This window comes from Guptibacillus hwajinpoensis, from assembly GCF_005144865.1.
In the GTDB taxonomy this organism is placed as follows: domain Bacteria; phylum Bacillota; class Bacilli; order Bacillales; family Guptibacillaceae; genus Guptibacillus; species Guptibacillus hwajinpoensis_A.
Genome location: NZ_SWFM01000001.1, coordinates 1 through 115,343, shown reverse-complemented (window position 1 = coordinate 115,343; position 115,343 = coordinate 1). Strand labels below are relative to the sequence as shown.

110 protein-coding genes, 1 other RNA gene, 1 pseudogene and 1 riboswitch (1 of these 113 running past the window's edge) are annotated in these 115,343 nt (G+C 38.0%); of the genes and pseudogenes, 26 read left to right on the top strand and 86 right to left on the bottom strand.

Going from position 1 to position 115,343, the window contains the following annotated elements; genetic code table 11:
• Positions 1-46 carry the beginning of an S-Ena type endospore appendage gene (locus FBF83_RS00550; RefSeq protein WP_136945213.1) on the bottom strand. 404 nt of this gene lie to the left of the window's left edge, so only the first 46 of its 450 coding nucleotides appear in the window; its start codon is at positions 44-46; its stop codon lies off the left edge, out of view.
• A gap of 234 nt (positions 47-280) precedes the next feature.
• On the opposite strand from FBF83_RS00550, the gene FBF83_RS00545 reads away from it, so the two are divergent.
• The 3 genes from FBF83_RS00545 (at position 281) to FBF83_RS00535 (ending at position 4,750) form a co-directional block, all read left to right on the top strand.
• On the top strand, positions 281-2,317 hold the full coding sequence (locus FBF83_RS00545) for a bifunctional 2',3'-cyclic-nucleotide 2'-phosphodiesterase/3'-nucleotidase (RefSeq protein WP_136945212.1): 2,037 nt from the start codon (positions 281-283) through the stop codon (positions 2,315-2,317).
• Between the two features lie 119 nt (positions 2,318-2,436).
• Positions 2,437-3,417 carry a DUF3895 domain-containing protein gene (locus tag FBF83_RS00540; RefSeq protein ID WP_136945211.1) on the top strand — a complete coding sequence of 327 codons (981 nt, stop codon included), beginning with the start codon at positions 2,437-2,439 and terminating at the stop codon, positions 3,415-3,417.
• 91 nt (positions 3,418-3,508) lie between these two features.
• Positions 3,509-3,620, top strand: a riboswitch (SAM riboswitch).
• 80 nt (positions 3,621-3,700) lie between these two features.
• Positions 3,701-4,750, top strand: a complete 1,050-nt coding sequence (locus FBF83_RS00535; RefSeq protein ID WP_169525227.1) for a homocysteine S-methyltransferase family protein — start codon at positions 3,701-3,703, stop codon at positions 4,748-4,750.
• Between the two features lie 60 nt (positions 4,751-4,810).
• On the opposite strand, the gene FBF83_RS00530 is transcribed toward FBF83_RS00535, so the two are convergent.
• The gene (locus FBF83_RS00530; protein ID WP_136945209.1) at positions 4,811-5,317 is read right to left on the bottom strand and encodes a DUF3189 family protein; all 507 of its coding nucleotides are present in this window, start codon (positions 5,315-5,317) and stop codon (positions 4,811-4,813) included.
• 340 nt (positions 5,318-5,657) lie between these two features.
• On the opposite strand from FBF83_RS00530, the gene murB reads away from it, so the two are divergent.
• From murB to FBF83_RS00495, 8 genes are all read left to right on the top strand, one after another.
• Entirely contained in the window at positions 5,658-6,578 is a 921-nt protein-coding gene (murB, locus tag FBF83_RS00525) for a UDP-N-acetylmuramate dehydrogenase (protein ID WP_136945208.1), read from the top strand.
• A gap of 179 nt (positions 6,579-6,757) precedes the next feature.
• Positions 6,758-7,348: a YdhK family protein gene (locus FBF83_RS00520; RefSeq protein WP_136945207.1), complete on the top strand. Its 591-nt coding sequence runs from the start codon at positions 6,758-6,760 to the stop codon at positions 7,346-7,348.
• Positions 7,349-7,504: 156 nt separating this feature from the next.
• Complete coding sequence (locus FBF83_RS00515) at positions 7,505-8,488, top strand: F510_1955 family glycosylhydrolase (protein ID WP_136945206.1); 984 nt, start codon at positions 7,505-7,507, stop codon at positions 8,486-8,488.
• A 169-nt stretch (positions 8,489-8,657) separates the two neighbouring features.
• Positions 8,658-8,987, top strand: coding sequence for a four-helix bundle copper-binding protein (locus FBF83_RS00510; protein ID WP_136945205.1), 330 nt, complete (start codon positions 8,658-8,660; stop codon positions 8,985-8,987).
• Between the two features lie 151 nt (positions 8,988-9,138).
• Entirely contained in the window at positions 9,139-10,524 is a 1,386-nt protein-coding gene (locus FBF83_RS00505; RefSeq protein WP_136945204.1) for a sensor histidine kinase, read from the top strand.
• Positions 10,525-11,199, top strand: coding sequence for a response regulator transcription factor (locus tag FBF83_RS00500; RefSeq protein ID WP_136945203.1), 675 nt, complete (start codon positions 10,525-10,527; stop codon positions 11,197-11,199).
• A gap of 91 nt (positions 11,200-11,290) precedes the next feature.
• A complete protein-coding gene (locus tag FBF83_RS20615; RefSeq protein WP_205665293.1) occupies positions 11,291-11,434 on the top strand; it encodes a hypothetical protein in 144 nt (47 codons plus the stop codon).
• A 181-nt stretch (positions 11,435-11,615) separates the two neighbouring features.
• Positions 11,616-11,924, top strand: a complete 309-nt coding sequence (locus FBF83_RS00495) for a hypothetical protein (protein WP_136945202.1) — start codon at positions 11,616-11,618, stop codon at positions 11,922-11,924.
• Between the two features lie 296 nt (positions 11,925-12,220).
• Here FBF83_RS00495 and FBF83_RS00490 read toward each other — a convergent pair whose 3' ends face one another.
• Positions 12,221-12,709: a hypothetical protein gene (locus FBF83_RS00490; protein ID WP_136945201.1), complete on the bottom strand. Its 489-nt coding sequence runs from the start codon at positions 12,707-12,709 to the stop codon at positions 12,221-12,223.
• 292 nt (positions 12,710-13,001) lie between these two features.
• Between FBF83_RS00490 and FBF83_RS00485 the strand changes: the two genes are divergently transcribed.
• Positions 13,002-13,547, top strand: coding sequence for a 2'-5' RNA ligase family protein (locus FBF83_RS00485; protein WP_136945200.1), 546 nt, complete (start codon positions 13,002-13,004; stop codon positions 13,545-13,547).
• Between the two features lie 56 nt (positions 13,548-13,603).
• Here the strand turns inward: FBF83_RS00485 and FBF83_RS00480 are convergent, their stop codons facing one another.
• On the bottom strand, positions 13,604-14,779 hold the full coding sequence (locus tag FBF83_RS00480) for a MalY/PatB family protein (protein ID WP_136945199.1): 1,176 nt from the start codon (positions 14,777-14,779) through the stop codon (positions 13,604-13,606).
• 210 nt (positions 14,780-14,989) lie between these two features.
• Here FBF83_RS00480 and FBF83_RS00475 point away from each other — a divergent pair, with 210 nt between their 5' ends.
• Positions 14,990-15,568 carry a DUF4184 family protein gene (locus FBF83_RS00475; RefSeq protein WP_136945198.1) on the top strand — a complete coding sequence of 193 codons (579 nt, stop codon included), beginning with the start codon at positions 14,990-14,992 and terminating at the stop codon, positions 15,566-15,568.
• Between the two features lie 37 nt (positions 15,569-15,605).
• On the opposite strand, the gene FBF83_RS00470 is transcribed toward FBF83_RS00475, so the two are convergent.
• The 5 genes from FBF83_RS00470 to FBF83_RS00450 form a co-directional block, all read right to left on the bottom strand.
• Positions 15,606-16,274 (bottom strand): TVP38/TMEM64 family protein, encoded by a 669-nt coding sequence (locus tag FBF83_RS00470; protein ID WP_136945197.1) that lies wholly within the window; start codon positions 16,272-16,274, stop codon positions 15,606-15,608.
• A gap of 101 nt (positions 16,275-16,375) precedes the next feature.
• Positions 16,376-16,873, bottom strand: coding sequence for a metal-dependent hydrolase (locus FBF83_RS00465; protein ID WP_169525116.1), 498 nt, complete (start codon positions 16,871-16,873; stop codon positions 16,376-16,378).
• Positions 16,874-17,030: 157 nt separating this feature from the next.
• Positions 17,031-19,457: a DNA topoisomerase IV subunit A gene (gene parC, locus FBF83_RS00460; RefSeq protein ID WP_136945195.1), complete on the bottom strand. Its 2,427-nt coding sequence runs from the start codon at positions 19,455-19,457 to the stop codon at positions 17,031-17,033.
• A gap of 2 nt (positions 19,458-19,459) precedes the next feature.
• Positions 19,460-21,430 carry a DNA topoisomerase IV subunit B gene (parE, locus tag FBF83_RS00455; RefSeq protein ID WP_136945194.1) on the bottom strand — a complete coding sequence of 657 codons (1,971 nt, stop codon included), beginning with the start codon at positions 21,428-21,430 and terminating at the stop codon, positions 19,460-19,462.
• Between the two features lie 270 nt (positions 21,431-21,700).
• The gene (locus FBF83_RS00450; RefSeq protein ID WP_136945193.1) at positions 21,701-22,093 is read right to left on the bottom strand and encodes a hypothetical protein; all 393 of its coding nucleotides are present in this window, start codon (positions 22,091-22,093) and stop codon (positions 21,701-21,703) included.
• A 369-nt stretch (positions 22,094-22,462) separates the two neighbouring features.
• On the opposite strand from FBF83_RS00450, the gene FBF83_RS00445 reads away from it, so the two are divergent.
• Complete coding sequence (locus FBF83_RS00445) at positions 22,463-23,050, top strand: biotin transporter BioY (protein ID WP_136945192.1); 588 nt, start codon at positions 22,463-22,465, stop codon at positions 23,048-23,050.
• A gap of 73 nt (positions 23,051-23,123) precedes the next feature.
• On the opposite strand, the gene FBF83_RS00440 is transcribed toward FBF83_RS00445, so the two are convergent.
• The 5 genes from FBF83_RS00440 to FBF83_RS00420 all read right to left on the bottom strand — a co-directional run bounded on the left by FBF83_RS00440 (position 23,124) and on the right by FBF83_RS00420 (position 30,425).
• Entirely contained in the window at positions 23,124-24,299 is a 1,176-nt protein-coding gene (locus FBF83_RS00440; RefSeq protein WP_136945191.1) for an MFS transporter, read from the bottom strand.
• Positions 24,300-24,454: 155 nt separating this feature from the next.
• Entirely contained in the window at positions 24,455-25,444 is a 990-nt protein-coding gene (locus FBF83_RS00435) for a sodium:calcium antiporter (RefSeq protein ID WP_136945190.1), read from the bottom strand.
• Between the two features lie 169 nt (positions 25,445-25,613).
• On the bottom strand, positions 25,614-26,732 hold the full coding sequence (locus FBF83_RS00430; protein ID WP_136945189.1) for an amidohydrolase: 1,119 nt from the start codon (positions 26,730-26,732) through the stop codon (positions 25,614-25,616).
• A gap of 27 nt (positions 26,733-26,759) precedes the next feature.
• Positions 26,760-29,057: an ATP-dependent DNA helicase gene (locus FBF83_RS00425; protein WP_136945188.1), complete on the bottom strand. Its 2,298-nt coding sequence runs from the start codon at positions 29,055-29,057 to the stop codon at positions 26,760-26,762.
• A gap of 129 nt (positions 29,058-29,186) precedes the next feature.
• Positions 29,187-30,425 carry an aminopeptidase gene (locus FBF83_RS00420; RefSeq protein ID WP_420875102.1) on the bottom strand — a complete coding sequence of 413 codons (1,239 nt, stop codon included), beginning with the start codon at positions 30,423-30,425 and terminating at the stop codon, positions 29,187-29,189.
• A 114-nt stretch (positions 30,426-30,539) separates the two neighbouring features.
• Here FBF83_RS00420 and FBF83_RS00415 point away from each other — a divergent pair, with 114 nt between their 5' ends.
• Positions 30,540-31,190: an SIMPL domain-containing protein gene (locus tag FBF83_RS00415; protein WP_136945187.1), complete on the top strand. Its 651-nt coding sequence runs from the start codon at positions 30,540-30,542 to the stop codon at positions 31,188-31,190.
• Positions 31,191-31,220: 30 nt separating this feature from the next.
• Here the strand turns inward: FBF83_RS00415 and FBF83_RS00410 are convergent, their stop codons facing one another.
• Positions 31,221-31,634 (bottom strand): CoA-binding protein, encoded by a 414-nt coding sequence (locus FBF83_RS00410; protein WP_136945186.1) that lies wholly within the window; start codon positions 31,632-31,634, stop codon positions 31,221-31,223.
• Between the two features lie 412 nt (positions 31,635-32,046).
• Here FBF83_RS00410 and FBF83_RS00405 point away from each other — a divergent pair, with 412 nt between their 5' ends.
• Both FBF83_RS00405 and cspD read left to right on the top strand, forming a co-directional pair.
• Positions 32,047-33,261, top strand: coding sequence for an MFS transporter (locus FBF83_RS00405; RefSeq protein WP_169525115.1), 1,215 nt, complete (start codon positions 32,047-32,049; stop codon positions 33,259-33,261).
• A 224-nt stretch (positions 33,262-33,485) separates the two neighbouring features.
• Complete coding sequence (gene cspD, locus FBF83_RS00400; RefSeq protein ID WP_048309367.1) at positions 33,486-33,686, top strand: cold-shock protein CspD; 201 nt, start codon at positions 33,486-33,488, stop codon at positions 33,684-33,686.
• 38 nt (positions 33,687-33,724) lie between these two features.
• On the opposite strand, the gene FBF83_RS00395 is transcribed toward cspD, so the two are convergent.
• Positions 33,725-34,603 carry a hypothetical protein gene (locus FBF83_RS00395; RefSeq protein ID WP_136945184.1) on the bottom strand — a complete coding sequence of 293 codons (879 nt, stop codon included), beginning with the start codon at positions 34,601-34,603 and terminating at the stop codon, positions 33,725-33,727.
• Positions 34,600-35,622, bottom strand: coding sequence for a GNAT family N-acetyltransferase (locus FBF83_RS21085; protein ID WP_240687944.1), 1,023 nt, complete (start codon positions 35,620-35,622; stop codon positions 34,600-34,602). The genes FBF83_RS00395 and FBF83_RS21085 overlap by 4 nt, the downstream gene beginning before the upstream one ends.
• A gap of 752 nt (positions 35,623-36,374) precedes the next feature.
• On the opposite strand from FBF83_RS21085, the gene FBF83_RS00385 reads away from it, so the two are divergent.
• Complete coding sequence (locus tag FBF83_RS00385; RefSeq protein ID WP_136945183.1) at positions 36,375-37,730, top strand: YjiH family protein; 1,356 nt, start codon at positions 36,375-36,377, stop codon at positions 37,728-37,730.
• 166 nt (positions 37,731-37,896) lie between these two features.
• On the opposite strand, the gene FBF83_RS00380 is transcribed toward FBF83_RS00385, so the two are convergent.
• Together FBF83_RS00380 and FBF83_RS00375 are read right to left on the bottom strand one after the other, a co-directional pair.
• Positions 37,897-38,835, bottom strand: a complete 939-nt coding sequence (locus FBF83_RS00380) for an NADP-dependent oxidoreductase (RefSeq protein WP_136945182.1) — start codon at positions 38,833-38,835, stop codon at positions 37,897-37,899.
• A 65-nt stretch (positions 38,836-38,900) separates the two neighbouring features.
• On the bottom strand, positions 38,901-39,797 hold the full coding sequence (locus tag FBF83_RS00375; protein WP_136945181.1) for a hypothetical protein: 897 nt from the start codon (positions 39,795-39,797) through the stop codon (positions 38,901-38,903).
• A 141-nt stretch (positions 39,798-39,938) separates the two neighbouring features.
• On the opposite strand from FBF83_RS00375, the gene FBF83_RS00370 reads away from it, so the two are divergent.
• Positions 39,939-40,856, top strand: a complete 918-nt coding sequence (locus tag FBF83_RS00370; protein WP_136945180.1) for a ketopantoate reductase family protein — start codon at positions 39,939-39,941, stop codon at positions 40,854-40,856.
• Positions 40,857-40,911: 55 nt separating this feature from the next.
• On the opposite strand, the gene FBF83_RS00365 is transcribed toward FBF83_RS00370, so the two are convergent.
• From FBF83_RS00365 to FBF83_RS00260, 22 genes are all read right to left on the bottom strand, one after another.
• The gene (locus tag FBF83_RS00365; protein ID WP_136945179.1) at positions 40,912-41,910 is read right to left on the bottom strand and encodes a phosphotriesterase family protein; all 999 of its coding nucleotides are present in this window, start codon (positions 41,908-41,910) and stop codon (positions 40,912-40,914) included.
• A gap of 1 nt (position 41,911) precedes the next feature.
• On the bottom strand, positions 41,912-43,582 hold the full coding sequence (locus tag FBF83_RS00360; protein ID WP_136945178.1) for a long-chain fatty acid--CoA ligase: 1,671 nt from the start codon (positions 43,580-43,582) through the stop codon (positions 41,912-41,914).
• A gap of 23 nt (positions 43,583-43,605) precedes the next feature.
• Entirely contained in the window at positions 43,606-44,841 is a 1,236-nt protein-coding gene (locus tag FBF83_RS00355; RefSeq protein WP_136945177.1) for an ABC transporter substrate-binding protein, read from the bottom strand.
• Between the two features lie 30 nt (positions 44,842-44,871).
• A complete protein-coding gene (locus FBF83_RS00350) occupies positions 44,872-45,579 on the bottom strand; it encodes an ABC transporter ATP-binding protein (RefSeq protein ID WP_136945176.1) in 708 nt (235 codons plus the stop codon).
• Positions 45,557-46,336: an ABC transporter ATP-binding protein gene (locus FBF83_RS00345; RefSeq protein WP_136945175.1), complete on the bottom strand. Its 780-nt coding sequence runs from the start codon at positions 46,334-46,336 to the stop codon at positions 45,557-45,559. Before FBF83_RS00345 ends, FBF83_RS00350 begins: the two co-directional genes overlap by 23 nt.
• Complete coding sequence (locus FBF83_RS00340) at positions 46,336-47,343, bottom strand: branched-chain amino acid ABC transporter permease (RefSeq protein WP_136945174.1); 1,008 nt, start codon at positions 47,341-47,343, stop codon at positions 46,336-46,338. The genes FBF83_RS00345 and FBF83_RS00340 overlap by 1 nt, the downstream gene beginning before the upstream one ends.
• Positions 47,343-48,206: a branched-chain amino acid ABC transporter permease gene (locus FBF83_RS00335; protein ID WP_136945173.1), complete on the bottom strand. Its 864-nt coding sequence runs from the start codon at positions 48,204-48,206 to the stop codon at positions 47,343-47,345. Before FBF83_RS00335 ends, FBF83_RS00340 begins: the two co-directional genes overlap by 1 nt.
• Positions 48,207-48,327: 121 nt before the next feature.
• Entirely contained in the window at positions 48,328-49,119 is a 792-nt protein-coding gene (locus tag FBF83_RS00330) for an enoyl-CoA hydratase/isomerase family protein (protein ID WP_240687943.1), read from the bottom strand.
• A gap of 19 nt (positions 49,120-49,138) precedes the next feature.
• Positions 49,139-49,909, bottom strand: coding sequence for an SDR family NAD(P)-dependent oxidoreductase (locus tag FBF83_RS00325; RefSeq protein ID WP_136945171.1), 771 nt, complete (start codon positions 49,907-49,909; stop codon positions 49,139-49,141).
• Positions 49,910-49,923: 14 nt separating this feature from the next.
• Positions 49,924-51,663 (bottom strand): acyl-CoA dehydrogenase family protein, encoded by a 1,740-nt coding sequence (locus tag FBF83_RS00320; protein WP_136945170.1) that lies wholly within the window; start codon positions 51,661-51,663, stop codon positions 49,924-49,926.
• Positions 51,644-52,399 carry a 2-phosphosulfolactate phosphatase gene (locus FBF83_RS00315; RefSeq protein WP_136945169.1) on the bottom strand — a complete coding sequence of 252 codons (756 nt, stop codon included), beginning with the start codon at positions 52,397-52,399 and terminating at the stop codon, positions 51,644-51,646. Before FBF83_RS00315 ends, FBF83_RS00320 begins: the two co-directional genes overlap by 20 nt.
• 8 nt (positions 52,400-52,407) lie before the next feature.
• Positions 52,408-53,472, bottom strand: coding sequence for a phosphotransferase family protein (locus tag FBF83_RS00310; RefSeq protein ID WP_136945168.1), 1,065 nt, complete (start codon positions 53,470-53,472; stop codon positions 52,408-52,410).
• A gap of 78 nt (positions 53,473-53,550) precedes the next feature.
• Complete coding sequence (locus tag FBF83_RS00305; protein ID WP_136945167.1) at positions 53,551-53,955, bottom strand: acyl-CoA thioesterase; 405 nt, start codon at positions 53,953-53,955, stop codon at positions 53,551-53,553.
• A gap of 18 nt (positions 53,956-53,973) precedes the next feature.
• On the bottom strand, positions 53,974-54,750 hold the full coding sequence (locus tag FBF83_RS00300) for an enoyl-CoA hydratase (RefSeq protein ID WP_136945166.1): 777 nt from the start codon (positions 54,748-54,750) through the stop codon (positions 53,974-53,976).
• Entirely contained in the window at positions 54,750-55,634 is an 885-nt protein-coding gene (locus FBF83_RS00295) for a 3-hydroxyacyl-CoA dehydrogenase family protein (RefSeq protein WP_136945165.1), read from the bottom strand. Before FBF83_RS00295 ends, FBF83_RS00300 begins: the two co-directional genes overlap by 1 nt.
• A gap of 77 nt (positions 55,635-55,711) precedes the next feature.
• Positions 55,712-56,281 (bottom strand): TetR/AcrR family transcriptional regulator, encoded by a 570-nt coding sequence (locus FBF83_RS00290; protein WP_136945164.1) that lies wholly within the window; start codon positions 56,279-56,281, stop codon positions 55,712-55,714.
• A 72-nt stretch (positions 56,282-56,353) separates the two neighbouring features.
• Positions 56,354-57,970, bottom strand: coding sequence for a long-chain-fatty-acid--CoA ligase (locus FBF83_RS00285; RefSeq protein ID WP_136945163.1), 1,617 nt, complete (start codon positions 57,968-57,970; stop codon positions 56,354-56,356).
• A gap of 18 nt (positions 57,971-57,988) precedes the next feature.
• On the bottom strand, positions 57,989-58,741 hold the full coding sequence (locus FBF83_RS00280; RefSeq protein WP_136945162.1) for an SDR family NAD(P)-dependent oxidoreductase: 753 nt from the start codon (positions 58,739-58,741) through the stop codon (positions 57,989-57,991).
• Positions 58,742-58,751: 10 nt separating this feature from the next.
• Entirely contained in the window at positions 58,752-59,921 is a 1,170-nt protein-coding gene (locus FBF83_RS00275) for a thiolase family protein (RefSeq protein ID WP_136945161.1), read from the bottom strand.
• Between the two features lie 21 nt (positions 59,922-59,942).
• The gene (locus tag FBF83_RS00270; protein WP_136945160.1) at positions 59,943-60,716 is read right to left on the bottom strand and encodes an SDR family oxidoreductase; all 774 of its coding nucleotides are present in this window, start codon (positions 60,714-60,716) and stop codon (positions 59,943-59,945) included.
• Between the two features lie 17 nt (positions 60,717-60,733).
• Complete coding sequence (locus tag FBF83_RS00265; RefSeq protein ID WP_136945159.1) at positions 60,734-61,942, bottom strand: acyl-CoA dehydrogenase; 1,209 nt, start codon at positions 61,940-61,942, stop codon at positions 60,734-60,736.
• Positions 61,943-62,044: 102 nt separating this feature from the next.
• Positions 62,045-63,583: an acyl-CoA carboxylase subunit beta gene (locus FBF83_RS00260; RefSeq protein WP_136945158.1), complete on the bottom strand. Its 1,539-nt coding sequence runs from the start codon at positions 63,581-63,583 to the stop codon at positions 62,045-62,047.
• 315 nt (positions 63,584-63,898) lie between these two features.
• On the opposite strand from FBF83_RS00260, the gene FBF83_RS00255 reads away from it, so the two are divergent.
• Positions 63,899-64,345 carry a hypothetical protein gene (locus tag FBF83_RS00255; RefSeq protein WP_136945157.1) on the top strand — a complete coding sequence of 149 codons (447 nt, stop codon included), beginning with the start codon at positions 63,899-63,901 and terminating at the stop codon, positions 64,343-64,345.
• A gap of 36 nt (positions 64,346-64,381) precedes the next feature.
• Here FBF83_RS00255 and FBF83_RS00250 read toward each other — a convergent pair whose 3' ends face one another.
• Positions 64,382-65,905, bottom strand: a complete 1,524-nt coding sequence (locus tag FBF83_RS00250; protein ID WP_136945156.1) for a carboxypeptidase M32 — start codon at positions 65,903-65,905, stop codon at positions 64,382-64,384.
• Between the two features lie 165 nt (positions 65,906-66,070).
• Here FBF83_RS00250 and yppF point away from each other — a divergent pair, with 165 nt between their 5' ends.
• Positions 66,071-66,277 (top strand): YppF family protein, encoded by a 207-nt coding sequence (gene yppF, locus FBF83_RS00245; RefSeq protein WP_136945155.1) that lies wholly within the window; start codon positions 66,071-66,073, stop codon positions 66,275-66,277.
• 92 nt (positions 66,278-66,369) lie between these two features.
• Here the strand turns inward: yppF and FBF83_RS00240 are convergent, their stop codons facing one another.
• Positions 66,370-66,627 (bottom strand): hypothetical protein, encoded by a 258-nt coding sequence (locus FBF83_RS00240; RefSeq protein WP_240687942.1) that lies wholly within the window; start codon positions 66,625-66,627, stop codon positions 66,370-66,372.
• Between the two features lie 54 nt (positions 66,628-66,681).
• Positions 66,682-66,987, bottom strand: coding sequence for a DUF4359 domain-containing protein (locus FBF83_RS00235; protein WP_136945153.1), 306 nt, complete (start codon positions 66,985-66,987; stop codon positions 66,682-66,684).
• 114 nt (positions 66,988-67,101) lie between these two features.
• Here FBF83_RS00235 and FBF83_RS00230 point away from each other — a divergent pair, with 114 nt between their 5' ends.
• On the top strand, positions 67,102-67,341 hold the full coding sequence (locus FBF83_RS00230) for a hypothetical protein (RefSeq protein WP_136945152.1): 240 nt from the start codon (positions 67,102-67,104) through the stop codon (positions 67,339-67,341).
• A 194-nt stretch (positions 67,342-67,535) separates the two neighbouring features.
• Here the strand turns inward: FBF83_RS00230 and FBF83_RS00225 are convergent, their stop codons facing one another.
• The 14 genes from FBF83_RS00225 to FBF83_RS00160 form a co-directional block, all read right to left on the bottom strand.
• Positions 67,536-68,678, bottom strand: coding sequence for a THUMP domain-containing class I SAM-dependent RNA methyltransferase (locus FBF83_RS00225; RefSeq protein WP_136945151.1), 1,143 nt, complete (start codon positions 68,676-68,678; stop codon positions 67,536-67,538).
• A gap of 180 nt (positions 68,679-68,858) precedes the next feature.
• An RNA gene (rnpB, locus tag FBF83_RS00220) (RNase P RNA component class B) lies at positions 68,859-69,256 on the bottom strand.
• A gap of 151 nt (positions 69,257-69,407) precedes the next feature.
• The gene (gene gpsB / locus FBF83_RS00215; RefSeq protein WP_048309322.1) at positions 69,408-69,728 is read right to left on the bottom strand and encodes a cell division regulator GpsB; all 321 of its coding nucleotides are present in this window, start codon (positions 69,726-69,728) and stop codon (positions 69,408-69,410) included.
• 91 nt (positions 69,729-69,819) lie between these two features.
• Complete coding sequence (locus FBF83_RS00210; RefSeq protein ID WP_136945150.1) at positions 69,820-70,395, bottom strand: SLOG family protein; 576 nt, start codon at positions 70,393-70,395, stop codon at positions 69,820-69,822.
• Between the two features lie 58 nt (positions 70,396-70,453).
• Positions 70,454-70,954, bottom strand: a complete 501-nt coding sequence (locus FBF83_RS00205; RefSeq protein ID WP_136945149.1) for a CotD family spore coat protein — start codon at positions 70,952-70,954, stop codon at positions 70,454-70,456.
• Positions 70,955-71,376: 422 nt separating this feature from the next.
• A complete protein-coding gene (locus FBF83_RS00200) occupies positions 71,377-72,099 on the bottom strand; it encodes a PolC-type DNA polymerase III (RefSeq protein ID WP_136945148.1) in 723 nt (240 codons plus the stop codon).
• 2 nt (positions 72,100-72,101) lie between these two features.
• Positions 72,102-74,006: a DUF294 nucleotidyltransferase-like domain-containing protein gene (locus FBF83_RS00195; protein WP_136945147.1), complete on the bottom strand. Its 1,905-nt coding sequence runs from the start codon at positions 74,004-74,006 to the stop codon at positions 72,102-72,104.
• A 15-nt stretch (positions 74,007-74,021) separates the two neighbouring features.
• Positions 74,022-75,263, bottom strand: coding sequence for a ribonuclease H-like domain-containing protein (locus FBF83_RS00190; RefSeq protein ID WP_136945146.1), 1,242 nt, complete (start codon positions 75,261-75,263; stop codon positions 74,022-74,024).
• The gene (locus tag FBF83_RS00185) at positions 75,247-77,544 is read right to left on the bottom strand and encodes a DEAD/DEAH box helicase (RefSeq protein ID WP_136945145.1); all 2,298 of its coding nucleotides are present in this window, start codon (positions 77,542-77,544) and stop codon (positions 75,247-75,249) included. The genes FBF83_RS00190 and FBF83_RS00185 overlap by 17 nt, the downstream gene beginning before the upstream one ends.
• A gap of 84 nt (positions 77,545-77,628) precedes the next feature.
• Entirely contained in the window at positions 77,629-78,354 is a 726-nt protein-coding gene (locus FBF83_RS00180; RefSeq protein WP_136945144.1) for a DNA polymerase beta superfamily protein, read from the bottom strand.
• A gap of 61 nt (positions 78,355-78,415) precedes the next feature.
• The gene (locus tag FBF83_RS00175) at positions 78,416-80,476 is read right to left on the bottom strand and encodes a thioredoxin domain-containing protein (RefSeq protein ID WP_136945143.1); all 2,061 of its coding nucleotides are present in this window, start codon (positions 80,474-80,476) and stop codon (positions 78,416-78,418) included.
• Positions 80,477-80,597: 121 nt separating this feature from the next.
• Positions 80,598-81,125: a DUF6241 domain-containing protein gene (locus FBF83_RS00170; RefSeq protein ID WP_136945142.1), complete on the bottom strand. Its 528-nt coding sequence runs from the start codon at positions 81,123-81,125 to the stop codon at positions 80,598-80,600.
• 565 nt (positions 81,126-81,690) lie between these two features.
• Positions 81,691-82,194 carry a hypothetical protein gene (locus FBF83_RS00165; RefSeq protein WP_136945141.1) on the bottom strand — a complete coding sequence of 168 codons (504 nt, stop codon included), beginning with the start codon at positions 82,192-82,194 and terminating at the stop codon, positions 81,691-81,693.
• Between the two features lie 32 nt (positions 82,195-82,226).
• Positions 82,227-82,928, bottom strand: a complete 702-nt coding sequence (locus tag FBF83_RS00160) for a MerR family transcriptional regulator (RefSeq protein ID WP_169525114.1) — start codon at positions 82,926-82,928, stop codon at positions 82,227-82,229.
• Between the two features lie 1,111 nt (positions 82,929-84,039).
• Between FBF83_RS00160 and FBF83_RS00155 the strand changes: the two genes are divergently transcribed.
• On the top strand, positions 84,040-84,783 hold the full coding sequence (locus tag FBF83_RS00155; protein ID WP_136945139.1) for an Ltp family lipoprotein: 744 nt from the start codon (positions 84,040-84,042) through the stop codon (positions 84,781-84,783).
• A gap of 90 nt (positions 84,784-84,873) precedes the next feature.
• Here FBF83_RS00155 and FBF83_RS00150 read toward each other — a convergent pair whose 3' ends face one another.
• Complete coding sequence (locus tag FBF83_RS00150) at positions 84,874-85,941, bottom strand: branched-chain amino acid aminotransferase (protein WP_136945138.1); 1,068 nt, start codon at positions 85,939-85,941, stop codon at positions 84,874-84,876.
• Between the two features lie 378 nt (positions 85,942-86,319).
• Between FBF83_RS00150 and FBF83_RS00145 the strand changes: the two genes are divergently transcribed.
• Positions 86,320-86,937 (top strand): acetate uptake transporter, encoded by a 618-nt coding sequence (locus FBF83_RS00145; protein WP_420875100.1) that lies wholly within the window; start codon positions 86,320-86,322, stop codon positions 86,935-86,937.
• Between the two features lie 149 nt (positions 86,938-87,086).
• Here FBF83_RS00145 and FBF83_RS00140 read toward each other — a convergent pair whose 3' ends face one another.
• The 13 genes and pseudogenes from FBF83_RS00140 to FBF83_RS00080 form a co-directional block, all read right to left on the bottom strand.
• The gene (locus FBF83_RS00140; protein WP_136945136.1) at positions 87,087-88,667 is read right to left on the bottom strand and encodes a long-chain-fatty-acid--CoA ligase; all 1,581 of its coding nucleotides are present in this window, start codon (positions 88,665-88,667) and stop codon (positions 87,087-87,089) included.
• A gap of 417 nt (positions 88,668-89,084) precedes the next feature.
• On the bottom strand, positions 89,085-89,852 hold the full coding sequence (locus tag FBF83_RS00135; protein WP_205665292.1) for a DUF2268 domain-containing putative Zn-dependent protease: 768 nt from the start codon (positions 89,850-89,852) through the stop codon (positions 89,085-89,087).
• A 137-nt stretch (positions 89,853-89,989) separates the two neighbouring features.
• Positions 89,990-90,580: a kinase gene (locus FBF83_RS00130; protein ID WP_136945134.1), complete on the bottom strand. Its 591-nt coding sequence runs from the start codon at positions 90,578-90,580 to the stop codon at positions 89,990-89,992.
• Positions 90,581-90,911: 331 nt separating this feature from the next.
• The gene (locus tag FBF83_RS00125) at positions 90,912-92,348 is read right to left on the bottom strand and encodes a DUF11 domain-containing protein (protein WP_136945133.1); all 1,437 of its coding nucleotides are present in this window, start codon (positions 92,346-92,348) and stop codon (positions 90,912-90,914) included.
• Positions 92,349-92,563: 215 nt separating this feature from the next.
• The gene (locus FBF83_RS00120) at positions 92,564-94,006 is read right to left on the bottom strand and encodes a DUF11 domain-containing protein (RefSeq protein WP_136945132.1); all 1,443 of its coding nucleotides are present in this window, start codon (positions 94,004-94,006) and stop codon (positions 92,564-92,566) included.
• A 544-nt stretch (positions 94,007-94,550) separates the two neighbouring features.
• Positions 94,551-95,081 (bottom strand): GNAT family N-acetyltransferase, encoded by a 531-nt coding sequence (locus FBF83_RS00115; protein WP_136945131.1) that lies wholly within the window; start codon positions 95,079-95,081, stop codon positions 94,551-94,553.
• Positions 95,082-95,121: 40 nt separating this feature from the next.
• Complete coding sequence (locus FBF83_RS00110; RefSeq protein ID WP_169525113.1) at positions 95,122-96,054, bottom strand: aminoglycoside phosphotransferase family protein; 933 nt, start codon at positions 96,052-96,054, stop codon at positions 95,122-95,124.
• Positions 96,055-96,114: 60 nt separating this feature from the next.
• On the bottom strand, positions 96,115-96,675 hold the full coding sequence (locus FBF83_RS00105; RefSeq protein WP_136945129.1) for a class I SAM-dependent methyltransferase: 561 nt from the start codon (positions 96,673-96,675) through the stop codon (positions 96,115-96,117).
• A gap of 51 nt (positions 96,676-96,726) precedes the next feature.
• A complete protein-coding gene (locus tag FBF83_RS00100; protein WP_136945128.1) occupies positions 96,727-97,362 on the bottom strand; it encodes a pyridoxamine 5'-phosphate oxidase family protein in 636 nt (211 codons plus the stop codon).
• Between the two features lie 78 nt (positions 97,363-97,440).
• Positions 97,441-97,980 (bottom strand): GNAT family N-acetyltransferase, encoded by a 540-nt coding sequence (locus FBF83_RS00095; RefSeq protein WP_136946435.1) that lies wholly within the window; start codon positions 97,978-97,980, stop codon positions 97,441-97,443.
• 52 nt (positions 97,981-98,032) lie between these two features.
• Positions 98,033-99,106, bottom strand: coding sequence for a PQQ-dependent sugar dehydrogenase (locus tag FBF83_RS00090; protein WP_136945127.1), 1,074 nt, complete (start codon positions 99,104-99,106; stop codon positions 98,033-98,035).
• 91 nt (positions 99,107-99,197) lie between these two features.
• Positions 99,198-99,545, bottom strand: a complete 348-nt coding sequence (locus tag FBF83_RS00085) for a VOC family protein (protein WP_136945126.1) — start codon at positions 99,543-99,545, stop codon at positions 99,198-99,200.
• 235 nt (positions 99,546-99,780) lie between these two features.
• Positions 99,781-100,368: pseudogene (locus FBF83_RS00080) on the bottom strand (YdeI/OmpD-associated family protein).
• A 597-nt stretch (positions 100,369-100,965) separates the two neighbouring features.
• Here FBF83_RS00080 and FBF83_RS00075 point away from each other — a divergent pair.
• Positions 100,966-101,727: a sporulation protein gene (locus FBF83_RS00075; protein WP_136945125.1), complete on the top strand. Its 762-nt coding sequence runs from the start codon at positions 100,966-100,968 to the stop codon at positions 101,725-101,727.
• Positions 101,728-102,045: 318 nt separating this feature from the next.
• Here FBF83_RS00075 and FBF83_RS00070 read toward each other — a convergent pair whose 3' ends face one another.
• Positions 102,046-103,044, bottom strand: coding sequence for a tRNA dihydrouridine synthase (locus FBF83_RS00070; protein ID WP_136945124.1), 999 nt, complete (start codon positions 103,042-103,044; stop codon positions 102,046-102,048).
• A gap of 351 nt (positions 103,045-103,395) precedes the next feature.
• Here FBF83_RS00070 and FBF83_RS00065 point away from each other — a divergent pair, with 351 nt between their 5' ends.
• Positions 103,396-104,265 (top strand): STAS domain-containing protein, encoded by an 870-nt coding sequence (locus tag FBF83_RS00065; protein ID WP_240687941.1) that lies wholly within the window; start codon positions 103,396-103,398, stop codon positions 104,263-104,265.
• Positions 104,266-104,510: 245 nt separating this feature from the next.
• On the opposite strand, the gene FBF83_RS00060 is transcribed toward FBF83_RS00065, so the two are convergent.
• The 13 genes from FBF83_RS00060 to FBF83_RS21080 form a co-directional block, all read right to left on the bottom strand.
• A complete protein-coding gene (locus tag FBF83_RS00060) occupies positions 104,511-104,987 on the bottom strand; it encodes a GNAT family N-acetyltransferase (RefSeq protein WP_136945122.1) in 477 nt (158 codons plus the stop codon).
• Positions 104,988-105,132: 145 nt separating this feature from the next.
• Positions 105,133-105,966 carry a GNAT family N-acetyltransferase gene (locus tag FBF83_RS00055; RefSeq protein WP_136945121.1) on the bottom strand — a complete coding sequence of 278 codons (834 nt, stop codon included), beginning with the start codon at positions 105,964-105,966 and terminating at the stop codon, positions 105,133-105,135.
• Between the two features lie 194 nt (positions 105,967-106,160).
• Positions 106,161-106,625 carry a GNAT family N-acetyltransferase gene (locus FBF83_RS00050; protein WP_136945120.1) on the bottom strand — a complete coding sequence of 155 codons (465 nt, stop codon included), beginning with the start codon at positions 106,623-106,625 and terminating at the stop codon, positions 106,161-106,163.
• Between the two features lie 329 nt (positions 106,626-106,954).
• Entirely contained in the window at positions 106,955-107,797 is an 843-nt protein-coding gene (locus FBF83_RS00045; RefSeq protein ID WP_205665291.1) for a nucleotidyltransferase domain-containing protein, read from the bottom strand.
• 216 nt (positions 107,798-108,013) lie between these two features.
• Positions 108,014-108,670 (bottom strand): Type 1 glutamine amidotransferase-like domain-containing protein, encoded by a 657-nt coding sequence (locus tag FBF83_RS00040; RefSeq protein ID WP_136945119.1) that lies wholly within the window; start codon positions 108,668-108,670, stop codon positions 108,014-108,016.
• A gap of 125 nt (positions 108,671-108,795) precedes the next feature.
• Complete coding sequence (locus tag FBF83_RS00035; RefSeq protein WP_136945118.1) at positions 108,796-109,206, bottom strand: GNAT family N-acetyltransferase; 411 nt, start codon at positions 109,204-109,206, stop codon at positions 108,796-108,798.
• Between the two features lie 71 nt (positions 109,207-109,277).
• A complete protein-coding gene (locus FBF83_RS00030; protein ID WP_136945117.1) occupies positions 109,278-110,000 on the bottom strand; it encodes an alpha/beta fold hydrolase in 723 nt (240 codons plus the stop codon).
• Positions 110,001-110,258: 258 nt separating this feature from the next.
• Positions 110,259-110,807 (bottom strand): GNAT family N-acetyltransferase, encoded by a 549-nt coding sequence (locus FBF83_RS00025; protein ID WP_136946434.1) that lies wholly within the window; start codon positions 110,805-110,807, stop codon positions 110,259-110,261.
• Positions 110,808-111,092: 285 nt separating this feature from the next.
• On the bottom strand, positions 111,093-111,335 hold the full coding sequence (locus tag FBF83_RS00020; protein ID WP_136945116.1) for a hypothetical protein: 243 nt from the start codon (positions 111,333-111,335) through the stop codon (positions 111,093-111,095).
• Between the two features lie 289 nt (positions 111,336-111,624).
• Positions 111,625-113,421 carry a M3 family oligoendopeptidase gene (locus tag FBF83_RS00015; RefSeq protein ID WP_136945115.1) on the bottom strand — a complete coding sequence of 599 codons (1,797 nt, stop codon included), beginning with the start codon at positions 113,419-113,421 and terminating at the stop codon, positions 111,625-111,627.
• Between the two features lie 416 nt (positions 113,422-113,837).
• The gene (locus FBF83_RS00010; protein ID WP_136945114.1) at positions 113,838-114,098 is read right to left on the bottom strand and encodes a hypothetical protein; all 261 of its coding nucleotides are present in this window, start codon (positions 114,096-114,098) and stop codon (positions 113,838-113,840) included.
• 578 nt (positions 114,099-114,676) lie between these two features.
• Complete coding sequence (locus tag FBF83_RS00005; RefSeq protein ID WP_136945113.1) at positions 114,677-115,009, bottom strand: hypothetical protein; 333 nt, start codon at positions 115,007-115,009, stop codon at positions 114,677-114,679.
• A gap of 218 nt (positions 115,010-115,227) precedes the next feature.
• Positions 115,228-115,343, bottom strand: a 116-nt coding sequence (locus tag FBF83_RS21080) for a DUF6366 family protein (RefSeq protein WP_240688005.1), incomplete at its 5' end; no start/stop codon positions are given.

The window sequence follows — 115,343 nt, the reverse complement described above, 5'->3', positions numbered from 1 at the left end:
AACAAGGAACGGGACAGCAAAAAGCATTGGTACTACAGTTAGCCATTATATTTCCTCCTAGTAAAGTAGTTACAATCCTAGCTTATGCCCGTGCGAGTATCTTGTATAAACACTAGTCCAGTTTGACTAATTTTGTTCAAAAAAAATTCATTTTTATTCATATACACCTATTTTCCGGATTTTTTATCATTATTTTACATTAAAACAACTTATTCCTCACAATTTTTAGTTAGAATAATATAAGCTTGCCTATATTATTAGAATTTAACAGGGGGATATTATGTTACATAACGTGAAAAGGAAATCACTTACAGCAACCATTACACTAAGTTTATTAGCCACGTCATTTATTGCACATGCAGATCAAGCAGAAGCTGCCGGATCTGATGTCAACCTTCGAATTATGGAAACGACTGACCTACACACAAATATCGTGAATTACGATTACTACAAAGACCAGCTAACGGATCAATTCGGTCTAGCCAAAACAGCAACGCTTATTAATCAAGCAAGGAACGAAGCAGATAATAGTTTGTTATTTGATAATGGGGACTTACTACAGGGGAATCCTCTGGGAGATTATGTTGCAAAAATTAATCCTCTCCAAAAAGGCGAAAAACATCCTGCTTACAAAGCGATGAATCTGTTGAATTACGATGCTGGAAACATTGGAAATCATGAGTTTAATTTTGGACTTGATTTCCTTGAAAACAGTCTTGCTGGCGCAAATTTTCCATACATCAATGCGAATGTATATGTATATGTAGATGACCATGATAATGATCCAACCAATGATGAGAATTACTTTACGCCATATAAAATCATCAATAAGACTGTTACAGACGAATCAGGAGCGAAGCACGAACTTAGGGTAGGAGTCATCGGATTTGTTCCCCCACAAGTTATGCAATGGGATAAGGCAAACCTTGAAGGTCATGTGATTGTGAAGGATATTGTAGAGACAGCTAATAAGTATGTTCCAGAAATGAAAGCACAGGGAGCGGATCTTATTGTTGCGATTCCTCACTCAGGTTTTGAAAAAGCAGCCCCTAAGGGGAACGATGAAAATGCAGTTTATTACTTGAGCGATGTTGATGGAATTGATGCGATTTTGTTCGGACATGCTCATAAAGTATTCCCTGGCGATAGTAGTTTTGAGGGTATTAATGGCGTAGACAACAACAAAGGAACGATCAATGGCGTTCCTTCTGTTGAACCTGGTTATTGGGGTGACCATCTAGGCGTTATTGATCTCACCTTAACAGAAGAGAATGGCAACTGGACGGTAAGCAATTCTCAGTCAGAAGCGAGACCTATATACGATAAAGCAACGAAAAAACCTCTTGTTGAAGCCGACATGGATATAGTGAATGCGGTTAAAGAAGAACATGAAGGTACTATTAATTACGTAAGAACTGCTGTAGGCAAAACAACTGCACCGATTAACAGCTATTTTGCGCTTGTAAACGACGATCCTTCTATTCAAATCGTGACAAATGCACAGAAGTGGTATGTCGAAAACAATATACAAGGGACGGAGTATGAAGGCATCCCTGTTCTATCAGCAGGCGCACCGTTTAAAGCAGGTGGCCGTGGTGGGGCATCTTACTATACAGACATTCCAGCTGGTGATCTTGCCATTAAAAACGTAGCAGATCTTTATGTTTATCCAAATACGCTTAAAGCAGTACTTCTAACAGGTGAACAAGTGAAAGATTGGCTAGAAATGTCAGCAGGTCAATTTAATCAAATCAACAAGAAAAACAAGGAAGAACAACCACTAATTAATCCTAATTTCCCTTCGTTTAACTACGATGTGATTGATGGTGTCACTTACAAAATTGATGTTACTGAGCCGGCTAAATATGATTTGAGCGGGAATGAAGTCAATGCTGATGCAAACCGAATTAAAGAGTTGAAGTACAACGGTAAAAAAGTGACGAATGACATGTCCTTTATTGTTGCTACAAACAACTACAGAGCAACTGGAGGCGGTCATTTCCCACATCTGGATGGCTCAAATATTGTCATTGATTCACCTGACGAAAATAGACAGATTCTCATTGATTACATTCTCGAAGAACAAACGATCAATCCAACAGCTGATCAAAACTGGTCATTTGATACAATCAATAAAAAGAAGCTGAATGTTACATTTGAATCATCACTTCAAGGGCAATCTTATGCGAAAGATATTAAAACAATTGATTTCGTTAAAGAGACGGAAAATGGATTCGCAACGTATAAGATGGATTTATCAAAACAGAAAAAAGGGAAAAAACATCATAAAGGACATCATCACGGTCACCAACACTGATAATCCATAGATTACAATTCGACACGCCATCCCGCTGGGGTGGCGTTTCTTATTTCATCTACCAAATTCTAAAGAATTGCTGTTATACTAACCTTACTATTGTTTAGAAAGGGATTTTTATGCCATATAATCTTACGACTAACGAGCGGGATCAGCTGTTTCAGCAACTTTCGGCTGACCAACAAATGTATCTCAATCAATTTCTAAAACGCGGAAGAAAAACCGTTTTTGCGAATGTAATCGCGCGAGATAAAGGTAGGATCATACCAGAAGGTGCTTCTGACCAAGAAATAGAGATGCTGCTTGATAACTGGATTCTAGATGACTTTATCGATGCGGGCTTTGTGTCTGATGAGCTATTGTGTGAATGCGGTCGGCCTCTTAGGTATCAGTATGTTGTTAGGCACGTTAAAACAGGAAAGGTCTTACGTTTTGGGATTAATCATTTCGAAGAACATACCGACATGTCTTCAACAATCGTGAAAGAAGTCATGAAAGGATTTAATACAATTGATTATGAATTAGATGAGTTACTAGTGAAACAGACTAAAGGAAAGTCTTCCTATGAGATTCCTCCAGGTATGAATATTCCAAAAGATATTAATGATCACCTTGAACTAGACTTACCATTACTCGATCGCCAAGAAAGACGCCTCAATGAAGCGCTAAGAGCTTACCGAGAAGACCGCGAAGCTGCAAAACGAGGGAGTAACGATTTCAGTACACCATCTAGAACGAAGGGTACAAAGTCAAAGACTGACGATGAATTACAACCTGCTTTTGATTTATTTGCAGAGGAGACTTCTTCCCACCCTCAGCTTAATCAACCTAAATCCAAAGACACGTTTGTTGTAGGTGAACTGTCATTTATCATTCAAGAAGCAATTGATGGCTATATTCATAAAGGGATTGAAAGTACAATTATGATGTGTGAACTACTCATAAAAGAGGAAAAGACATCAAATAATCGCTATTCAACTGGAAAGCCCAAAATTTATTTTGCAGTAAGTACGTATCTAGATTCATTTGTTCATGCTGGAGAAATGACGGTAGAACCACTTGGGCAAGAAGACCGTATTTATCGAGTAAAGGACAAGTAGTAGAAGATATATTGAAATTATCTGAATAATAATTGACATAATCATTTAACGAGTCTATAATTTCAACCATGTTGAAAATGAAATAGTAAAACTCTTATTAAGAGCGGCGGAGGGATTAGGCCCTATGATGCCCGGCAACCTTTCAAGCATTTGCTTGAAGCTGGTGCCAAGTCCTACAGACATAGCTGTCTGGAAGATAAGAGGAGGATTAGACAAGTAAGCCCTCTTCTTATTTATAGAAGGGGGCTTTTTTCTCATTTCAATGACAGGGAGCTGGTTAATGATGAAACGATCACTTGAAGAACGATTGCAGGAAGGGCCTGTTATATGTGGAGAAGGCTATTTGTTTGAATTAGAGCGCCGTGGTTATGTACAAGCAGGTTCATTTGTGCCTGAAGTTGCACTCGACAACCCACAAGCACTGAAACAAACCTATCGCGACTACATGCTAGCTGGATCAGATGTCGTCTTGGCGTTTACGTACAATGGCCACCGTGAAAAGATGAGAATTATTGGGAAAGAGGATCTTCTAGAACCACTAAACCGACAAGCGATTCGCTTAGCGAAAGAGGTAGCGAAGGAGCATCCTGTAGAAGAAGCGCTTGTAGCAGGAAATATTTCAAATACAAACCTGTTTGACCCTGATGATGAAGCAGGAAAAGAGACAATTCGTGCTATGTTTGCTGAAATGGTCGCATGGAGCAAGGAAGAGGGCGTTGATTTTGTTAATGGAGAAACATTCTACTACTATGAAGAAGCAAAAATTGCCTTAGAGGAAATTCAAAAACAGGGATTGCAAGCCGTTATCACACTTGGCCTGATGAGTGAGGGTATTCTTAGAGACGGATACACCGTTGAGGAAGCCTGTCATCTTCTAGAAGAGCAAGGAGCACTTGTTGTTGGTATGAACTGTTTCAGAGGGCCAGCTACAATGCAACCGTATATTGAGAAGATCAGAAAGTCAGTAAATGGCTACGTCGGCGCACTTCCCGTACCATATCGTACAACTGAGGAGCATCCTACTTTATTTAACTTACCGGATGGCGGATGCTCGTGTACACTACCAACAGAAACTACTTTTCCTACATCGTTAGATCCATTGTATTGCAATCGATATGAATTAGCAGAGTGGGCAAAAGAAGCAAAAGAAATTGGTGTTAATTACTTCGGACTATGCTGCGGGGCTTCACCAAGCATGCTTAGAGAAGTGGCGGAGACGGTTGGTAGAACAACGATAAATTCCGTTTACTCACCAAATATGGAGAAGCATTTCCTTTTCGGTAGTGATGAATCACTTAAAGCGAATAATACAGCTTATCGAACAAAAGCTTAATGTCTGAAGGAGAGATTCCCTATTTTATAGGGGATCTTTCTTTACACAAAACCAGTTTTGCTAAATAAATTGCTGATTTTCTAGTACGATCGATTGTGATTTGCATACATCTCGTTGACTCTTTGTATGCCTTACTAAATTCACGATGTTCTGATGAGTCTGCTTTGCACCGATGATTAATAATGGTACACCAATCCAATTCATTTTTAACCCTCTTGCGAACATACCACCAATTGTCATGGCTAGTGGAACTGTAGGTGATGTATTAGAGAAAATCACAGGTTCTTTCATGTCAAAGGTATCATGGAACAAGAGACTTAGATGATTTAATGCAGGTAGAAGCACTTTCGAACCACCTCTTCCTATGGTGTACACCTTATCTCCACGCTCATCCTCACCATGATAGATAATCCTTCCCATGTCACTTCTCTTTAACTTATTAAAGATATCAATGTTAAGAATTTCTTCTTTAGAGGGGACCTTGTCTGATGAAAGCTTTTTTAGATGATAAGCAGCGGCTAATGCAGATGAATGAGTTCCACCATAGCAATTGTAAATGTAAATCACCTCGAAAACCTCTTTCCTCATGAATCATATGTAAATCGATGTATAAAAGGGAGATGACAATAGCAAAGGATAATAAGTAAGATTGTATTAGTATGAATCGTAATACGAAAATATATTTACATGTTCAATTCAAAAGAAGCATTAAAAATAGGAACGAAGTCAAACATTTCCTTATATAGTGAATAAAGTGGGTAATCTGTCTTGAAAAGTGGCAATAATCATAGATACCTTTCCAAAATAAATCACTTTATTATCGAATTATGTTATTATTTTAAATGTGTCTGCATGCATTCAACATGAATACTGCAGAAAAGAACCTGTACTATAAGTGAGGGAACCAATGATTAATCAAAAAGCCATAAATGAACTCCGCTCTATCTTGCCCGCAGCGGAAGTAAAAATAAATGAACCATTACATGAACACACATACACAAGAATGGGTGGACGGGCAGACGTTCTTGTTTTCCCAAAAACGATTGAAGATGCAAGAGCAGCTGTCGAATATGCTTACAAATCGAGCTATCCACTAACCATTTTAGGAAAAGGCTCCAATGTCATTATCCAGGATGGTGGAATCCGCGGAATTGTGCTTAACCTTTCGTCTCTTGATGCGATCCATAAAAGTGATAAGAAAGTTATTGCACAGTCTGGAGCGCGTATCATTGATGCTTCAGAATTCGCACTCGATCAAAAGTTATCTGGCCTCGAATTTGCTTGTGGTATTCCAGGATCTGTTGGAGGCGCCGTTTATATGAACGCAGGTGCTTATGGGGGAGAAATAGCGGACTGTCTTGAAAGTGTTCTTGTAGTAACAAAAGACGGCGAATTAAAAAGCCTAACCGCTGATCAACTCGACCTATCTTATCGTCACAGTAACGTGGAAGAGAATGGCCTACTTGTCCTTGAAGCCACATTCCAATTAAAAGATGGCGATTACGAAGACATTAAAGCGATTATGGATGATCTTACGGAGAAGCGGGAAACAAAACAGCCACTAGAATACCCATCATGTGGTAGTGTATTTAAACGTCCTCCAGGATTATTCGCAGGAAAGCTGATTCAGGACTCAGAGCTTCAGGGCACGCGTATTGGTGGAGCAGAGGTCTCCAAAAAGCATGCTGGGTTTATCGTTAACATTGATAACGCAACAGCAACAGATTACTTGAACGTTATTCAACACGTCCAACGTACCGTTAAAGATAAATTCGGTGTTGATCTAGAACGTGAAGTACGTGTTATAGGTGAGCCGCCTGAGATGTAGTGTTACATCTGAATATTAAAAAAAGCAGCGTATCTCAAAATGATACGCTGCTTTTTTGATTTGTTAATAATTTGTTAAACTCTTAAAATCTGCACATTTAATTCATATTTATAAGATATTGTGGGTTTGTAGCACCTTATATAGGTATGATTGTAGATATTTGACTAAGGAGGATACTTATGAGAAACAAGTCTATTTTACTGGTAACTACAATACTTGCATTCACATTCACTCTTACTGCATGTTCAGGAAACAACGAAACCATAAGTCAAGAAAAAACTGAAACAAATGCAAATACTGAATCGAGTAATGAAAGCAGTATGGATGATATGAACCATTCCGGTTCTTCTGAAGTACCTCAGAACTTAGAAGATGCTGAAAATCCAACTTATGAAGTGGGAAGCCAGGCGATAATCGAAGCAGACCACATGCAAGGGATGAAGGGCGCTGAAGCAACGATTAAGGGCGCATATCAAACGACTGCCTACGTTGTGTCGTATACTCCAACAAACGGTGGAGAAAGAGTAGAAAACCATAAGTGGGTGATCCACGAGGAAATTGAAGAGGCTGGAGATAAAATCCTGGATCCAGGAGCAGAAGTTACAATTAATGCATCACATATGAAAGGAATGGAGGGCGCTAGCGCTGTAATAGAATCTGCTAACGAAACGACTGTTTATATGATCGATTATATGCCGACCACAGGTGGCGAAAAAGTAACAAATCACAAATGGGTTACAGAAGATGAATTATCTGCTGAAAAGAGATGAGTAACTCATGATCCGGACTACATAAGTCCGGATTTTTATATGACCACACTTTCTCTATTAGTTTATAGACCCACACTAAATTTGCACACTTTCTTCATATTTTTCTGATAAACTATGAGAGGATTTAGCCAAAATAGATGAAAAGGATGAAATGTTTTGAAGAAAAAATGGATCAGTATTCTTGGTACCTCTGTCTTACTTATTAGTGCAGGTTGCCAGAATGATAAAGAAATAACACCAGATAATAATTCAGAGGTAGTTGAGGTTCAAGAGGGCGATACAGAACTCATCTCATTAGAAGAGTCTAGCTTATATGAGGAATTCGAAAGCAAGCAAATCGATCACGTACACGGCATTGGATATCCTGGTAATCGCAATGAATTGTTAATAGCCACTCACAACGGACCTATTATTTATCAAAATAACTCCTGGTACGAAGCGACTACAAATAATAATGATTATATGGGTTTTACTGCGGTATCTGATGGATTTTATAGTAGCGGACATCCCGGTGAAGGTTCAGATCTTCCAAATCCCCTTGGATTAATTAAAAGTTCTGATCGAGGTAATACGTTAGAAGAGCTCGGTTTCCAGGGAGAATCCGATTTTCACTTTCTGGCAGTTGGATATAACACTCATGCGATATATGCAGTAAATCAACAAAAGAATAGCAAAATGGATGTTGGTGTTTATTATAGTGAAAATGCAAAAGACTGGGAGAGAGTTCAGCTGAACGGAACGCCTGACAAGGTAGCGGGAATCTTCACACACCCAAGTGATTCAAACGTGCTGGCCATAACATCTCCCACCGGCTTGTACGTCTCAAGCGATCAAGGTAAGTCATTTAATCGAGTAACAGAAGAAGTTGGTATTAGTACGATGGTATTCCTGGAAGATAAACTCCTTTATGCGAAACAAGATACTAACAAACAACTCGTTCTTCAGGATTTAAGCAATGGAGAGCAAAAAGAAATTTCAATGCCCAATGAGGAATTAAAAACAATTGATTATATCACCGTCAACCCTCAAAATGAGCAAGAGATTGTATTCCATACTAAAGAAGAATCGATTTACCAAACTACAGATTCTGGAGAAACATGGGAAACACTTGTGAAACAAGGGAAAGTTGTAAAAAAATAAGACATTCCCTACTTTCTGTTCAAACATTTACATATACCCATTAAGTTTCTAGAAACTGTGCATAAACCATGAAATTTAAAATTTTTCCTACTTTTTTTATTTTTGGGTTTAAATTCCTCATAATAGGCAAATATTACCCTGTAACCAACTTACAAGGAGGAATTTGATTATGTCACATGAGAAATACGGTTCTGTTATTGAGACGCTACATGAATGTATGACAGCTTGTAACCACTGCTATGATTCTTGTTTAAAAGAAGACGATGTTAAGATGATGGCCGATTGTATCCGCCTTGATAGGGAATGTGCGGACATTTGTGGGTATCTTGAACAAGCCTTAGTTAGAGGAACTCCGTTTGCCTCAGAGCTCGCGAAAGTATGTGCTACGATTTGTGAAGCCTGTGGAAACGAATGTAAAAAACATGATCACAAACATTGTCAGGATTGTGCTGACGCTTGCTTTAAATGTGCAGAAGAATGTAAGAAGTTAGCTTCATAAATTAAGAACATAGTCATTAAGCCTGCTTTTAACAAAGCAGGCTTATTTTAATGGGAGAGTTCTTATTCAGCTAGAATTATAACGGATAGGACAAGGTGCACAATTTCTCGATATAATACTGATAAGCTAGCTATTGAAAAAGGAGATCTACATGGCATTTAAAAGAAAAAATAAATTAGCTACAAAATTAGGACTGATGTTTCTCATAAGTATCTTACTTCTTGAAGGAATACTATTTGTTGTGTTGTACTTCGGATTTCTAAACGAGCGAATTATGGCCGAAACCGATGCTTTACTAGCTCGTGGAAACAGTCATAGGGATGTTCTAGAGAAACATTTCGATTCGGAAACAAGAGACCATGTTGCCCTAATGGAATCAGAAGCTGATACGCAAGTGGTGATTACAGACAATAAGAAGAACATTCTTGTTCATTCAAATGAAGTGACACCTCCCATTAAAAAAATGATTCAATCTTCAAACTCCCTTCCTGTTGATGGGGCCGTTATTGAAGGAGATTGGGTGAGAGAACCGAATGTTACGTCCGGTTCACCTATAATAATTAATGATGAATTAGTCGGATATGTTTATATGGTGCTTGATACACAGGGGATTAGAGATGTACGTGATCATTTAACTGCTCAGTTCTTAATCATTAGTGGACTTGCTTTATTCCTGACAATCATCACCATTATTTATCTATCGAGAATTATCATTCGTCCATTAATCCATATGAAAGAAGCCACCAAAAAAATGAGCGCAGGTGAACATGATGTTTCTTTAAAAGTGGATCGAAACGATGAATTAGGAGAATTAGCAAAAGCCATTCAAAGTTTGTCAGATGATTTACTCCGTTTGAAAAACGATCGCAGTGACTTTCTTGCTAGCATCGCTCATGAACTGAGAACACCCTTAACCTACCTTAGCGGATATGCCGACATTGCGCAGAGAGATAACCTGTCTTCCGAAGAAAGACAATACTACCTTTCCATTATTAAGGAAGAATCAGGGAACTTAACCTCCCTTGTAAGAGACTTATTCAACATGGCAAAGATGGATCAAAAAGGGTTTGTTATTGACAAAGAAGAAATTGAATTATGTAGATTAATGCAACAGGTTAATGAGAAAGTAAAGCCAGCTTTTGATAGCAAAGGAATACATCTCTTAATATCTTGCCAGAGAAAGATTCTGGTTTCATTGGATCCAGGTCGGTTCTCTCAAGTTCTCCTCAACCTCCTTGATAATGCCTTACATTATTCAAAAGAAGGAGATACCGTTCTTGTTGAAGCTTCTTTAAACCATTCTAAAGTAGAAGTGAATGTGATCGATGAAGGAGAAGGGATACCTGATAAAGACCTCCCTTATATATTTGATCGACTTTATCGAGTGGATAAATCCCGCTCTCGAAAATATGGCGGGTCAGGTCTCGGCCTTGCGATTGCTAAGGAAATTATTGAAAAGCATGGAGGAAGCATTTCAGCGTTAAGTAAAGAAGGAAAAGGAACAACCATGAAAATAGTCATACCAGGAGATGATTAAATGCAGCGTGTGTTAATTGTTGATGACGAAGAGCGGATGGTAGAGTTAATCTCCCTCTATTTAAAACCACAGGGGAATACGATCTACAAGGCTTACACTGGAAAAGAAGCTCTTGAGATCCTACAGGAAAATAAAATTGATCTTGTGTTATTAGATGTGATGATGCCTGACATGGATGGATGGGTTACCTGTCAGGAGATACGTAAGGTTTCGAATATACCTATTATCATGCTTACCGCTCGAGAACAGTCTGAAGACATAGTGAAGGGATTGAAAATAGGAGCGGATGATTATATTACGAAGCCTTTTGATGAACAGGTTCTCCTTGCCCGAATCGAAGCTGTGACTCGACGTATACAGCAAGAAGATGCGAACCAAGTGTTTATCAAGGGGCTGATATGGGATATGGATAAACATCTTGTCAAATTTAAGGGAAATAAGATCTCAATGACACCAATTGAGTTCAAGCTTCTCGGCCTCTTTTTGAAAAATCCTGAAAAAGTATTTAGCAGAGAGCACCTTATCCAATTAATATGGGGATTTGAGTCCAATACGGAAGGCAGAACCATAGATTCACATATTCGGAATTTGCGAGAAAAATGTAGACAAGCCGGATTTCTTATCGATAACTACTTAAAAACCATCTGGGGTGTAGGATATAAATGGAAAAAATAAACATCATACGTATTAAAAAAATGACTGCCTTTATGTGTCTCTTACCTTCACAGCAAGCATGTTAGCGGCTTGTGCGGGTAATGGGAATGAGATGGTTGAACAACCTGAAGATTTTAATTATGCACCGACTCGCTACAACGATGAGAATATTGATATGGATAACAATCGAGGAAGAGATATCGACACTGATCCTCGCGATATAAAAGATCCTAATGAGCCTGATACACCGCCTTAATTACTATTCACATTGACTTTATTTTTTACCCATTCAGCATTCAATTCGATTGTGGAAATTAAAGGAGATAGAAAAGGCAGAAGGAACCAGTATATTTACTACCGGATTACTTAAACTAACATGTGTTTCTATAGGGGGGAGATACAAGTGTTTAAATTCGCATCAAAGGAAGTGAATTTTCGTGAATAAGAAAAAGAAGAATCAAGGTAAAGGAAAAACCGCAACAATGATGGCATTAAGCGCATTAGGAGGAGCGGCTGCTTACGGATTGACCAATCGCTTTAGAGACGAATATAATGCCCAACAAAATTCTTCCCAAACCATGACTCATGGCAATAAGCACACAATGTCACAGCAGCCTGCACATAATTCTTCAAACAGTGCGTCGAAACAATCATTCACAGACATGACCAACGCAGCAAAAGGCATGGGTATAGACAACAGTGCGATTGAAGAATTTACGAATGCGATTAAGGATGATTTGAAATAGGTTGATACTTTACATGGGATGAATGAGAATATAAGCAAAAGAAGCAGATGAATGCGTCGCTTAATTTCATTATTAAACAAACTCACAGTACTGGAATGTTCTGTGAGTTTGAATTTTTATTTGTAACAATGAAAGAGAGGAATATATGTATTGATCAATATAAAAGATATTTAGACGCTAAATCATTAATTTTTATTTTAGTTAACATAATACTTATTATAGGAAGTCATCTTAAAAACGATAATCCCGTCTCAATCGTTAAGTAAACTTAAGATAGTGAGACGGGATTGAAATTTTTACTCTTTATCAAGAATACGTTCCAGATCATTTGTTTGATCGTAACTGCTGACTAAATAAGTTGAGAACGTTTTGTTATCATTATCATTCCTAGATATGATGACTGTATCCTGATCTAAATTGACTCTAAGTTCTTTACCAGTCTTTAAATAAATAATAAAATCAGCATCATCAACTTGAACTCTGTGATTTGGTAACTGCGTTAATTCATTATGATCGAGATCATTTAACCAATTCACAAGGATTGACTCATCTTCAGTTGAAGTTATTGGCTGGTTTTGACCTTCGCCATTTCTATGTACCTGTATTTCATAGATGTTCTGTTCATCGATTTCCTTATGCAAACTGCTTTCGAGGCTTATTGCGCTTGCAGTATGCTTATATTTGTCGTTCTTGTAGTTTATATAAAGTTCAGCTGATTTCAAATAACTAAACGCGAGAACAGAGAAAAGTAGGATGGTTAGCAGTCCTTTTGTTATTTTTTTCATACAAATCACCCGCTTTCCTTTTCTAGCCTTAAAATCTTTAAAATGAGTTTATATTAATCTCTCCTATCATAACAAAATTTCTGTTTTTTTCCTTAAATTATGTAACTTTTTTTATAATTTTCTTCTTTGGTTATATGAGTAGTACAAACGATTTCTTTTTATCGTTTTGCGCTAAAAATATCCTTATTTTAAAGGTGTATTTAGCTAACTAGCGAATTAAAGGTACTAGTAGAATGATTTCGAAATGACCATTCTTTATCCGATGAATCTTATAAATGAAGGAGATTAAGCAATGCCGTTTTTTATAGGGATCCTCCCTCCACTACTCATCACAAATGAAATCAGTTCGTTTCGAAAACGTTGGAATTATCAAGAGATTTCTCCTCCACATATTACGATAAAAGCACAAGGTGGATTAACTGAAGATAAAAGTTGGCTGCCAAAAATTGAGAATGTATGTCATGACTTTCCCGCTTTTGATTTAAAACTAGGTGCACCTGCAACTTTCGGTTCAACGGTATTGTTTAGCAGCGTAATATCGAAAGAGATTATCACACTCCACCACCTACTACTAGATGCTATTAAACCAACACTTGAAGACCAGAAGGCTTATTTTGAGGCAACGGATTTCATACCGCATTTAACCGTTGCTAAAAAAGACGGAATTCCATCGGATGAAAATTTTCTACAGATGAGAAACGATTCAAATGAGAAATTAGTAGGTTTTGAGCCTTTTAAAGTTCATTCAATCCACGTGTTTTCTTTAAATGATAATGAAGTCTATACACCTGTTCTAGAAGTACCACTTCGCCCATTTCATAAGAATGCAATACACTAGTCATCTTACCTTAAATAACAACAAACGCCCTAGTCTAATCACCAGGGCGTTTGTTGTTATTTTTGGTTAAGCATAGCTTCCTCCAACCGCTCTAATCCTTCTTTGAGAATAGAGCGAGGACAAGCGATATTCATTCGTTCAAATCCTTTTCCACCTTCACCAAATATATAGCCTTCATCCAATGCTAACTTAGCATCTTCTTGGATAAATCGTTCTAATTTTTCATGAGGCATAGAAAGCTTTCGGAAATCTAACCAGACAAGGTATGTGCCCTCTGGTTCAATTACATCAATTTCTGGTATACGCTCAGCAATAAATGATTTAAGATAATCAAGATTTCCTTCTAGATATTCTATTAATTCCTCAAGCCATACTTCCCCATGTGTATAAGCCGCTTCAATAGCCGTTATTCCAAATGGACTTGGTGCAAATAAACCAAGTTTGCCCATGTACGTACTAAATTGCTCCCGCTTTTCTTCATCTGGAATGATAATCGTCGATATTTGCATTCCAGCAAGATTAAACGTTTTGCTAGGCGCAACACAAGTAATCGTATTTGCAGCAATCTTATCAGAAAGTGTAGAAATTAGCGTATGTTTATTCTCTTTAAGAATCAAATCAAAATGAATGTCATCCGACACAATCAATACATCGTAAGTTAAACATAGCTCTGCAAGCTTTAATAGTTCTTCTTTTGTCCACACCCTTCCTACTGGATTATGTGGGTTACATAGAATTAACATTGTAACTTCTGGATCTTTAAGCTTTAACTCAAGATCCTCATAATCCATCACATACTTGTCTTCTTCTAATTTAAGTGGATTATCAACTACATGTCGATCGCTCTTTTCAACCATATCACGGAACGGATAATACACAGGTGATTGAATAACCACCTTTTCTCCCTTCTTTGTGTATGTATTCACTGCAGCTGAAAGTGCTGGAACAACGCCAGGCGTAAAAACAATCCAATCTTGTTGAATTGTCCATTGGTGCCTTCGATCAAGCCAACTCTGAATAGTCTTCTTTGTTTGTTCAGTTGGCATTGAATATCCAAATATCCCATGTTCAATGCGTTTCGTAAGCTCATCAATCACAGCTTGCGGAGCTTTAAAGTCCATATCGGCTACCCACATAGGTAACAAATTTTCTTTTTCAAATATCGTATCTGTGTGATCCCATTTTACAGAATGTGTATCATATCGATTAATTCGTTCATCAAAAGGGTTCATAATTGCGCCTCCATCTTTTTGTTTCCACCTTTACTTTATCAAAACTTGTCCACCCTGTCAGAGGACTTGCCTGACAGAGTACATAGACACTATAAACTGCCGAAATTAATGATAGAATGAACCTACTTAAGGACGCTTATTGCAATTGTGATTTCTTTCACTTGATAATAGAGATTTCATTATAATAACTATAGCGAGGATCGATTCAAAATGAACACATTACATCATGCATTCTGGAGTTACTTTTTCTTTCGGAAAAAGAAGCGCCTTACAGTTAAATATATTGTTATTGGCGGGATTGCGCCAGACATCATTTATTATGTGATGTTTCTATATTTATTAGTAGAGCGAAGTATTCAAAAACTCATTAATCCTAGTGTGCAGTTATCTATGCATTACTTTATCCATGGTCTATTTGAACATCCTGTAGTCGATATTTTACGTAAGCTAGGTCATTCCATTGTAATCTGGTTTATAGCATTTATTATGCTAATGATACTTCATCGCGGGTTTAAACTAACCCCTTTATCTGGATTCATTTGGGGATGGTTCCTTCATGTTGTTGTTGATTTCTTTACCCACGTAAGTGACGCTGTCCCTATTTTCTATCCCGTTTATAACAGAGTCATACCTGGCGTTGTATCCTACTGGCATGGCGACTACTATGGAACCGAATTTTCCATTACACATTCCATTGTACTCGTATCTACTATCATTTATTTACTAATAGAACGACGTAAAACGAAAAATGTTCTTAAGAACAACAGTCAAAAAGAAGTCAACTCATAACAAAAAGGAGCAAGTGCGTATGCACTCTGCTCCTTATCTAGTCTATTTTCTCTTTTATAGGAGAATTTGATGATTTCATAACTCGATTTCGAATTAAAATCGGAATAACTGATAATAAGATAAAGACGCCAACCGCTATCGCTATAACTTTTGGATCTCCTGTTACAAGACTACTTCCAAGAAAATTATAAGCAAATGTCCCAGGGATAATGCCAATTAATGTGCCTAGAAAGAACGAAATGAATTTAATCTTGGATAACCCTGCTGAATAACTAATAAGATCAAAGTTAAATAGTGGAACGAATCGGAAAAATAGAACATAGAAAAATCCATTTTTCTCAAGTTGTTCCTGTAATTTACGCCCTTTTCCTTGCCAATCTTTATTTGCAATGGATTTGCCTAATTTTCTAGCTACAATAAAAGACAACACTGCCCCACCGGTCGCACCGATAACGGTATAAATCGTTCCAAATAGTGATCCAAAAGCTAGCCCACCAGCAATAGATAGGACAGATGCAGGGAAAAAGATTAATGGACGGATTGTATAGATGACCATATAGACAATTGGAGCAAGTATGCCAAAGGATAGGATCCAATCTCGAATCTCTTCTACTCGAAAGTCAAGATAGGAACGACTAAACCAGATTAATAAACCAACGAAAGCCAGAATTGCTCCCCATTTCAACCATGTTTTTGCATGTTTCATCTTCCCATCCTCTCTTTATCGTGCTTCATCCTACACTACCGTATTTTTAATTAATTGACTGTAATATTGTTTACATACGCAAAAAAATGAGCTTTTTGCTGCTATGCGAACAATTGTTTGTATATCAAAAAAATCGCACTCACTACTAAGATACTAGATATAATTCCTTCAGCTTTCGAAGCCGTTTTCATGTAGACCGGAAAACGCACTCGAAGTGTGATTGGATAGAACAGTTGAATACCTCTAACTGTCATCGCATCAAGGATTAGATGGCTAACAATTCCAATCAGTAGCCCTGTTTGAATCAACTCGTCATATTGAAATGTAAAGGTTGATGTTAGCCAATAAATGAGAACAACAAAAAGAATGCTATGTGTAATTGTTCGATGTCCAAAGAAACGACTAATTCCTTTTGAGAGCACCTTTGCTCTTCTTCCTGTCCAAGAACCCGGGTGGCATATATCTGGTAAGAGTGACCCTAATAAACATGCACCGTAGTATACCATTATCTCTGGCGCGTCTAGACTCTGTGTTATGTAATAGCTTTGTGAAGCTATGCCTAGACATATACCGCCTATGGCATGTGTTTTCCCCTCCATATTGTATTCCTCCTTCTTTCGTGATGACTTCTCAATTGGTGTAAAGTGCCCGATTAGAGGGGGTGCGATCATTTGTTCGTATTTGGTTTAGTATAGCACAAACAACGTAAATCATCACGAAAAAAATAGACCCGTCGATTAGACGGATCTACTAGCTTTATTCTGGTTTTGATTTCTTTTTTAATTCAAGAGCATCCCCAGTTTCACTCACATCGATAACGAATGAACCATTGCTATAGCGATCATTTGGACGATAGGTGGCAGGATCTACTTCAACTGGTTCACCTTTTTTCGTTCTTATGATAACAAGATCTTGTTTCGTAACTGCCTCAACTCCAATAACGCGATGAGGATTTGATTTTAATTCTCTGAGCATCACGACGCCTCGTTTCGCTCTAGTTGTTATTTCAAATTCACTTAACTGCATTTTCTTTACTGCTCCCCGATGGGTTACAAGGAACAGATCATATTTCGCTGTGGGTTCATAAATAATACCACTTACAACAAAATCATCTTCTTTTAAATTAATGCCTTTTACTCCGCTCGCTCGCTGACCAACGAGACTAATTTCATCTTCTTTAAATCGAAGGCCATAACCAAAGTTCGTAGCAATAAATACTTCTTTACTGCCGTTTGTTACATAAACATCAACCAGTTCATCATCTTTTTTAAGCTTAAGTGCCATAAGCGGCTTTGAATAACGCTGAGCTTTATAGTGTGATAGCTCAGTTTTCTTAATCATCCCTTGTTTAGTGACGAAAACAAGGTATCGATCTTCCTTAAACTCTTGAACCTCCATTGCCTCAATAATCCGCTCGTCTGATTCAATAGAAACAATATTGGCCACATGTTGCCCGAGGTCTTTCCACCTAATTTCTGGTAGCTCGTGAACTGGTAGATAAAGATAACTACCTTTGTTCGTGAATAACAGTATGGTGTTTGTTGTATTGCTATCAAATTGACGAAGAAGAGTATCAGTCTCCTTCATCCCAAAGTCTTTTCCATTTGAGGCAGCATATGAACGAGGACTTGTCCTTTTTACATAGCCATCTTCTGTAACCGTTACAATCACATCCTCTGATGGCACCATCACTTCAAGATTGACTTTAATATCTTCTATTTCCTGTTCAATTTTAGTCATACGAGGATCAGCATACTTCTTACGGATTTCAAGAAGCTCTTTTTTTATGAGATTTACAAGTTTTTTCTCACTACCAAGAATTGTTTCTAGCTTGTTAATGAGTTGACTAAGTTCTTCCGATTCTTTCTGAAGCGTTGTAATATCCGTATTCGTTAAGCGGTAAAGCTGTAAGTTTACAATCGCTTCAGCTTGAGCATCTGTAAAGTCGTACTGACTTATTAAATTGTTTTTCGCATCACGCTTGTCTTTTGATGAACGAATTGTTGAAATGACTTCATCTAGAATTGAAATTGCTCGAATAAGCCCCTCAACGACGTGCTGACGATCTTTTGCGCGTTTGAGGTCATACTCAGAACGACGAATGACTACTTCCTTCTGGTGCTCGATATAGGCACTTAGAATACGCTTTAAGCCCATTTGTTTTGGTGTTTTGTTATAGATAGCCACCATATTATAGTTATACGTAATTTGTAAGTCTGTTGCTTTATATAAATACTTCAGTATTCCATTTGCATCCGCGTCTTTTTTTAGTTCAACAACAAACCTAAGACCCGTTCGATCCGTCTCATCTCGAACTTCAGAAATACCTTCTATTTTTCGATCTACACGTAGTTCATCGATTTTCTTTACCAGATTTGCCTTATTAATTTCATAAGGAATCTCAGTTACAACAATCTGTTGGCGTCCACCACGAACTTCTTCAATTTCCGCTTTACCGCGTAGGATGAATTTCCCTTTACCCGTTTCAAAGGCCTTCCGAATGCCTTCTGTTCCTTGAGCAATGCCCCCGGTTGGAAAGTCAGGTCCTTTTACTACATCCATAAGCTCTTCTAGAGTCACATCAGGATTTTCCATCTGCATTACTGCAGCATCAATGACCTCCCCTAAGTTATGTGGAGGTATATCAGTCGCATATCCAGCAGAAATACCAGTTGATCCGTTAACTAATAAGTTTGGAAAACGAGCTGGAAGTACGATCGGTTCATTTTGCGTATCATCAAAGTTAGGAGCAAACTCTACAGTATCCTTATCGATATCGCGTAGTAGTTCAGATGAAATAGCAGAGAGTCTTGCTTCTGTATATCTCATCGCAGCAGGCGGATCACCATCAACACTTCCGTTATTTCCGTGCATTTCAACTAGGATATTGCGGACTTTCCAATCCTGCGTCATTCGAACCATCGCGTCATAAACAGACGTATCACCGTGTGGATGGTAGTTACCAATAACATTACCAACTGTTTTGGCTGATTTACGAAATGGTTTATCTGCAACGTTTCCTTCATGGTGCATGGCATAAAGAATACGTCTTTGTACAGGCTTCAGACCGTCCCTTGCATCGGGCAGGGCACGGTCCTGAATAATGTATTTACTATAACGGCCAAAAGCGTCTCCAAGGACATCTTCTAGCGGTAGATCTAGAAATTTTTCTGCGTTAGCCAATGTTACGCCTCCTCTTCAATAATGGAAATGTTCTCATTCTCGATGATGTTGGTTTCTTCATTCAGTCCAAAAGCCACATTCGATTCAATCCATTGTCTTCGTGGTTCAACTTTGTCTCCCATAAGAACAGAAACGCGTCTCTCAGCACGAGCAATGTCTTCAATCTTCACTCGAATCAATGTGCGACTTTCAGGATTCATCGTCGTTTCCCATAATTGATCGGCGTTCATTTCACCTAGACCCTTGTAACGCTGAATGGTATAGCCTTTACCGACTTTTTTCATTGCTGCTTTCATACCTTCTTCATCCCAGGCATATTCCACAACTTCTTTCTTTCCCTTCCCCTTACTAATTTTGTATAGAGGAGGAAGTGCAAGAAAGATTTTTCCGTGTTCCACAAGCTGCTTCATATAGCGGTAGAAGAACGTCAGAAGAAGTACCTGTATATGCGCACCATCTGTGTCAGCATCCGTCATAATGATGATTTTGTCGTAGTTTGTATCCTCGATGTCAAAGTCTGGTCCAACTCCCGCTCCAATAGCGTGAATGATGGTATTTATTTCTTCGTTTTTAAAGATATCCTGTAGTTTTGCCTTTTCCGTGTTAATTACTTTACCACGTAGCGGAAGAATAGCTTGTGTACGTCGATCACGGCCCTGCTTCGCAGACCCTCCCGCTGAGTCACCCTCAACAAGGTACAATTCGTTCTTCTTTGGATTACGAGACGTGGCAGGTGTTAATTTCCCACTTAGAATCGTTTCTTTCCGCTTCCCTTTCTTGCCAGAACGTGCATCCTCACGGGCTTTTCTAGCTGCTTCGCGCGCTTGAGCAGCTTTAATAGACTTTTTGATAAGCATTTCACTAATCGACGGATTTTCTTCTAAGAAATAAGAAATCTGACCTGATACAATCGCATCAATAGCTGATCGAGCTTCACTTGTACCTAGCTTACTTTTCGTTTGTCCTTCGAACTGAAGCAGTTCCTCTGGAATTCGAACAGATACAATTGCTGTGAAGCCTTCGCGAATGTCATTTCCTTCAAGGTTCTTATCTTTTTCTTTTAAAAGATTTACTTTTTTCGCATAATCATTAATGACGCGCGTAATCGCTGTCTTCATACCCGATTCATGTGTACCGCCATCTCTTGTTCGTACGTTATTAACAAATGAGAGGACATTTTCCGAGAAGCCATCGTTATACTGGAATGAGAAATCCAGTTCAATACCATTGTGTTCACCGTTAAACGTAACAACTGGATGTAATGTTTCTTTATCTTCATTCAAATAGTTAATGAAGGCTTCGATACCGGTTTCATAATAGAAGACTTCTTTACGATCATGGCGTTTATCATTGAGTTCAATCTTAAGACCTTTAAGTAAGAATGCCGCTTCACGAAGGCGTTCGCTGAGCGTATCGTAATTATAATTTAGTGTGCTAAACATCGTAGTGTCAGGCTTGAAGTGAATTGTTGTCCCTGTCTTACGCGTTTTGCCTATGTTCTCGAGCGTTGTTGCTGGCTTGCCACCATTTTCAAATCGTTGCTTAAATATAAAGCCATCACGATGAATGGTAACTTCTAGCCATTCGGAAAGAGCGTTCACAACGGATGCGCCTACACCGTGTAATCCTCCACTTGTTTTGTATCCGCCTTGCCCGAACTTACCTCCGGCGTGAAGGATGGTAAGGATGATTTCTGGTGTTGGTTTACCAAGTTTGTGCATTCCAACAGGCATCCCACGACCATTATCTTCAATACTAACGCTATTATCTTCATATAAAGTAACGTTGATTTCATCGCCATGTCCTGCAAGAGCTTCATCAACTGAGTTATCGACAATTTCATAAACTAAGTGATGCAAACCTCTTGAGTCAGTGCTTCCGATATACATACCCGGGCGCTTTCTAACAGCTTCAAGCCCTTCTAGAACCTGGATCGAATCATCACTGTATTCTTGCTTCTGTTTCGTTACCATGTTTTTCCCCTTTCAACTTGCTGTATAGACTAGCCTACCATATGAGAACGGGTGTTTCTATCTTTTCTTGCACCCGGTCTTTTTTTAAAGCATTGCCAGATGTTGAGGTTTTTAATAGTAAGGCAGTACTCTACAGTCTTTATCTACACTAAGCTTTAACGTAATCATCGTTATTTCTTCTATTGATATACGCTTTCGATTCATCATATAAAAAAATCCTGCACATTGGCAGGAGAGAAAAAAACATCGAACCGTATTGTACCGTATTGTCTATTTTTCATCAATTGTTTTTGCGACATCTACATGACCAGCTTTATAACCAATTGTGATAATGTCTCCCTCTTGAATCGACTTCCACTCCGAACTATCAGTTAAATAAGGAGTTTTGTTAACAACGAGATAATAATAAGGTTTGTTAGCTGCAGCTTCAGTCATCTCTTCTGCATTTTCATTTTTTTGATCATTTCCATCTTCTAAATTACTTTCATCTTTTTGATCCGTTTTTATCGTCATTTGTGGCTTTTCATAGCGAATCATTTTCTTTTGGACCTCGCCAGTTACATGTGCTAGATCATCATTTTGTTCGTTAGCAAAGGCAGTACCAACAGCCACAACAAAACATAGCAACAAAACCGACAGAAGGGTTCCTCTCAACATATTCATACAGAGGCTCCTCTCATCGTACATTCGCTATTAGTTTACCATACATTTTTCATTTGGTAATACGTTTTCTTATAGCACAAGGGATTTCTCGACCTTCAAATGGATCATTTAAGGTGAAAGTTTATTTGAATGTTTAACAATATAGATATCATCTTGCACTTTAATATAACGACAAAAAGTGTAAACCAAAATTATAGTTAAGGTGTTATAATCAAAATGAAAGCAACTAATTAATGTATATAATTTAAAATATATTCTTTTAAACACGTATATACAAACCAAATTGTTAACTCTCTTTATTTTGAAGTTGACATAAAACAGTTTTTCTTTTACGATTCCTTATAGTGATAATGAAAGCGAGGATCTTATATGGGGAAAATGAAAACAATTGATTTAGTTTACGCAGGGATGTTTGCAGCACTGATGGCCGTTGGGGCAAATATTGCTCAATTTCTTATCGTTGGTGGTGTACCAATTACATTACAAACGTTTTTTGCAATTCTTGCTGGCTTGCTACTCGGTAGTAGACTTGGTGCAACTTCAATGATTGTTTACACATTAGTTGGTTTAGCAGGAGCACCGGTTTTTGCTCAATTTACAGGTGGGCCTGGTGTTATCTTCAAACCGACATTTGGTTTTATTCTATCTTATATTTTAGTCGCATATGTAGTTGGCAAAATTGTTGAATCAAAGTCTAAACCTTCCATGTCGACCTTTATGATTGCTAGCTTCACTGGATTTATTTTGAACTATGTTTTAGGAACAAACTATATGTACTACGCTTATAAACTGTGGGCAGATGCTCCAGAAGGATTTACTTATAGCATGGCTTGGCTCTGGATGCTTGCCCCTTTACCAAAAGATATTATTTTAAGTGCTGTAGCGGCTCTTATTTCCCCACGTATCTATACTGCTGTTTCAAAGACGTCGAGACGTCAACATGGCAAAGTTGCCTAATTACGTATTCCACTATCCCCAATAGTTGAATAATAAATTACCGCCGGTGCGTACCGGCGGCTTTTTTTGACTATTATTCGCTTGCGACTTGTTTTGATTTGTTTGAGTTCAAGAATAGAGAAACGATGAACATTAGTAGAAGGAAGACAATAACAAGACTAAAGCCACCTTTTTCACCAAACGCCTCTGAAACAAGACCAATGATGTACCCGGCTAAACCGCCACCAATTCCTGAAGCAACATAGATTAGACCTAGAGCGGAACCAGGATTTTTTGAAATTGTTGTCCCGAATGCCGTAGCTGTAGGGAACAACGTAGAGAAGAAAAGACCCGCGCCAGCAAATAGGTAAGGAACTTGATTGGCAAAGAAGAAACTAATTGCCACGATAATAACTGACCCAAGAGAGAATGTAATCATTATTAATCGTTCGTTAAGTTTATTTGCAAGATACGCAGCCCCGAGTCTCCCTACCATAAAGAAGACAGAGAACAGTGATAATATTGTTGCAACCATATCTGATTTCGCTTCGTTTGATATACCACCAAGTTCAAGTGATTTTAAATATGGTGGAAAGAAGTTTGTAAAGGATACTTCAGCAGATACTTCGAAAATCAGGAAGAACATTAAGAAGACCATTTGCGCATCTTTTAACATTGGAATAAAGGCTTTTAAGTCAATCTTATCTGCTTTACCATCTGGAAAAGCAACCGATGTAACGTAGAAAATTACTAAAACATTTAATGCAGCAATTCCTGCATAGAAATAGCGCCATGATGCAAATTCAAAGAGATAGTTTAGAAGCTGAGGAAAAACAATCATTCCCAGTCCGTAAATCCCCATCGCTAAATTAAACATTTGATTTTGTTTATTAGGATAAGCAGCTGGAACAATTGCATTTGATGCAACACCAAGTGCACCAAGACCAAATCCAATTAACATATAGAATCCAAGAAACAGCATTACATTAGATGCTAATCCTGTCCCTAAAAATCCAGCACCCATAATAAGTGTAGCAATAATAACCATGATTCGAAGTCCTTTTTTATCTGTAAAATAACCAAAAATCAAGCTTGCAAGTGTAAAGCCAATTTGAAAGATCAAAACTACTAGCCCAAACTCACTCATATCAAGTCCGAGGTCTGCTTCGACCTCATCAAGCACAATCCCTTTTGTATTCGTAACCCCGCCAGATACGAACTGGGTAAATAATAAAATAATTAACGCGTGAATACTTTTTCCTTTTGACATAGTAACCTCCAAAATTTAATCTATCACGGAGGATTCCACGGTGATTCACATTTAAAACTTGTAATTATTTTCAAACATTTTCAGTTACCGCTTTCATTCCCTCCATGCCGTTTTTTAAGCAAATAAAAAAAGTTGCAGGGATTTCTCCCTGCAACCTATTTCATTTGATAAACCATAAATGTAGCTATGAAGTAAATAACAACAATGGCGATAGATGGTAGCATATAAAAAAGTGTCGTTCGCTTCTCTCTTCTTGTAATACTATAAAGAATGACAAGCACTACTACAACCGTTGAAACTGTTGTAACGATATTAGACATACTTGCATGCTGGAAAATATTCGTTTTAAGATAGATTGCATCCGTAAATGAAAGAAGCATAATGTTAAATGCGTTACTTCCCAATAATGAACTAACCCCCATGCTATAGTTCCGAAGCTTAAGGGCAGTTGCAACACTTACTGCGTCAGGAAGTGAGGTGCTTGCACCGACTAAAAAAGAACCTACAAATGATGCACCAAGCCCAGTACTGTCGGCTATTCGATCTGCCGTAAGGGTCAATACTGTACCAACAATCATAATCCCAACAGCGGAAAGCACAAACATTGTGACAACTCTCTTATAGGAAAATTCACCATATTTTTCATTACGTCGATTTTTTCTTTTTACTTTTTCTTCTGTTTTACTATTAATCCATTTTACCCCTACAAAATAAATAAGCACTAGAATGACTGAACTATATCCAATGTGAAAAATACTCGCTTGTAACGTTAAAGATAATCCCGCTACAACTATTAATGTCATGACAATGACAAGATAGATATAAAGCTTACTACCAATGTCAGTTTGGCCCATGATTTGTTCATGGCGGTAAACCATATCTAGAACAGCAAGTGCCAATAAATTAAATAAATTACTACCGAGTAAATTACCGATAGCAAGATCCGGACTATCAATAGCAATGGCCGTTACACTTGACGTCAGTTCAGGTAAAGAAATGGCAGCGCCAATAATGATACCCATAAATGCGGATGATGTTTTCGTCTTCTCACTGATCGCATCCCCATACATGGCAAGACGCGTTGCAACAAAGTAAGTAGCAATTGCTGCAGCGATAAATAACATAAACGTTAGAAATAAATTCATGAATGTACTCCTTGTGTCCAACAATTTAGCTTCTTCTTACCATTACCTTCATCTAATATAGCTAAACCCCAAAAACTAATATAGTCTCGCGATGGTTTGAATAGGAGTCTTTATGAAAAAAGTTAATAAGTTTTTTTTCACAAAATAAAACCCGCAATTCCATCGGGTTTTATTGTTTATTATGCAGTTGATTTACAAGATGACTAATAACAAGTGAAGCTTCAACGAGTGAATGATGATCAAATGTCATGGACGGATCATGTAGTCCAGGAGAAACATTAGCGCCAATCCCAAGATAGACAGCTTCGATATCTGTGAGCTTTGTATAATAGTGAAAGTCTTCCCCACCCGGCGTTACTATAGGAGAAATTGCTTTTCCTTTTCCAAGAACAGATTCAATTGCGAATTGCGCTTCTTGAATAAGCCGTTTTGAATATCTTGGAGCGGGAACACCACCTTCCACTTGATAAGTAATATAAGCATCATACATGCTCCCAGTATGATGAATGATGCGATCTATATTTTCTAAAACCCTCTTAAGCTCCTCATTATCTCGGCTTCGAACATCAATAGCGAATGAAGCACTACCTGGAATGACATTGAAAGAGCCCCCACCTGCTGCAAAACTGGTGAATTTAACACTTGTTCCAGTCTGAGGATTTGGTCGAATTGCGTTAACCGAGTTAATTAAGGCACCAAAAACATCTATGACATTCACACCTAGATGAGGACGTCCACCATGTGCTGTTTTTCCTTGAATCTTACCAGTCAAAATTGTCCCTGCACTATGCATAAGCGCAGGAGACATAGAACCAGTAGGACATTCTGTAGCGGTTCGTAAATGGTAGCCAATTAAGCTATCAACATCCTCTAATACACCTTCATGAACCATCGCTTTTGCTCCCTGCATGATTTCTTCAGCAGGCTGAAAAATAAATTTAACTGAACCATTCATCTCTTTCTTTTTTTCACTGAACAGTCTAGCGATACCTAGCGCGATACTTGAGTGAGCATCATGGCCACAGGAATGACGATAAAATAGACGTCCATCGTCTTCATGTTTAATACAGTCCATATCTGCTCGGACACCAATGCATGGACGATCGCGCTTTCCCGTTAAGGTTGCAGTCACACCCGTACCAGCTATACCTGTATGAACAGTATAGCCCAAGCTTTTGAGTTCTTTTTCAATGTAAGCTGCTGTTTTAAATTCATGAAAAGCAGGTTCAGGTATCGCGTGAAGATCTTGTTGTATTTTTTTGATATAGTGGCTAAGCTCATTTGACATTGTCACACCCTCTATTCTCTAGGAAAGTTAGTTTAAGAGCGTTATATCCGATAAGACAGTGAAATGTTGCCATTCAAAGGGAAGTAGTTGTTGGTACCGTGGTTCTAGAAAACGACTATCGATTAATACTAACTGCCCAGTATCCGTTTCTGTTCGAATGAGCCTTCCTCCCGCTTGTTGAACACGGTTCATACCTGGATAGACATATGTATACTCAAAACCGTTCCTTCCTTGCTGATCAAAATACTTTTTCATCAAATGTCGTTCTGTATCAAAGTTAGGAAGCCCAACACCCACTACTACGACACCTGTTAGTCTGTCACCTTTTAGGTCAATCCCTTCAGAGAAAATCCCTCCAACTACCGCGAATCCAATCAAACTACTTGGGCGATTACTAGTAAACATGTTCAAGAATTCTTCGCGTTCTTGTTCTGTCATACCACTCTTTTGAAGAATCGTTTCTAAACCATCGCATTTAGAAGTAAAGGCATCATATACTTGCTCCATATAGCCATAAGATGGGAAAAAGAATAGATAATTCCCTGGTTTTTCATTAACCACTTTACCAAGAACTTCTACAAGCGGTTGAAGCGTTTGTTCTCGATCCCTATACTTTGTCGATAAGGGAGCAATATAAACCTTTGCATTTTCTCTAGGAAATGGAGAAGGTATTTGAATTGCATAATTTTCTTCATTCCAACCGAGCATCTCTTGATAATATGATAAGGGTGAGAATGTTGCAGAGAAAAAGACCGTTGCCATAAAGCCCTTACGCATTGTTTGGAGTAAATAAGAAGGATCAAAACAAAACAATTTCAACTTTACTTCCGATTTTCCAGATTCGACATACGTGATGAACCGTTCATCATAAAATTTTGCAATGCGAATAAAATTCTGTGCTGCAAAATAAACATCAAGCAGCTCCTCGTCATTCCCTTGCTGAAGTAACTCCTGTTCGCTGACTTGAATAAAGGTATCAAGTTTTACTAGCAGCTCCTCATCAACTTCTTGTATCACAAGCTTTCCATTCTCACATGATTTTCTTAATTCAATCATAAATTGATTAATTGCAGCTGCAGCGTTTACAATTTCTGCGTTTTTCCCTTTATAGGAGCGTTTAAGTTCCAGAAACGGCGACTTAAATAGCTCTGCTGAATACATACCTCTTGCTCGATCAACGAGATTATGAGCTTCATCTACCAGCACTGTCGTACGCTTCTTTTGTTCTTCAATCAATCGTTTTAAAGAAACTCTCGGATCAAATAAATAATTATAGTCACAAATAACAGCATCGGCTGTATAAGAAAGATCGAGTGAAAGCTCAAATGGACATAGTCGGTGTTTATGGGCATACCTCTCAATTACTTCTCGAGTCATACGTGTTTCATTGGTTAACACATCAAGCATTCCGTCATTTACCCGATCATAATATCCATCGGCATATTCACAATAGTCCTTTTGACAAATTGTTTTCTCCTTAAAACATATCTTATCTTTTGCTGTAATGGTAACGGAAGAAGCTTGAAGGCCTCCAGTTTCCATTAGTCGAAACGCTTCCTGAGCGGTTTCTCTTGTGATTGTTTTTGCAGTTAAATAGAAGATTTTTTGACCAAAACCTTCACCCATTGCTTTCACAACAGGAAAGAGCGTACTTATGGTTTTCCCAATCCCGGTTGGTGCAGTTGCGAATAAAGTCGCTCCATCTTGAACCGTTTTGTAAACAGCTCCCGCTAGCTTACGTTGTCCATCTCGATACGAATCGAACGGAAATTGTAAAGCCTTAGCTGTTTCCGTTCGTTGCTCTACATGCTTTTGTTTCCATTTAGCAAATGGAGCATAGTGCGAGATCATTTCATTCATAAACTCGGTCAATTGATTGGAAGTGAATTCTTTTTCGTAGCGAACAATTTCCTTTGAGTTGGATTGAATATACGTAAGCTGAACGATTATTTCATCACGTTTATATACTTTTGTTGCCATATACGCGTAACACATTGCCTGCGCCCAATAAACAGGATAGGAATTTTCATTTATTTCAGTGAGCGGGAGAGAAGTTGATTTAATCTCATCAATCACAAGCTTGTCTTCTCTCATAAGCAATCCATCACAACGACCTTCGATATGAAACGTTAGGTGTTCGTATGTAAAATCGATTTCAAACGGGATTTCTTTTTGATCTTCTTCGCCATACGTTTTCTGGATCATTTGATGCAGACGAGTTCCTTCTGTCATTGATGTTGTCGTGCGAAAGCGCGTGTCAATGCTTCCGCTACGGTATGCATATTCCACTAGCGGACGAACAGATACTCTAATTGTTTCATTCATGTTATCACCTATTTTTTTCTTTCATGTACCTTCATATCTATTATAGGAATCACACAGCTATTATGGCAATGTTTAACGGGTTCTAAAAAAACGTCCCAACTGGAATGACCAGAAGGAACGTTCGAGAGTTTAGTTTACATCGATAGCCCAGTTTCCATTACGGAAAATAGCTTCAGTTGTACCATCTTCTTTTACTCCATCAATATCTAGCTCACCTGAACCCATCATAAAGTCAACGTGAGTGATACTGTTATTAACACCATTTTGATCAAGCGCTTGATCATCCATATCTGCTCCACCCTTTACACTACTAGGGTATGCTTTCCCAAGTGCAAGGTGGCACGAAGCATTTTCATCGTAGAGTGTATTGAAGAAAATAAGACCCGACTGCGAAATTGGTGAATGATGTGGAACAATTGCGATTTCACCAAGTCTTCTTGAGCCTTCATCCATGTTGAGAAGGTTCTCAAGCGTTTCATATCCTTCTTCAGCAGAAAAATCGATTACTTTACCATCTTTAAAAGTAAGTGAGAAGTTATTAATTAAGTTGCCACCGTAGCTAAGTGGCTTTGTGCTGGCGACTGTACCATTTACACCGTATTTATGAGGAAGTGTGAACACTTCTTCTGTAGGCATATTTGCATTAAATTCTATGCCTTGTTCAGAATGAGAAGAACCACCTTTCCAAATATGACCGTCAGGAAGATCAATCTCAAGATCTGTACCAGGAGCTTTATAGACAAGCTTCTTATAATGTCGATCGTTTAGGACACCTCTTGCTTTAGCAAGGGTCGCATTGTGTTCGTTCCACGCTTCAACTGGATGATCCTTATCCACTCTCGTAATCTTAAAGATTTGATCCCAAAGCTGTTCGATGGCTTCACCTTCTGATACTTCTGGAAAGATCTTTGTTGCCCATTCGCCATTTGGAATAGCAATGATTGACCACGTAATTTTGTCGTTCATCGTATATTTACGGAAGTTCTTCATCGCTTCACCAGCCGCTTTATTAGAAGCGGAAATTCGTGATGAATCAATGCCCTTTAACAAATCAGGATTGGTGGATCGAATCGATAGAATTGCTGCACCTTCCTCTGCGAAATGGTCAAACATTTTTACTCGCCATTCAGGAACGTTTTCAAGCACATCCTGGGCAGCATTTTCATACCATAAACGATCTAGCTCATCGTCACTCCAATTTATATGTACCGTTTTTGCTCCCATTTCATATGCTTGCTTAACAACGATGCGTGCGAAAGCTGCTCCTTCGATCGAAGCATTTACGATTAGCATTTGATCTTTTTGCAGATTAACTCCTCGTTTAAGAGCTAATTCTGCATACTTTTCTAACATATTATGTTCTGGCAAAATCAATTCCTCCTTAGTATCAAAACAACTACTTAGAATTTTAACAAAACTCACACTTTCTGTCCTCAATATCCTGGATATATCTTCAATCTTCTAAAGAAAGGCGTGAAAAATGTGAACAACACTCCTAATGAGCAGCCTTCAAACGTGTCCATGTCTCAGAACACGATAACGGTTTATGGAACTGGAACTATTGAAGCAACCCCTGACATAACCTCCGCTGTTATCGGTGCAGAAACATCATCTAAAAGTATAAGTGAAGCACAGAGGGAAAATGCAGAGACGATTTTTGAAATTGTGAAAACAATGCATAACAAGGGTATTCCGAATGAAAATATTCAAACCTCTGATTATCGAATTGAAGAGGAGTATACGTTTGAAAATAACACGAAACAATTTCTAGGATATAGAGTCACCCATTTATTAACCATACTGATTGAACCAGTTAAAAAAACTGGAGAAGTTTTGGACGCAGCAGTTGCTTCAGGGGCAAACAGCATATCAAGCATTCAATTTAAAGTTAAGCACCCTGATCAATACAGCCAAAAAGCATTAACACTCGCCATTGAACAGGCAAGAGAAAAAGCGAGAGACATTGCTCGATCTCTAAAGATTACACTCCCTAAAACCCCTCACCAAATCATTGAAATAGAATCTTCTTCACCTGTTTACCGTATGCTCAGCCAATATCAAGGTACACCTATACAACCAGGACAATTAACCATTACCGCTCAAATTAAAATGGTTTATACTTATCCAACGTGAAAAGGGGCGTAATTGTTTACGCCCCTTTCTTTATTTCGTCATGGCATGCTCAACTTTAATACAGCGATCCATTACCATTTCCATGTTATGTTTTTTACCATATTCATACGCTTCCTCATTCATAACACCTAATTGTGACCAAAAAACATCTGCATCAATGTCTACAGTGTCTTTCATAATATCAGGTAAATATTCACTTCTTCTAAACACATTAACGATATCAACGTGACCTTCGATATCTTTTAAAGAAGCAACTGCTTTGATACCTAATGCTTCATCTATCGTTGGATTTACAGGAATAATATCATAGCCAGCATCCATCATAGCCTGCGAAACCATATATGACGTACGATTTGGATTATTCGATAAACCTACAACGGCGATTCGCTTGTTTTCTTTAAGAATTTTCCCTATTTCCTTACGAGATGGGTTTTCAATTTTCATATACGTACACCCCTTTGCAAATATTGGTATACATTTATTATAAAAGAACTCGTGTCAGATCAACACTAATTCGCTCAAGTATTTTGAACAAGCTGTTTAATTGCTTTCATGATAACCGTAGTACAATTATAAGGGTTATTGTGTCCCGAGCTCGTTGCCATAATGTAAGTAGAGTATTTTGTAAAAAGCCATAAGTTCTCTGACTCGTTGTTTCGTCTTAGTTAAGTTATTAACTTATCATCCATTAAACCAACTCAATTTGGTATAATTTTCTTAACTAACTGAAGGAGGAATTATTAATGTCAAAAATTCTATTTTCTAACTCATTAAACAGGAGGGAATTACTGCTTTAATGTAAACACATCCCTCCTACCTTTCTAATGTCAGAACATACAATGAAAGTTGGAGGATCATGTCATCAATTTCAACAAGAAATATCAAGGTTTTATTTTGGGTTAATTTCTTTGGAACAATAAGCTTTCTTCAGCCTGTCCTAACGCTATTCTATCTTAAGAATGGATTAAGCGAAGCAGATATACTAATCATTTTATTGTGCTGGAGCGGGGCAGTTTTGATTGGTGAAATTCCTACCGGTGTTTTCGCGGATCGTTTTGGTCCTAGACTATCATTCATCGTAGGCTCATCGATTAAACTATCAAGCATAGGAGTATTGTTGTGTGCGGAAAGTTTGCCTATGTTCCTGCTATTCAGTTTTTTAAACGGACTGTCTGTAACGTTTTTCTCGGGAGCGGATGAAGCCTTAATATATGAATCGCTTAAAAAAGACGATCAACATCATAAGATGGACCAGGCGATAGGCAACATTCAGTCAGCTGGATTTGTGGCAATGATGATTGCGGTGTTATTCGGTTCATTTTTAGCAAAAGATCTTCAAATGCAGGAATTCAAATTACTCATCGTCCTTAGCATGGGGGCCTATATAGTAGAATTTCTACTTCTATTTCTAATTCGTGAACCCGAAGTTCAACTCACGATTTCTGATAATACTTCACTACGAAAAGTAGTTGAAGGAATTAAAGTGATTAAAAAAGCACCCCAGTTGTTGCTTATGTTTTTGAACTTAACGCTTGTATTCATTCCAACCGTTGCAGTATTTCAAAAGTTTGATCAGCCACTTATGATTGACGCAGGATTACCCGTTTATCTTATTGGATCTGTATATGCAGTTGGAGCGTTACTCGCTTTCTTTTCTTCCAGAAGTATTGGCTTACTTCATAAAAAATTCACTTATACTTTCTTAATGTACGCATCGGGTTTTTTATCTGCAATAGGTCTAGTGATTGCAGCAATGTTTCAAAATCAATTATGGGTTATGCTTTTCGTTGTTCTCTTCTTAAGGTGGGTTGGAGCCATTCGGTATCCCATCTATTCACAGTTGAGTAATAACATGATCCCAACTTATGTAAGAGCTACTACAATTTCATTGTTATCAATTCTAGACTCGCTATTTGATCTAATTGTGTTTATTGTGCTTATTGGTTTTGCACGTGAAGGGACTCAAGGCATACTAATAGGAGCAGCATGTATAGCAATGATCGGCTCCTTTCTTCCAATTAAGGACAAGTCACTTCGTAAAAAACAGGGAAGCAGAGCTTTTAACCACTAAATAAATTTCCAGAATGGTTTGCTTTTTAGCTTAGGCGATGCTATTATATATTTAAACCATTTTACTATTAATATATTTAGGATTTAAATTAGCTGTAGCTTCGAAAGAGGGTAACAAAGTTAAATCCTCTTAAAAAGCTGCAGTTTTTTAATGTAAACGTATTAAATTAGTGAATGGTGAATTTTAAATTATGTACGATGAGGTACATTAGGAGGCAATTTTTTATGCAAAACGGTAAAGTAAAATGGTTCAACGCTGAAAAAGGTTTCGGTTTCATCGAAGTTGAAGGTGGAGACGACGTATTCGTACACTTCTCTGCAATCAACGGCGAAGGTTTCAAAACACTTGACGAAGGCCAAGAAGTTAACTTCGAAATCGTAGAAGGTAACCGCGGACCACAAGCAGCTAACGTAACAAAAGCATAAATGGCTTAATAAGCCCCTGACGACTAGTCGTCAGGGGCTTATTTTTTGTATATTACAAGACGAGATGCTCTCCATTCGCTAATGACGTTATTTATTGATAGACATTGATAAGGGTGAAACATTGTCTGACCGTTTTTATTAACTAGAAGCTCTTTGTTTATAGCAAATGCAGCATGAACTGGTTGGTTTTCAGTAAACCAGACAAGCACATCATGACTAGTCACATTTGTACTCTTAGTAGGAGAGTAGTTATAGGTTTCTAATGCCTCAAGAAACTCATCTTGTTGTACCCACTTTTTCGTTAAGTGATTTTTTCGATGCTCGTTTTGTTCAAGGTTACATAAAGCTGCGGAAAAACAGTTTGGTCCATTACTCCCTATAAAGACATTCATTAGTGAATGATTTTTTGTTAATGCACCTTCTTTTGAAATAGATGTTGATTCAACAAAATCCTTTGCAATCATTTTAAGAACCTCAAAACGATAAGCAATCGGTAACAAATCCCAACTCCACTTCTGGAAAATAACATAACTCTTCTCATCAAAAGGGAAGCTAAGTTCATCGAGAATACTATGTACATTTTCCGCAAGTGGTAGCTGATATAATTCTTCTAATGTAAAAGCAAAACCTCTTTTTGCTCTTAATTGGCCCTGAAGAATAACGATTTGATCTTCTTTTGATAACGCCAAAAAGGTATCATTTGAGACAACTGCCACCCACTTGCATTTAGGAGACACATTCCACGTTAGAAATGAAGTACGTTCATCAATAGTAGGAGTGAATGTTGCTCTAGAACAACAATTAATGTTAGCTTTCATTTCTTCAAAGTAAAATAAATCATAATTTGGAATAAAACGCATGTCCCACGTTTGAAGAACATGAAGTGTTAACATATTGTTTTTTATATAATTTGTCATATCGTTGCTCTTACCTTCAACTTTTTCCTTAGTTCAAGCTCATCATGAACAGGGATTTGATGGTAACCTACTTCAGGGATTTCTGGTTTTTGAACACGGGCTTGATTAACTGCATCTGATTTAATACTGGTTAATCGATACCCTTTTCTTTGATAGAATCGTAAAGCTTTGAGATTATCATTCGTCGTAAGAAGCGATACCTCATTTAATTCGCCTATGAAAGCAGCAATTTCGACTTCCATTAACAGCCGGCTACCTACACCGTTATTTTCGACTAAACTATCCAAAGAGATTATTTCAAGAAAGCTTTCATGAAAGTAATAAGTAATAACTCCACTAATATCGCCCGATTCATTGTAAGCTATAAAACCGTCTAATCTACTTATGTCATAAACCCCTGAGGAAACAATCATTTCGGTGCTTCCCCAAAGAGTGGTGAACAAATTTCCCAATTTCACTTGATGTTCTTCCTGGGTAGGTTGAATGTTATATTCACAAGGATCATAGACCATAAGATAACAATTTCTCCATTCCCCCTCATGAAATTCATTCTTAGAAAGCACACATTTTCTCTCAAACCCTACATTCTCATAACAGGTAATTGCTCTTGTATTCGAGGTTTTTGGATCCATGACAACAAGTGAAGCTTTTAATTGATCAATTATATAATTTACAACCATGTTAACAACTCTTGTTCCGATCCCTTTATTCCAATATTTTGGCTCTCCAATAAATTGATCCATTCCATACGAGTTTGCAGGAAGTGAAATACCTCTTACTTCATTCAACCGATAAAATTGTATATAGCCAATTGGATAGTTTTCCTTGTATATAAGGCACCTTGTTTCATTATCATCGACCAAAAAATCATTACGTACTTTATCAATTGTGTACTTGTTGTCTCTTCCTTCATAATAAGAAAGTACTTCATCATTCGTTAACCATTTCAAAAGATGCATTTCATCTTCTTTATCAATTGTTCGTATATCCAGACCGTTTTCTTCAATAAGAATAGTCATTAGATTGTCCTTTCTAGAACCATATTCGAGTGTCACATTAGTCTAAAGTAGAAATCAATAAAGTAATTTCGAAAAATAAATTATTAAATGCATATTAAATGTAATAATTCGGACTCAAAAAGGGTATAATGAAGAGTTAATGGTATATCAATGTCTCAAATAGTATGCTACAATGATTAAAATATACTTTTAACAGATGGGACTTGATAAACATATATGGGAAAATACATGATTGACCACCAAAAACAAATTGTCCATAGGACAGCATACGCTGGTGATGAATGTCATTTACCCGAGACCCCGATAAAAAACCGGACCGAAGCCAATCATGAACAAGAACTCCTTGTTTTTCTTCGTCAAAAAGGCTATCGAAAATGTGCTTCTTGTTTCTTTGGTTCAACATTTGAAGCAGAATACGAAATTCAAACTCCGTCGAGATCCGTGTGAGTATTTACTAATTAAATAGATTAACTGTCCAGAAAGGGCAAGGATTTTATATCCTTGCCCTTTCTTTAGTATTAGGTCTCTATCTAGAATACTTATTTAAATATCATTTTACCAGACTTTAATTGTTAACGGTTTCACGATATAATACTACTGGTCGCTATTTTCTGAACACTTTTTTTATTCAAGAGATTGTATTTTCATGTTTTACTAAAGGAGTTGGTATGTTATATTCATAACTATGTTTTTATAAAGATACGTTTTTCCATTACAGAAAATCCGTTAGAAACGACAGAGGTGACACTACTATGCAAAGTAATCATCACACTAAATTATCTTCAGAAGGAATACTTAGATTTGCTCTCCCTTCTCTAATCGGTATCTTTTTATTCATGATCCCCATTCCAAACGATGAGGGCGTGACGATTCCGATTGCTAAACTTGCGGGTTGGCTCCAGGGTTTATTCGGCACTACATTACCTGGCATTATGACTATTGTCATTTCAATTACTGCAATTCTTACAACTATAGCTGTTATTATCAAACCAAATTGGGTGACGAAGCGACCATTTTTGGTAAGTCTTCTCAAAGTCTCACCAGTCTGGCTTTTAGCGCGTATTTTAGGTATGATTTTCGCAATTCTAACATTATATAAGATCGGTCCCGAATGGATCTGGTCAGAGGCAACTGGCGGCTTATTGCTTAATGATCTTATTCCGATTTTATTTTCTGTGTTCTTATTTGCAGGAATCTTCTTACCCCTTCTATTAAACTTCGGTTTATTGGAATTTTGCGGAACGCTACTTACTAAAATTATGCGTCCAATTTTCACACTTCCTGGCAGATCATCAATTGATTGTCTCGCATCCTGGATGGGAGATGGCACTATCGGGGTTTTATTAACTAGTAAACAATATGAAGAAGGCTATTATACAAAAAGAGAAGCGGCCGTTATCGGTACCACGTTTTCAGTAGTATCCATCACATTTAGTATTGTTGTTCTCCAGCAAATGAAGCTCGAGCAATATTTTATTCCTTACTACATAACGATTGTTCTTGCAGGTGTCGTAGCAGCAGTTATTATGCCAAGAATACCACCACTCTCTCGAAAACCAGATACAACATTTGAGTCTGCTGCTGAGACACCAGATGATACAATTCCAGAAAACATGTCCCGTTTCCGTTGGGGACTTGTTCTGGCAACCAGAACGGCAAAAGATAACCGCACTTCTAATGTTGTAAAAGGTGGTATCCAAAACGTACTAGATATGTGGATGGGTGTTATTCCAATTGTAATGGCAATCGGAACAGTCGCGTTAATCATTGCAGAAACCACTCCTGTATTTAGCTACCTTGGCGCGCCATTTGTACCAATACTTAATGTAATGCAGGTGCCCGAAGCAGCTGAAGCTGCACAAACGATGGTAATCGGATTCGCTGATATGTTCCTTCCAGCCATTATTGGTGCAGATATTGAGAGTGACTTGACCCGATTCGTTATCGCAAGTCTATCAGTATCTCAGCTCATCTATATGTCTGAAGTTGGTGGACTACTCCTTGGCTCAAAGGTACCAGTAAGGTTCATTGATCTTGTGATTATTTTCCTTCAACGTACCCTTATCTCTTTACCTATTATTGTGATCATGGCTCATATTATCTTTTAATTACAAGAAGTCGGGAGAATCAATTCCGACTTCTTTTTAATTTCCCTTGCTGTTTGGCTTATTTAGTGGAATTTTACTACTAGGTTTTTAAATTTATTTATATAATACGGTATGTGAAATTAATTTTGGATAAAGTAAAAAGCAGCGGCATATCCGCTGCTTTTTGTTATTTATCAAATAAAATGACAATCTTACCTTTCGCATGATGCGATTCACTTAAAGCATGTGCTTCTCGAATTCCTTCTTCACCAAACGGGAAGCGATGTCCAATTGTAGCCTTTATTTCTCCTTTTTCCATTAGAGAAGCTATTTTTTTAAGCTGCTCACCATTTGGTTCAAGCCAAACGTTTCCTGAGCGTATTCCCATTTCCTTTGCTTTATCTTTATCGGGTTCACCTACGATCGACACGAGACGACCATCACCTCGTAAAACTGAGAAGCTCTTATCTTGGATTTCTCCACCCATTGTGTCTAGAACAACATCATATTCTTCTAACACTTCTGAGAAGTCCTGTTCACGATAATTTATAACAAGATCGGCTCCAATGGATTTTAAATACTCTTCATTTTTCCCACTCGCTGTCGTCGCTACAAATGCACCTTTATATTTTGCTAACTGAATAGCAAAACTGCCGACACCACCTGCACCCGCATGAATCAGTACTTTTTCATCCTTTTGTAGGTCAGCAAAATCAATTAGACATTGCCATGCAGTCAATCCTACAAGTGGAACTGAAGCAGCTTCCTCATAAGAAATGGAATCAGGAATAGATGCGAGCAAATGATCATCAACTAGAACTTCTTCCGCATATGTACCATTTGCGGTTGTTGCTGGCCTTGCAAAAACGCGATCGCCAACTTCAAATTCCTTAACATCTTCGCCTACTTCTTTAATAATACCAGCGATATCCCAGCCAAGAACGATCGGGAAGTTGAACGGTAGCATTTCCTTCAAATAGCCCTCTCTCAATTTCCAATCAATCGGATTAATTGAGGTTGCGTAACTCTCTACAACCACCTGATTTCTCCCTGGAGTAGGGGACTCGAGTTCTTTTTCATGTAATTCTTCTTTTCCACCATATTGTTCGATTACAACTGCTTTCATAATAGAAAACTCCTCTCTTTCTCATTCCCTATTATGTTCCCACTACAAGTACGATTCTAAACAAATTAACTTTCAATTCTTCCAAATTGAGAAAGTACAATTAATTGTTGTACTGTTAAATATCCTTTCCACTCTCCCTTTGCTTTCTTCCATTCATCTTCATATTGTCCCCATTCCCAATTTGGTTCAAAGCTACCATCTGCGAGCTGTTTATCAACAATATAATCAAGGTTTACGTGAAGCTCCTGGTTTAATTCTTCTGCAAATGGCGATTGATCCGATTCTGCTAACACAACTGGTTGCACACCATAGTGATCCCATTTTTCTGGTGGATCAATAATCAATGGAAGCTTGTTATGTATCTTTTTTATAATACACTCCTCTTCTTCACCACCAACCAATCTTGCCAATCTTAAATAACAAAGCACTTCATGAATTTCATATTCATTTAGCTTCTCAAGATGATCCAAAACTTTAGAGAGCATTCCATTTGCAAGGTCATTATTATCGTCCCCATAATAAAGAAGATATCCAACAATTTCTGCATCGGGATTGGCACTATAACGATTTTCATTCCCACTTACATGCCACCATGGAGCATGAGGAACATCATTTACATTATCTGAAACTGCTATCCATCGTTCTTTTTTCGTATTTAATGTGTTCATAAAGTATTCAATTCCGTCTTTAACGAAAGGGTGATTTTTTGAAACACCAATTTTATTCATGTATTGAAAAGCGACTGTTGTTGCCATAGGAGACGATTCCTTCAATCTGAAATCAGGCTCCAGACTATGGCCAAATCCTCCATCCGAATTGCGAAATGCTTCAAGCTCATGTAATACTTCTTCTGCACTTGCTTCTTCTTTCCAAAACGAAAGAAATGATCGATCAATAGGTCTTGCATAACTTTCAACAAATGAACATGCTTTTTGAAAGTCCTTTTTAGATAATTTCTTCATTGTTATCCTTCCTTTCATAATTTACTTCTCCGTGCTACTTTCTCGTTCATCAAGCATTTTCCTTTTTTTCATTTCTTGAAAAATTCTATATAAAAAAGTAGAGTAGTAGTGAAGAAAGCGATTTCTAAAAGGAGCGTATTTATGAATATCGTCATTGTAGGCGCAGGAGCACTTGGTACATACTTTGGAGCAAGATGGATTGAAGCTGGAGCAAATGTCTCCTTCTTCGTTCGAGAAGGACGAAAAGCTCAAATCGAAAAAGAAGGACTAGAAATTACTAGTGTGAAGGGTAATGCAAAGATTGAAAACCCTCACCTCCTTACTAAGCCTGATGAAGTAAAGGATCCTGACCTTGTGCTTCTAGGTGTAAAAGGCTATCACATTGAAGGCACTGTCCCCTCATTAAAAGAATTTGTTTCAAAAGGAGCAAAGGTCCTTCCAATTCTAAATGGTATAGAACACCTTTCTGTTCTGAAAGAGGAATTAGGTGAAGAAGCAGTTCTTGGGGGATTGTCCTATATTATTGCAACTCTTGATGATCGAGGTCACGTAAAGCATACAAGCGATTTCCATGAATTAATTTTTGGTCCTCTCCATCCATCTCACCAAGAAGTATGCAAAGAATTAAATTTAATAAGTAAACATGCTAACTTCAACTGTGTATTAAGTTCAACTATTGAAGAAGAAATGTGGAAAAAGTATATGTTCATTTCTGCAATGTCTGGAGTCACTACTGCAGGAGACTTCCATACAGGGACAATCCGAGATGTACCAGAAACCTTTGAACTTGTCCAAAAAGTAATGAAGGAAATTGGTATGCTTGCTTCTAAGTATGATGTTCAAATTAATCAGGAAGATATTGTGCGCCGTATGGAACAGTTTAATCAATTACCTTATGAAGCTACTTCCTCTATGCACCAAGATAAGCGAAAGAAAAACAAACTAGAAGTAGAACACCTACAAGGTGGGGCGCTTCGACTTGCTGAGCGTGTTCAGCTAACCTTACCGTATACTGAAACACTATATCGTTTGATCAAACCTTATGAAACGCAAGAATAATAGATTCATAACGTTTTTCATAGAAAAAAGCGAGGATATGTCCTCGCTTTTTTTCTTATGCTTTAACTTTTGTTTCAGCCGAAAACAATGCCAAAGGGTTTTCAATAAACAAAGTATTAATGGTTTCTTCTGTAATCCCTGCCGCTTTAAGTTTCGGAAGAATTTCTTCAAATATATACACAGGCTGCCAATTCGCCATAATCTTTTGCACCGATTCAGGAAGTACTGGAGGTCTTCCCATCCAGTAATTAACCGTATCATGTGACAACATGATCTGGCGCTCGTAGCCACTGTTCAGTAAACCGATCAAAGTTACTAGTCGTTCTTTATCAAATGGTGCACCGACCAGTCCCTGGATTCCAAAGCGATCAAATCCGATGTTCACACCCGTTTCTAGTGTTCTCAAATGGTAAGAGACATCAGTATTCCCACACATATGTCCAATGATAATAGATTGAGGATTCACGCCTTCCTCAACTAATAGCTTAGCCTGCTCTGGCCCCATTGTCCCTTCTTGCGTATGAGTTAAGATCGTGATACCTGTTTCATTATGCACTCGAGCTGCTGCTTTAAAAAACATCATTTCATAGTCAGTTATCATATCTTTACTTGAAGCAAGCTTAATAATACCAGGCTTAACTCCGGTAGTTCCTATACCATCCGTAATTTCTTTCATAAACATTTCATAAATATCTTCCTCGGCTGTTCCAAGTGCCTGACGAAACTTGAAATAAGGTGTAGCTCCTTCACCTTCGTAATAATAACCAGTAGCACATATAATTTGCAGCCCTGTTTCCGTAGCTATTTTCCTCAAGAGTTCTGGATTTCTTCCACATTCATTTGGCGTAGGATCCACAACCGTTTTAACACCTTGAGCCATTACACTTTCAGCAACTGCAATTCCAACTTGCAGTGCTTCTTGAAAATCGAATGCCCCAAGAGAAATATCACCACTAAAACCTGGATACCCGAATGCAAAATGCTCATGCACTAAGGTTTTTCCGAGTTGTTCCACTGGAATGGCACCTGTAACGGTTTCAACTGTCTTCCTCATTTTATTTCACCCCTTCCGCTTTCTGTTTTTCATTATCTTGTAGTTTACGCCATAGTATTTTTCCGCTGCTCGTCGTAGGGAATGTATCCATAAATTCAACCATTCTTGGATATTTGTAGGCAGCCATTTGCTCCTTAGACCATTCAATGATTTCTTCTTCAGTGACTTTTCCTTTAGCCTCATCATTTAAAATGACAAATGCCTTTACCGTCTCTCCCCTACGAGGATCTGGTACTCCAACAACACATGCTTGTTGAACAGCAGGGTGCTTGTATAACATCGATTCGACTTCAGTTGGCCAAACCTTATATCCTGAAGCATTCACCATTCGCTTTACACGATCTATGATAAAAAAGTATCCTTCCTCATCATATCGAGCAATGTCTCCAGTACGGAAAAAGGTTTTACCATCTAGCTCAAGAAACGAATTACGATTCTCATCCTCTCGGTTATAATAACCATCAAATACTTGTGGTCCGTTAACAATAATTTCTCCAATTTCTCCAGCACCTAGTTCTTTCATTGTAGTTGGTTCGATGATTCGTGCATCGACATCAAACGATGGAACCCCCAGACATTGTAGCTTTGGAAAATCAGGTGGATTAAAGTGCGTGTGAGAAATAGTCTCTGAAAGTCCATACCCTTCAATAAAATGCAACCCTGTTAAATTGAATAGCTTTTCTCCAACAGCTGCTGGAAGTGGTGCTCCTCCCCCTGCTAGAATCTTTAGCGAGGAAATAGAGTAGTTCGATAGATTAGGATTTGACAGAAAATCAATTAACATCGTGCTAATGTTCACCCAGTTTGCGATCTCATATTTCTCAATATATTTTGCCGCTAAATTACGATCCCATCTTGTCATTATAACCATTGGTGCCCCACTGTATATCGGTGCATGCATACTATGAAGCATACCTGTAACGTGAAACAGTGGTAACGTAACAAGATGCATACCATCTGCTGTTATGTTCATCCATTGACACGCACCCACAGCATTAGCTTGTAATGTGCGGTTAGGATGAATACACCCTTTAGGAAGACCGGTTGTTCCTGACGTGTATGGCATAACAGCTACATCATTAATTGTCCGTTTATAGTCTCCTGCTATTAATTGATGATTGATTGCCTCTTCCCAAGTATAATGATTTGGTTTATTTATCGGTTTCGTCTCAAGAGCTACCTCATCAGGAATTTCACTTTCGTCACCTGCATAGTAAGAATAAGCTGCCGTTAGGATGTTCTTCAGAGTAGTGGAAGACAATAACGGTTCCGCCCTGTCATAAAGCTCTTGACCAATAACCGCCGTGTTAATCTCGCAGTCTTTAATATAGAAGGAAAGCTCCTCGGATGTAAGCATTGGATTAATTGGTACCACAATAGCATTTGCTCGTAATATAGCATAATATGCTATTACAAATTGAGGTGAATTTTGCATAAAGAGAAGAACATTCTCTCCAGGCGATACATCGAGTTCTTTCTCAAGGAAGGCAGCTGTTTTATCCACTTCCCGCAACATTTGTTCATAAGACAATGTTGCTCCGTAGTAGATAATCGCTTCTTTCGTAGGATATCGTTTTGCAGAAACTGTTAAATTATCATAGATCGTTGTTTCAGGAATAGTTAGTGAATAAGGTACTCGTTTTGGCCAGAACTGAAAATGATTCGTTTTCATATTTCGATCCCCTTTCATACACCTTAATAGTCTTTATTAAGCACTTTTCCATCTTCAACTACACCAATTGCTGGTTTCCAATCAAATGCTCCTCCGTTAACAAGTCCATTTATATGCCAAACGACGTTTTCATCCGGAAGTGTTTTAATCCCATCTTCTATACTTGCCATGATTTTTGTGGGATCATCCACACTTCCCGATTCTTTCATAGCATTCACAAGTACATGCATAGCTTGATAGTTAAATGCACCTTCAGCAGTTGGTATACGATCAAATCGTTCCTTATATTTCTTTATAAACTCTTCTGCACCTGACGCATCGCTTTCGATTATTGGAAGAGTACCTATTGCACCTTCTAGTTGTTCAAGACCTCCTAATACTGGTTCCATCTCTTCAATTTTTGCTTGGTCCATTACCATAAATCCACCTTCGAACCCTAATTCCCTCGCTTGCTTTATGACTAATGCTGTTGGTTGGGAAGGTCCACCAACAAAGAGAACATCAGGATCATTGCTTAATGCTTTTGTAACAATAGAGAAAAAGTCTGTATCTTTGCTAAAATCAATTGATCCTTCAAACACAACTTCTCCACCATTTTCTTCCCACACAGGCTTTAATGCGTCAGTCCAATCCTTACCATATTGTGATGCAGTTGGAAGAAGTGCAATCTTCTTGCCGAACCTTTCCATTTCATATTTTGTAAAAGGTTCTGGATAAGCACTATAAGCTGGTGGGATCCCGAGTGTTAATGAATTATTCTGTTCCATGATTTTCGGTTCACTCGTGTACGCAGCAATTAGAAAATTCTCCTTTTCATTAAACACCTGTGTAGCAAACACACCACCGCTATGTGGAACAAAAATGACTGGGGTATTGTTTTCTTGTACAAGTCTTCTTGCGTTTGTACCTGTCTCATTCGGTAAATATTGATCGTCTAGAGTTACGAGATTAATGTCGTATGTTTTGCCATCAACTTCAAAACCTTCTTCATTAATTTCATCAACAGCCATTTCCAAACCACTTAGTGTGTTCTCCCCGTAATAAGCCGCTGGACCACTTAAAGGTCCACTAAATCCTATATTCACAGTATTTTCGGCGGAAGAACTAGTCTTTCCATCAGTCTTAGTATCTTTCGTTTGCTTAGCATTAGATGAGCTTTCTGAATTGCTATTGCTTACTGAGCTTGCAGCACAACCAGCCATTACCATAATTGCAACCAGAACCATTAGAAGTACAAAGAGTGTTTTACCGAATTTCATCGTTTCTCCCCCTGTTCAAATAGACTCATTTTATGCCCCAATATAGGCCTTGCGGATTTCATCATTAGATAACAGCTCTTCTTTACTTCCTTCTAGAACTATTTTGCCGCTCTCGATGACATAGCCACGGTTAGAAATTTGAAGTGCTGCATTTGCATTTTGCTCAGCTAGAAGAATCGTTGTTCCCTGCTCATTAATATCCTCAATAATGTTGAACATTTGCTCAACAATTAGGGGAGCTAGACCAAGAGAAGGTTCGTCAAGAAGAAGTACTTTCGGATTCGCCATAAGAGCTCGTCCAATCGCAAGCATTTGTTGCTGTCCTCCACTCAATGATCCCGCAGCTTCATGTCGTTTATCATAAAGAATAGGAAAGAGCGAATATACATCCTTTAAACGCTTTTCTACCTCCTTACGCTGCTTGCGATGAACAAAACTGCCCATTTTCAAATTTTCATAAACAGACATATGAGGAAAAAGCTTTCTACCTTCGGGGCACTGCACAATTCCTTCTTTAACAAGCGAGTGTGGAGACTTACCAGTTAGCTTGCGATTCATGAACACGACATCTCCTGAAACAGGCTTCATTAGTCCACTTATCGTACGGAAAATTGTACTTTTACCTGCTCCATTTGCTCCAAGAAGAACGACTGTCTCCCCTTCATTTACATGAAGGCGAATGTTGTTCAGCACCTGAGACGCCCCATAGTTCACGTTAATATTGTTTAACTGGAGCATGAACTTCGCCTCCTAGATATGCTTGAATTACAGCTTCATTCTGACGTATTTCATCCGGTGGACCTTCCGCAATTTTCTTCCCATGATTCAAGACAACTATTTTATCTGCTAGACTCATAATCATTGGCATTTTATGCTCAATCAGACAAACGGTAATGCCGTGATCTGCCATTTTTCGCATCAAGTACGCTAATCCATCTGTTTCATCTGGATTGACACCGGCAGCTGGTTCATCAAGTAGCACCATTTCTGGATCTGTTGCAAGTGCAAGTGCAAAAGCTAACCTCTTTTTCTCTTCCTGAGATATAAGAGACACAGGGTGCTCCACAACATTCATCAACTCTACGAATTCGAGGGCCTGTATTGCTTTTTCATAAGATTGTTTCTCTTCTTCCTTTTCTCTCGCAGTTCTAAAAATCGCATCCCATATCCCTGATTTTGTGCGAAGCCTATGACCAATTAATACGTTATCTAGGACCGAAGATTGTTCAAATAAGTTTGTCGTTTGAAATGTGCGGCCAATTCCAAGTCGAGCAATCTGTTGAGGTGGCATTTTTGTAATATCGTTGTCCTTGAAAAGAACTTTTCCTGAAGTAATAGGATGAATCCCACTGATCAAATTGAAAAAAGTAGATTTCCCAGCTCCGTTCGGACCAATAATGGCTGTTATCGACCCTTTTTCGAACGAAACGCTTACATCTTCTACAGCAGCGAGACCACCAAATCGTTTTGTGATTTTCTTTGTTTCAAAGAACATTAACCAGCCTCCTCTACATCCCGTTTGACTTCATGTTCTTCTTTTCGCAAGCTTATTTTCTGTTGCTTTCTTTTTTGAATGAACGTTTCTATACTTCCTGTTATACCTCGTGGGTAGTATAGAACTAAAAGTACAACTACAGGTCCGAAAATAAGCATGCGGTATTCTTCGAGAAATTGAAGTGACTGAGTTAGCGAAATGACAATCAATGTGCCAACTAGAGGGCCTGCAAGTGTACCAATCCCACCAACAAGAAGATACATAAGCATTTCAAAGGTAACAGTAATTGCTGATATTTGAGGACCTATGAAACGAATAAATGAAGCATATAATGCGCCTGATAATCCTGCGAATAGTGCTGACAACGTAAAAGCAAGTAGCTGATTTTTCATAATGGATATACCAATTGTTTTTGCAAGCTCCTCACTATTTCGAATCGCAATAAATGTTCTTCCAAGTAAAGAATGGACGATTCTATAGCAAATAAAAATAGTAAGTGCGAGGAATGAAAGAGCGAGATAATACTGAGATGTTAACGTATCAAAGGTAATCGGCCCGATATTGCCAGGCGCTGAAATGCCAATTAATCCCCTAACACCGCCCGTAAGGCTATCCCATTTGTCGATGAGAAGATAAATAATCACTCCGACGCACATCGTATAAATCGCAAAAAAGTGAGATTTTGTTCTTAATGCAATAACTCCAACCAGAGCACCAGCTAAAGCAGTAATTACGACTGCAAGGAATAAAGAAAGCCAGTACGGCAATCCTGCTTTCGTTGTTAATAGACCTACACCATAAGCTCCGATTGCAAAGAATCCTGCATGTGCAAGTGAGAGATAACCTACATACCCCGAAATAATATTAAAACCGTATACCGCAATGGACCAGATAAAGACGAGAGTAAGAAGTTGCAGAAGATACATATTTTGAAATACAAGTGGAAATAGGATGGCGACACACGATAACACCATGATCATTGTTCGCTTAGAGAGAAGATTCGACATTACTGAACCCCCTTCGTAAACAGCCCTGTCGGTTTCGCTGTCAGAATGACGACGAGTAAAAGAAACGCGATTACATCTTTATAATCAGATGATATGTACGTCGCTCCAATGCTTTCAGTTAAACCGAGCAAATATCCTCCAATGATTGCTCCAGGAATACTTCCCATTCCGCCAATTATAATAATGACAAAGGCTTTCATAATAACCAGATTGCCCATTGTAGGAAACACAAGGTTAATTGGAGATGCAAGAGAAGCTGCAGCTGCTGCAAGTCCACCAGCAATCGCAAATGTTAGCCAAGCTACCTGATTTGCATTAATCCCAACTAAAAATGCTCCTTCACGGTTTTGAGCCATTGCAATGATTGCAGCACCAATCATCGTTTTTGTTAAGAAGAAGTGAAGTGCTAGCATTAAAATAATTGCTGCAATAATAATTAAAAGTCGCTGTAAGGTAACTGTTAACCCAAACAAATTTACGACAGAGCTATAAGGTGTATCCATTCTGTAGTATTCAGTACCCCACATAAATTGACCAAACGCTTCTAGAAATAAGAGGATTCCAATGGCAGCCACCATCATTCTCATACCATCTGCACCTTCTAATTTCTTAAAGATAAGCTGTTGAGTAACAACACCAAGTATTGCAACGACTGCTACAGAAGCGATAATGGCTATCCAATAATTGAAGCCGAATCCTACCATCATCATTAACGTAATATAAGCACCAACCATGTAGAATGCACCATGTGCAAAGTTAGGGACGTGAAGAATACCGAAAACGAGTGTTAAACCGAGTGCCACAAGAGTGTAAACGCTTCCAATTGTAAGTCCGTTAAAAATTTGCTGGAAAAGAAGCTCCATTTTCTTCCTCCTTCTTTTCAGTTAGGATCCAGACAAAGGGAACGACGATTTATGCTGAGGATTCAAGATGTGAGGGTGTTTTATCAGGATTGAAGTATGAACTCCAATCCTGATAAGGAGACTATTTGCCTTTGAATTGAGGAGCGCGTTTTTCTTTGAAAGCATTAGCGCCTTCTTTATGATCTTCTGTTGTTACCATCATTGCCTGTGTAATTCGTTCCTGCTCCAAAACTTCAGATAATGATGAGGTAAGAGAAGCGTCTGCAATTTTCTTAATAAAACCAAATGCTTTACCAGGACCTCTTGAGAGTTTCTCTGCGTAAGCAATCGCTTCATCTTGTAAAACCGATAGAGGGTATGTTTGATTAACGATCCTTAATTCCTTTGCTTCTTTTGCAGTGATTGGTTGTGCTGAGAAGAATAACTCTTTTGCTTTGTAAGGACCGATTAGACGTGGCAAGAAAGAAAGTCCTCCACCATCAGATATTAATCCTACTTGAGAGAAACTTAAGACAAAGCTACTGTCTTCCGCTGCTAGGATAATATCACTTGCGAGCGCCAGATTAAAACCAGCTCCAGCAGCAAAGCCGTGTATAACTGAAATAATCGGCTTCTCAAGGTCTCTCATCGCAAGCACAAGTTCATTTAATTTCCCAATATGCTCATATACTTCAGTTGAAGTTGCGTCTCCCATCGTCTTTACATCTCCACCAGCACTGAAAGATCGACCAGCTCCAGAAAGCATCACTACACGAATATCATCGTTTTCTTTAGCATCCTGAATTGCCTTTGTAAGTCCTAAAATCATATCTGGACTAAATGCATTTAGTGCCTCAGGTCGATTTAGTGTAAGATGAAGCACAGTCCCTTGAATATTCACTTTTAGATGATCTGTTTTTACAGTTGTTTCCATCATTAAACACTCCTCTTTTTTATACGATGAGCCAGCCACCGTCTACTAATAAATCAGATCCTGTCATGTAGCTTGCTTCAGTTGAGGCAGCAAAGGCTATCACATTAGCTATCTCATCAGGCTGCCCAACCCGGTTTAAAACTGTATTACGTTTAATCGAAGCTTCAAATCTTTCATTTTTCAGTCCTGCTTCTGTTAGCGGTGTTTCCACAAAACCAGGGGATACGGAATTCACACGAATGTATGGTGATAGTTCCACAGCTAGTGCTCTTGTAAAATTAATAACCGCTGCCTTTGCAGCACTGTAATGAGGAATTTGAGCACCCGCTTTATGTCCTGATAATGAAGCGACGTTAACAATCGATAAATCTTCCAATGAATTGTTTTCCTTAGCTGTATCCAACATCAACTTTCCAAGTGCTTTAGATACAAGGAATACGCTTTTTAAATTTACCGACTGCGCATGATCCCAATTTTCCTCAGACATCTCAAGAATTGGTGAACCTTGTGAACCTCCAGCATTATTAATTAAAATATGAAGGGAGTCTGTTTTTTCTTTAACAAAAGAAGTAAGTGATTCAATGTCTGCTTGCTTTGTTACGTCAGCTACACATGTTAATACTGTTCCTTCTAAGTCTTTAAGCTCATTGGCTGTGCGTTTCAACTTCTCTTCTGTACGTCCAACAAGTATCACTGTCCCACCTTCAGAAGCGATACGTCTTGCAGTCATCGCTCCAATTCCGCTTCCGCCACCTGTCACAACAGCGGTTCGCCCTGTAAATCTCGCCATTCTAACACCACTTTCTAGACGTCATACTTTAGTTTCTTATAGATTGATTGTGCTATTTCTCGATTTCGTTCGAGCGAGCTTCCGAAATCGTAAGCAGAAAGCTCGTTAAAAACGAGTTGGATAGCTTGTTGCTTCTTCTCTTTAGGTAGAATACTCATTAGCAGCATTCGAGCCGTAGATTCAACATCTTGAAGAGTTTCCTCTAAAAAGGTTCTTGCTAGCTTAATTTTCATTTCACCCTGATCTTTCAAAGCTCGAAGAACTGCAGATTCCGCTGCATATAACGCAATGGCTATATTCGAAAGCCTCATTAGAGATTCCTGGTTATCCATTAAATCCTCACCATGTTTCTCAAAAGCAGTCCCTACGCAAAAGAAAAACACGTTTCGTATACTTTGGATAGCCGATTCCTCATTTGTCGGATCGTTTACCTTTTCTGCTAGCTTTCGTCTTGCTTTTTCAACTAGTTCTTCAAGGGAAATGTCTCCCTTAGTTGCTTTCTTAAAGAGCGTTCCAACAATTAACATTCGATTTACTTCATTCGTACCTTCAAAAATACGATTGATTCTTGAATCGCGATACATCTGTTCAATCGGATATTCCTTTATGAAACCAGCCCCACCATGTAACTGAAGAGATTCATCCACAACTTGATCTAGTGTTTCAGAACCAAATACTTTACAAATCGCGCATTCTACAGCGAATTCCATCATTTGTTTGCCTACGATTTTGTGATCGGTCTCGTTATACAGTCCATTCATGGCCTCTTCCAGTAAGAACGCCGTTCTGTACTGGAGCGATTCAGAAGCATAAATTCTTGTCATCATGCGAGCTACTTTTTCTTGCGTAGCAGTAAATTCAGCAATGGTACGACCAAACTGTTTGCGTTCGTTCGTATGCTGAAGTGCTAATTTTAATCCATGCTTTGCTCCCCCAGTACAAGCCGAACCAAGATTAAATCGTCCTAAATTCAACACATTCAGTGCAATAACATGGCCCTTTCCAGCAGCACCGAGAAGATTTTCAATAGGAACCTGACAATCTTCTAAAATTACTGATCTAGTCGATGAACCTTTAATCCCCATCTTTTTTTCTTCAGGTCCTAGTGAAAGCCCAGGAAAATTTCGCTCTACAATAAATGCAGAAAACTGTTTTCCATTAATTTTGGCATATACAATGAAGGTATCTGAGAACACAGCATTGGTTATATATAATTTCGTTCCATTTAGAAGATAGTGAGTTCCTTCTTCATTAAGCACCGCTGTTGTTTGTGACGCTAACGCATCGGACCCAGCACTAGGTTCTGTTAAACAATATGCGCCAAGATACTCCCCTGAAGCAAGTTTAGGAAGATACTTCTTCTTCTGCTCGTGGGTACCAAAATGCGTAATCGGTAGGGTAGCGATACAGGTATGGTTGGATTGCGCGACACCATAACCACTCGTCCTCCCAACAACCTCCCCTACTACGCATTTAGAAATCTTATCTAGCCCTATTCCACCATATTTCTCTGGAATACTATGTCCAAGTAATCCAAGTTGACCTGCTTTCTTAAGTAAAGTAACAACTTGATCAAAGTCCTGATGTTCGATCGCTTCTCTAAAAGGATCCACGTTTTTCTCAACGAATTGTTGTGCTGTTTTTGCAATCATCCGATGTTCATCTGTAAACTCTTCAGGAGTAAAAATATCATCTGGAGTGGACTGACGATAAAGAAAATCAGATCCCGTACGACTAGACTTGATTTGTGTCATGATGGACCTCCTCCCGTATAATTGTTTTCTTTCCTTCTACGAAAGGTATGATCGAAAAAATACCTTCTGAAGCTACAAATCTCACTTCGTCTTCATACCCATATCGTTTGATCATCTCTCCGACACGAGAAGAAATTAAAACATCTTCCGCACTTTGTTCACTGCCTCTATAGAACGAAGATGCAGCACGTGCAGCGTCAGTAAGCTCCCAATCAGGCAATGATGAGATCATTTGATTAATTAAATAACCAGCTCCATAAAAATCTTCTAGAGCAAATTCACCTGATGAACCAGAACAAACTACCACAATTGTTTCATTCGGATGTTCCTGGTTGAGCTTCTTTGCAATAGCTCTTCCGTTTAAGAGCGAGGCTACATATACTCGTTTTGCTCCACTTGTACGTTTAATGGCTACGGTACCATTCGTAGTTGAAAGAATTAATGTTTTGCCTTTCACCGCTTTCTTCAATTGCAGTGGATTTGGGTCAAGAAACCCTTCAATTGTCTTACCTTCATATTCACCAGAAAGCAGATAACTTCCATCAGGTAATGCTTTCGCTTCCGCTAATGCATCGTATTGATCAAGAACTGGAATCACCTGTTCTGCTCCAAATTCAAGAGCTGAAGTGATTGTAGATGTAGCCAGAAGTACGTCCAGCACAACTGCAATTTTTCCATTACCTATCTTCTCCTGATCAATATCTTCTTTTTTCATAAGCAAGTGTATTTTTCCCATATGAACTCCTAACGCTTTACTCTGGCATTGTTCCGAGCATGACCAATTAAGCTAGCAACAAATTGATTCAGATCACGAAAACGTTCGTCTGTTGTTTGGCCCATCTTCCATCGATAGTATATCTGCTGACAAATAACGGCGAGCTTGAAATAAGCAAAGGTTAAATAAAAATTCATTTGTGAAACATCTCTACCGGATTTCTTAGCGTAAGATTCGATAAATTCATCCCTTGTCATAAAACCGTTCATAACTGTAATAGGAGGCTTTCCTGTTCCACTTTTAAGCATGTCTGGATCATCTTGTTGCAGCCAGTATCCCATTGCAGCACCTAGGTCTGCGAGGGGATCTCCTACAGTCGTCATTTCCCAATCAAACAATCCTACTATTTTGCTGTAATCATCGTGCGCAAACATAGCGTTGTTTAATTTGAAATCGTAATGAATAACAGTTGGGCTTTGCGATTTAGGTATATTTGAGGCCATCCAATTCGTTAGCTCATCAATACCAGGGATTTCATCTGTTTTTGACCGGTGATAACGTTTGATCCACCCATGCACCTGACGCTCCATAAACCCATCTGGATGACTTATTTCACTCAATTTAGTAGCTTCATAGTTAATACTATGGAGCTCTACAAGAGTATCTACCATTGTTTCAGAGATGTTTCTACAGATCGCTTCCGTTGGCTGAAAACCATCCGGGAAAGAAGTATCAAGTACGACACCTCTTCTTCTTTCCATTAGAAAAAATGGCGAACCTAGCAGAGTTTCATTATAAAAATATGGCTTAGGAGCAAGGGAGAAAATAGGATGTAATTCTTTCAAAATGGTAAACTCTCGCTCCATATCATGCGCTTTTGGTGCAAGTGGTCCAAGAGGAGGCCTTCTCAGTACCGCTTCCCAGTCACCAATTGAAAGCTGGTATGTTAAATTTGAGCGACCAGTTTCAAATTGTTGAATAGTGAGTGGGTCATCACTTAATTGATTGATGTTTTCTCTAATAAAAGTTTCAAGCTTTTGTTGATCAAGCTCTTCTCCATCCCGGACAGGAATCGTATCGTGTGAATAGGACATACGCCACTCTCCTGATTACAAAATATTCGGTCTTTTAAGTGTGTAATGATTGATGGTTTTGATACACTTACTGCATTCTTATAGCAACTGATAAGATTCCTCGAGCCTTTTCCTTAACTCATCTGGAATGATTTCACTTGTTTGTTTCTTGAAGTCGAAGTAAACAACGGTTGCTTCACCTTCAGCTAAAGTATCATTCGTTCTTGTGTCTTTAATCAAGTGAAGTAGCGTAAAGCTTTTCGAACCTATTCTTTTAACTGATGTTTCAATACGAAGTGCCTGTTTAAAGTACACTTGCTTTATAAAATCACATTTCGTAGAAACAAGTATAAACGGCCAATCGTCCGTACCAGATTGTTTACCAAGATATTCAAAAAATTGCACCCGAGCTTCTTCTAAATAAATGAAATAGCTTGTATTATTTACATGCCCAAGCGCATCTGTCTCACAGAATCTTACTCGAACATCGATATTTTCACTCATATGACTCCCTCTTTTCTACTACCTATGTGTAAATGCAGGCTTTCTTTTCTCGATGAACGCTTGGACGCCTTCTTTAATATCTTCTGTTTGAAAAACTTCTTCAAACAATTCCGCTTCAAGTTCAACAGCCGCTTCAATCGGAAGGTGTGCTCCTTTATTAACTGCATGTTTAATGCGGGATAACGCCTGCAAAGATTGACCAGTCACTTTAGCTGCCATACCTTGAGCATACGTCATTCCTTGACCTGTAGGTACAACATGATTAACGAGACCGTAACGATCTGCCTCTTCTGCTGTAATAGGTTCTCCAGTAAACATCAATTCCTTTGCTCTTGCTTCGCCAACAAGCCTTGGAAGACGCTGTGTTCCGCCACCACCCGGGAAAAGTCCAAGCTTAATTTCAGGAAGACCGAGTTGCGCATGCTCTTCTGCTATTCGTATATCACAGGTCATAGCTAGCTCACATCCACCACCGAACGTTAAACCATTTAACACGGCAATCGTTGGTTTAGGAAAATGATCGATGTAATTCATGACACGGTGAGTTTCCAGGACAATGTCCTTAAAACCAGTCTGACCGATCCATTCAGGAAATTCCTTAATATCAGCGCCTGCCATGAAAGCTTTATTTCCAGCTCCTGTTAAAATAACGGCAACTGCCTCTTCATTTGTTTCTAGTTCAGTAAATACATCGTACAATTCTGTTGTTACCTGTTTACTTAACACATTAAGAGGTGGATTGTTGATGGTTACAATGGCAGTTTTCTCATGAATTTCGTAAGTTACTTTTTTCATTAGTTCTTCACTCCTTCTTTTGTATAGTCATACCAGCCTTTACCAGTTTTTCGACCTAGCGTGCCTGCTTTCACCTTATCCTCAATTGCCTGAGAAGGTTTATCTTCAGGATTGCCGGTTTCATTGTATCGTTGCTGCATCACATAATAGCCAACATCTATACCTGACAAATCCATTAACTCAAATGGACCAATAGGATGATTGAGAGCTTTTCTACAAATTAAATCAATATCTTTAAAGTCTGCAATTCCTTCTTCATATAGGTACATCGCTTCTTTTTGCAGTGCTCCTAGAATACGATTAGCAACAAATCCAGAAATTTCTTTTTTCAGAAGAACACCAGTCCGATTAATTCGTTCACAAACATCCATTGTCATTTTCGCTGTATCTTCTGATGTTGCGTCACTCATAACAACTTCTACACAATCCATTACGAGTGGCGGGAAGAAGAAGTGCATATTTACTACTTTATCTTTGCGATTTGTTACAGAAGCAATTAATGAGTTAACAATTGTAGAGCTATTAGATGCAAAAATAACATCAGGAGCGGCTAATTCATCAAGCTTCTGGAATACTTCACGTTTAACATCGAGTTTCTCTACAATCGCTTCAATAATAAAATCAGCTTTAACAGCTGCTTCTTCAAGGCTTGTCGTAAAATGTAATCTATTAAAAGCATCTTCTTTCATTTCTTCAGTGATTTTACCTTTCTTTATCCACTTCGTCATAATGCCTTCGAGTTTCTCTCCAGCATCTTTTAAAGCCATTTCATTAATATCTTGTATGATCGTTTCATATCCTCCTAGTGCACAGAGCATGCCAATCTGATGGCCCATGGATCCTGCCCCAAGTACTGAAATCTTCTTAATCTCTTTACTATTCATCTCATTTCCTCCTTAAGGTTACTAACCGGTTAGGATGTTGAATTCGCAAGCGCTTACAATTAAGCAGGAAGGAAAGCTTAATCGCTTTCCTCAATCCCACTTAGAACCATATCTACGAAAATACTTGCTACCTCTTTGTCTGAAACAGGTCCGTCTGGTTTATACCACTGATAGGTCCAATTCGTAATTCCAAGAATTGCAAAAGTGACAATACCAATGTTAAGGTCGGTTCGAAATTCTCCGTTTTCAACGCCCTGTTTTAATAGGTCCTGAAAATAATAGCGAATTTGGTCTCGTTTCGGCAGAATTTTAGATAAGTTCTCTTCTTTCAAATTCTTCATTTCACGGAAGAAAACCCGTGCGCTATTCCCCTCAAGCTCAACATTATGAATAAGCATATACACCATGTCATATAGCTTTGTTCTACAATCTTTCGACATATCCTCTAGAATTTCCTTTTGCTGCTTGATCATGCCGTCGATATAAGAAGAATGGATATCCATTAATAATTCTTCTTTACTCTTAAAGTAGTAGTAAAACGTTCCCTTCGTTACACCTATAGCATCCACGATATCTTGAATCGACGTTTCACTAAATCCTTTTTTCTCAAATAATTCAATACTTTTTGCAGTTAGTTTGTGCTTCATGGCAGTACCCTCTCAATCTATCAATGATCATTGATTTAGATTATATCACATGGAGGTTACTCCTATGCACACCTATACTTGACGGGCTTCTTCTCTAATTGATCTTCTTAAAATTTTACCAACGCTTGTTTTAGGAAGTTCATTACGGAACTCTACCATTTTTGGAACTTTATATGGCGCCATTTGATCTTTACAGTAAGAAATTACTTCTTCTTCTGAGAGTGTAGCACCAGGTTTTTTTACGATGACGGCCTTCACTGTTTCACCGCGGTATGGGTCTGGCACACCAACAACAACAGCTTCCATAATACTCTTATGCTCATATAGAACTTCTTCTATATCCCGAGGGTAGATGTTATACCCACTTGCGATAATTAAATCCTTTTTCCGATCAATGATATAGACATATCCATCCTCATCCATTTTTGCTATATCTCCAGTAAATAGCCAACCATCTCGAAGCGTATTTGCTGTCTCCTCTGGCATGTTCCAGTAACCTTTCATTACCTGAGGGCCTTTAATTACAATCTCTCCTGATTCACCAAATGGAACTTCCGTTTTTCCTTCTCCAAGATCTACAATCTTGTATTCTGTGGAAGGAAATCCTATACCAACACTTCCCGGCTTACGTTCTCCAAATGGTGGATTAACATGTGTAGTTGGAGCAGATTCGCTTAAGCCATATCCTTCTAAAATCTTAGCGCCAGTTTTTCTCTCAAATTCTTTCATTAATCCTACTGGCATCGGTGCACTCCCGCTATTACAGGTTCGAATACTATCAAGATTAAAATTCTCAGCATTCGGATGATTCGTGAGTGCAACATACATTGTCGGCACACCAGGGAACAATGTTGGCTGTTCTTTTTCAATCGTTTCTAAAACCTCATTTACATCAAATTTTGGTAGTATGACACTTTCAGCCCCGATTCGAATTGATAAATTCATGCAGGACGTCATTCCAAATACATGAAATAGTGGAATAACAGTCAAACATTTTTCTTTACCGAAAGTAAACTCATCTTTAAAGAATTCTAGGCTTTGCTCCACATTTGCGACTAGATTGCGATGAGTAAGCATAGCACCTTTGCTTCTTCCAGTTGTTCCGCCAGTATATTGAAGAACTGCTATATCTTCTTTAGGATCGATTGAAACGGGTTGAAGAGTTTCTGTAGTACTCTGAATAAATTGTTCGAAGGTATAATCCGGATCAACAGGACCCGCGTCAGGTTGAAGAGATACAACAATGACATTCTTTACATTTGTTTCATCTTGTATCGCTTTCAACCTTGGATAAAGCGCATCATAAATGACAATGGTTTCTGCTCCAGAGTCAGCCAATATGTATTGTAATTCACGTTCTACAAGCATTGGGTTAATTTGAGTAATAATACCACCCGCTTTTAGTACACCATAATAACTAATTGGAAACTGAGGGCAATTGGGTAGCATAAGGGCAACTCTGTCTTTTTGCTTCATTTGAAAGGTGTTCTGTAATGCAGATCCGAATGCTGTAGAAAAATGCCCTAACTCTCGATAGGTTACTTTCTTATGGTAAAACGATAGAGCCACATTGTCAGGATAATCTTCAACTGTTTGATTTAACATGTCTGGGAGTGAAACGTTAGGAATATCAATAGTTCTAGCTATTGACTCAGGATAATGCTTGAACCAACTATTTTTTGCGTTCATGCTTCCACCTCCGGATAATTAAAACGTTAAACCTCCACCATCAACGAGAAGGCTTGTTCCTGTGACATATGATGCTTCATCTGAGACTAGGAACAGTACAGCATTAGCGATTTCTTCTGGTTGTCCAACTCTTTTAAGTGCATTAGCTTTGGAGATAATGGGCCATTTGCGATCGTCCTCTTTCCATGGCGTAACAATATTCGTGTCAATTACCCCAGGACAAACTGCGTTAACACGAATGTTTTTCGCTCCATACTCAAGGGCAGCATTTTTAGTAAGCGTTATGACACCACCTTTTGAAGCGTTATAGGGAGCCATATACTTCTTTCCTTTGAACCCAAGCAGACTTGATGTATTAACGATAGCGCCGCCATTTCTCTTTTCCATTGCCGGAATAGCATACTTCATACCCATAAAAACGCCTTTTAAGTTAATTGAAACAACACGATCCCACTCGTCAACCGATATATCGACTAACTTTACTTCTTCATTACTCACTCCGGCATTATTGAAAAAGATGTCGAGACCACCGTACTGCTTTTCACATTCTTCTACAAGCGCTTTCATATCTCCTTCCATTGACGTGTCAGTTCTTACAAAAATGGCATCTCCCCCCATTTTTGTAATCTGATCGACAGATTCTTCACCTGACTCAGCATGGATATCGGAGACAACCACCTTTGCTCCTTCGCTTGCAAAACGAAGTGCAGTTGCTCGACCGATACCTCCTCCACCTCCAGTTACAATGGCTACTTTATCTTGAAGTCTCATCAGATCCTCCTTAAACTCGTTCTAGAATCGTAGCGATTCCCTGTCCACCACCAATACAAGCTGTAACAAGCGCATATTTACCATCTCTTCGTTCAAGTTCATAAATTGCTTTTGTTGCAAGAATGGCTCCTGTGGCTCCTAATGGATGTCCATGAGAGATGGCTCCACCATTCACATTTAATTTCTCAGTGTTCATATTCAATTCACGATCGCAGGCAAGCACCTGTGCAGCAAAAGCTTCATTAACTTCAATCAGATCCATATCTTCAAGTGATAATCCTGCTTGCTCCATAACTCTTCGCGTTGCAGGTACTGGTCCGATTCCCATAATATTAGGATCAACACCACTAACAGCATACGCTTTTATAATCGCAAGTGGCTTTAAACCAAGGTCTTCTGCCTTCTCTCGAGACATGACGATGACTGCAGAAGCAGCATCATTTAAACCTGAGCTAGAACCTGCCGTAACGGTTCCACCTTTCTTGAATGCAGGAGGTAGCGTAGCTAACTTCTCGAGCGTTGTTTCAGGTCTAGGATGTTCATCCTTAGAAACAACAATAGGATTTCCTTTACGAACAGGTACACTAACAGACGCAATCTGAGAGTCAAAGTAGCCCTCTGCCATCGCTTTCCCCATACGTTCTTGACTACGATGTGCAAATTCATCTTGCTCTTCACGAGATATTTCATATTTCTCAGCCAAGTTTTCAGCAGTAATGCCCATTGGGGGGTCCCCAATTTCATCTGGTGAAAGCCTTGATTTCATAAACCGTGGTGGCATTGTACTATAAGGTTTAGATGGCTTTTCCATTAAGTATGGTGCTTGACTCATACTTTCAGCTCCGCCCACCACGTAAACATCACCATCACCTGCTTTTATAGCCTGTGCAGCTAGATTAATAGCATTCAATCCTGATCCGCACTGTCGATCAATCGTTAATCCTGGAATCGTTAGTGGAAGACCTGCCTCAAGTGCTGTTAACCTTGCGATATTTCCGCCACCGCCTATTACATTACCAAAAATAACATCATCAATGCTTTCAACTTCTAGTTTAATACGGGCTATAGCTTCCTTAAGGGCAATTGCTCCAAGTACATGGGCAGGAATACTAGCAAATGCTCCTCCCTGTCTACCAATAGGTGTTCTTACTGCAGATACAATTACTGGATCACGATTCATTTCTAATGTCCTCCTTTACTTTTACATTGCATGCTGACCACCATCGACGATTAGAATATCTCCCGTTACATAATTGGAAGCATTTGATGCTAGGAATAGAGCAGCTCCTTTTAAATCATCATCCGAACCAAATCGATTTAGAGGAGTCGATTCTAGCATTTTCTCTCCACCCGCTTCGATTAATCCTTTTGACATTTTCGTTGGGAAGAAACCTGGTGCAATCGCATTTACATTAATGTTATATCCTCCCCACTTCACTGCAAGATCCTTTGTAAACGTAATGACAGCGCCTTTACTCGTGTTATAGCCAATCGCATCCATGTATCGTGGATCCGCCCCACCAAGTCCTGCCACCGACGCTATATTAATGATTTTACCGCTTTTCTGCTTAATCATTTCTTTCCCTGCTGCCTGTGCAAAAAGGAATGTACCTGTTACGTTCACTTCCATTACTTTATGCCATGCCTGTAAGGGCATTTCAACGACAGGTGCTCCCCACGAGGCACCACTGTTATTTACAAGAATATCAATCTGACCTAACTCTTTCATTGTTTCGTCAACCACATGTTGAACGTGTTCTTGATTTGTCACATCACACTCAAACGCAAGTGATCTAACTCCCTTGCTTTCTAACTCATCACGAACAGCCTCACACGCTTCCAATTTTCTTGAACAAACAACAACATTTGCCCCAGCTTCAGCGAACCCTTCGGCAATTTGCTTACCGAGACCCCTTCCACCACCAGTCACAATTGCTGTTTTACCTGATAAATTAAACAATTCCATAACGTTCATATTGTATTCCCCCTTGGCTAGCTATACTTTTTCAGTTCTTGTCTCGCGATTGCATTACGATGTACTTCATCCGGTCCATCTGCAAGCCTTAATGTTCTAGCATTTGCCCAGTGTGCAGCAAGCGTGTAATCATTACTTACTCCAGCTCCACCAAACGCTTGAATAGCACGGTCAATTACCTGTAGTGCCATATTAGGTGCTACTACTTTAATCATTGCGATTTCTGCTTTTGCCTCTTTATTTCCAACTGTATCCATCATATGAGCCGCCTTAAGTGTTAAGAGTCTTGCTTGCTCGATTTCAATTCGGGAATCAGCAATCCACTCTCTCACAACACCCTGATCAGAAATCTTCTTACCAAAAGCTTCTCGACTTTGTACGCGCTTACATAAATCCTCAAGTGCACGTTCAGCTGTCCCGATCAAACGCATACAGTGATGAATTCGTCCTGGCCCAAGTCTTCCTTGCGCAATTGCAAACCCTTTTCCTTCTTCCCAAAGCATATTAGAAGCAGGTACTCGTACATCTTTGTATTCAATTTCTGCATGACCATGTGGTGCATGATCATAGCCAAATACAGGAAGAACTCTTTTAATCGTTACACCCTTTGTATCAAGTGGAACTAAGATCATTGATTGTTGTTCATGTTTCGCAGCAGTCGGATCGTTCTTACCCATGACAATGGCGATTTTGCACCTTGGATCTCCAGCACCAGATGACCACCATTTAGTGCCATTAATGACGTATTCATCACCATCTCGTTCAATTCGAGCCTGAATATTCGTCGCATCTGAAGAAGCAACATCAGGTTCTGTCATCGAGAAGCAGGAGCGAATTTCACCAGCAAGTAAAGGTTCGAGCCATTGTTGTTTCTGTTCTTCAGTACCGTAACGAACAAGTACTTCCATATTACCTGTGTCTGGTGCAGCACAATTAAAAACTTCAGGTCCAATCATTGAACGGCCCATCACTTCACATAATGGAGCGTATTCAGTATTCGTAAGGCCTGCACCATATTCACTTTCAGGTAGAAATAGATTCCATAAACCAGCATCTTTTGCCTTCTGCTTCAGCTCTTCCATAATAGGGGGAATATCTGACCATCGACTTCCCTGATTGGAAAGCTGCTCTTCATACACTTTTTCGTTCGGATATACATGGTCATCCATGAATGCCTTTACTTTTTCCAGGTAAGAATGGCAACGCTCTGAATAGTCAAAATTCATTCTTATTCGTCTCCTTATACCCGATATCTAACTAACCGGTTGGTATGTTCTTACATTTAGTATAAATATATCTTTCGGAATATTCAATACATTTATTGAAAATTAAAATCCAGTTGGCCAATTAGCTAATTTCCTTTCGCTCTTTGATCCGTTTTTATAACAAGCAAGCTCCAAAGTTCGTGCAAGAAAAATTCGAGTTTCACCAGGATCAATGACATCATCAATCAGATGTTTTGCCGCAGCTTTATATGGAGAACTATCAAAACTCCACTTTTCTAAAAGCTTTTCCCGTTCGAACTTAGGATTCTCAGCTTCCACTAACTCTCTGCCATAAACGACATTAATTCCAACTTCAGGTCCAGTGAAATTTATTTCTGCAGAAGGCCAGGCGACAACGAAATCCGCTCCCATCGTTGGACCACACATATTTCCATACGCAGCTCCTACGCTTTTCCGTATAATGACAGAAATTTTGGGCACTGTTGACTGAGCTAGAGCCTGGTTCCACATCATGATTTTGGTAGGTATTTTCCTCTTTTCTGCATCAGAACTTACCCTGAATCCTGGTATGTCATGTAGAAAAATTAACGGAATATGAAAGGAGTCACAGAGACAAATAAAGTCTGTTGCTTTTTCACACTCTTCTTTGCCAGCTGCACCTGCATAATACAATGGCTGGCTTGCTATAATCCCAACAGACCTACCGTTTATCCTAGAAAGCAGGGTAAGAAGAGCAGGACCATATAAAGGTTTCAATTCTAAAAAATCCCCTTCATCTACCAGCTCCTGAATCACCTTCTTCATGTTATAGGCACGGTTTCGCTTCTCAGGAACGATCGATAGAACTTCATCCACTCTTCTCTCCGTAAAGTCGTGTGTAGTTTTCAATGGGGGTTCCTCTTCCCTGTGTGAAGGAAGGTAACTCAAGAACTTTTTAAGTTGAGCAATGCATTCTTCTTCAGTTGTTGCGGTTTGATCAATTTGCCCGGTATACTTTTCATGAACTTTCACACCACCCAATTCCTCTTCATTAACTTTCTCACCAGTTGCAACTTCAAGCATCCGAGGCCCGGCTACCGCCATACACGTTCCTTCCAATTGTGTTACAAAATCTGATGACACAGCAAGCCAGGTAGGTCCTCCAAAGCTATCTCCTAAGATCGCTGAAACCATTGGAACCTCACGATTGTGCGTTAGCATTTCTTGTGGAAAAAGCTTATCACTTATTCCGTCAGAACCCATTCCATCAGGCATCCGAAGACCTCCCCCTTCACTCAAATTCACAATTGGTAAGCCACGTTTTAATGCATAGGAATGAGCTGCTTTCGTTTTGCGAATATGTACAGCTCCCTCAGTTCCTGCGAACACTGTTTTATCACCTGCTTGAACAACAACCGGCCGTCCATCAACGCGTGCAGTTCCACAAATTACTCCATCACCAGAGCTTTTCCCTTCTAAACCAGGAATTTCAGATACATTTAGTTTTCCGAACTCAAGAAATGAACCTTCATCAACAAGTAGTTTAATTCTTTCTCTCGCCGTCTTTTTCCCTTGAGCGTGGAGAGCATCAATTTTGCCTTGACCACCCATTAGTTCCGCTCTGTTTCTACGTTCCTGCAACTCTTCTACATAACCTTTCATAACAGCAAACCTCCAAATTAGTATTAATGAACGGCTCTTTCTTCAAAGATTGTTGCTTTTGAAAGAATTTTTGTATAAAGAATCAAATTTGGCTGATTGGGCGGAAATCCCCCGCCTCACTCTTATAGCAACAAAGTATACGAAAAGAGCCTAATGAAAAGATTACTAGGTTACATTTAACTAAACATACTAACCATACAGTATGTTTGGTTTCTATCATACAGGTATATGTTTAAACTATTCAATGCTAATTTCGAGTTTTAATTTAATTAAAATGGGAATTCTCTCTTTATGAATTTGAAAGGATGGATAGAAATGAACCAAAATTTATATTACTTAACGCAAGAGTATGAAAAATTCACCGATGAATGTAAAGGTGACAGTGTTCCAGAATTTGTAGAGAATTTTATTTATGGATCAATGGAATACAACGATGTAAACCTTCCTAAATTAACCGAAGAAATGAGTAAGCAGGCCCAGAATAAAGAACCAGAAGAATTCAAAAGAGCTTTTGATGAAATGCTTCTGTACCTTAGGGACCGTTTTGTAGCATTGGATCCGTATAAAAAATACTGGCCACTCCATTACCGTGAAGGAGTAAGTGCTTTTGTTGCGATGATTGATGGGCTTGTCGTACAATACTTCTCAGGTCTTTATTCTGTAGACGATTTAAAAGAACGTACTCCTCTTTTTGCTGCCATAATTTTGAACGGATTTAACGGAGTCAACGAAAAGAAATATAGTGCATTATCTTCAGATTAAAAAAGATCTTGCCGACGTCGGCAAGATCTTTTTCCTTTAAGATTGTAAACGATAAACTTGTGAGTATTTCTCTTCTAAGTACTGTATAAGATATTTTGCATTAAGTCCTTCGCCAGTAATATCCTTAATTATTTCGATTGGCTGTTTAAGCTTGCCGTACTGATGAATATTTTTTGTTAGCCATTCTTTAATAGGTAGCATATTTCCTTCTTCAAGAAGTTCATCAAAATTAGGAAGATCTTCTAGCATTGCATTCTTGATTTGTGCAGCGTAAATATAACCAAGTGCATAAGAAGGGAAATAGCCAAACGAGCCACCTGACCAATGCACATCCTGAAGGACACCAACTCCGTCGTTATCAGGAGTAATACCGAGGTATTCTTCCATTTTCTCATTCCATATTTGTGGAAGGTCCTTCACTTCTATTTCGCCATTTATAAGGCCTTTTTCTATTTCGTATCGAACCATAATATGAAGGGCATACGTCATTTCATCTGCTTCAATACGGATTAAGGATGGACCCGCTACATTTATCGCACGATAATAATCTTCAAGCGATACGTCATCAAACTGTCCTGTTGAATAACTCTTTAACGTTTCGTAATTTTTCTGCCAGAAGGACTTATTCCGGCCAACAAAGTTTTCCCAGAAGAGAGACTGGGATTCATGTATTCCCATGGATGTTCCAGAACAAAGTGGGGTGCCAATTAACTCAGGTGAAATATTCTGTTCATACAAGGCATGACCACCCTCGTGTATGGTGCCAAATACAGCTGTTCGGAAATCACTTTCATCATACTTAGTGGTAACGCGCACATCACCAGGATTTAATCCTGTGGCGAAAGGATGGACTGTTGTATCGAGACGACCGGCGTTGAAATCATAGCCCATTCCCTTAAGAATATCCAAGCTGAATGCCTTCTGTTTTTCCTGTGGGAAATGACTATATAAGAAATCTGTTTTAGGCTTATCACTCGCATTTACAACCTGTTGAACGAGAGGCACAATATGCTCACGCAATTGATTGAATACACGATCGATTACTTTTACTGTGACACCTGGTTCGTATAGGTCAAGAAGCGTGTCGTACTTATTCTCTCCATATCCCCAATACTCTACAAATTTTTGGTTAAATGCTACTAGTTTTTCAAGATAGGGACGGAACAATTCAAAGTTTGACTGTTCTTTAGCTTCTTCCCAAATTGTTTCAGCCTTGGAACTTAGAATTACGTACTCAGAATATTCCTCTGCAGGAATCTTAATATTTCGATCATATTCTTTTCGACATTCTTCTACTGTTTTACGAGTTCGATCACTTAAGTTATTTAGTACGTCTTCTTTTGTAAGTTCATCAAGATACGACTTCATCTCATTTGATACCGACATCTCAAATACTTCTGAAGACATCATACCAATCACTTCTGAACGCTGCTCAGCTCCTTTTTTAGGTGCACCAGTTCTGAGGTCCCAGTACATTAAGCCAATCGCTTCATTAAAACTCGTCATTTTTTTAACATAGTCAAGAAAGTGTTGTTCTGTTTGCATTAGATCAATTGCCATTACTATTCCACCCTTTCAAATTGGTCGTAAACTAGTATAGTTCATTCGACACTTCTCGTTTCATTATGTAAAGATTTGTCGGAAGTTAAAAAATTCAAAAACAAAGGATTCTCAAAATCTCATGTTATTCTTTGGATAAGCAAAATAGTTCAAGGAGGGATTCAGATGTCAGTACAGGATCTGATTAACGCATTCAATGAGGTAAAAGGAAGAAAGCCAACTACCGCAGATGAATTACTCGACTTTGTACAAGTAAATTACTTACAAGGTACTCTCTCTTTAAATGAGTATCAAAACTACTTTAAAGAACTTCACGCACAGGGTGCAAAAAAACCTGATTACTTTCCTCGTGAAGAATTGAAAGCCTTTTAATCTCTCCTGTTCTATCCTACCATAAGCTTACAATATAACGCACATAAGAAGACATGGGCTTATCCCATGTCTTCTTCTATTTACAGTTGCAATTACACCCCAATTGAATTAAAAAATGCAACGGCCAAACTAATCAAGACGAAAATTAGAATAATCGTCAAAATAAATATTACAACAAAAATCCAACCTGCAACCTTGCGCCCTGTTTGTATTAAATAGATTCCAAGGGGTAGAAAAGTAAAGAAAAATCCTAGTATCCCCCAAAGCCATGGATTTTTGCCGTGTTTAGGTGCGTCAATTACAAGAAATATAGCGATCGCGATGGGTATAATAAACCCAACAAATTCCATGTGGATATCCTCCTTTCGTATGCACTATTCTACGACAGGATACCTTAATTTACTTTACTCGTCTACATTCCCTACTAACTCTTCTTTATTTAAGATAAATTGGTTAAAAGCACCGATGGCTACTAATTTCTTACCATTCCAAATTTGTGTTTGGTAAACGGAGAACAAATACCAATTTTTTCTCGTCGTATTATTTTCAACATATGGAACAATGGCTAGATCAACCCCGATTTCGATAAGAGCATTTTGATCTTTCTTCAACTGTTTTCCTATCCAATTACTGTAGTCTTCTTGACCTGGATTCGTAAAGAAAAGAGCAGTCGCAAGTAATCCAAAAATAATCAGAAACTTATTTCTCATAAAATCCTCCTTTTATACAAGCCTATTCTTACTATATACGAGTTTTATTGTTTAAATGTTCTTTAAAGGTGGGTACAATCAAGTATATCCCATTATTTACAAGGAGGAATTCATTTGAGACAGCATCGCATTAATACTTTGAAGCAGGGTGAACATTATTCAGCAAAGGAATTAGATAGTTTTGTATCTACTACTGACGTTGTATTGCTTTCTAGTAACGCATCTCAACTTTTTTCGGATCCTGAACGAGAATATAAAGTTGTCCATGAAGTAGAAGGTTTTTTTGAACATTCTTCAGATGATGGTGAGAAATACTTTCGAGATAAACGTGCATATGTGGTTGAAAAGGTATAAAAAAATCAGCATCCTGCATTTTTAGCAGGATGCTGATTTTTTATTTAGTCTGTTTTAGTAGACATTGTTGTAATAAGAGTAGTGGTTGATTTCCACTCCAGCCCGCTTCTCGCGTGGCGTGTGGTGAGCCGCCTCGACGCGCTTAAGCCGCACATGTGAGGTCTCACCTGTACTGCTAATACCGCAAGAGTTATTTAGTCGTTCTTAGGAGGTCTTGGACCAAAGAACTGGTAATAATGGGTTTTAATATCACCATTATAAAGCTTTCGGTTTTTCGTTGCTCTTTTGCCGTAAACTTCTTGAAAACGTGGGTGAGACGTAAGAATGTAAACAGACCATGTGTCCAGGCGCTCACGGAACGCTTTGCCCATTTTACGATACATATCTTCTACTTCTTCACGTTCACCAAGACGTTCCCCGTATGGAGGGTTTCCAATAAGGGTTCCATAATCAAATCTTGAGCTAACGTCGGTCACTTGCATCTGTTTAAACTGAATCAAATCTGCAAACCCAGCTTCTAGAGCATTGTTTTTTGATAGATCAACCATTTTGGGATCAAGATCACTTCCAAAAATATGAAGAGGTTGATCATATTTCGCTAGATCTTCTGTTTCAACCATTGCTTCTTCCCAGCGTTTCTGACCAATCCATTCCCAATCTTCAGAAGCAAACTCACGATTGAATCCTGGGGCAATGTTCTGACCAATCATAGCAGCTTCAATCGGAAGTGTACCAGAACCACAGAATGGATCAATAAACGGTTTATCAGCGTTCCAATTTGTTAGCATGATCATCGCTGCAGCCATTGTTTCTTTAAGAGGAGCTGCACTATGCAAATAACGATATCCTCTTCTATGCAATCCTGTACCACTTGTATCAATTGTTAGTACCGCTGTATCTTTATGGATAGCAACCTCTATTTTAAATAAAGGGCCATCTTCATCAAACCATGATACATTGTATTTTTCCTTCAAACTTTCCACGATCGCTTTTTTCACGATAGCCTGGCAGTCAGGTACACTATATAAAGTTGATTTAACGGACCGTCCACTTACCGGGAACTCCGCATCTACAGGTAGTAAATCTCCCCAAGGTAGTGCTTTTGTTGCTTCGAATAGCTCATCGAAAGATGTTACCTTAAATTCTCCGACTTTTAGCTTTACACGATCAGCTGTTCTTAACCAATAATTTGAACGACAAATACCAAGCTCATCACTTTCATATGTTACCTTACCATTGTCAACGCGAACATTTTCAAATCCTAGATCTTTAACTTCACGAGCAACCAATGATTCGAGCCCCATGGTGGCCGTTGCAATTAATTCATATTTCGCCATCTTTTCAACTCCGATCGTTGTTTGATCTCGTTTTATGTACTATTACATCTACTTACATATTACAGCAATTCATTTCGACTTGTTTGAATTTGTTTTCTTATACTTTAACCGTTTCCTAGCATAATCTATTCATAACGTACAAAAAAGCCCCATAAGGGCTTTTCATCAAAGATGATAACGTTCTGTAAGCCATGTTCTGTTCCATCGTACTGCGAACGGGTCTCCCCTCGTACTCAGGTGGTAATCATCTATCTCCAGGTGCGTCCTCGCCACCTGGCTCTCTCTCCGTTCAATTCCTTCGAGAAAGCTCCCCTACCATAATTTGGGTTTCTCGCTCGTGGGGTTTACCTCGTTCCACTCTTAATGTTTCCATTAAGACTTCGTCACTGTGGCACTTTCAGAGTATTCGGGCCATATCCGTTAAGAACTTAGGCCGTTTCCCCGCCGTTAGCCCATAAATGGACTACCCTGACTTATTGTTTCATCAGGCACGAACACTACGATCATCTCAGATCGTGCGAGCATGGACTTTCCTCTATATAATGCTTATATGCAACATACAGCGATCACCCGAACGTTATCATTATTAGGACAGCAAAAGCAATTATATCTTATATATCACTTTCGTGCAAGAGTTCTTGTCTAATCGGTTAAATGGTACATTTATTATTATAATACGGTGAGTGAAATTTATCAAATGGATAAAAAAACCACCCTATTATGGGCGGCTTATTCGTAAAGCTTACTTCCGAAAACGTGCTTCTCTAAATTTGAAAGTCGTTTTAAAATATCATAGTTTGTGTTACCTGGTTGCGTTTGGGAACGTGTCTGCTGACGTTTTTGTTGCTCTGACATGCGATCCATTTCTCTTCTAAGCCGGGTATTCTCCTGGCGAAGTTGTTCGATGTCATTTTCAAAACGTTCATAGTCCTTAATTACAACATCTAGAAACTTATCTACGTCATCTTGGTCATATCCACGAAATCCACTTTTAAAATCTTTTTCAAGAATGTCTTTTGCTGTTAATTGAGTCGGTTGTTGCTCTGCCATTTTATCACCTCTATATGTATGCAGTTATCTTCTTTTATTTTATTCTTCCAAAAGACCTTCATCTTGTCAATTGGAATCTGTTTAAATAATGCTACTGGCTGTAAAAATCGGGGTTACTTTCACGCAAATCCTGTTCCAGCAAATCAAGATCAATAGGTGTAATGGTAAAAACTTCGTAGCTTGGATCATTTCTCTGTCTGTTTTTGCTCTCTTTCAAGTAAAAATCTGGTGAACCTGGTGTATCTTCATCGTATAGAACGAGCATTGCGTCACTTTTTCTGACTAAAAATTCATTTTTTGCTTTTAATTGGCCTGGGTTTTCGTAAGGTCTACTCGTAATTGACTCGACGAAATCAGCTTCCGCCATAATCATATTATAATATTCCTGAGTAGGCTCTTTCCACTTACTCTCCTGTTCAAGGAATGGCGTTAACACCGCTAACTTAAGATCAGGGTATTCTTCTCGAAGATCAAGAGCTGTTTCTCCTGCCCAAAGTTCAACGCCAGTTTGACCACTAATTAAAATCCATTCATAGTCCCTCTCCTCAATGAGCTGTAACATTCTCATACGGAGTGCTGCCTTAATAATGGGTAATCCAGGATGGTCATCGTTAAAAATGCCGAGTTCGTGAGCTTTATATCCAGTAACAAGCAAAACGTTCGCCATTCTAACACCTCCTATGTAAAAACGAACTGGAAATCCAGTTCGTTTCATTATACCTTTACTATCTTCGTTTTTGTGCTGGACTAACCTGACCTGGACCTGGACCTGGCATTCCGCTGCCATACTGTCCTTGCATAGCACCTGCTACTTGGGAAGGATTTGTAGGTCCATACCCAGCGGGCATAGCTCCAGTTGGACGCGGTGGTGGGTAATTGTTCGTATGTGATGCTAATACTTCATTCGATTCAGTTAATGGATAACTGTGATTGTGCTCATACATGTGGTGATGGACATTCTTAATATGAGTAGGATGAATATGATCTACATTGTGTTTGTAATAATGATTCTTTACACAACACTTTGTTGGATATACAACTGGACTTGTTGGGCATGGACCTCCTGGCCCTGGCCCTGGCATAGCAGGACTAACTTGCCCTGGCATGCCACCTTTCATTGCTGGACTTACCTGCATAGGCATATTTGCATTTGGACCCTGCATTGCTGGACTTACCTGATTTGGCATATTCGCATTAGGTCCCATGCGGTGACGATGATGAAACATAGTGTAGGTTCCCCCTTATTAATTTGGTGAATTCCCTACTAGCCTATGTAGCACGCATAGTACATGTACTGTGTATTCGTCCTCATTTTACAATTGCCTAACGTAAAAGGGAGCCTATTTTTGGAGGACAACTTCAGAATCACTGTAAGTCTGAGCTGACTCACTAATTTGACTCATAACAACCACTGTTAATGCAATAACCATAAAAAACATGACCATAATAATTTGTTTCAATTTCCATCTCTCCATTACATTAAAACTTAATCACTTTTTGATTAAAACTAACAGAAACTTCAATATACTATTCAAAGTTACAACAAGAGACGACAATTGTAAACGGCGTTTCAACAAGTTAACACACATAAATCGTCGAATAATTGTTCATTATGCGCTTACCCGGGGAATAATTACGGATAAACAATCTATTTCCTACCAAAAACGAGGTTATCTCGGGCTATTCGCTCTCTTATTTCCTGTTCATAATTATCCTTTAAGTCTAGTTTGTCAAAGAGCTTAAGGCACAGTTCCGCGGTCATCCGAGCATCATTTAAGGCATGGTGTCTCTCATGGCGTTCAATGTTTAATTTCCGAATCAAGGAATCGAGTTGCGGATTGCTATTCGGAAATATTTCTTTTGCCAGTGCCTCAGAATCAAGATAAGGTGGCAAGTAATCAGGTAAATCCCACTTTTGAGCGAGTGTTTGCAGGAAATAAACATCAAATTTAACAGGATGGGCAATTAATGTTGTTCCTCTACTAAACGTTATAAAATCATCTAACGCTTCGATAAATGTCCATCCTGCCTTAATTTCTCCAATTGAAAGACCAGTTAGCTGCCTTACGAAGCGAGGTACTTTATGAATCGGTCTTACTATTCGATAGAACGATTCCTCTAAAATACATCCTTCAATAAGATCAATTTTAACAGCACCAATCGAGATCACTTCATCTCCAAGTGCCGGATAAAAGCCTGTTGTCTCAAGATCAAACACCGTAAAGTAACGACTACTTGATTCTTGATAAGACTGTAATGAATTTGTTAAATTTGCGAAAGCCGGCGTGGATTGGTTACTTCTAATCCGTTTCTTCCATCTAATTCTGTCATATATATAATAGCGTAATAACTTAAACCCAATCGAAGACATTGTTAAATACTCCGATTCCTGCGGAAGCTCAATTCACTTACTTGCTGCATTCGCTTAGCAACGAGTAAAGCTTCCCTCATTTTTCTTCTTTCTTCCTTTTCCCATTCGATCGGCCGAACTAAATTCGAAATTTCTATTCCATTATTCAACTGGTAAAGGTTTTGCCTAACACGAAACGTGTAAAGATAATGAAGAGCTGTTTCGATATTAATGACATCGCGGTGATGGAATATCTCTTTTCTCTTCAATTCATGCAGTCTTTTAATGGTATTAACTTCCTCTACTCCATATTTCATCGCAAAGATACGAATACCATTTACAATTTGCATGATAGCGGCTTTTTTCAAATCAAGCGTTTTTTCTTTTCCTCGGAGTTGGATTTTCCCTAAAGGATTTAGAGGTACGCGGAAGCGAACGGTATCTTTCATCAACAACATCTGAAGTGTTTGAGCTCTTCTAATGCGCTCAGTTATTCGGCTTCTTAATGTTCGTGACAGATCAAAATCACCATAGACTGGTCTGAAATCCATAAATATTGTGAAATTACGTATTTCTTCAGCATCCGTTTCAGTGATCCATCGGTTCACTTCCTTTTGCCAATTGGATAACGACCGTCGCCATTTAGGGTTCTTCGCCATTATGCCACCATCACATTCAGGCAATCCACAAGTTGTCAGCATGGTATTTATCTTTTCAGAAAAAACGCTGAAATAAGTTTCGATTTCTGCTTTATGTTCAAGATGTTCATAGTCATCAATAATTAATCCATTATCTTGATCCGTACTAAAAGCTTGTTCTTTTCTACCTTCACTCCCCATTACGATAAAGCAAAAGTTTACTGGAGCACGCCCATAACCTTCCTGCATCATTTGTTTTTCTGCAAGTAAGATTACTCGTCGATGCATTTCATCGTTATAGTTAGACATCATTTCGCATATTTCGTATCCAAGCGTATTCGCTTCAAGCAATTCCTGTATAAATGATCGAAACTCTTGATGGATGGGTGGAGATAAATTCATAATTTCGTCTAATTCTTTTGCCCTAGATAATCTATAAGAAAGATCTAAATAAGCTGATTCCTGAATACCAAGAAATGATTTTGCTGAAACCATTCCAACAAGTCGATCACGCTTTACAACTGGTAAAAGTGAGACTTTATGATATTTCAAATACGCAAGCGCTTCATAGCTGAACGCATCTTCTTCAACTAAGTTTGGTTTTTGATACATCCATTTGTGTATAGGATCTTGGAACTGTCCTCTTGTTAGTGCACTTATAATCTCAAGTGGGGTAACTGTTCCTAGTACACTTTCACGATCTTCACTTACAATTACACCATCGTAATTGTTCGTTCGAAATAGCTCAGCTGCTTCAAGTACTGTATATGTCGGCGGAATCGTTACCATAGAATCCATAATGGAGCTTACACGAGTCCGATAAAGTGCGATATTTTCTCCATCTGCTTCCCTGTCCCGCTCTTGCTTAATCTCATCATAAAGACTTCTCATTCGTTCACCGATTGTATCAAGTACATTATGTGAAAACGCAGGATTTTCGGTCATGATTTTAAGCATAACTTCTTTTTTAATGCGTATAACCTGACAGTCTTCATTTGCTTGTACAGAAAAAGTCATTGATTCATCTGTTAACATAATCATCAAGCCAACTAGATCACCAGGGTAATAAAACCGCATCGTCGTCTGCTGACCGTTTGCTTTATGAACAATGTTTTTTGCTATTCCTGATACAAGTAGAAAGAGCGTATTCGTATCTTCATCTTCGTGGTAAAGAAATTCGCCTTTTTGGTAGGTGGAGAAATGAGCAGATACCATTAACTGTTCAATTTCAGCATCACTAAGCGAATGAAATGGTTCCTTTTTCTTTAATACATCATAGAAATCCTGCATGACAACCTCCTACCGTTAACGAGATTCTTTTTGTTCAATTCTCTCGATTCGTTTCATATATTGTAGTCGTTCCGATTCTTCTTTATCTTTAAGGATACGTTTTTTGTTTTTCCATTTTTGATAACCCGATAATGCATAATAAAGAGCTTTCTCATAATCTCTCTCTTTATGTTCAAAGTACTTGGCAAGCTCAATATCGCTCTCCTCATCATTCGTTGATTCGGAAAGATCCTCCCAGATAAGAATCGCTTTATCTAGGCTTCCCTGTTTTTTATATATACGTGCAAGAGCTTTCCTCGCTTCCCGTTCATGACGACCCGTTGTTTGCTTATATAACTGTGCTGCATGGTCTTCTTCTCCAACGGCTTCCCACCAACGAGCTGACTGGAATTGTTCAGCTGCTGATAAGGACTTCCCTTCATGATCAAGAAGGAGGTTAGACATTCGAATATATAGCGTAATTAAAGACAAAATATCCTCTTCGTTATGCTTGAGTACACCAGCAATCAATTCTGGATCTGGATCTTTCACGAATTCGAAATAAAGCATTGGAGCTAGATAACCGGGTATATCTTCATTCCGTGTAAAACCTAGCTGCTGTTCTTCTACGTTCGCGAGTCTAACAGATTCCATCTCATTTTTCCAGAAACGACGCGCGCCGTGCAGAAGATCAAAATGACCAAATTGTGGTAATTTAGGAACCTGTTCACGAATGAGCGTGTGCCTAGTTTTCACCTGTGGCCAATCAAAAGCTTTGCCATTATACGTTACTAAATTCTTCAATTCTTTAACATCTTCCAGAAATGCCTGGTACATAGGAACTTCTGCCCCTGGACTTGGGAGGAAATATTGATTTACTGAGATACCTTTTTCGGTATACTGGCTATATCCCAGTAAGAAAATCGTATTACCAACTCCTCCACCTAGACCAGTTGTTTCGGTATCGAAAAACAGTAAATCTGATGGGTTGAGATGCTTAGACGAAAGTGGATGGCTTCGATGAAAGCTATTCCAGCGCTCGACAACATCTTCAAGTTCTTGAAATACATACCGTCCGTGTTGATATGTTTTAGGATATTGTTTGGTTCGAACGAATGCATACTCGCCATCCAAGAAAAAAGGACTTGCATCAAGATCACGCCATTTTTGAAGATGTGGAACAGAATGAACAGGCTGGTCCACTATGTGTGGCGCCTCTTCTCCTTCACCAAGGTTCATATGCTTTTTCATTCGATTTAATTTACCCTTCCGTGACATCAGAATGCTCTCCTCTTAAGTATTCAAGTAAGTAGCGGGCAGTTTCTTTGCTATTCTCTCCTGTTTCTCCTGAAACACCTACGCACGACGGACAACCACTTTCACATTCACAACCAACTACAATTGATTCAGCTTCTTTCAGAATGAGTCCTAGTTCTTGATAGACACGTTCAGAAAGACCAATTCCACCAGGATATCTATCATAGAAGAAAATGGTAGGTTTATTAGAGTGTATGGCTTTGATTTGAGGTGTTACGTGAAGATCAGATACATCACACATTACAAAGAGTGGTGCAACATTACGTAGCACGTTACCAAGACCTAACAACCCTTCTTCTAATCGATTTTCCCCCATCGTTTGAACAAAGCTTTCCGGAAATTCAAACCAGCAGGCGTTTGTATGCAATTCTTCTTCTGGTAAATGGATAGGTCCTGAGCCGATATTCTCATGTGTTTCGAATTTTATCTTCTTAAAGATCGTGGCCATTGCGTTGACCATCACTTCCCCGTAAGTAGCTGTAGTATGTGGAAGTTGATCATGCTGATCTTCCTCAAGAACCTTAAGCTGGACGGCAAGATTAGCGTCAGTGTAGTAGTCCACATCAACTTCACGCACCCAGGCTTTCTTTTCCTCATAATCAAGCAATTCAACCTGATATTGCACACCTTGATGAAGATAAATAGCTTCCTCATGTAGTAAAGTCATAGCACTAAACCTGTCCATTTCCCCAATAACTTTCACATTTGCTGCTGTCGTTTGATCTATAATAACCACATTTTCTTGTGATGCAGAACGAAGGCTAACGTTATGTGCTGGAAAAGCATCATTCATCCAAAACCATCTGTCTGCTCGATGATGGAGCAATTGCTCTTCTGTTAAAAACTCAAGCACATCTTCTACATCTTCACCGCCAAATGTATCACCCTGTTTAAATGGTAATTCATATGCCGCACATTTTACGTGATCGACTAGAATAATTAAATTATTCGGATTCACGCGAGCTTCTTCTGGATTGCGTTCAAAAAAGTAGTCTGGATGAGTAATCATATATTGATCTAATGGACTTGAACTCGCAACAACAAAGACTACCGATTCATCCTGCCTACGACCTGCTCGTCCAGCTTGCTGCCAGGTGCTCGCAATTGTACCTGGATAGCCTGTCAGAACACATGCTTGAAGCTGACCTATATCTACGCCTAGTTCAAGTGCATTTGTACTAACAACACCTTTTATCTTCCCATTACGAAGCCCCTGTTCAATCTCTCTTCTCTGTTTAGGGAGATATCCACCACGGTATCCCATAATGGACCTTGGACCTAGCTCCCGCTGTTCTAGTTGCTGCAAATACTTTAACAGAATTTCAACACGTACCCTACTTCTTGCAAATACGATGGTCTGAATATTGTTCCTTAATAGTTCAACAGCAATATTCCTTGCTTCTAGCGTTGCTGATCGCCTGATATTAAGAGCTTGATTAACAACAGGTGGATTGTATAATACAAAATGCTTCCGACCTGTAGGTGCACCATTATTATTAATGAGCGTAATCTCTTCGCCAGTAAGCTCTTCTGCAAGTTCCTTAGGGTTTGCAATTGTGGCTGATGTACAAATGAAAATTGGATTGCTTCCGTAAAAGCTACAAATTCGTTTTAACCTTCTTATCACATTTGCTACATGACTTCCAAATACTCCTCGGTACGTATGAAGCTCATCGATAACGATCACTTTTAAATTTTCAAAAAGGGAAACCCACTTTGTATGGTGGGGGAGAATGGCAGAATGAAGCATATCCGGGTTTGTCATGACAATGTGCCCAGCTTTACGTACGATTTGCCTAATTGTTGGGGATGTATCTCCGTCATATGTGTACCCTTTTAAATCTACTTCCATTTCATCAATAAGCTCATTGATTTCACTTTTCTGATCCTGAGCGAGCGCTTTCGTTGGAAACAAGTACAGAGCTCTGCTTGACGGATCTTTCAAAATCGTATCAAGGACAGGGAGGTTGTAGCATAACGTTTTGCCAGAAGCAGTTGGTGTCACAGCTACAAAACTATTCCCTTCAGTTGCCTCTTCGTAAGCAGTTGCTTGATGTGTATACAATTCATTAATTCCTCTGTTTAATAGAGCCTCTCGTAAAACAGGTGCCACACCTTTAGGGAATGGTGCGGTTTTTGCTTCTTTCGGTTCAATTGTCTTCCATGTGACGATATTCGATTTATACTTTTCCTCGTGCTGAAACATGTCCAGTAGCTGAGGGAGTTTCTTCTTTCTTTCCATCCGATCACCTCAAAAAATTGTCTACTTCTATTGTAGCGAATACGCGTTCGAATGGATACCGTTTTGATTTAGAATGCCTTTCCACTATTGTGAAAGTATGTACCGAAATACCCGATCTACTTCTTCATAATCAACAGAAAGAGGACTCCCTAGTTTTTGACTTTTTTCCTTTAAATCGTCTAACTTAAATTGAATGTAAGATATAAGCAGAGCTGGGTTTCCCAGAGTCTTTCTAGCAAGTAACGCTAAACATTCATTATGTATGACTGTATTCATCTGAAATTCATTCACTAAATCTTGAAAAGACAGAGATGGCATTTCGTTATACGCATAAATCCATTCTCCGTACAATACTGATTTCAAAGAATAGAGAAGTAGCTTCTGTTTCTTTTGCTGTTCATATGTTTTCAAATTGGTGTGCCCCATCTTAACATAATGAAATGTGAGCGTCTTTGACGAGAAATAGCGCTTTGCAAGTTCTCTTACTATCTCTACTTCCTTGCCACACCTATAAACAACTGGAGAAGCAAGCCACTCGTGGAGAGATGGATTTGATTTCGTTAGTAGTTGAAGCGCTTTTCGAATATCCCAACCGTGCATTTCAATATTCTTAGTCTTCACTTCCAAAACATCACTTTTCGTATAAATAGACAGATACCAGTCAGAAGGATGGCTATATATGAAACGAATATCATAATCACTTTCATCCGTTTCATATCCAAATGCTCTGCTTCCATTATCACACGCATATAACACTTTGATATTTCTTTTCATTTCAATAGCTTTAATTTGTGCATTTAAGTCAATCATCTCACTACCTCCTTAGTTAAGAAAAAGCTATCAGAGGTATCCCTGATAGCTTCTGACCTATTTATAATTCCTTGATTAGTTGCTCAACATTTGTTGCAGGTAGTGAACAGCTAAAGTTCTCACAAACATAAATCGAAGTTTGTCCTGATTTCTTAAATTCAGAAGCAAATGGCGCAGCTTCCTTTAGTAACTCAGGATCTTTTGTACCAATACTTGTAAGCTCTGGTAAAAACGATTGTTGTAAAAACCTCTCCATTTTCACTCTGTTTTCATCGTCAGGCTCCCCAACGATAACCACCTCTTTTGGTGAAGACACAGTAAACAGTTTACTCATTAGAAAGTAGGCATGTCCACTTGAATAGGAAGTAACATCCCCAGAAAAAGCCGTAAACATCTGATTCGTCCATTCATCGTACTTCATTTCACCTGTCATCTTTGATAAACGAAGAAGCTGAAGGGCTGCAACACTGTTACCCGATGGGAGTGCACCATCGTGCACATCTTTTGGGCGCGCAATCAATTCATCTGCATCATGGCCGTACAAGTAGAATCCACCACTTGTCTCATCCCAAAATAAATGATGCATCTCATCTGCAAGCTTTTTAGCTTTCAAAAGAAATTTCGGCTCGTATGTTGCTTCATAAAGTTCATTTAAGGCCCATAAACCATATGAATAGTCATCATGATACGCTTTGAATTTGACTTCCCCTTCTCTAAAGCGTGCCATTAACCTGCCGTCAACAACAAGATTTTCCTCTATGAATTCGTAGGATTGTTGAGCTGTTGTCAGATAGGAAGGGAGATTAAAAACTTTGCCAGCTTTAGCGAATGCCGCAATCATTAGCATATTCCAGCTTGTTAGAATTTTATCATCTTTATGCGGATGAATTCGTTCTTCTCTCACATCAAATAATTTTCTCCGTGCTTCTTCAAGCTTATCTTCAAAATCTTCTTCAGTGCCATCAAACGACTCTTTCATTTTTGAAATGTTTGTATGAATTAAGTTAGGTATATTTTTACCTTCAAAATTACCTTTAGACGAAATATCAAACGTTCGATTATAAAGGGCGCCCAATTCATCACCAAGAATATCGAGAACTTCCTGTTCTGACCACACATAGAACTTGCCTTCTACACCTTCAGAATCGGCATCTTCAGCAGAGTAGAACCCCCCTTCAGCTCCTTTCATATCTCGTTCAACGTAATTAAGTACATCACATGCAATTTTCTTAAACCGCTCATTTTTTGTAACCTGATAGGCTTCTGTATAAGTTAAAACAAGCATCGCATTGTCATATAACATTTTCTCGAAATGTGGAACAAGCCACTCCTGATCGACAGCATACCTCGAAAATCCATAACCAATGTGATCATAGATTCCCCCGTTTGCCATGGCGTCAAGCGTTCTTGTAACCATCGTTAAGGCCAACTCGTTCTCATATTTCCGATAATAACGGAGCAAAAACATGAGCATGTGTGGAGAAGGAAACTTAGGAGACTGACCAAAGCCTCCGTAAATCGTATCGAAAGAGTTCTGCATTTGTTGGAAAGCTTTATGAAGCGCTTCCTCCTTCAATTCTCCACCTGCTGCATTCATCCGTTCTTGAAGAGAAGCTGTAATTTTATCTCCGATTCCTGTAATGCGTTCAGGGTTATCCCGATACTGCTGATACAACTGCATAATTGCATCTTTAAACCCGGGTAGATTGTATCTGCCCTCTTTCGGAAAATAAGTTCCAGCATAAAACGGCTTCTGATCTGGGGTTAAAAATACGTTCAACGGCCAGCCGCCCTGCCCAGTTAATCCCTGACATACTTTCATATAAATCGAATCAATATCAGGACGCTCTTCTCGGTCAACTTTAATAGATACAAACCGATCATTAAGTAATTGTGCTGTTTCTTCATCCTCAAAACTTTCTCTCTCCATCACATGACACCAATGACATGTGGAGTATCCAATCGATACGAGGACAGGCTTATTCTCTCGCTTCGCCTTTTCAAAGGCTTCCTCTCCCCATGGATACCAGTCAACTGGATTATGTGCATGTTGCAGGAGATAAGGAGATTTCTCATGAATCAGCTTATTTTCATAATCGTTCTTCTTATTACGATCGTCCATTGCTTCACCCTCCACCATTTAGTTAAGTATATCTAGCTACAGTTTAACAAAAGAATCCACTTATTCATAAATTCAGTTTGAACTAAAATCCGCAAAAAATAAGCGGTGGATTCACCGCTTATTAATGATGCTTATCGATATATTTCTGTTCTTCTTCATTCGTCATTAATCGCTTTGCCTTACCAATTGTACCTCCATTTAAACGCCATATGTGATTATGAACTTCGACCGCGTTTTGAAAATTTTCTTTATCCCATTCGTTCAACGTTTCAAGATAAAAAGCAAAATGCTCGTATTCATCCGGTGTTCCCTCTATTTTCTCTAGTACGGCAAGCATACTATCTATTCTCTCATCAGTAATTGGATGAATTACCCATTTTTGTTTAGCTACAACCTTCTGATGTGTCATGCCATGTATGTATTCTTGAAATTTATTTTCTGATGGTATTCCATCTTCAGAAATTAATGGTTCACCATCATCTATGTACCGATCTGGATCAATTGGTTCTGACTTATCACTAGAGGATTCGCTGGACACTTTCTCATTTCCAATACTTGAATCTAAATCAGAAATAAACCAGTATGTAACGCCAAGAACGATTACCACGATGGATGATATAGTAATGATTAATGTTCTTGTTGAAGGCATATCTTGCTTTCAGCTCCTTGTATTTTTCTACTTGGACAATAACTTTGTCAGGATAATTAAACAGGGTAATTATACCTACTTTTACATAGTTTGCTAGAAAATTCAGAAGAAGTCAATGATTATACGGATATTTGTTCTGAATATTAGCTCAAATAAGGCGAAAGCATAAGCATGTCCATCGAATCTAGCATAGCTTACTAGTAAAAGGAGGTGTTCTTTATGGGAAATCGACGTAGCGCAAGTTCACCAAGAACATATCTGAATAACAACAACCGAACTCAAGGAGCATCCAGGGGCGAAACTGCTCCAAGCTGTTCTCGCTTCTGTTCAAACGTGTGTCAAAGACTATTTCCATTCAACTTTAATCGTTGTTTCAATGACTGCTTATCTTGTAAGAGAGGTGTCGTATCTGACACAGATCACGATTTTTACGACGAGTAATCATTTGAAAGTCACCTAAATGGTGGCTTTTTTCTAGGCTTTTTAGAAGACATATAAAAGCGATATCTTTTCTATTAAAAGATATCGCTTTTATGCTGAAGAGATAAATTCTCTATTACTCACTTTATTGATCTCCAAACGTTTCTGTTACACCAAATGTATCCTCATGATCATAATGATTCAATGATTTATCCAAATCATGATAATACCTGTGGAGTGATCGAACCTCACCTCTTGTTAGTTCATGACTTGAGAGATCTTTAATAGATTCTAAATCTCTTTTGAGGTCATCGTGAGCTACACCATTCTTTAGAAAAACCTCGATGTATGTGATAGCAGCATCTGCATGGGCTTGTTGAACCTCCATATCTAGCTCTCGATCAATCATGCCATATCCTGTTGTTCGGTTATAAAAAGCATGAAAATCTGCGATAAATTCGTCAACACGTTTATATTCCGCAGGAAAAGAAGCAGCAGAAACAACTTCATCTGTACCTTCTACCTTCATACCATTCATTTCTGTATGAAGTGAGAAAATATAAATATAGAGAGCAGCGAATGTAGCAGCGACGAGGAGACTGAGGATGGAAAACATCATTTTGACTTGATCCATTTCATCTTCCCCCATTCGGATTTCTCCCTATCTATCTATAAAATCCGTTATTTGGCAAATCCAAAGATATTCTTAATTTTTGTTACCCCCCACTTCGTATCATGTGATCTGCTTTCATCACGAAAACGGTCCTGAACAACGGCCATTAACCTTTCTTCTCTTGCAGACATTCTCTCTTCAGAAAGCTTTCTCTCTTTCGTAACTTCATATTGGTAGAATTCCCTCTCATCAACCGAAACATCTGCGAGGTTATCAAGCTTTTTCCCGATCGAGCTTAACTCCATTTGATTAATGGTCGCATGAGCATCTGATGCAGTGGCAATTTCCTCATGCACGATTTCGTGAACCTGATGCACAATATCTTTTTCCAAACGTTTAACAGTTTCATCCATCTTTAGAAGTTGTTTCACTTCTTCAGATTCTACGAAAGAAACTATTTTGGATAATGATAAGTTAATATTTTCATGATCTGTAATAACCCCTGGGGATTCTTTTACTTCAACTTTCAACGGTTCTTTTGTGCGAAGTTCTAATGTATTTGTTATAACATCGTCCCCAGCACGACTTTCTTTCATATTTTTAATCAATTGAAGGACTTCAATATCCCCTATTGTATACGTTCGAGCGTTATTCTCATCACGAGGTATTGTTAGAAATGGGGCAAATTGTTCCTCCCATAATTTTAGCGTATGACGGGACACATTCAACATGGAAGCCACCCTGGAAATCATCATTGTATTTGTACTCATTTTCATTCCTCCCCGTTGATTTTATAGATGTATTCCATGCTGATCTATCAATCTCCCTCCGTGATGACAAAGGTTCTTAAAAACAGTCAGAGACTTGCAAATAAAGCTATGTTCTTCTTCATAAACCCGTTTGGTGTAAGTTTATGCACCTTTTATATTTGATAATGTTGCTTTTCAATGTGAATTATTTCATTTTAAGATTAAAATCGACAAATTCTATATTTGAGTTCCCTCTTATGAGAGCGCTATTAATTCAGAAGATTATGATAATATTGATTTAAAATGAAATGAGGGACGAAATGGGTAGTTTGATCACACCTGTAGAGCAGGTTAAGAGAAAAAAATGGCCGCTTTACATTCTAGTTAGCGTTCTAGTCCCAATGAGTCCATTCCCACGATAAGCAATGGTTCCATCGTTTGAAACGAACACAAAATTTCATGCAGGAGTATGGAAGAAAGTGAGCGCTTTTTTAGTTCATCCCAGTTCGCCGCTTTGTTCATTTTATTTGCTAGGTTTATAGGGTGGTAAAATAAGTATGCCCTCTAGGCTTTCTTATAACGAATCAAATTTAAATAGCGTTAATAAACTTCTTAATAAGCATGACTACAGCTCATTTGCTAATTGGAAGACAGGTCGCCTTTTTGATACTCAATCTCCACATGATAAAGAGTATGTAAAGTTAAATAAGGATAATGGTGTTTTCTACCTATGGGTAACTTCCAGACATCATCGACTTATATAAAGAAGAGTTAATAGAAGCAAGCACCTAATAACGCAAATTAATGCTATTGTATATGAAGATATTGACGTTAAGTAGCGCATCTTTAAAATTTACAAAAGGCAATTAATTTTTGCTACGAGAATTTTATGCTTTCACTAATTATGATTACATCACTTCTTCTCTTAACCATTTATATTATTTGGCTAATGGAAAAGTAGCCTAGATTATCAGCAATAAAAACATGACTCACATTAATCTGTGAGTTTATAATTTATCAATTCTCAACCGTAACACTTTCGTTACGGTTATTTTTTGTTCCATAAAAAGGAATAATTTTAAACTGCGTCGAATGTACTATAAAAAAATAGGGTGAATGGAGATGTTTAACAATGTCGTTCTTACATTTTGGTAAAAGAGAGCGTAAAGGTTTCAATATTCTTGGTTTAGTCATTGTATTATTATTTAGCGTTAACCTTTTGGTTGCTTGTAATACAGATACCACCTCAACAGAGCCAGCCAAAGAAGTAGACGCTGAAGAGAAGAAAGTGACTGCTGAAGAGGAAAAGGCTAAAGAAGAAGAGGAAGCAAAGAAGCTAGAGGAAGAAGAAGCTAAGAAAGCAGAAGAAGAAAAGAAAGCTGCTGAAGAAAAGAAGAAAGCAGAAGAAGAAGCCGAAGCTGCTAAAGCTGCTGAAGAAAAAGCTAAGGAAGAAGAAGAAAAGGCTAAGAAGGAAGCTGAGGAGAAAGCCAAGAAGGACGCTGAAGCAGAGGCTAAGAAAGAAGAAGAAGAGAAAGCGAAAAAGAAAGCCGAAGAAGATGCTAAGAAAGCAGCAGAGAAACCTAGCTTGACAGTTTCGCAGGAAAACGCAATCTCGCAAGCTAAGAGTTACCTGGATTATACTGCATTCAGTAAGACGGGACTTATTGAGCAACTAGAGTTTGAAGGCTACAGTAACGAAGATGCGACATTTGCCGTCAATAACATCACTGTCGATTGGAACGAACAAGCCGTTCAAAAAGCGAAAGACTATCTCGATTATAGTTCGTTCTCTAAGAGCGGATTGATTGATCAATTAGTCTTTGAAGGCTTCACCCAAGAACAAGCTACTCAGGCAGCAAACCAAATGGGATTCTAAATGAATGTTAGAAACAAAGATAAACCTTAAAGAGAAGCCATTTCACTACATGAGATGGCTTCTCTGCTTTTGGTTAAGTATCCAAGGTTGTTATTTTATAGTGATAGTCCAATTTTGGCTATCTTCTAACTTGCCTGTTTGAATACCTGTAATCGTATCATATAGTTTCTGTGACAGTTCGCCAATTTCATGGTTATTAATAACCATATTCTTACCTGCCCAGTTCAGTTCTCCTACAGGTGAGATCACTGCAGCTGTTCCTGTACCGAATGCTTCTTCAAGCTGACCCTTTTCAGAGAGTTCATATAGCTCCTCAATGGATATTTTTCTTTCCGTAACAGGAATTTCCCATTTCTTCAGCAATTCAATAACGGACATTCTCGTAATCCCATGAAGGATACTTCCGTTTAGTTCTGGTGTAACCACTTCTCCATTGATTTTAAAGAAGATGTTCATACTACCTACTTCCTCGATGTATCGCTTCTCGACTCCATCAAGCCATAGGACATCCGCATTCCCATCTTTATATGCTTTTGCTTGCGCTTGATAAGCAGAAGAGTAATTACCTGCTGTCTTAGCCATGCCTGTTCCGCCTTTAACAGCTCTTGTGAACTTATCCTCCACACTGATTTTGACAGGCGTGAGACCACCAGTGAAGTAAGATCCAACAGGCGAAAGAATTATCATTAACTTATAAGTATTCGAAGGTGCTACGGACAAGTTAGGTTCCGTTGCAATGATATATGGGCGAACATAAAGTGACGTTCCTGGTGTAGAAGGAACCCAGTCCTGCTCTAGATGAATTAACTCTTTTAAGTAACCAATGACACGCTCTTCATCAATTGGTGGAATGCTCAAACGTTCGCTAGAGAGATTCAATCGTGCTAGATTCTTCTCAGGCCTAAACAACAGAATCTGATCATTTGCACGGTACGCTTTCAAACCTTCAAACACCGTTTGTCCATAATGAAAAATCATTGCAGCAGGATCTAAAGTAATTGGTTCATATGGAATAATCCGTGGTTCGTACCACCCTTTTCCAGTTTCATAGTCCATTACAAACATATGGTCCGTAAATGTTTTTCCAAAAGGTATCTGATCTTTCACAGGCTTCGCTTTAAGGTTAGTGCTTTTTACGATTTCTAAATCAGTACTCATAGCAAGGACTCCTAACTTTAATAAAAGTGATTAATTAAAATGGCTCCTCCCATGTGAAGGTAGCTAGATTACAGTCTATTGTACGACCTTTCTCTAGCGAGTTAAAGCTTTATTGTAAAGAATGATAAAAAAATTCAGTGATTTCTTCCTATTCCTTGTTATTTTACATTTTTTCAGTTCTCACAGTTTCTTCAGTGAAGAAATGATAAAATTTTATTTATTTTTTTTACTTAATAGTGTAAGCGATTACCGTTGAGGCTTTGCAAGGGCGATGATATATTCTTATCTCGTGAAAAGATTCCTCTTGTTTTATTCGCTATTGCATTGATCCTTTTTTTTATGTAAATTAGTCAAGTATGTTTATTAGGAGGTATCATCATGAATCAAACACAAACTACTCAACGAGTACAAATGGCAACTGCTGACCCATCTGCTCTTGGACTATTCGGACTTGCGATGGTAACACTCGTAGCCTCTTCCGCTAAATTGGGCTGGACAGAAGGCGTATCTTTCGTTCTACCATGGGCAATTTTTCTTGGCGGGATTGCACAGTTGATTGCTAGCTTTCTAGATTCGAAACACAATAACACGTTTGGAACAACTGCTTTCGCTGCATTCGGCCTTTTCTGGTTAGGTGTCGGAACATCTTGGTTAATTCAATTTGGTGTTTTTGGCGAAGCGGCAGCAAATACTGTTGATCCGAAGCAGCTTGGAATAGCTTATATTGGATATCTGATTTTCAGTCTATTTATGACTATCGGTGCCATGGAAACACATAAAGTACTATTCTTTATTTTCGTTTTTATTGATTTCTTATTTATCGGTCTTACATTCTCAACCCTTGGCATTCTTCCTGAAGGAATGCATCTTGTAGCTGCTATAGCAGAGTTCTGTATTGCTATCTTGAGCTTCTATGGCTCAGCGGCTAGTGTACTGAACACTCATTTCGGCAAAGTAACGTTACCAGTCGGAAAACCTTTTGGGGTTTTCAAATAAGCTTAAATAAACAGAAATAAGGATCGATCACGTTTGTGACCGATCCTTATTTCGATCTCTTTTCAGTCTAATAATAGAACCTATCTAGTACGTTCTATTCAGAATCCACTGTATTGATTTTTTGAATCAACTAATTGTCATCTTTCTTGCTAGTTAACCAACCGGTTTTGGTCTTTCCAAAACGATTTTCGAATCACAACCTTTTGAATCTTACCTGACGCCGTTTTGGGAAGTTCTTCACTAAACGAAATACTTTTAGGAGCCTTGAAATGAGCTAGTTTTTCTCGACAATAAGTTATTATTTCATCTTCAGTTGCCACTTCATCCTCCCTTAAGACCACAACAGCATGTGGTACTTCTCCCCATTTTTCATGCGGAATCGAAACGACGGCTGCTTCAAGAACAGAAGGATGTTCATAAAGAATACCTTCTACTTCAATTGAAGAGATATTTTCGCCTCCACTGATAATCACATCTTTCTTACGGTCGACGATTTCAATATTTCCACTTTGATCAACAACCGCCATATCACCGGTATGAAGCCAACCGTTCCGAATCGCTGCATTCGTGGCTTCTGGATTTTTATAATACCCTTCCATTACGCCATTTGTACGTGTGATGATCTCTCCTATCGTTTTAGCGTCTTTTGGTACTTCACTCCCCAGTTCATCAACCACTTTCACTTTACTACCAATCATGGCATAACCAGCTTTTGCTTTAAGACGATAGGTTTCTTCAGGTGAAACTTGAAGATCCATAGATCTTAACTCAGAGGTTGTAATTAATGGTGAAATTTCCGTCATTCCATACACTTGAATAAATTTCCATCCTATATTCTCTTCAACCTTTTTCACGAAAGCTGCAGGTGGTGCAGAACCCGCAATGACAACACGGACATCTTGTTTAATGTCCGGTTTTTCTTTCTCGAAGGCTTCAAGTACCATATTTAAAACAGTCGGTGCCATATGTAAAACGGATACGTTATGTTTTCTAATCTTCTCTAGAATAAGATGCGGGTCCGTTTGTCGTAGCATTACCTGTGTAGCGCCATTCGCTGTATAATAGAATGGTGATCCCCATCCGTTAACATGAAACATAGGAAGAACATGAAGGAGTGTATCCTGATCATTTACACGTAAATGGTGCATCGCTGATAACGCATGTAAATAGTTCGATCGGTGACTAAGCAGAACACCTTTTGGATTTCCAGTCGTACCACTTGTATACAACAATGAGGAGATATCAGTTTCTTCTAACTCAATACGTATAAATGGTGCATCTGAAAAGGAGGAAAGCCATGATTCATAAGAGAGATATGTATCGTCTCCACTTCCATGAATAATCACATGTTGTAATTGTTCTAACTTTGGGATAACCTCTGCTACCAAAGGATAGAGCTCTTGATCAACAAGTAATACCTTACTTTCACTATGTTCCAAAATAAAATGGTAATCAGTTGCCTTTAGCCGTGTGTTTAAAGGTGTCATAATACCACCTACTTGAAAAACACCATAGAATCCTTCAAGCATTTCCGCTGTGTTTGGCGCTAAATATGCAACCTTATCCCCCTTTTCTACTCCAAGTGATTGCAATCCTCTTGAAAGTTGATTCACACGTCCATTAAGTTGTCTGTAAGTTAAAATACGATCGTCTCCAATTATAGCAACCTTTTCACCATACAATTCTACCGCTCGATCAAGAAAGTCCGTCAATAACAATGGTACATGCATTACATCAGCTCCCTATATTTGAAATCGCTTACATTTTAATTGTAAACACCATTCTGTACTACATCAATAGTTTATAAGTATTACAGATTTTACGACAGATTTCATGCTTTTCTCTAACTATTAAACTTATGGGATTAAATAATTCATAAAATATGGTGACAATTCACACATTCCTGATAACCCTTTTGCCTTTTCATAACTTCGCCGCAGTTATCGCAAACAATAGTAGTTGTATCCCTACCAAACATGCTTGAACGTTCACTCATTGTATAATTGAGTTTTCTCAGACTGATCGAGTAATACTTCAATGATATAAAGATGATAACTCCTATTACTACTAACAGAACAGCGACCAATCGGTTTCCCCTCCCAATTTTAAAACTTTAGATAATTACACAAAGGTCAGCAGTTTCAACGTTAAATAAACTCACTAGAAGGTAACGCTGTCAAAGTTTTAATAGATAGACCAGGGTGAGTTGCAATATATCGTGCTACTAAAAAGTATCCAAGTGCATACCCACACCAAAAAGGGATCTTCTGTTCTTGGCATCCGAACATAAATGCATCTGTGGTGGTTCCTTTATCAAATAAATGACTCTTAACTTTACTATTCCAGTACTCGATCTCTTCTGCAGATAATGCATCTTTATAAGGTCCAAGGTAACCCTCACCAAGCTCCACTTTTACAAAATGCTCAGCCATCCCTTCCATAACCATTCGATCAAGCAACGTTTCATTTTCTTCTGTTATATTTAATCGTTGAATTCGCAAGTGATGATGGAATTCATGAGCAATAACTGATTTCAATACAGGCTTTACTTGCTCAATTGTATCAACAATAAAACACATTTCCCCACTCCATTCGGTTGTAGCTGAAACCCCTCCAAGCTTGTCCATCACAAACTTATCATGATCATCTAATATGAATAACTCAAAGGTTATAATTTTATTAGATTGGTATTTATTCTCCAATCTCTCAAGTTCTGTTTGTATATATGATTCAAACATCAGTTGCTTCATCTTATGTAATTTAATATTCAATACGTCATCGTCATACTTTGGATCAATCATTCCTAGAAATAACAAGAATTTGAGACGTTCGCTCGAAACCTCAAATACATTACAAAACAATTCTGTTCGGTTATCATCTTGATTTCTATTAATATTATTAAGATATTGCTCCATATGTTTCATTCGAGGGACTAATCTAATAAAACTATTTTTTTCGATTGAAATCTCTCCTTTTACACTTTTTTATTAATACACCGTGCAATCTGTTTTGAGATAACAATAATTTAATTATGTAAACAAACTATTTGTAACTATGATTGAACAATTAAATCTGCCTGATCGAGAGGGTTAACTTTGCGAATATAATGTTCTTCTGCTTTCCAGTATCGATTCTGAAATTTCTCAATTTCTTTTCTCGTTCTTTCATTTTCTCTAGCAAATCTTCTTTCCTTATTACAATCCAAAAACAATACGGTATCAAAAGCAGGTCTCCATTCCTCACGCTGCAAAAAGACACCTTCCACAATAATGAACTCTACTTCTCCAATATCTACAGATTGTAGTACCTGTACATCATCTAGTTGATTATAATAAGGTAGCTGTAATCTAGTCTGTTTCTTCATCTTTTTAAAGAAATTATTCTTAAGCCATTCGATATCCCATTGTAAATAATAATACTCAACCCATTCTTCATTACCTGTGTTATAACGCCTACGACGTTCTACAATATGGTCATCTATATGGAACGTTATGTAGCGTACACTCTGCTGATTCAACTCATTTTCAAAATGACGAACAAATGTAGTTTTACCGGATCGACTTAGACCATCTATTCCAATAATACATGGATGAGCTGACTTTCTATTCTTTAAAAGATGATTGAAAACCCAATTATATTTCAAGGATTCACCTCCGGATGTGTATATTAGAATTCAGTTAACGTCTCTTGATGGAAGAACAACTGCCAGCGATCGTTTATCCAACAATTGAAGTTCTAACTCTAATAAAAGGTTTTTTAATTCTAATTTATCTATCATATGTGCTCCTATTTTATATGTAAATATGTTCAAGATTAAGCCTTTCATTCCAAATCTATTTTAGCACACTACTTTTGTAAAATTCCCACAATAAACCATCAATCTTGCAAAAAACCTCCAGTTTGCGACTGAATCGACTGATAGAATTCTATAAATATAACTAAAAAAAGATGCTGCGTTTAATACAGCATCTTTCTTAACAGCTACAACCGTCTTCTCCACCACAAGAACTCTGACAAGATGTTGTTAAGACCGAATTACTAGTAGCAACTTTACCGCAGCTATACGTTAAAGTTGCTTCATTAATGATAAAGCATTTTTTACCAACCCGAACCTTATAGGTAATTACGCGTGATTCTCCCGCTGGAATTGGATCTAATGGAAAACCTACTGCTGGATCGAGTCCAGGTTGTGTTACACCATCGATCGTTAATGTATTTTGAATAAATTCTGCTCCTGCAGAAAGTTGGTCTTCAAAATAAGCATTGTCAGCCTCTACTACACCATCGTTCGTAATTGTAACAGTATATGTTAGAACGTCACCTTTATGGGTCATGGTTTTATTCACTTCTTTATCCATATCGAGATCTGCTTCTCCAAAGTCAATCTGGATGCCTAGAGCATTCGGCATATAAAGATCGCCAGTGGAGTTAAATTGAAACAAGGCAGTGGATTGATTATTTGGTAAATAGTTATTCGCACTAACATTTGTTATATCCCAGCCCTGTCTTCCTGCGAATATATTTGTACCTGGCGTTCCTGGAGTATGATTTCTAAAACCATAGGACCCACTGGTATCAATGTTCCCTGAATCATCTGTTATCTGAGAACCAAAGAAATTCCCTGCAGGGTTTCTGGGACCTGACAAGTTTGTTAATGTTCCGGAATCAGGCCCAAATAATGCCTGGTCACCGTTTATGTTTGCGTCACCCTCTTGTGCACTTAACAGTACTCTTGCATCAACGTCTCCGGTTGGTGGAGTTAAGAAGCCTGAAATAGGAACGTCACTTGGGTTACCGTTACTAACCTGTCCCTCTGCACCGACATAAAGATTCATATTACGGTTATTTAATGATGTATTTCGATATACAACCGCAAGAGTCCACCCTGCATGGTTAACGAATCCAGAGGCATTAACAATTGCTGGAACGCTTCCGGCGCTGTACGTGCCTCCTCCACCAGCCTGCACAAGAGCAGTGACATCTGCTGAACGCATATAAAATCCGCCAAATTCATTGGCAGTGAGGGCGTCTGGAGTAATTGGAGTATTGCCTAGTATAGGAGTAGAAAATAGAATATCATCATTTATTAATGCTGTAAGATCTTCATCCCCTCCTAAATACAAGCCTCCCCATATAAGTTCAGCATAAAGGACAGTACTTCCAGGAGGTAGGTTGAGAACAGCTTCGGACCCATTTTCAGTGTAATTTGTAGTAGTACCAGCTGACCCGACGATTGTCGGGGGAGGATAGGCATCGACTGTTGAACTGCTATCAAGAGTAATAAAAGCACCTATTGTTCCATCTGTACCTGCTGTGTTTTGGACATTACTATCCCCACTAAGCCCAAGTGTATTTCCTGTAAAAGTCATTGCTCCACAGTCATTTGCTGTAAACCGATTTATAAAAGCCATAATCAGTTATCCTTTCTAACCGTAACAATTTACTGGTAGTACATTTATTGTATACATTGATAATGTATGTAAAGCGGTTGGACAAAGTGTATATATTCGTCTATTTGAACGAATATTAGGTCAACTATATATTAATTTGTTATAAAATAAGTAAGGTTTATTAATTAATAATACAACGGTAAAAAGGATGCTAAAGTTTGGTATGGCATCCCTTCTTAACAGCTACAACCATCTTCCCCACCACAACAACTCTGACAAGATGTCGTTAAGACCGAATTACTAGTAGCTACTTTACCGCAGCTATACGTTAAAGTTGCCTCATTAATGATAAAGCATTTTTTACCAACACGAACCTTATAGGTGATTACGCGGGATTCTCCCGCTGGAATCGGATCTAATGGAAAACCTACTGCTGGATCGAGCCCAGGTTGTGTTACGCCATCGATCGTAACCGTATTTTGAATAAATTCTGCTCCTGCAGAAAGCTGGTCTTCAAAGTACGCATTATCAGCCTCTACAACACCATCGTTCGTGATTGTAACCGTATATGTTAGAACGTCACCTTTATGGGTCATGGTTTTATTCACTTCTTTATCCATTTCAAGATCTGCTTCTCCAAAGTCAATTTGGACACCGAGTGCATTAGGCATATAAAAATCACCATCTGAGTTAAAGCGAAAAAGTGCAGTGGATTGGCTGTTTGGTAAATAGTTGTTAGCACTTACATTACTAATATCCCAGCCTTGTCTACCAGCAAACAAGTTTGTTCCCGGAGTCCCAGGTGTGTGATTTCGATCTCCGTAGGAACCACTCGTATCGAGGTTGCCAGAATCATCTGTTATTTGTGAGCCAAAGAAATTTCCTGCAGGATTACGAGGACCAGATAAATTTATAAGCGTTCCTGCGTCAGGTCCAAATAAAGCCTGGTCACCATTTATTTCCGCATCCCCCTCCTGTGCACTTAAATGCAATCTTGACTCAACGTCTCCACTAGGTGGGGTTGAGAAGCCTGAGATGGGTATGTCACTTGGAAACCCTGGTCTAACGATGCCGTCAGCTCCAACGTATAAGTTCATACTACGATTATTTAATGATTTGTTTGCATATACAACAGCTAGAGTCCAGCCTGCATGGTTAACAGATGAGGTGGGGGTAATGATTGCCGGTACGCTTCCAGCACTGTAAGTTCCTCCTCCTCCAGCTTGCACTAAAGCCGTCACATCTGCTGAACGCATGTAAAACCCTGTGCTTCCTGTAGAAAATTGGTTTGCTGTGATCGGGTCAGGAGTAATTGGAGTATCTGCCACCACTGGAGTTGAAAACAGAATATCATCATCAAGTATAGCTGTTATGTCATCAGAATCCAGTTGGTATAATCCTCCCCAGATGAGTTCTGCGTAAAGTACTGTACTCCCTGATGGAAGGTCTAATTCTGCAGCTGAACCATTTTCCAAATAATCCAATGTCGTACCTGCATTAGGAGGAACTGGAGGAGGGAATGCATCAACAGTCGAACTGCTATCTAGTGTAATAAATGCCCCTGCTGTACCTGCTGTACCTGCATCGTTTCCACTTTGATCACCACTAAGTCCTAGAGTATTGCCTGTAAAAGTCATTGAACCACAATCATTTGCTGTAAACCGATTTGTAAAAGGCATAATCCGTAATCCTTTCTAACTATAAATAAAAACTGTTCAAATTACAGTTAGCACATTTAATGTATTCATTGATAATATATGTATATCCATAGGACAAGGTGTACATATTCGTCTAGTTTAAGAAAATACTCGATGAATAAGTGTTTACCTCTAGCAAACACTTAATGTAACTAGAAAGGCTAGATTTGCATAACTTGATAAAGATTTAAATTTGTGCGGGCTTTTTGATATGTTGGATCACCTGGTAAGACAATCCTTCCCGTGAGTTTGGTTGCCATCCTCTCTCCACCTTTAACATGTAGTACAGTAGTATATGAGTTTACTGATACTGTTGAAACGGCTGAAGAAGTCTGAAAGCAATTTATATGCCTTACAACCTTAAAAAGGTTAAGAAACACCACTGAACTCGAAACGAGTTCAGTGGTGTTACTAGATTGTTAAGCTATTTATGTTTCTTACTTTCTTATTATATAGTTCATTTTTAACGATGCTCAAATACTGGCTAATCGGGTTATCATAATTGACTTCTATTTATTAATTCATTCTAGCGTCTTCCCATCCACTCCTCTTCTAGTATGCTCATTTCCCATAAACTCCAATACTCTTTCCCGTTCTTTCTATAGTCCCTAAGCAATCCTTCCTTTTTAAAACCCGCGTTTTCGTAACAGCGAATAGCCGACTTATTAAACTCAAACACTCCAAGACTAACTCTATGTAAGTTAAATTGATTAAAAGCTATATTTAAAAGTTCTTCGATCATATGTTGACCAATTCCCTGACCTCTTACATTTTCATCTCCAACTAACACTTTACCAATTCGAGCTGATTTGTTCTTTTTATCTAATTTCCCTAAAGATATATGGCCGATCACTTTATTTAATTCTTTATGTATGACTTTATATACAAAAACGCTAGAATCATCATTGTTAGCTCCATCAACATAGTTTTCTAACTGGCTCACAGTTAAGGGATATGTAAATCCAGGACCTCCCCACTGCAGTAAAAAATCTGGAGATGGAATCCATTCAATCAACTGCTGAAAATCTCTTGGTTCGAAATCGTGTAGTTCAATCATTGTTAATCTCCTCTTTGATATATAGAGTTTGAAAGTTAATTTAATCTATATCTAAATTTTTAATAAGTTTACCGAAATGAACTTCATATAGCCGTTCAAATATATCAATCATTTGAAAAAATTCTTGATCATAACGATCACCGTCTATTGTCCATGATGTGGCTAATACAGCCTTACAAAATCCCCAGAGAAGTAATCGCTCTTTATCTAACTGAAGTTCTTCTGTAAAGATGTTGACCCGCTTCTCGGTTAATTCATATACACCTTGATTAGGAAGTTTATTTAAGAGGAATTGAATAACATCAAACTCAAGTTCCCCTATTAAACCTTTAGGGTCTATCGCTGCCCAACTATCCTCTCCTGAATATAAGATATTATAGTGATGGAAGTCACCATGAAGAAGTAGCTGTTGCTTAGGTGTTTGATGTAAATACGTACATGTTTGTAGTGCCTTCTCTAGTGTGTCTTGGTAAATTGGTCCAACACCTTGTGTATTCTCAATGACAAGCGTTCTAAGACTGTCCTCTTTAGCCTGGGTAGTCGGAAGACGATTGTTGACTGGTACTGCAATAGTTAATTTCCTCAACACCTTAGCTGCGATATGACAGGCTTCTTCATCATCTTTCACTTCCGCCAAAGTAATCCCAGGAGAAAGCTTTTGTAAAATAAGGAGGCCCTTGTCCTTATCATAATCTATTAACTTAACGATACTCTTCTCACCAAGCAGTTGTAACGCCTCAAGCTCATTAAGAAATTCTTTACCTGGTAAACAAATCTTTACGACAACTTCATTACCATTATTTAATAGAGCAGGGGCAACATAATTGATCGACAAAGCGTATGGATCTTGTACTTTCAAGGGCCATTTTTGTTCACAGTAATGGATCAATTCTGGTAGCCTTTTTAACCAGGACGCTCCTTTATCACCAAAATACAAGTGTACTAATTGTTCAAACTTACTTTGCAGCTTCATTTTACCCTCCTGATGAATACACTCTATTTTCTTCATTGGAATCGACAGGTTCATATGCTTCTACTTTGGTTTTATAGCATCTAGTATGATCGAAACAAATCCTAGATTCCCTTCTGAATTTCGGTGATCAAATCGCTTTGATCGATAAATGAAACCGTCCTTCTCATTCCAATCATTGTAGATAAATTTTCCTTTTTCATTACAATATTCAAGTAAGCGTACAGTGTATCCAGCTTCTTCAAACATTGATTTCAAGGTTTTATATGTATGAACTATTTTATGGCTTGCTGCAGGATGATGAGTTGGACCTGGGCCGCCCACCTGTACACCTTTTTGATAATTATCATCAGGAAAATTACCATCTGGAACAGCACATCGTATGTATCCGTTTGTCTTCAAATAGGGATAACAAGTTAATGCTGCATCCTTTCCTTCTTCATACGTCAAATGCTCCCAGACATGCTCTGCTACTATTGCATCAATTGAGTTAGGTTTAAATCTGCTCTTCCACTGTTTCTCATTTAATAAATTCAACTCTGATTCTTGTGTTTCAATCCAGCCAGGGTTATTTGAATACTCTCCTGCTCCAATAACAACTTTAATATCTTCATAACTTTTGATTTAATTCATCTCCCTAAAATGACTTCACACTGATCCAAACTTTCTCAAGATTTAATACAATCTCTTACTATAACTTTCTTTTAAATCTTCCTCTATTTTTTCTTCGCTAATTCCCTGTAAGTTAGCATGCGCCTTTAAAATCGTTGCTGCTCTTGGTAATGAATTCTTGTTGGGCCAAGTATCATTATCCCAAAGTTTGGATCGTTTAAATGCTTTTGCACAATGCAGAAAACACTCTTCTACTTTTACAGCTATACCTATTTGCGGCGCTTTTCCATTCACACTCATTGTTTCAAGAATTTTTTCATCTTTAATAACCATTGCCTGTCCATTTATTCTTAATGTTTCTTCTAAACCTGGGATCAAGAATACCAAACCGATTTGAGGGTTAGATAAAATGTTGATGATTGAATCTAACCTTTTGTTGCCTGGACGTTCAGGAATTATCAACATTTCTTTATCGATCATATGGACGAACCCTGGAGCATCTCCCCTTGGAGAATTATCACACTTTCCATTAGAGTTAGAAGTAGCCATCATTAAAAATGGTGATAGCGCTATGAATTGTTTACAATTATTATCAAGATGCGTAATTACTTTATTAATCGCTCTCTCACTCGGCTCACCTATTAAATCTCTTAATTCATCTTCATTCATGATCTGATTTTGAAATTGATTATTTATCATAATTTCTCCTTGATTTGTATAGATTTCCTGAGATTAACAAGATTTCAATCTTACTTATTAATAGCTGACCAAGAGCCATCACCCCATCAATCTCCCCATCACTACCGTGTTATAATAGATTCCATCAGATAAAAGTTTGTCATGCTTCAAGATCCCTTCCACTTCAAAGCCATGGTTATGATAGAGCTGGATCGCTTTTTTATTGGTCTCAAGTACGCTCAATGTTACTTTTTTGATTCCACTAGTATCTGCCCAATGAAGGGATTGCTTGAGGAGGGAGGTTCCAATACCGTATCCCCAGTATTCTTTTAATACTCCTACACCGAACTGGACTTTGTGAGAGAGTCTTTTCAGTGTGGTTCCTTCACATCTTGAATACGCTACTATACTATTATCCACCTCAGCAACTAAAAACAAGTTCCTCTCTCTCTCATGATCATCCCTTATAATCCTTATAAATTCTGATTCATTTATGTTAGACTCACCCTGTTCCCGATCTAAATTCTCAGTTTCCCCATCTATTTGTACTCTTAACTCTGACAAATTTTTAGCATCTGCCTCTGTTGCAACTCTTACAATATATTGATCTTGCGCGCTTATGATTGAACCAATTATGATCCTTACCTCCAATTTAATATTTTTCTATACAAGTTACATACTTCCAGTTATGTCATTTTGAACTAATTAACTCAATTTCAGTTTTAACCATTCGATCATCTCCTTTAATCGCCTTTCCTCTTCCATCTTTATTATTTGTTATCGCATATATCATGTTATGTTCTTGAAAAATGGAGCGTATCCGTCCGATTCCGTCTATAATCACTTCTGATTCATGACCGTTAAGCTTAAAAGCTCTTATTTCTTCTCCTCTAAGACCTGCCATATAGAGTTTGTTATCTTTCACAACAATTCCTGAAGGTGCCCATGTGTTATTTCCAGAATGGTATAGTGGCGTTTCCATACCTTGCTCCTTTTTATCTCCTTCAATAACTGGCCATCCATAATTTTTACCAGCTTCTATTTTGTTTATCTCATCATGTGCCGATTGACCGTGTTCTGAGCTATAGAGTTGATCTTTATCATCCCATGCTAAGCCCTGGGGATTTCGGTGTCCGTAAGAATACACAAGTGAACCTCTGAATGGATTATCATTTGGTGTCGTTCCCGATAAAGTCATACGAAGAATCTTACCTGCAGTGCTATTCACATCTTGAGCGAGCTTTGGATTACCTGCATCACCGGTTGTGATATAGAGCATTTCATCTGGACCGACCTTCACACGTCCACCATTGTGATATAAAGAACCTGGTATGTTAGCAAGGAGTTCTTTCGTCTCTCTCCACTCCCCATCCTTAAGCACAACTTTTACGACCCGATTAAATGTATTCCCTTCTTTGTGATAAGTGTGATAAATAAATGCAGATTTGGAGGTAGAAAAATCAGGCGCTAGCTGTAACCCGAGTAGACCTCCCTCTCCCTCGTGATGAATTGGTACGCTTAGTTGAACGGACTGCCTCTCTATTTCTCCTTTTTCATACGTTACAATCGTTCCAGCTCGTTCTGTCAAATAAAATGTTTCCTCACTTTTCGTTATCTCCCACGGAACATCGAGATTTTCAATAACGACTTCTGCGGCTCTTTCTTGTTCCCCTACCCCCTCTGTCTCCTGATCCGTTTCATTAACGCTGCAACCTGTTGCTAATAATAACGACAATAGAATTCCTGAACGCTTTAAGATAACCATCCCCCCTTTTTTAATAGCATGTAACGGTATATGTCTAAGACCCTATAATAAATGAAAAGACAGCTGTAGATGAACAGCTGCATTCTCACTATTATTGGCAAACCATAAGAAGGTTACCGTCCGGGTCTTTAAAATTAAACCAATGACCATTCTCAATCTCTGTTGTTAGGTCTATGCCTTTTTCTTTCATAAATGAATAAGCTGCATTTATATCCTTCGTATTAAGATGAAAAGCAGGCCATTTATAGGTGTTCTCTTCTGAATAAATTTTACTGTCGAGCACAATTCCCGTTCCTTCCATTGGCATAACGTATAGATGACCAGCAATAACTTCGCCTGTATCAGGAACACCCAATAAATCACAGTACCACGTTTTTGCTTCATTAATGTTTCGAACCGGTATAAAAACGGTTCCTAGTTCATTAAGAATTGGGTTCATGCACTTCGCCTCCAATACTTTAATAGATTGATCTTCGCTCATTCAATTCTTCTACAATTCACTTGTATTTCCTTCTGCGCAAAACTTTACATCGTTTAATAAAATGGAAAGATTAATGTTCGACTGGTTGTACAGTTTTATGGCTATATAAAATAGTCCACAAATCAACCCTTCAAGGGTCAAGGTGTGGCATTATTTATATTAACTTCTTCAATTTCCTTCCACAGACAATACACTAATCATTTAATCCCTTACCATTGAGAATTTGCTGCATACATTTTTCAACCCTTGATTCTCTAGTTTTGGATTGTTTTGCTTTAGAAAAATATAGAATGTAAGCTCTTTGACGTCCTGGCGTTAATGATTCAAAAGCTGTTTTCATGGAAGGGATTTCATTGAATTTATTTTGAAGCTCTTCAGGAATTTCAGTGTTCTTTTTAAAATCAACTTTTAAACCTGCTTTTTCTACTTCAATAGCTTCATTAACATAGGCCTTCAAGAACGTTTCCATTTCAGCTATTTCTTAAACATTATTGAAGCGAATCTGGCGCGCCGCCTGTACATTTTCCGTTTGCTGAATTAGAATTCCATCGGCATCACGTAACAAGGCACCTTTGTGAAATAGAATGGCACAATATTCTTTAAATCCATGTATTAACACTATGTTGTTATTCTCATACGTGTAACAAGGAACACCCCACTTCAATTCTTCAGTCAACTCACAATCAAGCATGATTAATCTCAATTCCTCGAATTCTTTCTTCCACTTTTGGAGATTGCTTAAATAATCATCTACTTTAGGATTCATTCTCCCATTTGTCATTAAGAACTCTCCTTTTCAAATTATTGATAAGCTGAAAGGTAAGAATAATCATTATAATCCTGTTGATGTTTACACCACGTAAAATGAACTACTTTATAATAGTCAACAGCCACTCTTTTCTTCCTATAAAGCAGTTGATTTCCGCTCCAGGAAGCTCGCTTTTCGCGGGGCGGTGAGCCTCCTCAGCGCGCTGAAGGCGTGCCTGCGGGTCTCACGTGTCCCGCCAGGTCCCGCAGAAGTCGAGCACCTTCCACTCCAATCAGCTAAGTGTGGTTCCTTATACCAAAATTCTTTCGGAAGCAACAATTTCTTAGAAAAGACCCTTTCATAAAGAAGGCCCGCTTAAAAGCGCTCTAGTTTATTTGTAGGGTCTTTTATAGATTATTGCTAACATATAGATTAACTGACTTTTGATGAAACCCGTTTATGGTTCTGTTTAAACTTCAATATCTACCCTACATATCCCTACTCACCTACTACTATTTAAATCCTATTTAAATCTCTTTGTTTAATTTTTCGTCTCGTTAAGAAATTGAATCCTTTGTTTAATTCATTTCGTATAATCAAGAAGAGATAATAAAGAAAGGGTGAAGTAACGTGTTAAAAAAATTTCTGGCAAGAGTTGGCGTTGGTGCTGCTAAAGTTGATACGCTGTTAGAAAAAGACAAATTTGTTCCAGGTGAAGTCGTCCATGGAAAAGTAGTTATAAAGGGGGGAGAAGTTGATCAATCGATCGATTCTATTCATATTTTCCTCATGACAGAAGCTATCCGTGAAGTGGATGACCGGAAAGTGAAAGAAAAAGTGGAATTACAGAAATACCCTATTGCCGATCAAGAAACCGTCAAGGAAGGTGAAACAAAAGAAATCCCATTTTCGATTCAACTTCCGTATCATACTCCAGCCTCCCTTGGAAGACTACCTGTTTGGTTTGAAACGGGACTTGATATCCCATTGGCCCTGGATCCAAAAGATCGAGACCTCATCCATGTGTCGCCGCATCCGTACGTTGAGAAAGTGCTCGACGCATTAGAAAGTTACCTGGGCTTTCATGTTAGGAAAGTTGAAATGGAGCTTTCGAAACACTACGGTTATGTTCAAGAATTTGAATTAACGCCAAGTGGAGAATATCGTGCTTACTTAGATGAGCTTGAAGTGATTTTCTTTTTACATGAAAACCATGTCGATGTCATGCTTGAAATCGATCGTCGTGCTCGCGGTCTTGGAGGCTTATTTGCTGAAGCTCTGGAAATGGATGAAAGCGTTGCGAAAGTCACTTTGTCAAGCGAGGAACTGAATGGTCCTGTAGATGTTGTTGCACGTAAGCTGCAACAACAGATTGATGAATACAAAAAATAAAGACCCTGTTACAAGTATAACGATACAGTCGGATACTGTGTTTTTTCTAGTTAATATAATTAAATTAGAAAGCAAGGGCGGAAACTAATATACAAAAACGTCTAGGTAGTTAATCTAGACGTTTTTTATAGGTTGAAGAGGATTACTCCAATAAACCTGCTCTAATAATGAATAAGTAACTACAAATATAGAAAAATCAGTTAGGCTTATTAACATACTAATAAGCCTAACTGATTGTCTTCAAAACTCATATAGGAAGGTGAAACTAGCAATATCCATCCCCAATATGCTACAGGAAACCGTCCCCATGATTCCCACTTATTTCGAAACTATACTCTCCTGTTCTTTTAATCCATCTTTCCCAATAAACTCATCAAGCATAGCACGTACTTGATCAGTGGATTCTGTGCTCATTAAGCGATTTCTCAACTCACTCGCTCCCCTGAATTCGCGGACATATATCTTAAAAAAGCGGCGAAGCGGTTTAAATTGTCGAGGCTCAAGTTCCGCGGAATACTTATCATGAAGATCGAGCTGAAGTCTAAGAAGGTCAAGCAGTTCTTCACTGGTATGCTCTTTCTTCTCTGTTTCGAAAGCGAATGGGTTATGAAAAATCCCTCTCCCGATCATTACGCCGTCCACTCCATATTTTTCCACTAGCTCAAGTCCTTTCTGACGGTCAGGAATATCACCGTTAATTGTCAGAAGGGTATGAGGGGCAACTTCATCACGTAGTTTCTTAATCTCCGGAATCAGCTCCCAGTGAGCATCGACCTCACTCATTTCCTTTTTCGTGCGGAGATGGATAGAAAGGTTAACAATATCCTGTTCCAAAAGGTGCTTCAACCATTCGCGCCATTCCTCTACTTCCGTATAACCAAGACGGGTCTTGACACTTACAGGCAGTCCTCCTGCTTTGGCAGCCTGGATAATTTCTGCTGCAACCTCCGGACGACGAATAAGCCCGCATCCTTTCCCTTTAGCTGCGACATTATGGACAGGACAGCCCATATTAATATCCACTCCACGATAGCCCATTTCTGCCATTCCAATACTCATTTGACGGAAGTATTCGGGCTTGTCTCCCCAAATGTGGGCGACGATCGGCTGTTCATCTTCCGTAAAAGTCAAACGTCCCTTTACGCTATCTTTTCCATTTGGATGGCAATAGCTTTCCGTATTCGTAAACTCTGTAAAGAACACGTCAGGCCTTGCTGCTTCACTCACGACATGACGGAAAACGACATCTGTGACGGCTTCCATCGGTGCCAGAACAAAAAATGGTCGCGGTAACTCTTGCCAAAAATTATCTTTCATAATATATCTGAACCCTTTCCATAAGGGACACATGATCCCCAAATTAAAAAGTGAAATTTTTTATCCATTATTAATGATGTTGGATTTCAACCAATATATACTTTAAGATGATTTAACGAAAAGTGCAAGGGAAAGAGTCATTGTTATCCTAAATTGTAACATCATTTCCTTTAGGAAGTTCGCGCCCGTATAAGACAAGGAAGTTAAGCTCTTGCGCATTTACATGTCATTAATTGTATCTTCCTTTAATAAATGAATGTTTGATATACTAATAGCTTGAACTTATAGGTTTTAAATCTTTAATAATAGGGAAAGAACTATGATAGTTTATTTTTTGAAAGGAAGCTAATGATGAACTCGTTTTCTGATTATAGTCACCAAACAATTCGAAGGTTTAAAAACTTCGATGAAGCTGCTGAAAGTATCTTGCATTCAATCAGTGAAATATTAAACATTAATACGCTATTCATTGCTAAAAATGATAAATGTACGAATGAAATTATTAAGGTAGTAAATAAAAAGGATACGTTGTTAACAGAGGGGGATAACTCCCCTTTTGAAGAGACTTTTTGTAAGCTGAGTGTGGATCATGGAAAAAATGTACTAATCATTCCTGATATTACTCAAAATAAGTTAACTAGACCTCTAACAGTTACGGAGAAATTGGGGAGCGGTAGCTTCATAGGCGTACCGATTTATTATGAAGATGGCAGAAATTACGGGACTATATGTGGATTGGACATAGAACCTTTCCAACTATCAGAACGTCACACTAGATTGTTCGAAACAATGAGTTCACTACTCTCCTACGTATTAGAATTGGATGATGCTAATAAGCAAATAGAAGACTTGTCGGCTCCGCTAGTTCCTATTACAGAGGGTGTAGCAATCTTACCTATCATTGGGAATATTGATTTGGACAGAGTGGAAAGGATTATGGAGTTAACATTAGCCAAAAGCCAGGGGTTATCTTTAGATAATATTCTAATTGATTTATCTGGTATTACTCACATGAATGATGAAGTAGTAACTTATCTAATGCGAATCGTAAATCTAATGGATTTGGTAGGTATTCATCCAATATTAACAGGTATACGCCCTGACATTGCAATGCAAGCCATCCGCTCTCAGGTAGATATGAATAATTTCCAGATTGAATCTAATCTTGAAAATGCCCTAAGTAAAATAGGATTCGAACTTCATAGAAAACAAAAAATGTAATTATGATATATAGGAACGTCTTCTTTGAAGGAAGATGTTCCTTTTTATGTTAACCATAAGTCCTGATTTGCACCAATGACGGCGAGACTCTCGTTTAATTGACACCATCGCTCACTGAGGCAATCGAGTAGTGTATGAGGAATCATGCTTGGTGAATCCCCCTACCACAATCCATTTAGATTAACGCTCCTCCTATTAGTGGACGACTTCTTTGGAGATCATGTTACTGGACAATATAGAAGCTATTAGCTTAATATAATCTCCATTTTTCTACTTTTTGTTGTCATCCCAATTGATCTATAGAATTCAATAGCAGAAGTATTTTTCTCCGATACACCCAATTCAATACTATCAAATCTGAGGTTCCTCCCATAATCAAAAACGTATTTAGTTAGTTTTTTGCCTATTCCCTTACTTCTATACTTTTCAGCAACGGATAAACTGTTTATAACTAATATTTTCCTCGCTTTGACAAATGAATTTTCAGTTAATTCCTGTTCCTTTGTCACTATAACTCCGACTAAATCATTGCCTATTGTGGCAACAAAAATCTGCTGTTTGACATCACTCAACTGGCTTTCAAAGAACTCTTGCTCAACTGGAGTCAAATTTTCTTTGTACAAATCTGGTCTTACTAAAACATGGAGGTCATGAACTTGGCTAAATAAAGGTAACAATGACTCGTAATCGTTTTGCTCAGCTTTTCGAATAGATATATCCATATTTTTCTACCCCTCAATTAGTGTTTAATTGGCAATTGCTCACTTCTCACACTTGTGAAGATGTGCTTTGTTAAATAATTCTGCTGCGTTAATTAAAAAGCGATCGTCCTTATTGAACAATTGCACCCTTTTATTGAATACCACATTAACCTTGACCAATTGGAAAGATGTATACTAAGTAACTCATATAGTTATCTAATCCAATTGTTTTAGCAATGACATTAGAAGGCTTATTTGACTCCTCACAATCCCAATATGGAACAATACCTCGCTTAACAGAGTCTTTCACAACACACAGGGCTGCATTTTGACCTAATTTATTTCCCCGATGTTCCTCTACTGTTTCAATATCTATACCGTGAACATTTCCAGCTACAAATCCCGAAAAACATAAACTCACAATCTTGTTTTCGTAAACAATACAGTACCCAATTCCTTTTTGAAAAAATTGCTCGGGAGAAGACCAGAATTCTAAAATTTTCGAGTGTAAAAATCCTATGTTACAAATAAAATTTCCATCGTTCTCATATAGAAATTCATCGATCTTAAGTGCTTCATAACCTTGTTTAATGGAAGGTTCTATACCATCATAATAATGACCTCTTAACTTATAAACATTTTGATGCGATACCTGTATGCGTCGATCCTCAAAAATCCTCTCTATCGTCTTCTCCCATCTTGAATGGTTACCGATCGCTATAAAACTATCTAATCCTAGCTTCTTTACTTCAGGATAGATTACCTGATCAATAAGATCATTTATATGGTTATTAAATAACTCATTCTCCTCATCACCAATAAAGAAAAACCCATCATTATTACCTAACCAGATAAGTCCTGTACTAGGAGAGTTGATATGATCCACAAAAATCCGACCAGGGTTATTCCCCTCTATTACAGCTTTAACTTCTAAATGCCCCTTATCTTTTATTAACTTTTCGCATTTATAGAATTCAGTTTTATCAAGTTCGCGAATCATTCTTACCCCTCCTAACGGCATACCGTAATCACCTAAAACCATTCCAGCCTATTACCAAATTTCTTCAGGGATATCACAATTTGTGATCATCAACGTGCTGCTATCGCTCCCTTTTTCGGAATTAACTTATAACTATTTTCAAATCAAATAGACGTACTCTTTAAGAAGAACGTCTATCTGATTTAACTATTTAGCTATAGGATTTTTTCCATTGATATTCTAGTATTTGAATACCCCAGTTTCTTGTATAATCGATAAGCCCCATCATTTTTTCCAAACACACTTAACCCTATTGAACCCACACCACTTTCTCTAAGCTTATCTTGAAGCTTTTCAATAGTACTAGTTCCGAATCCTTTACCTCTATGATGTTCGTCTATTAGTATGTGATACAAGTATGCTGAATTTATTTCAGGAATTACGCTGTACCATAGAATTCCCACTTTTTCATTTGAATTAGCTTGTATGATATTGTACAAATATTGTCCCTCAGTGGCTAATCCATCCTTAAACATGTCTCGGATCATCACCTCTGATTCCTCTGTGGCTTGGTCCATTGTTAAATTGAAATTTTTTGTGATTTCAATAGCATGATCAGGTATTATAAAATCCAAATACCTCTTAAACCCTACTTCATCAACTTTACTTAACTTTATCATTTTATCTCTCCGTTCTAGTATGTCAATTTTCTCTGTATAAAGTAATAGTAGAAAATACTAAACAGAGGTTATTAAAGTGATTAAATTAATAGTATATTAATCATGTATTAATACCTTGTTTACTCATGCTATCCAAGGTACGCACATGAAGTTTTTAGAAATTATTAAATCTCCCATTCATAAATAATTTAGGCATTTATATTATGTTGTCACCGTTTAATAAACATCTTTTCTATTTATACCAATTATTTTAAATAACTAGAGGTAACTCAATATTAATTTGTTATTTTTACCTCAATTAAAATAAGATAGCAACAGTGAGAATCATATCAAAGTGGTAGATGTATTTCCCTTGTTGGGTTATAAATTTTAAGCCAATCTTCTGTTTCCGCCTTTATCCAACCTCCAAAGTAATCTAAGAATTTCAATATTTCTTCTGAACTTGATAAGGGGTTGATTGCGTACCAAAGCGCTGTTCTCATCTCTTGCTTTTTTGCAGGATAATGTTTCGAAAATAGTTCATAGGCTGGGAACAGATCCCTTGTGTATGACTGTTCTTGAACAATAACAAGTGCACCACCAGCCCTCACAATAATTCTCATGATCCATGAACAGCAATCTATTATGTCCTCAATGTCGTCGTTTCCCGTTAAATCATGCTTAGCTTTATCAATTAGAGATGATAAGTGAATGAGATGCTCATTCGCCAAGGAGCTGTCGGGTTTATAATCAGGCAGCTTACTTATTAGGTTTTCGCCATAAACACAAATACCATAGGTTTTTAGAATAAAAGGAATCATTGAGCAATATTTCGACTCCTCAACCTCACTTAAAGGGCTGAATCCTAATTCTACACCCTTTATAAAAGAAAATTTCTGATCAATAAATTGTTCTGTCTTCTCCACCCAATCCAAGTCAAGTTCTTGAGGATTGGTATAGGTTACGATTATTACGTCCACATCAGATACACCTTCAATGTCTAACCCTCTTGGCACAGAACCTCTTATGTAAATGCTATGAATTTCCTTTGGTAAACCGTAAAGACAGCTTTCATTTATTAGTTGGATGACTTCTCTAAATTTATTATTCATTTTTTTGTGATCAGACTGGTTTATGATATAGCCTTTGTCGTCTAAAGAACATAAAGATCCTATTTCTTTAATTTCAGTCATACAAGTCTCCATTCCTCTTCAGATTGTATTTATTCAATTAAATGACCTTTTCACATAAAAAAAAGCGCATGTCTTATTCAAGATTTGCTACGCATAGTTGAAGTAGAAAAAAGGGACGCGCATTCAACACTCGCCCCGAGTTCTCCTTCAATAAATTTAAATATAGGCCGTGCATATAGAAATTTAATTCAATTAAGTCATAGTCATTCACTACAATTAGAGCGTCTCATCCAATTTCCGAATCTTTGAGTGGGAAATTAAAAAAACAGTGCCAAAAACGTCGATTTTGTCTCCCTTTACACGTACAGCGCAATCTTTGTTTGATGCATAAATATTAATTTCTTCCGATAGGGGTGAAAGTTCGCTCTGAACCAGTACAATATTATTTTCAAGATCAAAATGAGACAGGACGGAAAAATTATCAAGACCGATTCCGTTGTAAACAGAGCTCTTTTCAACTTCATATCCAAAGGTTTTCGAGCCTAACCATTTAGCGGACATGTTGATTGCACCTGCGCTTGCTCCCATCACAACTGCGCTGCTTTCTTTTATAGAATCAGATAATTCATATTCCATCAAAAAACCATTTTGTGCCAGAATATTTCCACCCAATAAAAAAATGACTGAAGCATTTTGAATTTTCGCTTGGGCTTCTTCCTTCTGTACGCGATAATTAATTAAATGATATTCATCAAATATAATGCCAGCCTGGTCAAGCCAGGAGCGTTCAGTAGCACCATCATCTTCATAAATAGATGGATTCGAACTAATCATAGCTATCGATTTTCTATCAGTTATATCCTCCTGTAACAACCTTCCCAGAGTCTCTGGAAAGAAATTGTTAAACCAACCTAAATAATAGTGAGTTTTCATAAGTACCCCCGTAGCAAAGTGTAAAAACAAACATTTATTCCTTACATCACTCATTCTGGTTCATGTCACTAACAAAATACTCTCAATATAAGGATTAACGCTCCGAGTTTACGGAATAAGACGTTTTAATACATTCTATACATTCCATGTGAATTAGGATAGGTATATTTGAATCCAAACTGTTCATACAGCTTGTTTGCTGGATCGTCTGCTATAAGACTTACATAAGAACCAGGATACGTGTTTTCACCAAGGTAGTTTACTAGTTCCTTCATCACCACCTTACCAAGCCCTCGACCTTGATAGCTTGGTTTTACTACTATATCTACTATTTGAAAAAAGGCACCACCATCACCAATCACACGCCCCATGCCAATTAATGACTTATTATCGTATATGCTCACCGCAAACAATGAATTTTTCAAGCCGACTGCTGCAGCTTTGTGTGACTTTCCACTTATACCACCTTCTATTCGCAAATCGATGTATTCGTCAGGAGTTGCTGGCTCATAAATAATAGTAAAGCTGTTTTCCATTTTGTCTTTCCTCCATTTAATGATTGCGTTTGTTAGTATGGAAACTTGGAAATAGTCTATTAAATCTCCTCCTATTTTTCTAATAGTCGTTTTATTGCACCTATAACAACGGATGGTTCGTCATCTTGTATGTAATGAGCACTATTTTCAGCAATTAGCAGTTCACTTTTAGAAGAATATTGAAGAATCTCTTCTTGCAATTGATTCCATAGGTTTTGTGATTCATCCGAATAGTGATCTTTTTTGCCTGCTGATAAAACAATTAAAGGTACACTTAACCTCACTTTGCATTTCTTTAATTGATTTAAACTTTCACCAAACTCATCATAATCGCTTTCTACATTGAATTGTTTATTATAGGCTTTTTGAAATTCTTCTGACATAGTAGGCAGGAACCTTACTCTATAATCCTCCGGAGTAGAATCAACTAGGATTAATCCACTAACATCTTCTGGGTATATACTGGCATACAATCTTGCGTTAACCCCACCAAAGGAATGTCCAACTAATAGATATGGAGGAGTAATGGACATTTTATCAAGGAGCTCCTTCAGTTCTTTTACCATCTCTAGACTTGTTCTAGGGTTAGAGCTTTCTTCACTCTTTCCTAAGCCTGCTCTATCATAAACAAGAACTTCTGTTAATGAAGCGATTTCAGAAACGATCGAATTCCATCCCTTTGAGTAATCTCCATATCCAGCTTCCAAAACAACAGTCTGTTTACCGTTCTTCTTTCCAATCAATTTAGTAAATAATTTAAAATCACTTACTTGTATAAACGTCTCCTTGGACATAAACAAGAACCTCTTCCTATTTTGCTTTGAATTCCAATGTATTACTATAATGCTCAATAGCTTAGTACCAATTATTTCAAAATACTGACAATAATTCCATCTTTTAATTAATTAGCTATGTTAAAGCTTATTGTTGATATTGGAGCTAAAATAGGGGAACCTCATTGTGAGGTTCCCCTAAGCTATTCAACAATCGCTCCGAGTTTAATGAAGACTCAGTATCAAGATATCTTCTTCTTTAACACCATTACACTTCTATTATTTGATAAGGTCACTTTTAATCATTGAATACATATATAAATCATCAAATTTACCAAGAGTATATTCATAGTGCCTGAGTAAGCCTTCTTTTGTGAAACCTAGTTTGCTAACCAACTTTTGTGATTGAATATTACCAGGCTCTATCAAAGCCTCTATCCGTTCTAACTGATAGTGATTAAATCCATACCTAATAATAGCTCTTAGCGCTTCAGAAGCAATGCCTTTTCCCCAATAATTTTTACTTAATTCAAATCCAACTTCAGCTCTATAATGTTTGTGCTGCATATTTAAATATCCGCAACTACCTATAACCTTACCTGAGTCTTTTAAAGTAATTCCCCATCTAATACCTGTTCCTTCTTTTATTATTGATTGATACCATTCGATTTCATCCATTACTTCTTCAACACTTTGGGCAGGCGGTAAACCCATATGTTTTACGACTTCTTCATCGGATAAATAGTGATACATATCCAAAGCATCCTCTGAGGTTACTTCTCTTAGTATTAATCTATTTGTTTCAATTATTGGATTTAGTTTTTCCATTAATGTTCCTCTCTTTGATATATTTCTATTTTCTTGCATAGTCCCTCCATATATTTAGGAGCCAAAATCTATGTAACGATCTTCAACTTTTCTCCGAGATTGTTGAACATTGCTTTTAAATACTTTTATGGATTGGGGTATTTTGAGAAAGAGTAGTTAAGAAACCAGATACTCCAAAACATCTTTTTGATGTTTTAGTTCTCTCATTTTCCTTATTTCAATTTCCCCGAAGTCATTAATAATAGGTTTCATTTTCCATATTTCACACCATCCATACAAATGCAATTAATTTCGTTTAATTAGGATTAACCCTAAAATGATACTACTTGCAATAGTCAGCACTGGCATCTGTGATAGAAGTGGGTTTCCGCCCCAACCGATAGCGGGTCCATTTGCTCCAGATATCGATGCAGATACGTGTGCAGCCGATTGTTTAATTGCTATGACCAACTCTCCCACTGAGTATGTAATGACTCCTGTTAATAAAGAGAATCCAATTAATAAAATACCTACACCACGATTGTTCACTCCAACTCCCCCTAGTTCCTATATAGTGTTTTACTTAAGAACACTAACACAAAACGGGAACTTGAAAAATCACATACGAACTAATTTATTTGGATTCGAACCTGTCTATCATCTCGTAGAAGAGTCTCCTCCCCCCCTTCCGTCAGTTAAATAACTAAATGCCGCGATATTTCTTGTGCTTATATAATAAAGAGCGAATGCTCTATGAACATTCGCTCCGAGTTTGTTGAAGACTTGATATTGAGATATTCCAATTAGGGTAGTTCACATTATATAAGATTTCCTCAATTTAACCCGGAGTTAATTCTAAAAACTCTTCTACATCTTTCAAACATACTTCCATTCCTGCTTCCCAGAACTCCTTAGAAGTAATGTCTTCTCCTAAATGTTTCATAACTAAATCTTCCACATTCATACTTCCTGAATCACGGAGTAATTTCAAATAATCTCTTTCAAATTCTTTTCCCTTCTCTTTTGCCTTCGCATAAATTGCTAAAGCAAATAAATAGCCAAAAGTATAAGGGAAATTGTAGAACGGGGATTGCGTAATATAGTAGTGAGGTGTCCAAACCCAAGAATAGATTGAGGGTTGATCTAAAGAACTCCCGTATGCTTCATTTATTGATTGTTCCATTAATTGATTTAAACGTTTGGGTGAAACGATACCACCTTTACGTTCCTCATAAAATCTCTGCTCAAATAAGAACCTCGAATGTATATTCATGAAGTTCATAACACTACGTTTCAATTTCTCATCTAGTATAAATATTTTTTCTTTTTTAGTTTTTGCTTTTTTCATTGAGGCATCAATAATAATCATTTCTGAGAAGGTTGAAGCTGTTTCAGCAATACTCAATGGATATTGCTTATTTATGCCCTCAACATCGTTCATAGCATAATTATGAAAGCCATGCCCCAGTTCATGAACAAGCGTTAGCACATCTATAAAGGTACCGCTATATGTCATAAAAACTCTTGATTCACCCGTAACTGGAAAACTAGCACAAAACGGAACAGCAGACTTATTCGGTCGATTTTCAGCTTCTATCCAATTTTCATTAAAAGCTTCTTTAACAAAGCTTTCTAATTCATTTCCGAACTGACCAATATGCTCCGTAATGAACGTCGCAGCTTCATCGTAGTTCATTTCGTGATCATTCTTTGTAACAGGAGCCCAAAAGTTATAAGCCTTCATACTAGAATCGCCCATCATTTCAGCTTTTCGCTCCAGGTACTTTGAAAAAGGTTGTTTATATGAACTAATTACTGACCACATCGTATTTAGCGTTTCTTCTTTCATTCTGTTCTTCTTCAAAGGATTTTCTAGAACATTGTTTATCCCATATTTGTTATGTATTTTTATACGAAAACCAGCAATGTGATTTATTACTTTAGCAAAGAGTTCTTCTTTCTCTTTCCATATTGATTCTAGTGCATTATGAGCTTCCTTACGCACTTTTTCCTCAGGATGTGACCGCAAATTAATGGCTTGTCCAACTGATAGATCTTCTTCTTTTCCATCAACCCTTATCTTTATGCTAATACTACTTACTAGATCTCTATAAAAATGGCCCCAAGCATGGTACCCATCAACCATTAAGTCAGAAATTAAACTTAACTCCTCTTCTGACAAATTCGAATCTGCGTTTTCTCGCCACTCGTTGAGGATAAATTTATAATCTTCTAACTCTTTAGTTTCTAGTATATCTCTCCATACATCTTCTTCAGTATTTGATAATATCTTCTTTATTTCCGATAATATTTTTTCGAAACGCGACTCTTTTTGAGCAACTTTTCCTCTTAGACTCGCAGCATCTTGATCCTTTGGATTTTGTGCCAGAAGACACGTGATAAACGAGTTAGCCTGTGTAATGTGCAAGCGAATCATTCCGACGTTTCCCACTAAATCTACAATATTACTAATTTCATTAGTTAAAATTAAAGAAGTAAAAGATTCAACATTACCTTCTAGCTCATGTATAAGCTCCTCTAATCCCTTGATATGATCTAAAAATTGACTTGATTTACTGCCACCATAAAAAACGTTATCTAAATTCCATACTTTTGGATAACTTATTTTCTCCATATTCTCCTCATTGCATATGTATTAATAAACACAAACATTTGTTCTTATTTTAACATAACACTGAGGTGAAAAATGTAAAAACAAAAAGAGACAACAATATAAATTAATGCCTCTTTTTATCCTACTTTAAATAGGAGCGACCGTCTTTATTGAACAAACGCTCCGAGATTGTTTAACAAGCATCTTCATAAATATTTTATTGTAATAGCCAATACACCACATTTTTTCTCTTGTTTAAGTGTATATACTTCGTATGTTCCTTTCACCATTTCGTCCAAAGTCCATCCTTCTCCACCTAGGTCTTCAAAAGAAATGTCTTCGTACTTTCGTTTAAAGGTATCGTAGTTTCTTAATTCACTAGCCTCAACTATCAAGGACTCTTTTTTCAGGTAACTTGATAAATCTAACTGTTACCTTTAAGGCTTTCCATCAGTAATATAGTTTGCGAAATAACCCAAAAACATTAATATAAAAAAGCTAAAGAACATCATTGTGTTCATAATAATTAGCCAATTTTTTTTAATTAAAGCTGCAAAAACAATGCCTAATGGTGCAATAAAAAATGTTAGTATCCATAATGGACTAGAAACCTGAAAAACAACATTAGGCACCCAAACAAGTACACTAACGATCAAGCAAGTTAACGATATTGATTTGAAATTCTCCTTCTTAATCATCGCTTTTCACCTCCTTGTTCAGTAAGTCTCACCTTATAATTTTCACTTGTTTATCCTGAATCCTACAAGTTATCACTACCAATTATTTCAAATCACAACGATTAACTCAATCTTTTATTTCACGTAAAAGAGCTTATCCTGTTAAAGATAAGCTCCGAGATTATGGAACATTAATATTTGTTATGATTGTTTCCAACAACTGGTTTGTATCCTTAGAACGGAAGCCATTACACCTATGAGGCAAAAGATAATTCCTACTGGCAAGATGATGAATAGTAAAAGGTCCGGAACTATTCCAAGGTACGGTAGAACTGTACATACCGGAACTGCAATGGTCAGGGTTAATAAGATGATCAAATCAAGTTTTTTGGTATTCATATAATAATCCTCCTAAAAGCAATACAATAGTTTTATTAGCATCTAATCTAAGTCAAAATGCTTAATACCAATTATTTCAAAACAGGACTAATAAATCCATCTTTTTCCCAAAAAAAGAGCCTATCTAATTAAAGATAAGCTCCGAGATTGCAGTAAAAGGTTGTATACGTTTATCATTAATGCCTACATTAATTAGACCTTTAGTTACTTATGTTGTCACCTCTAATTTTTATTTTTATCGACTCATAATCTTCTTTTTCGAAACTGATCACTACTCTAGCCACTCTTTTTGAATTTGGATAAAGATATAATTGTTGATTGAATTTTATCCCTAGAGGTGAAATTATTTGATAGATAAAATTTAAAATATTAAAGCAATCTAAGTCTACTCCATCTTCTAAATGGTTTTTTATACTGATAACCACCATATTATCAATGACTTCAAATCTCGGTTTCCGAGTAGAAATATTGTTAATTTTGCACATTAACTTTACAGCTTGTTTAAAAACATCTGTATCCTCATTACTCTTCACCAGCAATATCACCCTTTTATTTATTCTTTATTGCATTTCCAGGAAGCATTAAAGTGCGTAATCCACAATAATTCTTTTGTAAGTTTCTATTCCGTCATCCTGCCCTGTTATTAACTTAAACAAAAAGGAGCGTAAACCTTTTTAGATTAACGCTCCGAGATAACAGAAGACTCGACATCGAGATGTTTCTTAATTGAAGATAGAATGTAATTGAACAATTAGAAGATCAATGAAGCAATTATAAAACCAATAATGATCGCACCTATTAAAATTAATGTTCCCTTCCATCCTAAACTACCTACTAAATCAACTAATCCCCCATTATTAGCTCTAT

What these genes read in the sequence shown, in the direction of transcription:
- FBF83_RS00545 (WP_136945212.1), top strand. Translation starts at nt 281, where the DNA reads ATGTTACATAACGTGAAAAGGAAATCACTTACAGCAACCATTACACTA.
- FBF83_RS00540 (WP_136945211.1), top strand. Translation starts at nt 2,437, where the DNA reads ATGCCATATAATCTTACGACTAACGAGCGGGATCAGCTGTTTCAGCAA.
- FBF83_RS00535 (WP_169525227.1), top strand. Translation starts at nt 3,701, where the DNA reads ATGAAACGATCACTTGAAGAACGATTGCAGGAAGGGCCTGTTATATGT.
- murB (WP_136945208.1), top strand. Translation starts at nt 5,658, where the DNA reads ATGATTAATCAAAAAGCCATAAATGAACTCCGCTCTATCTTGCCCGCA.
- FBF83_RS00520 (WP_136945207.1), top strand. Translation starts at nt 6,758, where the DNA reads ATGAGAAACAAGTCTATTTTACTGGTAACTACAATACTTGCATTCACA.
- FBF83_RS00510 (WP_136945205.1), top strand. Translation starts at nt 8,658, where the DNA reads ATGTCACATGAGAAATACGGTTCTGTTATTGAGACGCTACATGAATGT.
- FBF83_RS00505 (WP_136945204.1), top strand. Translation starts at nt 9,139, where the DNA reads ATGGCATTTAAAAGAAAAAATAAATTAGCTACAAAATTAGGACTGATG.
- FBF83_RS00500 (WP_136945203.1), top strand. Translation starts at nt 10,525, where the DNA reads ATGCAGCGTGTGTTAATTGTTGATGACGAAGAGCGGATGGTAGAGTTA.
- FBF83_RS20615 (WP_205665293.1), top strand. Translation starts at nt 11,291, where the DNA reads ATGGTTGAACAACCTGAAGATTTTAATTATGCACCGACTCGCTACAAC.
- FBF83_RS00490 (WP_136945201.1), bottom strand. Translation starts at nt 12,709, where the DNA reads ATGAAAAAAATAACAAAAGGACTGCTAACCATCCTACTTTTCTCTGTT.
- FBF83_RS00485 (WP_136945200.1), top strand. Translation starts at nt 13,002, where the DNA reads ATGCCGTTTTTTATAGGGATCCTCCCTCCACTACTCATCACAAATGAA.
- FBF83_RS00480 (WP_136945199.1), bottom strand. Translation starts at nt 14,779, where the DNA reads ATGAACCCTTTTGATGAACGAATTAATCGATATGATACACATTCTGTA.
- FBF83_RS00475 (WP_136945198.1), top strand. Translation starts at nt 14,990, where the DNA reads ATGAACACATTACATCATGCATTCTGGAGTTACTTTTTCTTTCGGAAA.
- FBF83_RS00470 (WP_136945197.1), bottom strand. Translation starts at nt 16,274, where the DNA reads ATGAAACATGCAAAAACATGGTTGAAATGGGGAGCAATTCTGGCTTTC.
- FBF83_RS00465 (WP_169525116.1), bottom strand. Translation starts at nt 16,873, where the DNA reads ATGGAGGGGAAAACACATGCCATAGGCGGTATATGTCTAGGCATAGCT.
- parE (WP_136945194.1), bottom strand. Translation starts at nt 21,430, where the DNA reads ATGGTAACGAAACAGAAGCAAGAATACAGTGATGATTCGATCCAGGTT.
- FBF83_RS00450 (WP_136945193.1), bottom strand. Translation starts at nt 22,093, where the DNA reads ATGAATATGTTGAGAGGAACCCTTCTGTCGGTTTTGTTGCTATGTTTT.
- FBF83_RS00445 (WP_136945192.1), top strand. Translation starts at nt 22,463, where the DNA reads ATGGGGAAAATGAAAACAATTGATTTAGTTTACGCAGGGATGTTTGCA.
- FBF83_RS00440 (WP_136945191.1), bottom strand. Translation starts at nt 24,299, where the DNA reads ATGTCAAAAGGAAAAAGTATTCACGCGTTAATTATTTTATTATTTACC.
- FBF83_RS00435 (WP_136945190.1), bottom strand. Translation starts at nt 25,444, where the DNA reads ATGAATTTATTTCTAACGTTTATGTTATTTATCGCTGCAGCAATTGCT.
- FBF83_RS00430 (WP_136945189.1), bottom strand. Translation starts at nt 26,732, where the DNA reads ATGTCAAATGAGCTTAGCCACTATATCAAAAAAATACAACAAGATCTT.
- FBF83_RS00425 (WP_136945188.1), bottom strand. Translation starts at nt 29,057, where the DNA reads ATGAATGAAACAATTAGAGTATCTGTTCGTCCGCTAGTGGAATATGCA.
- FBF83_RS00410 (WP_136945186.1), bottom strand. Translation starts at nt 31,634, where the DNA reads ATGAAAATTGAAAACCCATCTCGTAAGGAAATAGGGAAAATTCTTAAA.
- FBF83_RS00405 (WP_169525115.1), top strand. Translation starts at nt 32,047, where the DNA reads ATGTCATCAATTTCAACAAGAAATATCAAGGTTTTATTTTGGGTTAAT.
- cspD (WP_048309367.1), top strand. Translation starts at nt 33,486, where the DNA reads ATGCAAAACGGTAAAGTAAAATGGTTCAACGCTGAAAAAGGTTTCGGT.
- FBF83_RS00395 (WP_136945184.1), bottom strand. Translation starts at nt 34,603, where the DNA reads ATGACAAATTATATAAAAAACAATATGTTAACACTTCATGTTCTTCAA.
- FBF83_RS21085 (WP_240687944.1), bottom strand. Translation starts at nt 35,622, where the DNA reads ATGACTATTCTTATTGAAGAAAACGGTCTGGATATACGAACAATTGAT.
- FBF83_RS00385 (WP_136945183.1), top strand. Translation starts at nt 36,375, where the DNA reads ATGCAAAGTAATCATCACACTAAATTATCTTCAGAAGGAATACTTAGA.
- FBF83_RS00380 (WP_136945182.1), bottom strand. Translation starts at nt 38,835, where the DNA reads ATGAAAGCAGTTGTAATCGAACAATATGGTGGAAAAGAAGAATTACAT.
- FBF83_RS00375 (WP_136945181.1), bottom strand. Translation starts at nt 39,797, where the DNA reads ATGAAGAAATTATCTAAAAAGGACTTTCAAAAAGCATGTTCATTTGTT.
- FBF83_RS00370 (WP_136945180.1), top strand. Translation starts at nt 39,939, where the DNA reads ATGAATATCGTCATTGTAGGCGCAGGAGCACTTGGTACATACTTTGGA.
- FBF83_RS00365 (WP_136945179.1), bottom strand. Translation starts at nt 41,910, where the DNA reads ATGAGGAAGACAGTTGAAACCGTTACAGGTGCCATTCCAGTGGAACAA.
- FBF83_RS00360 (WP_136945178.1), bottom strand. Translation starts at nt 43,582, where the DNA reads ATGAAAACGAATCATTTTCAGTTCTGGCCAAAACGAGTACCTTATTCA.
- FBF83_RS00355 (WP_136945177.1), bottom strand. Translation starts at nt 44,841, where the DNA reads ATGAAATTCGGTAAAACACTCTTTGTACTTCTAATGGTTCTGGTTGCA.
- FBF83_RS00350 (WP_136945176.1), bottom strand. Translation starts at nt 45,579, where the DNA reads ATGCTCCAGTTAAACAATATTAACGTGAACTATGGGGCGTCTCAGGTG.
- FBF83_RS00345 (WP_136945175.1), bottom strand. Translation starts at nt 46,336, where the DNA reads ATGTTCTTTGAAACAAAGAAAATCACAAAACGATTTGGTGGTCTCGCT.
- FBF83_RS00340 (WP_136945174.1), bottom strand. Translation starts at nt 47,343, where the DNA reads ATGTCGAATCTTCTCTCTAAGCGAACAATGATCATGGTGTTATCGTGT.
- FBF83_RS00335 (WP_136945173.1), bottom strand. Translation starts at nt 48,206, where the DNA reads ATGGAGCTTCTTTTCCAGCAAATTTTTAACGGACTTACAATTGGAAGC.
- FBF83_RS00330 (WP_240687943.1), bottom strand. Translation starts at nt 49,119, where the DNA reads ATGGAAACAACTGTAAAAACAGATCATCTAAAAGTGAATATTCAAGGG.
- FBF83_RS00325 (WP_136945171.1), bottom strand. Translation starts at nt 49,909, where the DNA reads ATGGCGAGATTTACAGGGCGAACCGCTGTTGTGACAGGTGGCGGAAGC.
- FBF83_RS00320 (WP_136945170.1), bottom strand. Translation starts at nt 51,663, where the DNA reads ATGACACAAATCAAGTCTAGTCGTACGGGATCTGATTTTCTTTATCGT.
- FBF83_RS00315 (WP_136945169.1), bottom strand. Translation starts at nt 52,399, where the DNA reads ATGGGAAAAATACACTTGCTTATGAAAAAAGAAGATATTGATCAGGAG.
- FBF83_RS00310 (WP_136945168.1), bottom strand. Translation starts at nt 53,472, where the DNA reads ATGTCCTATTCACACGATACGATTCCTGTCCGGGATGGAGAAGAGCTT.
- FBF83_RS00305 (WP_136945167.1), bottom strand. Translation starts at nt 53,955, where the DNA reads ATGAGTGAAAATATCGATGTTCGAGTAAGATTCTGTGAGACAGATGCG.
- FBF83_RS00300 (WP_136945166.1), bottom strand. Translation starts at nt 54,750, where the DNA reads ATGAAAAAAGTAACTTACGAAATTCATGAGAAAACTGCCATTGTAACC.
- FBF83_RS00295 (WP_136945165.1), bottom strand. Translation starts at nt 55,634, where the DNA reads ATGAATAGTAAAGAGATTAAGAAGATTTCAGTACTTGGGGCAGGATCC.
- FBF83_RS00290 (WP_136945164.1), bottom strand. Translation starts at nt 56,281, where the DNA reads ATGAAGCACAAACTAACTGCAAAAAGTATTGAATTATTTGAGAAAAAA.
- FBF83_RS00285 (WP_136945163.1), bottom strand. Translation starts at nt 57,970, where the DNA reads ATGAACGCAAAAAATAGTTGGTTCAAGCATTATCCTGAGTCAATAGCT.
- FBF83_RS00280 (WP_136945162.1), bottom strand. Translation starts at nt 58,741, where the DNA reads ATGAGACTTCAAGATAAAGTAGCCATTGTAACTGGAGGTGGAGGAGGT.
- FBF83_RS00275 (WP_136945161.1), bottom strand. Translation starts at nt 59,921, where the DNA reads ATGAATCGTGATCCAGTAATTGTATCTGCAGTAAGAACACCTATTGGT.
- FBF83_RS00270 (WP_136945160.1), bottom strand. Translation starts at nt 60,716, where the DNA reads ATGAACGTTATGGAATTGTTTAATTTATCAGGTAAAACAGCAATTGTG.
- FBF83_RS00265 (WP_136945159.1), bottom strand. Translation starts at nt 61,942, where the DNA reads ATGAATTTTGACTATTCAGAGCGTTGCCATTCTTACCTGGAAAAAGTA.
- FBF83_RS00260 (WP_136945158.1), bottom strand. Translation starts at nt 63,583, where the DNA reads ATGAAAGGTTATGTAGAAGAGTTGCAGGAACGTAGAAACAGAGCGGAA.
- FBF83_RS00255 (WP_136945157.1), top strand. Translation starts at nt 63,899, where the DNA reads ATGAACCAAAATTTATATTACTTAACGCAAGAGTATGAAAAATTCACC.
- FBF83_RS00250 (WP_136945156.1), bottom strand. Translation starts at nt 65,905, where the DNA reads ATGGCAATTGATCTAATGCAAACAGAACAACACTTTCTTGACTATGTT.
- yppF (WP_136945155.1), top strand. Translation starts at nt 66,071, where the DNA reads ATGTCAGTACAGGATCTGATTAACGCATTCAATGAGGTAAAAGGAAGA.
- FBF83_RS00240 (WP_240687942.1), bottom strand. Translation starts at nt 66,627, where the DNA reads ATGGAATTTGTTGGGTTTATTATACCCATCGCGATCGCTATATTTCTT.
- FBF83_RS00235 (WP_136945153.1), bottom strand. Translation starts at nt 66,987, where the DNA reads ATGAGAAATAAGTTTCTGATTATTTTTGGATTACTTGCGACTGCTCTT.
- FBF83_RS00225 (WP_136945151.1), bottom strand. Translation starts at nt 68,678, where the DNA reads ATGGCGAAATATGAATTAATTGCAACGGCCACCATGGGGCTCGAATCA.
- gpsB (WP_048309322.1), bottom strand. Translation starts at nt 69,728, where the DNA reads ATGGCAGAGCAACAACCGACTCAATTAACAGCAAAAGACATTCTTGAA.
- FBF83_RS00210 (WP_136945150.1), bottom strand. Translation starts at nt 70,395, where the DNA reads ATGGCGAACGTTTTGCTTGTTACTGGATATAAAGCTCACGAACTCGGC.
- FBF83_RS00205 (WP_136945149.1), bottom strand. Translation starts at nt 70,954, where the DNA reads ATGTTTCATCATCGTCACCGCATGGGACCTAATGCGAATATGCCAAAT.
- FBF83_RS00200 (WP_136945148.1), bottom strand. Translation starts at nt 72,099, where the DNA reads ATGTCTTCGATTGGGTTTAAGTTATTACGCTATTATATATATGACAGA.
- FBF83_RS00195 (WP_136945147.1), bottom strand. Translation starts at nt 74,006, where the DNA reads ATGCAGGATTTCTATGATGTATTAAAGAAAAAGGAACCATTTCATTCG.
- FBF83_RS00190 (WP_136945146.1), bottom strand. Translation starts at nt 75,263, where the DNA reads ATGTCACGGAAGGGTAAATTAAATCGAATGAAAAAGCATATGAACCTT.
- FBF83_RS00185 (WP_136945145.1), bottom strand. Translation starts at nt 77,544, where the DNA reads ATGGAAAGAAAGAAGAAACTCCCTCAGCTACTGGACATGTTTCAGCAC.
- FBF83_RS00180 (WP_136945144.1), bottom strand. Translation starts at nt 78,354, where the DNA reads ATGATTGACTTAAATGCACAAATTAAAGCTATTGAAATGAAAAGAAAT.
- FBF83_RS00175 (WP_136945143.1), bottom strand. Translation starts at nt 80,476, where the DNA reads ATGGACGATCGTAATAAGAAGAACGATTATGAAAATAAGCTGATTCAT.
- FBF83_RS00170 (WP_136945142.1), bottom strand. Translation starts at nt 81,125, where the DNA reads ATGCCTTCAACAAGAACATTAATCATTACTATATCATCCATCGTGGTA.
- FBF83_RS00165 (WP_136945141.1), bottom strand. Translation starts at nt 82,194, where the DNA reads ATGGGGGAAGATGAAATGGATCAAGTCAAAATGATGTTTTCCATCCTC.
- FBF83_RS00160 (WP_169525114.1), bottom strand. Translation starts at nt 82,928, where the DNA reads ATGAGTACAAATACAATGATGATTTCCAGGGTGGCTTCCATGTTGAAT.
- FBF83_RS00155 (WP_136945139.1), top strand. Translation starts at nt 84,040, where the DNA reads ATGTCGTTCTTACATTTTGGTAAAAGAGAGCGTAAAGGTTTCAATATT.
- FBF83_RS00150 (WP_136945138.1), bottom strand. Translation starts at nt 85,941, where the DNA reads ATGAGTACTGATTTAGAAATCGTAAAAAGCACTAACCTTAAAGCGAAG.
- FBF83_RS00145 (WP_420875100.1), top strand. Translation starts at nt 86,320, where the DNA reads ATGAATCAAACACAAACTACTCAACGAGTACAAATGGCAACTGCTGAC.
- FBF83_RS00140 (WP_136945136.1), bottom strand. Translation starts at nt 88,667, where the DNA reads ATGCATGTACCATTGTTATTGACGGACTTTCTTGATCGAGCGGTAGAA.
- FBF83_RS00135 (WP_205665292.1), bottom strand. Translation starts at nt 89,852, where the DNA reads ATGGAGCAATATCTTAATAATATTAATAGAAATCAAGATGATAACCGA.
- FBF83_RS00125 (WP_136945133.1), bottom strand. Translation starts at nt 92,348, where the DNA reads ATGGCTTTTATAAATCGGTTTACAGCAAATGACTGTGGAGCAATGACT.
- FBF83_RS00120 (WP_136945132.1), bottom strand. Translation starts at nt 94,006, where the DNA reads ATGCCTTTTACAAATCGGTTTACAGCAAATGATTGTGGTTCAATGACT.
- FBF83_RS00115 (WP_136945131.1), bottom strand. Translation starts at nt 95,081, where the DNA reads ATGATTGAACTACACGATTTCGAACCAAGAGATTTTCAGCAGTTGATT.
- FBF83_RS00110 (WP_169525113.1), bottom strand. Translation starts at nt 96,054, where the DNA reads ATGAAGCTGCAAAGTAAGTTTGAACAATTAGTACACTTGTATTTTGGT.
- FBF83_RS00100 (WP_136945128.1), bottom strand. Translation starts at nt 97,362, where the DNA reads ATGATAAATAATCAATTTCAAAATCAGATCATGAATGAAGATGAATTA.
- FBF83_RS00090 (WP_136945127.1), bottom strand. Translation starts at nt 99,106, where the DNA reads ATGGTTATCTTAAAGCGTTCAGGAATTCTATTGTCGTTATTATTAGCA.
- FBF83_RS00085 (WP_136945126.1), bottom strand. Translation starts at nt 99,545, where the DNA reads ATGAACCCAATTCTTAATGAACTAGGAACCGTTTTTATACCGGTTCGA.
- FBF83_RS00070 (WP_136945124.1), bottom strand. Translation starts at nt 103,044, where the DNA reads ATGAAAGATAATTTTTGGCAAGAGTTACCGCGACCATTTTTTGTTCTG.
- FBF83_RS00065 (WP_240687941.1), top strand. Translation starts at nt 103,396, where the DNA reads ATGAACTCGTTTTCTGATTATAGTCACCAAACAATTCGAAGGTTTAAA.
- FBF83_RS00060 (WP_136945122.1), bottom strand. Translation starts at nt 104,987, where the DNA reads ATGGATATATCTATTCGAAAAGCTGAGCAAAACGATTACGAGTCATTG.
- FBF83_RS00055 (WP_136945121.1), bottom strand. Translation starts at nt 105,966, where the DNA reads ATGATTCGCGAACTTGATAAAACTGAATTCTATAAATGCGAAAAGTTA.
- FBF83_RS00050 (WP_136945120.1), bottom strand. Translation starts at nt 106,625, where the DNA reads ATGATAAAGTTAAGTAAAGTTGATGAAGTAGGGTTTAAGAGGTATTTG.
- FBF83_RS00045 (WP_205665291.1), bottom strand. Translation starts at nt 107,797, where the DNA reads ATGACTGAAATTAAAGAAATAGGATCTTTATGTTCTTTAGACGACAAA.
- FBF83_RS00040 (WP_136945119.1), bottom strand. Translation starts at nt 108,670, where the DNA reads ATGAAAACTCACTATTATTTAGGTTGGTTTAACAATTTCTTTCCAGAG.
- FBF83_RS00035 (WP_136945118.1), bottom strand. Translation starts at nt 109,206, where the DNA reads ATGGAAAACAGCTTTACTATTATTTATGAGCCAGCAACTCCTGACGAA.
- FBF83_RS00030 (WP_136945117.1), bottom strand. Translation starts at nt 110,000, where the DNA reads ATGTCCAAGGAGACGTTTATACAAGTAAGTGATTTTAAATTATTTACT.
- FBF83_RS00025 (WP_136946434.1), bottom strand. Translation starts at nt 110,807, where the DNA reads ATGGAAAAACTAAATCCAATAATTGAAACAAATAGATTAATACTAAGA.
- FBF83_RS00015 (WP_136945115.1), bottom strand. Translation starts at nt 113,421, where the DNA reads ATGGAGAAAATAAGTTATCCAAAAGTATGGAATTTAGATAACGTTTTT.
- FBF83_RS00010 (WP_136945114.1), bottom strand. Translation starts at nt 114,098, where the DNA reads ATGATTAAGAAGGAGAATTTCAAATCAATATCGTTAACTTGCTTGATC.